The sequence below is a fragment of the Actinomadura sp. 3N407 genome (assembly GCF_052245875.1).
In the GTDB taxonomy this organism is placed as follows: domain Bacteria; phylum Actinomycetota; class Actinomycetes; order Streptosporangiales; family Streptosporangiaceae; genus Spirillospora.
Map to the genome: position 1 here is coordinate 171,678 of NZ_JBQQBP010000007.1, position 112,659 is coordinate 284,336.

The following is a 112,659-nucleotide window of genomic DNA, read 5'->3' on the forward strand; positions in this document are numbered from 1 at the left end:
TCGTGCGGTCATTTGGCGGCGATGCCGCCGTAGACCCAGGCGCCGCCGTTCGCCGCGGTCTCGGTGTCGTCGGGGTGCCACCGGTTGACCTTGACCAGGCCCGGTTCGACGAGGGTGAGGCCGTTGAACAGGCGCAGGATCTGGTCGCGGTCGCGGAAGACCATGGGCGCCGAGGCGTTCTCGTAGGCGGCCTCGATGATCTCGACGAGTTCGGCGGGGCGGTCGTCGAGGGTGCTGTGGGAGATGACGAGGTGGCTGCCGGGGGCCCGCCGAGCACGTAGTCGTACATGCGGGCCACGTTCGGGGTGTTCGGGTCGATCCCCTGTGGCACGCCTGGCTGTTGCGACACGTGGATCCCGTCTGCCGTGGGCGCTGGGTCGTCGATGACGATCTTAGAGGTGAGATCGTCTCAAAGTGGTGATCTGCGCAGTTCGCTGTGCCACGATGGCGCTGATCAGGACCCGGCGCCGCATGGAGCGCGAATGGAATTCAGCCTCAACGGCAAACTCGTCGACGTCGGTGTCGAGCCCGAGGAGACCGTGGCGCGGGTGCTGCGAGAGCGGATGGGGCTGACCGGGACCAAGGTCGCCTGCGGCACGGGCGTGTGCGGCACCTGCACCGTGCTGGTGGACGGCCGCACGGCGGCGAGCTGCCTGATGCCCGCCGGGGCGGTGGCGGACCGCGAGATCACGACCGTGGAGGGGCTCGGCGGCGACCATCCGGTGCAGCGGGCTTTCGCCGAGCATGACGCGCTGCAGTGCGGCTACTGCACGCCGGGCTTCGTGGTGGAAGCGGCCGCGTTCATGGACCGGTGGAGGGCCGAGCACGGCACGGCCGAGCCGTCCCGCGAACAGATCGCCGATGCCCTGGCGGGGCACCTGTGCCGCTGCGGAGCGTACGCCGGCGTCTACGAGGCGGTCGCGGCGGCGTGCGCGGGCGAGCACGACGGTGACGGACACGACGAGGGCGCGGTGACGCCGGTACGCGTGGAGGCCCTCAGCAAGATCACGGGCGCGGCGCGGTACACGGCGGACATTGCCCTGGAGGGGCAGCTCGAAGGTGTGATCGTACGGTCGCCGCACCCGCACGCGAAGGTGGGGGAGATCCGGCACGACGGTCTGCTGGCCGAGTTGCTGCCGCCGGACCGCACCGTCCGGTATGTGGGCCAGCCGGTGGCCGCGGTCGCCGCGCCCACCGAGGCTGAGGCTCTCGCGGACGCGGCGCGGGTCGAGGTGGACTACACGGTGCTGCCCACGGTGCTGTCGTCGGAGGACGAGACCGTCGTCTACCCGACCGAGGAGTCCCGTAAGGGGGCTCCGCGCGCCAACGAAGGCCCGCTCGCATCCGCCAAGTGGAACGGCAACGTACGCGGACCCGCCGCCATGAGCTGGCGCGGCCGCACGGCCGTGAAGCGCATCGAGAAGGCTCGGAACGACGACGGCCGATCCCTGGTGGAGGCCACCTTCACCGCCGCCGTGCAGGCCCACACCTGTATGGAGCCGCACGGCTGCGTGGCCCGGTGGGAAGGCGGTGATCTGCATCTCCACCTGTCCACCCAGGCCGTGACCCGCGTCGCCGAACAGGCGGCCAAGCGCTGGAAACTCCGCCCAGAGCAGGGCCATGTCGTGGCCGAGCATGTGGGCGGCGGTTTCGGTTCCAAGGTCAACGTCACCTCCGACATGGTCGCCGCCGTGGAACTGTCCCGCCTGCACGGCGTGCCGGTCCGGGTCGTCCTCAGCAGGCCGGAGGAACTCGTCGACGGCGGCACCCGCCCCGGGGTGCGTATCGAGCTGGCACTCCTCGCCGACGCCGACGGCAGGCTGTCCGCCTTCACCATGGACGCCCACGGCGACTCCGGCGTCTCCATCGGGTCCAACGCGGCCTGGCACTCGCGGTTCTTCTACGGCAACGCGCCCCGCCGGATCCGCGACTACGACCACGTCACCAACCGCGCCCCGGGCATCCCCTTCCGCGGCCCCGGCCTGCCGCCGATGCTGTGGGCGCTGGAACAGACCGTGGACGAGGTGGCGCTGCGCCGCGGCGAGGATCCCATCGCGCTGCGCCGCCGCTGGGACGGCAACGCCAAGCGCCACGCGCTGTTCGACCGGGCCTCGGCCCTGCCCATGTGGCGCGACCGCACCGATCCCGGCGACGGCCGTCTCCGCCGCGGCGTCGGCGTCGCGGCCGCCAACTACATGTACTTCCTCGACCCGGGCACCAAGGTCTCGCTGACGGTCGAGCAGGGCGCCGTGGTCGCCCGCATCGCCACTCAGGACATCGGGACCGGCAGCCGCTCGGTGATCGCCGAGGTCGTGCGGTCCGCGCTCGGCCTGCGGCCCGGTCAGGTGCGCGTCGAACTCGGTCGCAGCGACCACGCCCATGGGCCGTCCGCCGCCAGCAGCTGCTCCACCCCGTCCATCGGCCCGGCGGCCCAGGACGCGGCGCGTCGCCTCCGCAAGGCCCTCGGCGCCCGCTCCCTCGACGAGGCCGAGAGGCTCCAGGTCGTCGGCAGGCGTCCCCGGGACCGCCGCGGATACGTCACGCCCTTCGCTCTGGACCACTTCGCCATCGGCCGGGGCTTCTCGGGAGCCGTCGTCGTCACCGAGGTCGAGGTGGACACGCTGCTCGGCCGTGTCAGGCCGACCCGCGTCTGGAGCGGGGTGGCCGCCGGTCATGTCTACGTCCCCCGGCTGGCCCGCAGTCAGTGCGAGGGCGGAATCATCCAGGGCATCGGCTACGCCCTGTTCGAGCAGCGCCACGAGGACCCGGCCACCGGCACCGTGCTCACCGCGAACCTGGAGGACTATCGCATCCCCGGCATCGCCGACACTCCGGAGATCGACGTGTACTTCCACACCGAGGGCTGGGACCACGTGCCCGGCCGCGGCGTCGGCCTGGGCGAGATCTGCACCATGGCGGTCGCCGCCTCGATCGGCAACGCCGTCAGACATGCCACCGGCTGGCGCCCGCACGACCTGCCCATCCGGCCTGACCTGCTGCTGGAGGGGATCGGCACGTGACCACCATCGAGGCCGCCGCCAGAGCCGTCCGCGACACCGGCGGCGAGTTGCGCGCCGGCGGCACCGACGTCATGACCCGGGCGACCCGCCCTCCGGTCGACCTGCTCGGCATCCCCGGCCTGCGCGGCACCGCCTGGCGACCGGACGGCTCCGCCCGCATCGGCGCCCTCACCACCATCGCCGACCTGCTCGCCGACGACCGCCTGACCGCCGCCTATCCCGCGCTCGCCGCCACGGCCGCCGCCATCGCCACCCCGCAGATCCGCAACGTCGCCACCGTCGGCGGCAACCTCCTCCAGCGCAACCGCTGCTGGTACCTGCGCAATCCCGCCTTCACGTGTCACCAGACGGGAGGCGGCAGCTGCCCTGCCCGCGAGGGCGCCCACCTGTACTCGGCCGTCATCGGCCAAGGCCCCTGCATCGCCCCCCACCCCTCCTCACTCGCCGCGGCTCTCCTCACCTACACCGCCACCGCCGAGGTCCACGACCGCTCCCCGCTGGGCATCGCCGAACTGTACGGGGACGGCGGTGACCCGACACGCGACCATCGTCTGGAGTCCGGCGAGATCCTCCAGGCCGTCCTCATGCCCGCGCCCGCGCCGACCGAACGAGCCGCATACCGCCGCGCCACCGCCCGTGAGATGGCGGAATGGCCCTTGGTCGAAGCCGTCGCCCGCCTCACCCTCGACGGCGACACCATCACCGCCGCCGCCATAGCCGCGGGCGGAGTGGCCCGCACACCCCTCCTCCTTCCCGAAGCGGCCGAAGCCCTGCTCGGCAAACCCGCCACCGAGGAAACCCTGGCCGCGGCCGCAGACCTGGCGACCGCCCGCTGCAGCCCTTCGCCCCGGAGCGCCTACAAGGTGGCCCTCCTCCGCGCCACGCTGATCGACACCCTCACCGCCTGCGCCGCTCCGCCCCCTTCACCCTGACCGCTGAGGTCCCGATCGACCCCACGTCCAGGACGAGTCGCTCGGCCTGAAACGGCGCGTCGGTGCGGGCACCACCCGGAGGATCAGCTCGACCCCGGCTCATGGCGCGCGAGGACCGTCGGCGAGGTCGTACGCCTGCTCGACGGTCAGCTGACAGACCGGCCTACGTTCCACCTCATAGGTGTCCAGGAGTCGCGCGCCGGCTGCGCCGCTGTGCACCATCTTGAAGCAGACGGGCAATCCGTGGGCCGTGCGCGGGGCACCAGGAGCCGCGAGTCCCGTCCGAGGAGGCCGTTCTCGCGTTGCCTCACCGCGCGGCCAGGAGATCCGTGAGCCGCGACGCGATTCCGTCCGTTCCGGGTGCGGGCTTGATCGCCTCGGCGAGGCGGCGGGCGGTGTCGCGGCGTCGCCGTCGAGGACGATCCCGGCGCCGAGTTCGGCGACCCGGCGGGCCAACGCGGGCTGGTCGGCCGCAAGTTGGGCAGGCAGACCATCGGGACGCCGTGGGATAGGGCCGCGGTGACGGTGCCGTGGCCCGCGTGGGTGATCACGACGGACGCTTCGGGAAGGACGACGTGGTGCGGCACGTACGGAGCCAGCGACGCCCCGGCCGGGTCGGGCGTGGAACCGACGGTGAACGGGCCGGTGGTGATCAGCACGCCGTGCCGGCCGTCCGCCAGAGCGTCCAGGGTCCGACGGACGCGGCTGCTCTGGTCCCACGGCCGGCTCGTGCTCAGCGAGGGCACAGCCGCCGTCACGATCGAGGTGCGCCGTCGTGCTGACGCACCCGCACCGGACCATGAACCGGTTCCGGTGGAGGTACCGGCCCGGAAATCGCCCCCGCCGACCCTGGACTCGGGGTTCGCTTTCGTCGGCGTCGACACACATCAACTCGTCAACGCACTGTCCGGTCTGCGGGGTCGGTTCTAGGGTGCCTGAGCACAGCACGAGGGGAAGGTCACGGCATGGCGGAGCCGTCCCCTCGTTCCCTGTGCGCGGTGCCCCTGCCGGGTGGTTCCGGACGCGATGAGGGAGCACGATCAGCGGGCGGTCCGGCCTCCTCACTGGAACGAGCAGCTTTCGCAACGCGTCGTCGGGAGGTGCGGGATACCGGTATGTAGGGTCGTGGTATGTCAGCCATGCCGCCGGCAGAGCCGGGCATCAGCGCAGGTGCCGACCTCAAGCCACGCTCACGTCAGGTCACGGACGGGCTGGAGGCGACGGCGTCGCGCGGCATGCTGCGCGCGGTCGGGATGGGCGACGAGGACTTCGCCAAGCCGCAGATCGGCATCGCGAGCTCGTGGAACGAGATCACGCCGTGCAACCTGTCGCTCGACCGGCTCGCGCAGGGGGCGAAGGAGGGCGTGCATGCCGGCGGCGGGTACCCGCTGCAGTTCGGCACGATCTCCGTGTCCGACGGCATCTCGATGGGGCACGAGGGCATGCACTTCTCGCTCGTGAGCCGCGACATCATCGCGGACTCCGTCGAGACCGTCGTGCAAGCGGAACGCCTCGACGGGACGGTCCTGCTCGCGGGGTGCGACAAGTCGCTGCCCGGGATGCTCATGGCCGCCGCCCGGCTCGACCTCGCGAGCGTGTTCCTTTACGCGGGCTCGATCATGCCGGGATGGGTCAAACTCTCCGACGGCACCGAGAAGGACGTCACGCTCATCGACGCGTTCGAGGCCGTCGGGGCGTGCGCGCGCGGGCTCATGAGCCGCGAGGACGTCGACCGCATCGAGCGCGCGGTCTGTCCGGGCGAGGGCGCCTGCGGGGGCATGTACACGGCGAACACCATGGCGTCCGTGGCCGAGGCGATGGGGATGTCGCTGCCCGGGTCGGCCGCGCCGCCGTCGGCGGACCGGCGCCGTGACGCGTTCGCGCACCGCTCGGGAGCGGCGGTCGTGAACCTGCTGCGGCAGGGGATCACTGCGCGCGACGTCCTGACCAAGGAGGCGTTCGAGAACGCGATCGCCGTCGTCATGGCGTTCGGCGGCTCGACGAACGCCGTGCTGCACCTGCTCGCGATCGCGCACGAGGCCGAGGTGGACCTCACGCTCGCCGACTTCGACCGCGTCGCGGGCCAGGTGCCGCACCTGGGGGACCTCAAGCCGTTCGGCCGGTACGTCATGAACGACGTCGACCGCGTCGGTGGAGTGCCCGTCGTCATGAAAGCCCTGCTCGACGCCGGGCTGCTGCACGGCGACGCGCTCACCGTCACCGGGCGGACCGTTGCCGGCAACCTCGCCGACATCGACCCGCCCGACCCGGACGGGAAGATCCTCCGGGCGCTCGACGACCCGATCCACCACACGGGCGGGATCACGATCCTGCACGGGTCGCTGGCGCCCGAAGGGGCCGTCGTGAAGTCGGCCGGGTTCGACGAGGACGTGTTCGAGGGCACGGCTCGCGTGTTCGAGCGCGAGCGCGCGGCGCTCGACGCCTTGGAGGACGGCACCATCACGGAGGGGGACGTCGTCGTCATCCGGTACGAGGGCCCGAAGGGCGGGCCGGGCATGCGCGAGATGCTCGCCATCACGGGGGCGATCAAGGGCGCGGGCCTCGGCAAGACCGTCCTGCTGGTCACCGACGGCCGGTTCTCCGGCGGGACGACGGGGCTGTGCGTGGGGCACGTCGCACCCGAGGCCGTCGACGGCGGACCGATCGCGTTCGTGCGCGATGGCGACCGCGTCCGACTCGACGTGAAGAGCAAGCGGCTCGACCTCCTCGTGGGCGACGCCGAGTTCGCCGCCCGGCGGACGCCGGACTGGGTGCCCGTACCGCACCCGTACACGCGGGGCGTGCTCGCCAAGTACACAAAGCTCGTCCAGTCGGCGTCGAAGGGCGCCGTCCTCGAGTAGCGGGAGCCGGCCGAGTCGGTACTTCCCCTGCGCCTGCCGAAACCGCCGACGTGGGTGGGTTTTCCGGAGCCCGCACGGTGTGCCGCTCGGTGAGCATGCGAGGCTCATTCCGGAATCCCAGCCCGTCGCCCGCGGACGCGTGGCGCCGCGCGGAACGGAGATCGGTCAGTGAAACTCGATGTGCAACTGGACGGCCGGCCGGATGAGGCGGCGCAGCGTGCCCGCGCGCTGATCGCCGCCGGGGTGGACGGCCTGTTCACCTTCGAGGGCCCGCACGATGTGTTCCTGCCGCTGATCGTCGCGGCCGGCTCATCGGACGTACCGCCGACCGACCTGATGACCAACGTCGCGATCGCGATCCCCCGCAGCCCGATGAACCTGGCCAACATGGCCTACGACCTGCATCTGCTGAGCAAGGGCCGTTTCCGGCTCGGGCTGGGCTCGCAGATCAAGCCGCACATCGAGAACCGGTACGGCTCGACCTGGAGCAAACCGGCCGCCCGGATGCGCGAGACGGTGCTCGCGGTGAAGGCGATCCTGAACTCCTGGCAGGACGGCACCCCGCTGGACTTCCGCGGCGAGTTCACCAAGCACACCCTGATGCCCGCGACGTTCGTCCCCGGACCCAACCCCTACGGTGTTCCGCCGGTCCTGCTCGGCGCGCTGGGCCCGGTGATGACCCGGACCGCGGCCGAGGTCGCCGACGGGCTGCTGGTGATGCCGTTCCACAGCCATCGGCATTTCCGCGAGCGCACACTCCCGGCCGTGGCCGAGGGCCTGGAGGTGGCGGGTCGCGAGCGGATCGAGGTGTACCCGCAGGCGATCGTCGCGATGGGTGACACTCCCGAGGAGATCGCGGCCGCGACCTTCGGGGTGAAGGCACTGCTGGCGTTCTACGGGTCGACCCCGGCGTACAAGCCGGTCCTGGACATCGAGGGCTGGGGGGATCTGCAACCCGAGTTGAAGGCGCTGTCCAAGACCGGCGACATCATGACGATGGCCGGTCTGATCGACGACACGATGGTGCGGACTCTGGCGGTCGCCGGAACGCCGGCCGAATGCGCCGCCGAGATCAGGGCTCGTTTCGGCGACGTGGCCGAGCGGGTCTGCGCCTATTTCCCCGGATCGACCCACCCTAAAGAAACGATCGCCGCCCTCGCGAGCGAGCTGAGTAGAACGCCGTGACCGTGCCCACCCGCTGGGGCCTGCGCTCTCACACCCTGAACTCCGAACGACCTGCAACGCGTCGGCTGGGTGAAGGCCCGGTATTTTCGGGCTCAAGCCCCTCCGTAGTCGGATGTCCCGGTCGCTCAGCGCGCGCGGTGGCCGCCATGCCGGGTCCCTCGCGCATCGATCGGCCGGGCTACATGAGGTGCAGGTCAATGTCGGGACGGGCGCGTTCGGCCGTGCGCCGGAGTTCCATCACCAGCGGGGCGATCCGGTCCGGGGCGAAACGGGACGCGGGCACCGCGATGGACAGCGCGCCGACGAGCGAGCCTGACCCGTCGGTCACGCCCGCGCCGATGGCGCAGATCCCGGCCTCGGTGGCTTCGATGTTCAGCGCGTAGCCGCGCTCACGCGTCGCGCGAAGCGCTTTGAGGAATCGCTGGAATTCCGTGGCCGGCATCCTGACGTCCTCGCGAGCGTCGGGCGTGGTGGCCCTGCTCTCCGCGGAACCGTCGGCCAGGTACAGCTCGGCGAGCTGGGACTCGCTCAGCTCGGCGAGCAGGACCTGGCCGCCCGACGACAGGTGAGCGGGCAGGATCGTGCCCTGCCGGTCACCGACGTGCAGGACCTGGTGGGCCTCCACCGTGGCGAGGAAGCGGGTCTGCACGCCGACCCGGATCATGAAGTTCACGGTCTCGTTGACCCGGTCGCACAGGGCGTCCATGTGCGGGAGCAGGGCACGGCGCAGCAGTTGCCTGCGCGGCCCGCCGAGAAGGCTCGGGGCGGACAGGGCGGGTCCCGGCACGTAGCCGCGCCTGTCGTCCTGGATCGCGAACCCCCGGTAGACCAGCATCGCGAGCAGCCGGTGCGCCGTGGAACGGGCCGTTCCCAGTTCCTCGGCGGCCTCGCTCACCCGCAGGACACCGTGGTCGCGCAGAAGCTGGAGGAGCCGGAGCGCGTTGTCCACCGACTGGAGGGGGTACGGCGGTTTGTTCTCCATAGCAGAATAGTGTAGGCCTATCTGGAACAGCGTCATATCGTGCTGCCATGTTGCCTGGTTCACATCCGAGTATCGAACCGGATGATCTGTCACCCGAGTGGATGCAGTTTGCGCCTAAGAGCGCCGATTCTGTTGATCTCCGGCGGTTGCACGCGGACTTCAGCGTCTGGCCTCTCGCGTCGACGACAGTCCAGCCGCGCATGCCGGTGGCCGATTCGGGGTGGCTCCGATGAGCTCCACATCCTGGAAGGGCGGCACGAGGAACGACGCGTATCCCCGGCCGCGTCCTGAGGTGTTGGTCGTCGGGGGCGGCATCGGCGGACTCGCGACGGCCCTGGCGCTCGCGAGGGAGGGACATACCGTCCACGTCCTGGAGCGCGCCGCCGAGTTCGGCGAGGTGGGGGCCGGACTGCAGCTCGCCCCGAACGCCACCCGGCTGCTCCGGAAATGGGGACTGCTGGACCAGGTCGTCGCCGCCGGTGTGACGCCCGCCCGGCTCGTCCTGCGCGACGCCGTCACCGGCTCCGAGCTCACGCGCCTGGAACTGGACGAGGCGTTCCGCCGGCGCTACCAGGCGCCCTACGTGGTGGTGCACCGCAGCGACCTGCATGGAATCCTCGTCGAGGCCTGTGAGAAGGCCGGGGTCACCATGGAGACCGACCGGCTCGTGGAACGGGTCGTCCCCGGCGGCGACACGGCGCTCACGTACTGCGCCGATGGCGCCGTCTACGAGAGTTCGGTCGTGCTCGGCCTGGACGGACTCATGTCCACCCTGCGGACCGGGCTGTTCGACGACGAACCGATCGACTCCGGTTACGTCGCCTACCGCGGGGTCGTACCCGTGGGCTCGATCACCACGGACATCGATCTGGACGCTGTGGTCGCGTGGATCGGCCCGGGATGCCATCTGGTGCAGTATCCGCTTCGCGGGCGCGAGGAGATCAACCAGGTCGCGGTGCTGCGAACCGGCACCGGCACCGGCGGTGACGGAGACGGGGACCCGGCCCCCGACCTCGACGCGGCGTTCGCCCACTGCTGCGAGCACGTCAGGCGATCGCTGGGCGCGTTGTGGCGGGATCGGAACTGGCCGATGTACGACCGGCCGCCGATGGAGCGCTGGGTCGATGGGCGCCTCGGCCTGCTGGGCGACGCCGCCCATCCCATGTTGCAGTACCTGGCCCAGGGGGCGTGCCAGGCGATCGAGGACGCCCACACCGTCGCCACCGCGGCCGTCGAGCACACCGTCTCCGAGAACGGCCGCATGCGCGCGGACTGGCCCGCCGCGCTCCTGTCCACCCAGCGGCTGCGCGCCTCCCGCACCGCCCGCATCCAGACGTCGGCCAGGACCTGGGGCGAGATATGGCATGCCGACGGTCTGGCCCGGCTCCTGCGCAACGAACTGCTGACCACTCGGTCACTGGACGACTACCGCCGCATCGACTGGCTCTACGGGAACGCGAGGGACCTCCCATGAATCCGTTCGGCTCCGCAGTGACGATCGCCGAGGCAGTCCGTTCGCGCCGGGTGAGCGCGTCGGAGGTCGCCGAAACCTACCTGGACCGGATCGACCGCTACAACGACGAGCTCAACGCCCTGGTCTGGCGCAACGACGACGAGGTCAGAGCTGCCGCGAAGGCCGCCGACCAGGCCGTCGCGGCGGGCCGGGATCTCGGGCCGCTGCACGGCGTCCCGCTGCCGATCAAGGACCTCACGTCCGTGGCGGGGCAGCCCAACACGATGGGCTCGCTCGGCGTCCGGGACACCCCGCGCACCGAGAACGAGCTGATCGTCGATCTGCTCCTGGACGCGGGCTGCATTCTCATGGGCAGGTCCAACTCGCCGGAGATGGGCACGATGACGGTGACGGAGAACCCGCGCTACGGCCCGACGGCCAACCCGTGGGACCTCGACCGTTCGCCCGCGGGCTCCAGCGGCGGGGCCGCTGCGGCGGTGGCCGCGGGCCTGGCCCCGGTGGCGCACGGCAACGACGGCGGCGGATCGCTGCGGACGCCGGCGTCCGCGTGCGGCCTGGTCGGGTTGAAGCCGAGCCGGGCCCGGGTTCCCCAGCGGGTCCAGTCGTGGTGGGAGTACGGCACCACCGAAGGAGTGATCACCCGGTACGTGCAGGACGCCGCGGTGATCCTCGACGTCATCTCCCGGCCCGATCCGCACGGATGGTTCCAGGCGCCGCGCCCGGAGCGGCCCTTCGCCGGCGAGCCCGGCACCGACCCGGGCCGGCTCCGCATCGGCCTGCTGCTCGACGCGCCCACCGGCCTGCCGGTCGATCCCGAGTGCGTCAACGCCGCCATGGCCGCCGCGACTCTCCTCGAAGGGATGGGCCACGACGTCCATCCGGTCGCACCGGAGCTGCTGAGCCCCGAGGCGGCGCAGTCCTACGTCGACATCGTCATCCCCGCGTCCCTCTACGTGCACCCCTTCGACGACCCCGATCTCGCCGAGCCGTACAACCGGCACCGGTGGGAGCGGATCAAGGACGTCCACGCAGGCGAGTACGCCCAGATGGCGGCGCGGCTGCAGATCGAGTCCCGGCGGATCGTCGCGCAATGGCGGCGCGACTTCGACGTGCTGCTCACACCCACCATGGCGTGCCAGCCGCCGCCGCTCGGCCTCGTCGTCGAAGAGGCGAACCGGCACTTCGCGACCGCACAGCCCAGCGCGCTCCTGATGGTGTCGTTCACGCTGCTGTGCAACATCACCGGCCAGCCCGCCATCAGCGTGCCGGTCCACATCGCACCTAACGGCCTGCCCATCGGCGTGCAGTTCATCGGTGCCCCCTTCGACGAGGCGACCCTGCTGCGCTTGGCCGCCGCGCTCGAAACCGAGGTCGCCTGGCCCGAGGCCGTCCCGACCCGATTCCGCTGATCTTTCTCCATCTCCAGTCAGGAACGCAGAATGTACTTCCCTGGCGGCGGGCGACGGCGATCGCCGAAGACCCTGCTGATCATCAGTTCACTCGTCGGTCTGCTGGCCGCCGCGCTCGTCGCCTGCGGGTCCTCCGACTCGCGGAGGTCGGGCGGCGGGACGACCTCTCCGCAGGTCATCGCGGAAGCGTCCCGGGCCGTCGAACGCGCGTACACCGGCGGCTACACCGAACCCCCTGCGGACGCGCCCAAGCCGGTCTCCGGCAAGGACATCTGGATCATCTCCGCCTGGCAGCAGGTGCACGCCCTGGTGAAGCAGGCCGAAGGGGTGTCCGAAGCCGCGAAGGTGCTCGGCTGGAATGCCCGGGTCTGTGACGGTCGCAACAACGAGAACGGCGGCTGGACGGGCTGTGTCCGCCAGGCGACGGCCGCCAAGGCCGACGGCATCGTGCTGCTGGCCGTCGACTGCGCACCGGTGCGGCAGGCGCTCGTGGAGGCCGGGCGCGCGGGCATCAAGATCGCCTCCTACAGCGGGTTCGACTGCGACGACCCGACCCAGGGCGGCAGCACCGCGCTGTTCGACGTCCCGGCGCAGCCCTTCGCCGCCGCGCCGACGCTCGCCGGGTTCTACACCAGCCTGGGGCGCCTGCGCGCCGACACGGTCATCGCGAAGACCGAGGGCAAGGCGAAGATCGTGCACGTCTCCTTCCAGGACGTGGCCATGGGCGACTACATGGCGAAGGGCTTCACCGACCGGATCGCCGCCTGCGGCGGCTGCGAGATCGTCGGTTCCGTGAAGGTTTCGCCCGCCGACGTCCCCGTCATCCGGCAGAAGTTCGAGACGACGCTCCTGAAGAACCCCCAGGCGGACGTCGTCACCGTGGACATCGACCACTTCTTCGTCGCCGGCGTCCAGCAGGCGCTGGTGTCGGCCAACCGGCCGGAGCTCATGGTGGTCGGCGGCGAGTGCCAGATCGAGAACGTCGACTACATCCGCAGCGGTAAGGGACAGCAGATCTGCTACGGCATCTCCGTCGGCTACCGCGCCTACACGACGATCGACGCCTTGAACCGCTCCTTCCAGGGGAAGCGGCCCGTCCCGGGCGGAGTCGGCATCCAGCTCGTGGACGAGAGCCACAACATGCCCGCGCCCGGGGCCGAGTACGTCGGCCCCATGGACTACGCGGGCCTCTACAAGAAGGCCTGGAACCTGTAGAGCGGGAGGAGGCCGTGACGATGTCCACCACACCTGCGGGGCACGCGTACGCCGCCGGCGACACGGCGGTGGAACTGGCCCACGTCAGCAAGTCCTTCGACGGCGTCGAGGTGCTCCGGGACCTGGGGATCAGGGTGGCGCGGGGCTCGGTGCACGCGCTGCTCGGCGGCAACGGCTCGGGAAAGTCGACGACGTTGAAGATCCTCGCCGGCGTCCACCACGCCGACCATGGGGGAACGATCGCGATCCATGGCCGGCGGCACGCCGCCGAGTCGTACACGGCGGCCGTGGCGCGCTCGTCCGGCCTGCGGTTCGTCCACCAGGACCTGGGACTGGTCGACGACCTGACGGTCAGCGAGAACTTCGCCCTGGACGAGGGCTATCCGCGGCGGGCGGGGCCGATGATCTCGTGGCGGCGCCTGCACGAGCGGACACGGGAGCGGCTGCGGCGGGCGCGGGTGGACGTCGACCCGCGCCGCCTGGTGCGCGACCTGCGGCCGAGCGACCGGACGCTGGTGGCCATCGCCAGGGCGCTGCGCGACATCGACAAGGGCGAGCACGTGACGCTGGTCCTGGACGAGCCCACCGCGAGCCTGCCCCGCCACGAGGTCTCACTGCTCCTGGCGGCGCTGCGCCGCTGCCAGGAGCAAGGCCAGACGATCATCTACGTGAGCCACCGGCTGCCCGAGGTGCTCAGCATCGCCGACCGGATCTCGGTGCTGCGCGACGGCGCGATCGTGGCGGACGCCCCGCCCGCGGAACTGAACGAGTCCCGGGTGATGGGGCTGATGGCGGGCGAGGCGGCCCTCCGGCGCCGCGCCGCCGCGCCGCGGGGCGCGGTCCCGCGCCAGGGCGCCGGCCGGCCCGTGCTGCGTGTCTCCCGGCTCTCCGGGGGGCCGCTGCGCGGCATCGACCTGGAGGCCCGGGAGGGCGAGATCGTCGGGGTGGCGGGGCTGCTCGGATCGGGCCGCTCCAGCCTGCTGCGGGCGCTCTTCGGCCAGCTGGCCGTCGAGGCCGGCCGCATCGAGGTCGCCGGGACGCCCGTCCGGCACCGGTCTGCCGCCGACGCGATCGGCGACGGGATCGCCCTGGTACCCGAGGACCGCGCCAGGGACGCGGCGTTCCCCGACCGGTCCCTGTGGGAGAACATCTCCGCGACGGTCGTCCGCCGCTACTGGTCGGGCTGGCGAATGGCGCGCGCCGCCGAGCGCCGGGACTCGGCGAGCCTGATGACGGACTTCGGCGTCCGTGCCGCGAGCCCGGACATCGCCTTCCACTCCCTGTCGGGAGGCAACCAGCAGAAGGCCGTCCTCGCGCGCTGGCTCCGGCTCGATCCGCGGCTGATGCTGCTCGACGAGCCCACGCAGGGCGTCGACGCGGTGGCCCGCGCGGAGATCCACGACCTCGTCCGCGCTCACGTCGCCGACGGCAACGCGGCGCTGGTGGTGTCGTCGGACTTCGAGGAGCTCGAAGCGCTGTGCGACCGGGTCCTCGTCCTGCGGGACGGCGCCTTCACCGCCGAGCTGGCCGGCGCCCGGCTGACCGAGGCGGCCATCGCCGCCGCGACCCAGACCAGTTGAAGGGATTTCGTGAGATGGACGAGACCAACGGAGCGGTCGATGTCGACACGGCGGCGCGGCCGCTCCCGGTGCCCCCCGACGACAGCGCCCGGGCGGACACCGGGCGGCGGTCCCGGCCCGCGGTCGCCCTGATCGAACGTTACGGCCTGCTTCTCATGCTCGTCGTCATGACCGCCGTCTTCGCCGCCCTGCCGCAGTCGGGAGAAGCGTTCCGCAGCTCGGCCAACGTCCAGGCCCTGCTGGCCAACCAGGCCGTGGGCCTCGCCGTCGCGCTGGCGCTGCTGTTCCCCATGGCCGCCGGTTTCCTGGACTTCTCCGTCGGCGCCGTCAGCGCGTCGGCCTGCGTGGTGGCCGCCACGGCGATGTCGCGCTTCGGCCTTCCGGTGCCCGCCGCCGTGGCGCTCGCGCTGCTGGCCGGAGTCCTCATCGGGACGACCCTCGGCCTCCTGGTGTCGCGGTTCGGGATGAACCCGTTCATCGCGACCCTGGGCATGGCGACCCTGCTGGGCGGCGCGATCTTCGCGTACACCGACGGGCTGCAGATCACGAAGGGCATCTCACCGGCGCTGACCGACCTGGGCTCGCTGATGTGGTTCGGCGTCCCGAGGATCGTCCTGGCCGCCGCGGGGGTGGCGGTCGTCGTCTGGTTCGTCATGGACCAGACGCCGCTCGGCCGCCACCTGTTCGCCGTCGGCTCCAACGCGAATGCGGCGCGCCTGGTCGGGGTCAACGTCCTGCGGGTCCAGCTCGCCTCGTTCGTCCTGTCCGGCCTGGTCGCGTCGGCCGCGGGGATCCTGCTGCTGGCGCGGCAGGGCTCGGCGACCTCCGACAACGGCATGAACATGCTGTTCCCCGCGCTCACCGCGGTCTTCCTCAGCACCATCGTGATCGACCTCGGGCGTCCCTCGGTACTGGGGACGGTCATCGGGGTCCTGTTCGTCGCGGTGAGCGTGAGCGGCCTGACTCTGATCGGCGCCCCGTCATGGGTGAGCCAGGTCTTCAACGGTGCCGCCCTGCTGCTGGCGGTGGGCCTGGCGAGCATCGGCCGCGCCCGGAAGAGCGCCGCCGCACGGTGACGTTGCGCGGGGTCGTACGGCATCAAAGATCCGCACCGGCACGGTGGCACGGTGCGGACCCCACGTGCACGTGCATGTCGATCGCGGTGAGGGGGCCGGTGGGGATGCGCGGTGTCATGGATTCACTGCTCGGTCTGGGAACCCGCCTGTCGTCACGGACCACCGCTTCTCGTGCAGATCGACTCGCTCGGCTGCCGCCCGCGGCTAAGGCTCGACTCCGGCAAAGTAAATGATAGCGTCAATAATTGTTGTTCCACATTATTGAACTTGAGGTGTATGACGGTGGCGGAGACGGACGAACGGCAGCAGCTGCTCGGCGACACCGGCTTCCTGCTGGCGCGCGCCAGCGGGCTGATGGTGCGGGCGACCAACGCCCGCCTGGCTCACCACGACCTGCGGGCCCGGCACTTCTCGGTGCTGTCGTACGTGTGCGACCGGGACGGCGCCTCCCAGCGTCAGCTCGCCGACTTCCTCGGGCTGGATCCCAGCCCCGTCGTGGCGCTCCTCGACACGCTGGAGGCCGCGGGCCTCATCGAACGGCGCCCCCATCCGAGCGACCGGCGCGCACGCCTGATCGTGCCGACGCCCGAGGGCCGCACGCTCCGCGACAAGGCGAAGACGGACGTCGTCGAGGCCCGGGAGCAGGTCCTGTCCTGCCTGACCACCCGCGAGCGCGAGCTCCTGCTCGGCATGCTCAGGCGGGTGGCCTTCCCGGAGACCGACCAGCCCGACCAGACCGACCAGACCGAGGGGGAGCCGTCCTGATGCGAAACCAAGGACTGGGATCATGGCCCGCCCGGCGAGCCCGCAGCCGCCCGCACCGGACGGCTCTCATCTCCGCGCACGGCACCGTGACGTACGCCGCGCTCTTCGCGCGGGTCACCCGGCTCGCGCACGCACTGCGGCGGCTCGGCGTGCGGCGCGGCGACCGGGTCGCCTACCTGGGCCCGAACGCCCCGTCACTCGTGGAGACCATGTTCGCCGCCCACACGCTGGGCGCGGTCTTCGCGCCGCTCAACACCCGGCTCGCCGCGCCCGAGGTCGGCTACCAGCTCGACGACTGCGGAGCATCGGTCCTCGTCTACGCCGCCGGGAGCGCCGGCGTGGTGGAGGATCTGACCACCGCGCCGGAGCTCGTGGCGGCCGGCGGGGGCGCGGATGACGTCCACGACTACGAGGACATGCTGCGCGCCGCCTCCACCGTCCCGATCGACGAGCCCGTGAGCCACGACGACGACGCGTTCATCCTCTACACCTCGGGCACGACGGGGCGGCCCAAGGGGGCGACGCTGACGCACGGCAACGTCATCTGGAACTGCCTGAACACGCTCGTCGAAACAGACCTGGCCGGTGACGAGGTGGCGCTGATCAGCGCGCCGCTGTTCCACGTCGCGGCGCTCAACATGTCGTTGCTCCCGACACTGCTCAAAGGCGGCGGCGCGGTCCTGATGGCGGCGTGGAACCCCGAAACCTGCCTCGACCTCGTCGAGCGCCACCGGGTGACCTGGATGTTCGGGGTGCCCACGATGTTCGCCGACCTGACGCGGTCGCCCCGGTGGGAGACGGCCGACCTGTCGTCCGTCCGCTTCCTGATGACGGGTGGAGCGCCCGCGCCCGTCTCACTGATCCACACCTACCAGGACCGCGGGCTGCGCTTCCTCCAGGGCTTCGGGGTCACCGAGGCGGCACCCGGCGCCCTCCTCCTCGACGCCGAGATGAGCACGGTCAAGGTCGGTTCGGCGGGCGTCGCCCACTTCTTCAACGACGTCCGCGTGGTGCGCCCGGACTCGACCGACACCGATGTCGACGAGCCCGGCGAGATCCTCATTCAGGGCCCGACCGTCATGAGGGGCTATTGGAGGCGTCCCGACGCCACGGCCGAGGTCCTCTCCGCCGACGGCTGGCTCCGCACCGGTGACGTGGGCCGCGTGGACGAGGACGGTTACGTCTACGTCATCGACCGCCTCAAGGACATGTACATCTCCGGAGGCGAGAACGTCTATCCCGCAGAGGTCGAGGCGCGGCTCCTGGAGCATCACGCGGTCGCCGAGTGCGCGGTCATCGGCGTGCCCGACGAGAAGTGGGGCGAGGTCGGCCGCGCCTTCGTCAGGACGCGTCCCGGAATGAGCGCCGACGAGGACGAGCTGATCGCCTTTTTGGGCGGACGGCTGGCCCGGTACAAGATCCCGAAGTCGGTCCGCCTCGTCGACGACCTTCCCCGCACCGGCTCCGGAAAGATCCACAAAGCCTCCCTCCGGTAACCGAGAAAGGAATCACCATGTCCCATGTCGCCATCGTCGGTGCCGGCTTCGCCGGAGTCTGGAGCGCGGCCGCGGCCGCCAGGGTCCGGGGCGAGTCCGATCTGCGCATCACGCTCGTCGCCCCCGGTGAGCACCTGGTGCTCCGGCCGCGCCTGCACAGGCTGGACCCCGGATGGGCCCGCGTCCCGCTGAAGGGGTTCCTGGAACCGATCGGGGTCACCCACCTGCGGGCGCAGGTGACCGAGATCGACACCGACGCCCGGCGGCTCGTCACCGACGACCGCACGATCGGCTACGACAGGCTCGTGCTCGCCGCGGGCAGCGGCCTGGCCCGGCCGGCGCTGCCGGGCGCGGAGCACCTGTTCGACATCGACACCGACGAGGGCGCCGCCCGGCTCGCCGACCGGTTGCGCGGCCTGGACGATTACACCGTCGTCGTCGTCGGCTCCGGGTTCACCGGCCTGGAGCTCGCCACCGAACTGGCGGAGCGGGGAAAGGTGGTGCTGGTCGAGCGGGCCGACGTGGTCGGGCCCGACCTGGGGCCGGGCCCCAGGCCCCAGATCGAGTCGGCCCTGTCCGAACTGGGGATCGACGTGCGGCTCGACTCGACCGTGACAGCCGTGGACGAGACGGGCGCGGTCCTGCTCGACGGCACCCGCGTCGCGGCGGACGCCGTGGTCTGGACCGGAGGGATGCGGGCCAGTCGGCTGACCCTCCAGATCCCCGCGGAGCGGGACCGGCTGGGACGCCTGCACGTGGACCGCCACCTGCGCGCCGCCGACGCCGTGTTCGCCGCCGGAGACGTCGCCGCCGCCCAGGCCGACCCCAGTCACCACGTACTGCAGAGCTGCCAGTTCGCGACCCCCATGGGTAAGGCGGCCGGGCACAACGCTGCGGCCGACCTGCTCGGCGTCCCCCTCGTCGACTTCGCCCCCGACCCGTACGTGACCTGCCTCGACCTGGGCACCGCCGGCGCCGTCTACACCACCGGCTGGGACCGCGAGGTGCAACTGGACGGCGCCGAGGGCAAGGACCTCAAGCGCACCATCCTGGAGGTCATCGAACCTCCGCTCGACGACACCGAGGAGATCCTCCGGCAGGCCGGCGTCCAGAGCAACGGCGTCAGCGGCTGAGCCGACGGCCGTTCATCCCACACCTTCCGCCCCCTCGATGCGGTCAGGCCGAGGGCCGCGAGCGCGAGTGTGATCAGCGCCTTGCGCATCTGTCCTCCCCTGGGGTGAGGGTCATTGATGGCTGCGCAGCGGCCTCATCGTCGAACGGCTCGGCCCCCGCGCAAAGGAACACGGTTCGCCCACCGGGACGCAAAGGTCAGCGGCGCCAGGAGGCCCGCGGCCTCCTGGCGCCGCTCCACGAGTGCTTGTGCGTCGTCGCGTTACGGGATGGTCTCCACCTCGGTCAGGGTCCATTGCCGGTTCAGGCCGCCGGTGTCGTCCCACTGCACCTGCAGCCACTGGGGGTCGCTGAAGGCGCTGGACCACCGGGTGGAGGTGTCGCCGTCAGTTGCCGCGGTGGCGGGGGTGCCGGAGTTCTCGGTGGAGGAGGCCGTGGTGGGTTTGCCTTCCGCGAGGTTGGCGGGGGCGCTGCCGTCGCCGCTGTCGGCGCCGGGCCACAGATAGGTGCCGACGGTCTTGGCCGGCAGGGTCGCGGAGATCTGCCGGCCGCCCACGCGCAGGATGACCGGCTGGTCGGAGGAGGTCTGGTTGACCACGACCGTGACGAGGGTGCCGTCGGGGTTGCGGAAGGCGACGTTGGTGACGGTGCCGGTGGAGCCGTAGTCGGTCTTGACGCGTGCGGCTCCGCGTTCCACGAACTTGGAGAACTGGGCGATCATGTAGTACTCGGGGAGCGCCCAGTAGGTGTCGGGGTCGGTGGTGCTCTGGATGAGCATGGTGGGGTCGGGTGAGCCGCTCCACTTCTCCGGGCTGCGGTTCTGGTCGAGCATGGTGACCCAGTCCTGGTACATGGTGGACTGGTTGCGGAAGTACTGGACGATGCGGTCGGCGCCGGAGGTTCCCCAGACGGCGCGTTCGGTCATCGCGACGTCCTTCGTGGGGTAGTTGGCCTTGACCTGCGCCATGGCCGGTGGGTCGCCGCCGTAGTCGTGGAAGGCGAAGCCGTCGACGGCGTTGAACGCGTCGCTGGGGTTGCCGGGGGTGCCGAGGACTCCGGCGCTGTAGCTGACGCCGTCGCCGAAGTTGTGGTCGAAGGCCCAGATCTTGGTGGCGCCCACCCCGTTGGCGGTGAACTCGGCGCGCATGGCGATGGCCAGTCGCCGTTCCTGGTCGGGCGTCACCGTCATGCCCGGGTAGTCGGGCGGGGAGTACAGGGGTTCGTTCTGCATGGTCACCGCGTGCAGCGGCAGTCCCTGCTGGGCGTAGGCCTGGACGGCTTTGCGGAAGTACTTTGCGAGCGTGGGGATGTGGGCGTCGACCAGCGATCCCCCGATGAGGCTGTTGTTGCTCTTCATCCAGGCGGGCGGGCTCCACACGCTGCCGAACAGGATGAGGTCGGGGTTGATCGCCTTGGCCTGTTTGAGCACGGCGATGATGTTGTAGTCGATGTCCTTCTGGATGGAGAAGCGGGTCAGTTCGGGGTCGGGCGCGCCGTCGTTGTAGGTGTAGAACTCGCGGGCGGTGAAGTCGCTGGCACCCAGGGGGATGCGGGCGACGTTGAACCCTGCGCCGGTGGCCGGGTCGAGCAGTATGCGCAGCACCGGTTCGCGTGTGGCGGGGTTCATCCGGGACAGGTTGTAGATCGTGGACTCCTCCAGGGAAGAGCCGACGCCGAGCACATTCTGGTACCGCGTGGTGGTGTCGGCGGTGATGGTGGCGGTCCCGGTGGCCGTTGCCGTGGTGAGGTCGGCTTGCCTGGACAACCGGTAGGGCGTGCCGGCCAGGCCGGCCGCCGGGTCCTTGAACCAGTTGCCGTCCTTGGGGCCGTAGCCGGCCGTCCTGGACTCCGAACTCCAGTAGACCTGCACCGCGGTGGGTGCGGCGGCCTGCTGGGCCGACGGGGCGACCGTGGGCACCGCGCCCAGGCCGGCGGCCAGGGCGACGACTCCCGCCACGGCGAAGAGGGGTCCGCGGTGCCCGGCCGTGCCGCCGGACGGTGAGTGTTGCAAGAGCATGGGTGCTCCCTGGTGAGTGGGTGCCGTCGCGACGCCCTGGAGGACGAGTGGTGGTGCGCCCCGGCGGCAGGCTGATCGCGAAGACGGTGGGAGGCCGGGGGACGGCCGCTTCGGCCGGCAACGGCCGGCCCCCGGATGGGCACTCGGCCGTTGCCGGGTATCGGTGGCGTGCTCGATGCTCGCCGAAGCGGGTGTCAGGTCCCCGGGACCAGGCGGAAGGTCTGGGCCGGGCCGTTGTGGCAGGTCCACTGCTGCAGGCGGGCTCCGTCACCGGTGGAGGCGTCACGGACGTCGAGGCACTTGCCGCTGTGGCGGGCGGCGAAGGCGAACGTGCCGTCGCCGCGGTCGGTGGGCCGCCATTGCTGGTTGGTGCCCCCGCCGTAGGTCCACAGATGCACCGAGGCGCCGTCACCGGTCGCCGCCACGCCGCCGGAGACGTCCCAGGCCAGGGCGGTGTTGTTGCGGCTGACCGCACGGTAGTCGCCGCCGCTGGTCGGCTGGAACCGCCACAGCTGGTTGTCGTTGCCGGAGAAGCAGGCCCACTGCTGCAGCGCGGTGCCGTTGGAGGTGCCGCCGTCGGCCGCGTCCAGGCACTTGCCGCTGTTGGTGTTGACCACCTGGTACCAGCGTGCGGGGTCGATGCCGCCCCCGGTGGCGGCCCGGGTCGTGACGCGGACCACGGTGGAGGGGGCCGACTGGTTCCCGGCCGCGTCCACGGCCCGCACCGTGTAGGTGTAGCTCGTCTCCGGGGTCAGACCCGTGTCGGTGTGGGAGGTGGAGGTACCGGGGACGGTGGCGACCAGGGTCGAGTCCCGGTAGATCTGGTAGCCCGTCACCCCGGTGTCGTCGGTGGACGCGGTCCAGCCCAAGGTCACCGAGGTCGCTTCGACGGCCGAGGCGGCGGGGTCGCCCGGAGCCGTGGGTGCTTGGTCGTCTCCGCCTCCGGAGCCCGGTGTCCAGGTGAAGGTGGCCAGCGCGTTGGGCGGCAGCGTGTAGGCGGCGTGCTGACCGGCGAACGCGATGTCGAAGTTCTGGGTGCCGCCGCCGATGTTGGTGACGATCAGGGCGTAGCCGCCGTCGGGGTTGCGGAAGGCGACGTTCTCCAGTTCGCCCGCGTTGTTGGAGCCCACGCGCACGGCGCCGGGCTTCACGAAGCGGCTCATGTGGCCGAGGGTGTAGTACTCGGCGTTGCGGGTGATCGTCGTGCCGTCGATGGCCACCACGCCGGTGCACATGCCGGCGGGGTTGTTCCCGCAGCCGCCGTTGACCGGGCCGCCCTGGCTGTTCAGCGCGAGGTTCCAGTTCACCACCGCGCGCGCCCAGGCGCGGGTGGACGCGATCTGGATGTTGCGGGAGTGCCACTTGAGCGTGTCGGAGAAGAACTTGGCGAACGAGTCCTGCGCGCCGTGCCACCCGGATCCTTCGGTGAACCAGATGCCCTTGTCCGGGAAGGCGTCGTGCAGGGCGTTCTGCGCACCGGCGTCGCCCGCGTAGTGGTGGAACCCGGTGCCGTCGATCCACCGCGCGGCCGAGCCGCGCAGCGCGTCGTAGGGGTAGTTCATCTCCGGGTCCACGCCCAGGCGCTGGGCGTCGGCGATGTCGTCGGGGTGCTGAGTCCAGTTGTGGTCGTAGGAGATGATCTGGACGTCACCCAGACCGGCCTGCTCCAGCATCGGACCGAGCTCGTTGATCACGGCGTTCTGATGGGCCACGGGCAGGTCCGTGCCCGGATAGGCGTCCGGGGTCCGGTTCTGGGGCTCGTTCTGGACGGTCAGCGCGTATATCGGCACTCCCGCCTCCTCGTACGCCTGGACGAACTTCAGCAGGTACAGCGCGTAGGAGCGGAAGTAGGCCGGGTCGTCCTTCACCCGGCCGCCCACCAGGGACCCGTTGGTCTTCATCCACGCGGGCACGCTCCACGGGCTGGCCATGATCTTCAGCTGCGGATTGAGCTGGAGCGCCTGTCGCAGCAAGGGCAGGATCTCGGCCTCGTCGTGGGCGATGCTGAACCGGCTCTGGGACAGGTCGGTCTGTCCCGCGGGCAGGTCGTTGTAGGTGTAGTGGGGGCCGTCGACGAAGTCCGAAGCGCCGATCGGCTGACGCAGCACGCTCATCCCGATGCCCCGGGTCGGGCTGAAGATCGAGGCCATTACCTCGTCGCGCTGCGCCTTCGGCAGGCGGTACAGCAGCGATGCCGAGGAATCGGTCAGTGACGCACCGAACCCGTCCATCGTCTGGAACCGCTGATTCGGGTCGACCGTGATGACCTGGCCCGAGGCTCCACCGTCGCGGAACTGGGTCGACGCGGAGGGGTTGAGCAGCTGGGACCGGTCGGGAGTGGTGATCCACGCCGAGACGACCGGGCCGGGCGCGGCCTGGGCCGCGGCGCCGCCCAGGCCGACCATGCCGGCCGACGTCAGCACGGTCGCGGTGAGCAGAGCCGTCTTGCGCCTGATCGATCTGAGGCGCGGGCGGATGGGGACGGGGGACATGGGGGTCTCCTATGGAGCGAGGGACTGGTTCGTGTGGCCGGGGCATCGCCGACGTCGCACGTCGATGCGCCGGGCACGCCGCGACGTCCGGGGACGTGCGACGTGCGGGGGTGGGAGGACCTCCCAACGCGCAGGAGGGGGCGGGGAGGCAGAGCCAGAACGCAGGACCAGGCTGAACGCGGGACCAGCCAGGTGGTGCGCGACTCCGCGGCAGGGTCGTGAGCATGGTGTTCCTGAATCCGGGGTGGGCGGGGGCACCACATCGCGGCCGGCGCAGGGGGTGGGCGGCGGGTCCGCGATGTCGCGTTTCAAGACGAAGTCCGGACGGTGTCAGGCCGTGCAAGGTGAAGTGAAGCACGCCTACCGTGTATTCGGGAGGCCCAATCCATTTACCTACCGAGTACTCGGTGAATGAGGGGGACGGGCCGACCCCGCGTCGTGGTGGTTCTGCGTAGACTTTGCGGGTGACCGCCGAGAACGCCGATGGCGTAGAGGAGACCGGCCGGCGGCAGTCCGCCCGGGCCAATCGGCGTGAGAAGATCCTCCACGTCGCGATGGAGATCTTCGCCGCGCGCGGCTACAACAACGCCTCCCTGGCCGAGGTCGCCGCCCAGGTCGGACTCACCCAGCAGGGGCTCCTGCACTACTTCCCGTCGAAGGTGGGCCTGCTGACCAGCGTGCTCGCACACCGGGACGACGCGGAGATCGATGAACTCGCTCCCGGACGTCCCCAGGGGCTGGCGTTCCTGCGCCACCTGGTCGAGACCATGCGGCGCAACGCCACCCAGGAAGGCATCGTGCGGCTCTACACCGTGCTTTCCGCCGAGAGCGTCACCACCGGTCACCCGGCCCAGGACTACTTCCGCGACCGCTACAGCGGACTGCGCGTCCTGATCATGGATGCGCTGCGCGAGGCCCGCGAGTCCGGCGACATAGCCACCAGCCTGGACGACGACACCGTAACGGCGGCGATCATCGCCGTCATGGACGGGCTCCAGGTCCAGTGGCTGCTCAGCCCCGAGACGATCGACATGGCCACCGCCACCCAGGCCGTCATCACCGCACTGGTCGGCAACGGCCTCACCTCCGAACGCGCGGACCACGGACTCTTCGCTCCGGCCGCCGGCCCACCGGAGTCCCCGCCGGGACCGCCGGGGAAGGACCTGCGGTCGATCAGGGCCGCGTTGCCGCCCGAGGACCGCGCGGCCTTCGACTCCGGGCTGCGGCGGGCGATGAACGCCGCCGCCGATCACTTGGATCTGACGCCCCTTCAGGAGTTCATCGAGACCTGGTGGCGTATCGCGGTGATGTCGATCGACCCGGACGGGCGGCGCGCCGCCGACCAGGCCGCCGAGGCCGTGCTGCGCGGTGAACCGGTGCCGATGGCCGACGCCACGGAGATGATCAGGCGGCGTCTCGCCGAGCACGAGGACAGCCGTTGATCTACCGCGTCGAGGAGACCAAGGACGTTCTCGCCGAACTCTCCGCCTTCCCCCACCAGGCCCTGACCGCCTACCTCGATCTGCGGACGAGCCTGGGAACGGAGCCGTGGAACGGCGCCCAGTACAACCCCGACGACCCCGCCGGCGCGAACGTCCGGACACAGCGGTTCGGGGCAGGACGCGGGATCGCCAGGTACGTCATCATCGAACACCACGAAAGCAGCGAACATCGCGTGGCGGTCATCAGAGTGACCTGGGCCTGAAAGACCGAGCACAGCGTCCGCCCTCACCTCCTGCGCGGCCTGCTCGGACGGCGACGCCCGGTGACTGCGGCCGTCCGACCACCGAGGTAGGTTAGGAGGTTACGCAGAGGGAAGGGAGTGCCGGTGCCCGGGTTCGGGGAGCTGGAGGCCGCGATCATGGACCGGGTGTGGGCGGCCGACGAGCCGGTGCGGGTGCGTCACGTCGTCGATGACCTGCAGCGCAGCCGCGAGATCGCCTACACCACCGTCCAGACGGTGATGGAGATCCTGTACCGCAAGGGGTGGCTGGCCCGGGAGAAGCAGGGCAAGGCGCACTACTACTGGGCCGCGGCCTCCCGCGAGGACTACACCGCCGGCCTGGTGGAGGAGGCGCTGGCCACCACCACCGACCGGGCCTCCGCGCTGGTCCGCCTCATCGGGCGCATGGATTCCGCCGAGGTCGCCGAACTGCGCCGGGCCATCGATCAGGCCGGGACCGAGTCCGGCGACGGCGGCGAGGCCGGGGACGCGGCGCCGTGACGATCGCCCTGGTGCTGTTCGGATACGCGGCCCTGCTCGGGGTCGCCGCGCCCTGGCTGCTGCGGCGCGGCTGGGCTGATCACGCCCCTCGGCTGGCGGTGGCGGCCTGGCAGGCGGTGACCGCGACCGTGGTGGTCGCCGTGGCGCTCGGCGCCTTGGCCCTGGCCGTGCCCACCGCACCGTTCAGCGGCAACCTGGCGCACCTGCTGGAGGCCTGCGTGCTGGCGCTGCGGTCCCGGTACGCCACGCCGGGCGGGGCCGCGATGGCCTCCGCGGGCGCGATGCTCGGCCTGGCCGTCATCGCGCGTTGCGCCTACTGCGCGGTCGCGGAACTGACGAAGGCCGCGCGGCAGCGGCGTCGCCACCGCGACGCGCCGGCCGAGTTGAACGCCAACGACCATGGCCCCTGGGCGATCGACGGCAAGCCGGTGGCCGCCACGACCACCCTCACCGGCACGTCCCGCGGCGAAACCCCCGGTGCCAGGACTCCGGGCGGCGAAGACGCACCGGTGGACGTGGCGATCACGGTCGCGCTCAGCGATGGGAAGGCGGCCGTCGGGTCGGCGGGTGCGGGTGCGCGAGGGGCAGCGGGTACGGCTGCAGGTGAACGCGGATCAGTCCGACACGGTCCATGTCCACGGCTATGACCTGGAGCGGCCGGTCGGCCCGGGCAGCCCGGCCGTGATCGAGTTCACCGCGGACCGGACAGGGCTGTTCGAGGTGGAGACGCACAAGAGCGGTGTGCTCCTGGTCCAGTTGGCGGTGCGTTGAACCCGCCGTTGCCGGGCCGGCACGGTGCCGCTTCCGAGACCGTTGGCACCGTCCTGGCGCACGGGGTGGGAGGGCGGCAGGATCTGCCGATCCCGTTCTGGCCCGCGGTGACCGGCGCCGCGGCCGCGGTGCTGATCTCGTTCGCCGCGACGGGACTCTGGTGGCGCGCCTCCCGGTTGCGCGGTGACGCTGCGGGCCGTCCGCTGCCTGACGCGGTGCAGCAGGTGGCCGACGGGCCGGTGCTGCGGTGGACGCTGCGGCTGGCCGGCCTGGGCCTGGCGGCCTTTGTGGCCGTGGCGGCGCTGCTGGGGCCGGACGACCGGCTCAATCCCACCGCGGGGATGGTGTACGTGGTGTTCTGGGCGGGGCTGATCCCGGCCTCGCTGCTGGCCGGGCCGGTGTGGCGGCGGCTGAATCCTTTGCGCACCGTGCACCACGCCATCGCCGCCTGGCCGGACGCCCACCCGAAAAGGGGGCGCGGCCATATCCGCACCGAATGGATTGCTGGCCCGCCGCGCTCGGCCTGTTCGCTTTCACCTGGCTGGAGTTGGTGGCCCCCGACCGCACCTCTCCCCGTGTCCTGCTGGCCTGGTTCACCGTCTACGCGGCCGCGCACCTTCTCGGCGCGTTGACGTTCGGGTCACGCTGGTTCGACCGCGCCGACTCCTTCGAGGTGTACTCGGCGCTGATCGGGCGGCTGTCGCCGTTCGGGCGGCGTCCCGACGGCCGCCTGGTGGCGCGCAATCCCTTCAACGGGCTGGACGGGCTGCGGACCGGGCCGGGGCTTGTGGCGGTGGCGTGCGTGATGCTCGGCTCCACCGCCTACGACGGCTTCTCCAGCGCGCCCGCCTGGCTGGACTTGCCACCGTCAGGGTGCGGTCGGCTTGCGGGCGGTGAGCCGCTCCACGATGCCGAGTTTGAAACGCTGTACCTGCTCGACGGTGAATCCGGCGGCGCGTACCTGGTTGAGGGGCCTGCGCCGGAAGTGCTCTTCCGCCTGCGGGACGGTGAAGAGCTCCAGGAGCCGTTGCAGCCCGCGCACCGGCATCGAGGAGCTTTCGATGTGGTCGGCCAGCACCAGCCGCCCGCCCGGGCGCAGCACTCGGCGCATCTGGCCGACAGCGGTGTCGATCTCGGGGATGGAGCACAGGCTGAATGTGCAGACCACGGTGTCGAAGGCCGCGTCCTCGAAGGGCAGGGCGTGGGCGTCGCCCTGCAGGAGCTTCACCGGACGGTCCAGCTCGGCCGCCCGGGTACGCGCGATGGCCAGCATCCCATCGCTGAGATCTATCCCGGTCAGGCTGACCTGGCCGGGATAGACGGGGAGGTTCAAGCCGGTTCCGATCGCCACCTCCAGCACCTCGCCGGAGGCTTGCGAGCACGCCCACCGGCGGGAATCGCCGAACAGGCGCCGCTCCCAGAAACCCATCTGCCGGTCGTAGCCGCCGGCCTTCTTGTTCCAGTAGCGCTGCAGTTTGGTGCTGCGTGCGACGTCATCGCGGGTCTCATGTGATTCGGACATGGCACCTTCCTTCCGCTTATGAGATGACCAGCCGAGCGAAGCCCATGTCGACGCTGGGCGCGACCACGGACACCGGCCCATGGCCGGGGCATGCATGCCGAGCACGTACGCCACTGCCCGCAGGTCCCGTGACGGGCTGCCGATCCGGTGCGGACCGCCACGATGAGAAGGTCCGTGGCGATCCATCGACCGGCGACGGCCGACCGCGCCCGGTTCCGCCGCCAAGCCCGCGGCCGAACCCGCCGACACCCTTCCCCGGCCTCCCGGCGGGATACCCGATCCACTTCTACTATATCGAGATAGTACTACGTACTCATAGTACAACTGGGAGGCTGTGGAGCGATCAGCTCATGCAGCAGACGCCGGCGGCGCCGCACAGCCGGTAGGCGAATACTCCGTAAACGGCGATGACCGCGGCGCCGGGGAGGCTCCGCAGCACCGCACCGCGCCCGATCATGGTGATGACGCGCGGGCTGCGGCCCGTCTCCAACTGGGCGACACGCGCCTCCAGCAGCGCGGGCCCACCCATCGCCGCCATCGCGGTCCCCGGCCGTCCGGCCGGTTCACCGGTGGCCTTGAGCATCGCACCGGCCACCGCGGCGACGCCGCACCGGCGGACGGCGGCACGGTCGGCCCGCAGTTCCTGGCGGTCCAGGAACCGCTGGAGGACGACGCCGACCAGCGGGACGACGAAGAACGCGGCGCCCCAGGTGCGCAGCACCAGCACCTTGAGCGGGTCACGATGCCGGACGTGGTAGTCCTCGTGGTGCAGCAGCGCCACCAGCTCGTCCCGGGCGGCCCGCTCGACCAGGCCGGAGCTGATCACCACCGCCGGCCGCCAGATCCCATGTGTGAACGCGTACGGCGCCTCCCCGGCGATCTCCACCACCGGGTGGCGGCCGCGCACCTGGTCCATGGCGGTGACCAGATCCGGTGAAGGGCTCACCGCAGCCGACGCCACCCACCGGCTCAGCTTGCGGTTACGCCGGAACTGCCGGATCAGCGCCGTCAGCCCGGTCGTAATGACCCCGCCCCACAGCAGCGCCATCAGCACGCCGAAGGCGGCGCGCGAGACGGTCAGCTCGGGAACGGAGGTCCGGCCGGTCACGGCACCGATCACCATGACCAGGAAGCCGCCCACCATGAGGGCGCCGCAGACCGCACCGGCGATGAGCGGCCCCAAAAGGCCCGCATGCATCAGCGTCCGGTCGGCAGAGCGCATCAGGAGCCCTCTCCCGCTTCGGGCGAACTCGAATCCAGCAACCGTTCCAGCCGGTGCCGCAGCTGTGGCTCCGCGCGCATCTGATCGACGAAATAGGTCACGGCCGCTGCTCCGTGGTCGCGGACGACGTCCTTGACGGCGAGTTCGGCGGCGTCCCGCACCGCCGCCTGGTACAGGTAGCCGCGCCCGGCCGCCGTCCGGGTGGCCGCGCCACGCGCGGCGAGCCTGCCCAGCACCGTCATCACGGTGGTGTAGGCCAGCTGCTCGTCCCGGCGGCGGTTCAGCCGGTCCAGGACCCCTCGCACCGGCAGGGGCTCGTCGGCCGCCCACAGCTCCGCCATCACCTCGGCGCCCAACGGCCCGAGCAGCTTGGTCAACTCGCCACCGGGTCCACTCACCCCACCATCATCTACTATCTGAAAATCGTAGACAACTGGGCCGCGCGCCTTCGCCGACGATGGTCGCTCGCCTGACCTGGGCGTGCCGCCACCGCCACCGGGGACGGCCGATTCGGACACATCCCGGGCAGGCAATACAACTAAACACCTTAGTTGTTTCGGTAGATTGGGGTGGTCCACGACTCGCAGGAGGTCCTCCAGATGGCGTCGAAGCGCGGCACGGCCGCCAAGCAGAACCAGGCCAGGCAGCCGGCCAAAGAGCGCGTCGCTGCGATGCGCAAGCAACAGGCACGCCGGGAACGACGCGAACGCATCGTCATCTTCGGCGCGGTCGGCGTCATCACCGCCGCACTGATCGGCGGAGGGACCTGGGCGGTGGTCAGCCAGGGCGGCTCGGGAGAACAGTCCGCGTTGCCCACGGCGATCAGCGGGAGCGGCACGTCCGAGCCGCCGTGGCCGCTTCCCGCCGACCCGGTGTCGGTGGCCCGCGAGGCCGGGCTGACCGTGCAGCCGATGGAAGGCACCGCCAAGCACTTCCACGCCCACCTCGACGTGCCGGTCAACGGCGAGGAGGTGACCGTGCCGGCCAACCTGGGCATCCATCCCAGCGGCAACGCCATGTCCGAGCTGCACACTCACGACGAACGTGGTGTGCTGCACGTGGAGGCGCCCACCGCGAACAAGCGCTACACCCTCGGTCAGGTGTTCGCCGAATGGGACGTACGCCTGACCGCCGGTGCCATCGGCGGCCTGCGGGCCGACGGTCAGAACTCATTGCGCGCCTACGTTGACGGCGAGCAGGTCACAGGCAACCCGGCCGACATCGAACTCAAGCCGCACCGGCAGATCGCGCTCCTGTACGGCCCGGCGGACGCCAAAGCGGACGTGCCCGCGGAATACGACTTCAAGCCCGGCGAGTGACCGGACACCGATGAATCGCTGCCGCCCGTCACCGCGGCGGCCTCGGGCCGGGGGTCAGCCGCCGGCGCGTCTTGACGGCGGGTCGGCGGGCATCGCGCGCCGCAGCAACAGACAGGCTCCGGCGATCACGGCGGTCATCATGAGCGGCGGCAGGAACGAGAACCGGTCGGCGGAAGTGCGCAGCAGCTCGGCGTGCATTTGCTGGTTGATCTCCAGCGCTATCAGCAGCATCGCCGTGATCGACCAGAAGACCCGGCGGTCGCCGATGCCCACGTTCACCCACCGCCCGGAGATCCACCCGGCGATGTGCCGTACCAGCAGCCCGGCCGCGCCGATCACCAGGGGAAGCTGATCGGGTTGTAGCGCCATGCCATCGCCGCATCGCCGCTCATCAATGCGTGCATGCTCCGGGTGCCCCGCACAGCGGGTCCATGATCCCCGCGGGCAGGACGCTCAGATGGGTGGCGCGATCGGTGACGTACGCGCCGTCGTAGCCGACCGGCGTGCCCGCCGGTGCCGCCGTCGTGTGCACGATCGGTGCGGTCAGGCGGGACGCGCCGCGCATCTCCACCGTCCCGGAGGGATCGATGCCGACCAGTCCCGCCCCGACGCGGACCATGCCGAAATGCGTCGCCGGGTCGGTCAGCGTCCCCGACGTGGCCGCAAGATGGGCGAGCGGCGCCCCCAGCCCCGCCGCCCGGACCGCCCGCCGCGCCGCCCGCATGGCGGCGACCGCCGGCGCGTTCGCCGCGGGGTCGGCCCGGTCGGCCAGGGGAAGGTGCCCCATGACGCCCACGACGCGGACCCTGCGAGCGTGGTGACCGCGCCGCGCCAGCCCGATCAGGTCGTCCCACTGCCCGCGGGGGCAGCCGCCACGCGACATCCCGGTGTCCACATGCAGATGAACCCGCACCTCCGGCGAGGTTTGGGCAACAAGGGCGCCGAGCTCGTCCACGGACCCGACCGCGACGTCGACCCCGGCGGCCGCCGCCGCTCCGGCGTCGATCCCGGACGGGTGCAGCCAGGTCAGGATCGGCACCGCCAACCCCGCCGCGCGCAACGCGGCAGCCTCCGCGACGCTCGTCGTCCCGAGCCACCCGGCACCGGCGGCGACGGCGGCCCTGGCGACCGTGACGGCGCCGTGGCCGTAACCGTCGGCCTTGACCACGGCCATGATCGTGCTCGCGGTCCGCGCACGGATCCTGGCCACGTTCGCGGTCACCGCCACCGGCAGCGTCTGCAGGGTCGGCGGCCGAAAAGTGCCCGCTCGGCGTTCAAGCGCGACCGGCACCTGATTCACGGCCGCGTCCTCGGGTCCTCGGCCGGATCCGCGAACATCGGCGGGCAACCGCCGCCGACGTCGGGAATGACACCGTCACCCTCGCCCAGCGCGGTCTGCCTCCCGGTCGACCCGTCATCTTCGGCCGACGAACTCGACGGGGTGGACGCCACGAGCGACCGCCGCACGGCGAACGCGGCGATCGCTACACAGAGGATCGCCAGCCCGGCGAGCTCGGTCCTGCTCGTACGACGGGCTGGCGCTGACATTGATGCGCTGTGGTCCATGCCTCCACGGAAGACGGAAGGCTGTTGCGGTGGCGTATGCGATTTTCGATACGCTCGCGATACACGAGATCCCCGGTGTCAAAAGGAGACGGCGCAAGCCACGGTGTCGCGGCGGAGCGGCGTCCCCTGAAGACCACCACTGAACTGCAGGTCGGCAAGCCCCAGGCCCGGTCCGCTAGATGATCGCCACGTCGTAGAGGATCCGTTTCATCGACGCCTCCGGCAGGCCGGGATTGCGGGCCGCGCTCCCGGCCGCCTCCGGGTCGTCGAGCAGTTCCAGCAGCCGGGCGACCGGCAGCCGCGCGTCCCGGGCCGCCGCCGCGCGCACGCCCGGGTCGCCGTCCCGGCTGAGCCGCTCGACGGCCCCGGCGCCGAGCCCGGGATCGCGCAGCGCCAGGGTGCGGGCGACCGGGTCGTCGGCGCAGGCGAGCCGGGCGAGGCCCGCGCACGGGAAGTTGGGATGCCCGACGCGGTCCAGCCGGGTGATGAACGGCGACTCCAGCGCCACCGCGAGCAGAAGGTCCCCGGGCGGATCGGGATGGCATTCCGACAGCAGCATCCGGACGACGAAGTCCTCGTCGCCGGCGAGCAGGGCGACGAGGTCGGCCGGCAGGTGCGGGCTGTAGGCGGCGAAGCGGCGCAGCGCCACGTGCGCGGACGTGGCGTACCGGCGCATCAGGACGAGGTCGTCCAGCCGCGTCCAGAACCACTCCGGCGGATGGACCCGGTCGTTCGGCCCGACGTGGTAGTCGATGGCCGCGCGCTGCTCCTCGGTCAGCTCCGGGCGCAGCGACACCGCGAGCCGCACCTCGTGCTCGGGGTCGGCGGCGAGGACCTCGACGAGGCCGGGCGGCAGATGCGGGTTGGCGGCGACCGCGGCGCGCGTGGCGGGGCGGTCGTGCCGGCACAGCTCACGCGCCTGCTCGTCGTCCAGCGGGAGGGTGGACACCGCCGACGCCTGGCCGGTGGCCAGCAGGGGCGCGGCGAACTCCGGGCGGCGGTGGCAGGCGAGCCGCATCGCCAGCCGCCGGACGGCCGGGTCGGCGTCCTCCAGCGCCGCGTCGACGACCTCGTCGGGCGGCTCCGGCCAGGTCAGCAGCGCCCCCATCCGGACCTTCGCGTCCGGGTCGGCGGCGAGCGCGGCCCGGACGCCGTCGGGCAGGGCCGCGTTGTCGCACAGGGCGTCGCGCACCCGCGAGTCGGGGTCGGCCGCGAGCCGCGCGAGGACGTCCCGGGGGAGGGGCATCGCGGGCTCCCACTGCTCCGGGGCCGAGGCCACCGCCCGCCGGACGACGGGGTCGGGGTCGTCGGCGAGGCGGGCGCGGAGCGCGACCGGCGCGTGGCCCGTCGTGGCGACCAGCCGCCGGGTGCGCGGATCGGGGTGCCGGGCGGCCGCCTCGTACACGGCGTCCGGAACCCCGGCGCGGCGCAGCAGCGCGTTCCGCATCCGGGGTTCGGCGCGCTCCAGGATCAGCAGCAGGAGATCGGCCGGGGCGGCGGGGTTGGCGGCCAGGCCCTCCAGCCGCACCGAATAGAGCGTCCGCACCCTGATCACGGTAGCCGCTCGGACCGTGCGGCGGGAGGTTCGCCGGTGCGCGAGTTCCGCGCAGGCCAGGCGGTGTTGTCACCGGGTAACACCCGCGGATACCTTTGCGTCCATGACAAGTGCGCAGGGCGGGCCCGGCCCGGGATCACGGCGCGATCCCGGGCGCCGCCGTGCGCTGCTCGAGGCCGCCGACCAGGTCATCCAGCGGGAGGGCCCGGAGGCGTCGATGGCCGCGATCGCCGCCGAGGCGGGGATCAGCAAGCCGATCCTCTACCGCCACTTCGGCGACAAGAGCGGCCTCTACCAGGCGCTGGCCGAGCGGCACACGCGCAAGCTGATCGAGGGGATCCGGGAGGAGTTCTCCCGCGACGACCCGATCCGCGCCCGCGCCCGCTCCACCATCGACACCTACCTGTCGACGATCTCCAAGAACCTCAACCTCTACCGCTTCCTGATGCACCGGGCGAGCGCCGAGGACACCGCCACGCACAGCGCGATGAGCACGATGATCCGCGACGTGAGCCGGGAGCTGGCCGAGGTGATGATCGCCCAGGGCGCGATGGCGGACCGGACCCGCGCCTACGTGTGGGGCCACGCGATCGTCGGCATGGTGCAGACGGCCGGCGACTGGTGGCTCGACCACGACGAGGAGGTGCCGAGGGAGGCCGTCGTGGACGGCCTCGTCGACCTCGTCCTGGGCGGGCTGCCGGCGGCGGTGTCCGGCGCCCGCGACACGCAGATGTCCGACGAACCACGATCCCCGAGGTGACTGTGCAGACCGACGCGCGCGTGCAGACCGACGTGCGGCCCGACCCGGCCGTGGAGACCGAGCGGCGGCCCTGGGGGAGCTTCGAGCGCTTCACGCTCAACGAGCCGTCCACCGTGAAGATCATCCACGTGGAGCCGGGGCGGCGGCTCAGCCTGCAGCGGCACCGCGACCGTGACGAGCTGTGGGTGGCGCTCGACCCGGGCGCGGTGTTCGAGGTCGCGGGGCGCCGCATCCTCCCCGAGGTGGGGGAGCGGGTGCTGATCCGGGCCGGCGAGACGCACCGGCTGAGTTCGGACGGCCAGGCCGTGCGCGTCATGGAGATCGCGTTCGGGCACTTCGACGAGGACGACATCGAGCGCCTGGAGGACGAGTACGGGCGCGCCTGACCCGGGAGAACGGCCCGGCCGCCCATGCGAGCGGACGACCGGGCCGTTGCCGTCATCGGCGGCTACTGGAGAAGCGTCCAGTGGCCGCGGGTGATGCCGGGCTCCTGGCCGCTGCCCGGGCGGGTCGCCCGGAACAGCTCGCCCCGGTGGCTCACCAGCGCGCCGGTCTCATAGGACGCGCCGTCCTGCCATGCCGGTACGCCGACCGGTGAGACGCGGCTGGTGCGGCCGTCCGCGCCGCGGGTGCGGGTCAGCGCGTACGCGCCGGCCTTCACCGGTGCCGTGTACGGCCGCCAGTGCCGTCCGTCCGTCGAGTACTCGATGGCCATGCCCGGGTTGCGGACGTTCGCCGACAGCGTCCCGCCGGAGATCTTCGCGCCGGGCGGCGGGATGCGGTAGTTCACGCCCTCCCCGCGCAGGCCCACCGGCTCGTAGAACGACAGGAGCGGGAGCGTCTTCTGCCCGAGCGTGTTGGTGAACACGTTCCACGCCGCGCCCATCTCGCCGGGAGCCGGGGTGTCGCGGTTCCAGGCCCGCTCGGCGGCGCCGAGGAGCTTGGGGAACGCCTGGTACTCGCGGATCTCGGGCGCCTTGCCGTTCTCGCCCCACAGCTGCGCTTCCAGGCCGAGGATGTTCTTCTTGCCCTCGGGCGTGAGCTTCGTCCACGACGGGTTCGGCGTGATGGGGTTGCCCCAGCGGTCCTCGGTCGCGTTCGCGTACACGTCGAACGGCTGGTAGGTGAACGTGCTCTTCTCGTCCACATAGGCGGCCCAGTAGTAGCCGGGCTCGTCCGGGTCCTTGTTGTAGGCGAGGTCCATGTACAGGTTGGTGGCGTGGGCGAGGATCACCGGCGTGCCCTCGTTGGCGAACCGGTACGCCCAGTCCTCGCGTCCCCAGCCCCACACGTTCTGCCAGGGCAGCGGGGTGAAGCCCTCAAGACGGAACGAGCGCGTCGGGTCGGTGACGTCCTCCCACCCGGCTGTCTTGCCGGCGACCTTGCGCGCGATGGCGTTCCAGCGGGTGAAGAACATCTCCTTCAGTTCCTCACCGGACTTGCCCGCGGTCTCGGGGTTGTTCTTGCACGCCGGCGACCCGGACCACCAGCCCTCCGGCGGGCCGGGCGGCTCGTCGCCGCCGAGGTTGATCCGGTCGAGCGGGACGCCCGCCCGGTCGTACATCTTCGACACCTCGGACACGACCTTGTCGAGGAACGTGTAGGTGCTGTCCAGGCACGGGTTCACGAGGTTGTCGTTGTAGTACTGGACGCTGACGTGCTCGCTGGTGTCGGCCGGGTCCAGCAGCCGGTACGCGGAGTCGCGCGTCCGCTCGTAGCGGTGCTCCATCGACTGGACGGCCGCGCGGGCGTGCGCGGGGAAGTTGAGCTCGGGGATGACCTCGATGTGCCGCTCGGCCGCGTACCGCAGGATCTCCTCGAACTCCCGGACGGAGTAGAAGCCGCCGCCCTTGCCGACGAAGTTGAGGGTGCCCTGCTCGAAGCCCTGGTACGCGGGCGCGCGCCCGAGGTTCGCCTCCGTCTCGTCGCGCGCCTTGCCGGAGATGCCGTCGCCGTGGCCGAGGTCGTTCGCCGACCCCATGCCCTGGTGCAGCGCGTCCGTCTCCTTCAGGTCGAACTCCCGCTTGGAGCCGTAGCCGGTCAGCTCGGGCAGCCCCGGTATCTGCAGCCGCCACCCCTCGTCGTTGGTCAGCCCGAGGTGGAGCTTGTTGAGCTTGGTGAAGCTCATCAGGTCGAGGAACTTCTTGATGGTCCGCCCGGTCTCGAAGTGGCGGCCCACGTCGATCTGCAGGCCCCGGTAACCGAACAGCGGCGCGTCGGCGATCTCCGCCCGCGGGACGTCCACCGTGGACGGGCGGTGGCCCCGCGCCGCCGCCTCGTAGCCGCCGGCGGGGACGAGCTGCCGCAGCGTCTGGATGCCGTACAGCACCCCGGCGCGGTCGGCGCCGACGATCCGGACGCCCCGGCGGGTCGCGGTGAGGGTGTATCCCTCGGCGTCGGCCTCGCCGTCGTCGTCGACGTCCAGCTCCGGGTCCACGCGCAGGGAGATCGGCGCGCCCGGTCCGCGGGCGAGGTCGCTCAGCGCGGAGCGAAGGTAGCCTTCCTCGCCGCGCAGCGAACGCGGGGCCGAGATGCGCGACCGGCCGCCGATCCCGACCGTGCCGCCGGTCGCGGTCGCCGACAGCGGCTGCGGGACGAGGCTCTGCCGCAGCGTGAGGTCCATCTTCGGCGAGGTGTTCTCGGCGTACCGGGTCGCCGCCGTCTCCACCGGGCGGTTGTCTCCGGAGAACGCGGTCGTCTGCTTGGGGTCGGACGGGTCGAGGAGCGTCTTGGCCGGTACCCACTGCGGCTTGCCGCCGCCGAAGGCGATCGTCCATCCGGCGGGGGCGTCGGACTTGTGGACGGCCCACAGCTCGACGTTGATGTCGATCGTCCGGCGTTCACCGGGTGCGATGGCCTTGAAGCCGTCGGCCGGTTCGAGCGTGTAGAAGTCGCCGCTCTGCGCGGCGTCCGCCCGGGCGACCGCCAGGCCCTGGCCGGCGAGCTGCTTGCGCGCGATGTCGCCCGCTGCGCCCTCGAGGACGGCGGCGGGCCGGCGGACGGCGTTGAAGTACATGGCCCATCCGTCGCCGCCCAGGGCGCAGTGGCGGTCGTGGTTGGCGATGGTCAGCCGCGCGAGGTGGTACTGCGCGTCGGCGACGGTGTGGTCGACGGGCTGGTAGGTCAGCAGGAGGTCGCGGGCGTCGGGATGGCAGGCCGCCGACGCCGCACCCGGCGTGACGACCGCCGCGAGGGCGGCGGTGAGCGCGGCGGCCGACAGCACGGCCGTGTGTCTGTTCGGCATAAATAGGAAAGTAACCTAATAATTAGGTGTGATCCCGCGCCTGATCCGGCCACCGGCGAAGCCGCAGGCGGTGCCGCCCGTCCGGCTCCGGACAGGCCGGAGATCTTGACGGGCGGCATCGCCCGGGGGGAGGCTGTCAGGCCGTCCGGTCGGCGGCGGTCCTCGGTTCGTGCCGCACGTCGGTCGGCAGGTTCAGCTCCCGCGTCCACGCGGCGAACTCCACCAGGATCCCGTCGGGGTCCTTGAAGTAGATCGAGCGCACGAACACGCCCTCGTGGTTCTCCTGCGCGACGCCGAACTCGCTGTCGTCGTGGTTGAGCAGCACGCCGACGTCGACGCCCTTGGCGATGAGCTTGTCCCGGTACTCCTCGATGCGCTCGGGCGGGACGTCGATGGCGATGTGGTTCATCGACCCCACGGCCGACAGCAGCTCGCCCCGGTCGGGCAGGTTCTTCGGCGCGGACACGCCGGGGACGGCCTCGGGCGCGTCGGGGAACCAGAAGAAGGCGAGGGCGTTGCCGCCGCCGCAGTCGAAGAAGAAGTGCTGCCCCCAGCCCATCGGCAGCTCGATGGTCTTGATCAGCGGCATGCCGAGCACGCCCTCGTAGAAGTCCACCGTCCGCTTCATGTCGCCGCAGACGAGCGCGAGATGGTTCACCCCGCGCAGTTCGAACTCGGTGTTCTTCCTGGTCATGGGAGCCGCTCCCGGTAGCGTAAGTGAACCCTTGCTCCTGGCCCATGGTAACCTCGCGGCATGCGAATCGCAGCCTCCCAGTGGTGGTGGCGCCGCTAAGGCGGCGCCGGTTCGTGCACGTTCAAACCCAGGCGACCGCCCTCACCCGGCGGTCGTTCTCGTGTCCCTCCGCCTGGGTGCAGGGCCCGGACAATGAGGGGCCACCGCGGTGGAGACCGTCTCACAGCAGCCGCTGACCAGCGAGTTCGTCACGGCCGGAGGCGTACGGGTGACCCGTACCGCCACCCCGGTCGACCCCGAGCGCAAGTCCGACGTGCTGAACGCCCTCGTCGCCGCCGTGGGGGAGCGGCGCGGCGGCGTGCTCAGCTCCGGCATGGAGTACCCGGGCCGCTACAGCCGCTGGCACATGGCCTACGTCGATCCCTGCCTGGAGATCGTCGCCCGCGGCCGTACGGCCGCCGTGCGGGCCCTCAACGAGCGCGGGCGGGTCGTCCTGCCCTCCGTCGCCTCCGTGCTCCGCGGCACCGGCGAGATACGGGCGGACGAACCCGGCCTGTTCGAGGTCTTCGTCCCGCCGGCGGACGCGTTCTTCACCGAGGAGGAGCGCAGCCGCCAGCCGACCGTCTTCACCGCGCTGCGCGCCGTGGTCGGCCTGTTCCGCTGCGACGACCCCCACCTCGGCCTGTACGGGGCGTTCGGATACGACCTGTCGCTGCAGTTCGAGCCGCTGCGGACGAGGGCCGAACGGCCGGCGGACCAGCGCGACCTCGTCCTGCACCTCGCCGACGAGATGGTCGTCGTGGACCGCAAGCGCGAGACCTCGCACCGGATGTCGTACGAGTTCGAGATCGGCGGGGTGAGCACCGAGGGGCTGCCGCGCGCCACCGAGCCGACTCCCGGCCCGCCGCCGGCGGCTGACCTTCCGGCGCAGCCCGTCCCCGGCGTGTACGCGCAGATGGTCCGTGACGCCAAGGAGAAGTTCGTCCGCGGCGACCTGTTCGAGGTGACGCCGGGGCACGCCATGTACGCGCGCTGCGACGCGCCCGCCGCGTTCTTCGAGCGGCTCCGGGAGACCAACCCCGCGCCGTACGAGTTCCTGTTCAACCTCGGCGACGGCGAGCACCTGGTCGGCGCGTCGCCGGAGATGTTCGTCCGGGTCACCGGCGACCGCGTCGAGACGTGCCCGATCGCCGGGACGATCAAGCGCGGCGACGACGCGCTGGAGGACGCCGAGCAGATCCGCACGATCCTCTCGTCGTCCAAGGACGAGTCCGAGCTGACGATGTGCACCGACGTCGACCGCAACGACAAGTCGCGCATCTGCGTGCCGGGGAGCGTGCGCGTCCTCGGCCGCCGGCAGATCGAGATCTACTCGCGGCTGATCCATACCGTCGACCACATCGAGGGGCGGCTGCGCCCCGGGTTCGACGCGCTCGACGCGTTCCTCACCCACATGTGGGCGGTCACCGTCACCGGCGCCCCGAAGACGTGGGCGATGCAGTTCATCGAGGACCACGAGGAGTCGCCCCGCCGCTGGTACGGCGGCGCCGTCGGATGCGTCGGCTTCGACGGGTCGATGAACACGGGGCTGACGCTGCGGACCGCCCAGATCCGCGACGGCGTCGCGACCGTGCGGGCCGGGGCGACGCTGCTGTACGACTCCGACCCCGAGGAGGAGGAGCGCGAGACGCACCTCAAGGCGAGCGCGCTGCTGGGGGCGCTCACCGCGCCCCCGGAGGGGGGCCGGTCCGCCGCGGCGGAGGAGACGCCGCCGCCCCGGCCGGGCGACGGCCTGAAGGTGCTGCTCGTCGACCACGAGGACTCGTTCGTCAACACCCTCGCCGACTATTTCCGCCAGCAGGGCGCCGGTGTGGTCACCCTCCGGCACGGGTTCCCGATGCGGATGCTGGACGAGCACGCGCCCGACCTCGTCGTGCTCTCGCCCGGGCCCGGCCGTCCCGAGGACTTCGCCACCCGCGTCCTGCTGGACGCGCTGGACGAGCGGAGCCTCCCGGTCTTCGGCGTCTGCCTCGGCCTGCAGGCGATGGTCGAGCACGCGGGCGGCGACCTGACGCTGCTGCCCGAGCCGTCCCACGGCAAGCCCGGCCAGGTGAAGGTGACGGGCGGAGGGCTGTTCGAGGGTCTCCCGGACGAGTTCACCGCGGCCCGCTACCACTCGCTGCACGCCACGCCCGACCGGGTGAAGGGGTTCCAGGTGACGGCGCTGACCGGGGACGTCGTGATGGCGATCGAGGATCCGGAGCGGCGGCGCTGGGCCGTCCAGTTCCACCCGGAGTCCATTCTCACGGCGGCGGGCGGGGCCGGGCACCGGATCGTCGCCAACATCCTGGGGCTGAGCCGTCCCCGGAGCTGACCCGGTCCTAGTCCCGAAGCACGAGAGAGGCACGGCCGAAAATGGTCCTGAGGTCGCTGTCGCGGGCCCGTGCGCACCCGGCAGACTTGGGACCGGCCGCCGCGCCGCCCTTCCGCGGCGCGGGTGATCGCCGTTATCCCGGCGGAGGGGGAGGCTCCCTCCCCCTCCGCCCATAACGCCCAATTTGGCCATCCGAAACACGATGCCGGTTTTGCCGTGAATCTACCGGGGATCCCGGGGCCATGATGACAATTCTGTGGCTCATCGCCGTGATCCTGGTGATCGCGGGGATCTACGTGATCGTCGCCCGCCGCGACCTGCTCTGGGGCATCGTCCTCATCGTCGTCGGGCTCCTCGTCGGCCCCGGCGGGGTGAGCATCTTCACCTGACCGAAAAACCGTCCGGCCGGGACGGAAACCTGACGCGACCTGTCAGGTTTCGGTGCCAGCATCGTCCCCATGAGCCGTGCACTGAAAGGAAAGATCGCCCTGGTCGCCGGCGGGACACGCGGCGCGGGCCGCGGCATCGCCACCGAACTCGGTGCCGCGGGCGCGACCGTGTACGTCACGGGACGGTCCACCCGGTCGCGACGATCGGAGATGGACCGTCCCGAGACCATCGAGGAGACCGCGGAACGGGTGACGGCCGCGGGCGGCGAGGGCATCGCCGTCCCGGTCGACCACCTCGATCCGCAGCAGGTCACCGCGCTCGTGCGCCGCATCGACGAGGAGGCGGGACGGCTGGACGTCCTCGTCAACGACATCTGGGGCGCCGACCACCTCTTCCAGTTCGGCAGGCCGCTGTGGGAGCAGTCCCTCGACGACGGGCTGCGGCTGCTGCGGCTGGCCATCGAGACCCACGCCATCACCAGCCACCGCGCGCTGCCCCTGCTGATCCGCGAGCCCGGCGGGCTCGTGATCGAGATGACCGACGGCACCGCCGAGTTCAACGCGAAGTACCGCAGGGACGTTGGCTACTTCTACGACCTCGCCAAGTGGGCCGTGATCCGGATGGCGCACGCCCAGTCCGAGGAGATCGCCGAGCACGGGGCCACCGCCCTGTCGCTGACGCCCGGATGGCTGCGCTCGGAGTCGATGCTCGACCACTTCGGCGTCACCGAGGAGAACTGGCTCGACGCCGCGAAGGCGACCCCGCACTTCGCGATCTCCGAATCCCCGGTGTTCGTGGGGCGCGCCGTCGCGGCCCTCGCCGCCGACCCGGACCGGGCGCGCTGGAACGGGGCGTCGCTGTCCAGCGGCGGGCTCGCCCAGATCTACGGGTTCACCGACGCCGACGGCAGCCGGCCCGACGCCTGGCGCTACATCGTCGAGGTCGAGCAGGCCGGGCGTCCCGCCGACGTCACCGGTTACCGGTAGACCGGGCAGACCGGTAGCAGCGCGCCGCGGGCGTGGGCGGCCCCCCCCCCCCCGGGCATGGGCGGTGGCCACGCCCGTCGTGCCGGTTTGAGCCGGACCTGTCCGGTTATGGCGTTCGGACAGGGGAAAGGAGGAGCCATGCCGAAGACGACCAAGAGCGGCAAGCCGCGGAAGGAGGAACTTCCCGGGACGCTGCAGCGCTCTCCGAAGGAGGCGCAGGAGACGTTCGCCAAGGCCCACGACTCCGCGGTCCAGACCTACGGCGAGGGCCAGCGCGCGCACCGCACCGCCTACTCGGCGCTCAAGCACAAGTTCGAGAAGCGCGGCGACAAGTGGGTCCCCAAGGACGGCAAGGGCCCGTCCGACCAGCGGGCCAAGGACCCGGAGGCCCGCCGCGGCCGCGGCCGGAGCGCAGGCGGCGTGGACGTCGAGGGCAGCAGCAAGAAGGAGCTCTACGACCGCGCGTCCGACCTCGACGTCCAGGGCCGCTCCAAGATGAGCAAGCAGGAGCTGGCCGAAGCGATCGCGCGCAAGCAGGACTAGCGCGCCGGGAGGCGGGCCGCGCCGGAGATGGCCAAGGCGGACGACCGCGACCGCGCCGACGTGCACGACGAGTACGACGGCATCCGCCGCGAGGCCGACGCGGCCGCCCGCACCTGAGCGGAGACGCGGTTCAGTCCGGCGGCCGGGAGGCGTACAGCTCCGCGAGCCGCGCGGCGGCCTCCGCCATCCGCCTCCGCAGCTCCGGCGGGGCCAGGACCTCGGCCTCCGGGCCGAGCCGCATCAGCTCCGACGCCGCGACGGCCATCGACTCGACCGGAAGCGTGGTCACCACCCAGCCCCGCGCGTCGGGCCGCCCCGCGTCCTCGGCCGCCCGCAGCGCGGCGTACGGCTCGACGGCGTACCGCAGGATCCGCATCCCGGCGGGCGACAGCCGGACGGTGACCTCCTCGCGCAGCATCGACCGCACGAACATCCGCGCCTGCTCCCGCCAGTGCCCGGCGAGATCGAAGTCCTCGTCCCGCTCGAAGGAGGCGCCGGTCGGCCGGACCTCCGCCACCCGGTCCACCCGGTAGGTGCGGGGTCGGCCCCCGACCCGCGCGATCAGGTACCAGGTGCCGTTCTTCAGCACGAGCCCGTACGGCTCGGCCGCCCGCGTGACCTCGGTGTCCTTGCGGCGGTAGCGCAGCTCGACGCACTCGTCCTCCCAGACGGCCCGCGCGAGGTCCCGCAGCAGCGGCGGCGGCCCGGACTCACCGAACCAGCCCGGCGCGTCCAGGTGGAACCGCTGCCCCGCGCGCGACGGCGCGTCCCGCAGCGACGCGGGCAGGGCCGCCAGGACCTTCAGCTCCGCCGCCGCCACGGCGTCGCCGCGGCCCATGTCGCCCACCGGACCCGGCAGCCCGGACAGGAACAGCGCCTCCGCCTCCTCGCGGGTGAGGCCCGTCAGCCGGGTCCGGTACCCGCCGACAAGCCGGTACCCGCCGGCGCGCCCCTGGTCGGCGTACACCGGGACCCCGGCCGCCGACAGCGCGTCCATGTCCCGGTACACGGTGCGCTCGGAGACCTCCAGCTCCCGCGCCAGCTCGCCCGCCGTCATCGTCTCCCGCGACTGCAGGAGCAGCACTATCGAGATCAACCGGGCGGCCCGCACGGCTCCCATCCTGCCGCACCCCCGGCACAGCGCCTGGCCATTTTTGACATTTTTATGGCAGAATCGATCGGTTTACCTGTCATGGCAGGCCAGCCGGCTGTTAACTTCGCGGCGTGCTGACCGAAACCACACCCATCGAAGCGTTCATCGACGCCCTGCCGAAAGTCGAGCTCCACGTCCACCTCGTGGGCTCCGCCTCGGTCCCCACCGTCCTCGAACTCGCCCGCCGCCACCCCGACGGGCCCGTCCCCGTGGACGAGCGGGAACTGCGCGCCTTCTACGAGTTCCGCGACTTCCCGCACTTCGCCGAGGTGTACGAGTCCGTCTCCAGCCTCGTCCGGACCCCCGAGGACGTCGGGACCCTCGTCCTCGGCACCGCCCGCGACCTCGCCGCGCAGAACGTCCGGTACGTCGAGCTGACCGTCACGCCCTACACCCACCAGCGGGCCGGGATGCCGATGCCCGCGATCACCGAGGTCCTCGACCACGCCGTCCGGGAGGCCCGCGACCGTCACGGCATCCGCGTCGCCTACATCTTCGACATCCCCGGCGAGTTCGGCGCCGAGGGGACCCGCGGCACGATCGGCCACGCCCTCGCCCACCCGCCGGAGGCGCTCATCGGGTTCGGCATCGGCGGCATCGAGCAGGTCCGCCCGCCGTTCCGGGACACCTTCCGGGACGCGTTCGCCGCCGCCCGCGCCGCCGGGCTGCGCAGCCTCCCGCACGCCGGGGAGATGACCGGCCCGGAGACGATCTGGGAGGCGATCGAGGGCCTCGGCGCCGAACGCATCGGCCACGGCATCAGCTGCATGGACGACCCGCGCCTGATCGCGCACCTGCGGGAGACGCAGCTGCCGCTGGAGGTCTGCCCGACGTCCAACGTCTGCACGGGACAGGTCGCCGACCTCGCCCGCCACCCCCTGCCGAGGATGCTGGAGGAAGGCCTCTTCGTCACCCTCAACAGCGACGACCCGCCGATGTTCGACACCACCCTCACCGGCGAGTACCGCATCGCCGCCGAGGTCTTCGGCCTGGACCGCGCCGGCCTGGCGTCCCTGGCCCGCAACGCCGTCATCGCCTCGTCCCTGGACGAGCGGGCCCGCCGGGCCGTCCTCACCGACATCGACGCCCTGCTCTGATCTACCCCCAGGCCATGCGGCGCCACGGGCTCTCCGGGTCCTCGGCGAGGATGCGGTGACCGGTGAGGGAGTGTTCGTACCATTCGCCGAACTCGCCCTCGTCGAACCGCAGCATCCTCCCGAGGACGTACCCGGCCGAGAACGCCCCCCACGACGTGTACACCTGGTGGGCGCGTCCGCCGGCCGTGAGGACGCACTTCTCGGCCTCCTCGGCGTCGCAGTACCCGGCGTTCAGGCCCCAGCGGGCCATGTTCACCGCGCGCCCGAAGTCGTAGCCGTACACGCTCTCGACCCGGCCGTCCGGCGGGAGGAGCCCGTCCGCCCGGAACCGCGCCTCGTACCGCACGATCAGGTCGGACAGCCCGACGACCTCGCCGACGGTCTCATCGGAGATCTCGTGCTCGCGGCACCAGGCGACGATGGCCGCGCGCCACGCCCGCTGGTCGGTGCCCTGGCCGCGCTGGTCGAGGACCATCTGGACGGCGGGGTCGCTGTTGCGCGCGTCGAGCAGCGCGTCCATCTGCTCGCGCCAGCTCCCGTGATCGGTGATGCCCCAGTCGCGTTCCAGCAGGCCCCGGTCACCGGAGCCCCCGCCTGCCTCGGCGAGCGTGTTCCAGGCCACCCCGTTGCCGACGGCCAGATGCGCGCCCACGGCGAGGGCCGCCGCCAGACGCCCCCACGCCGCACTGTCGGGATCGGTGACGAGGATGTCATGATCCCGGTCGGGACGCCGCTCGGCGTCGGACAGGAGCTTCGCGACCTGCCGGTGCCCCTCACCGTCCGGCGGCATCTGTGCCAGCAGCTCCCGCAGCGGCCGCAGCGACCCCCGGGGCCCCGCGTCCTTGACGATGAGCCGCGCCGCATGGACACCGGCCCCGTCGGCCCGCTTATGGTCGTGCAGCGACCAGAACCCGCTCATCGCCGACCATGCGCGCCTGGCCGCCTCGCCGGTCCGCCCGGCGGCGGCCAGGATGTGCGCCGCCTGCGCGTCCAGCCCCGCGCGAACCCCGGCGGGCATGGACGCGGCGGCGCGATCCAGCTCGTCCAGAATCCGATGCGCCTCGCCCGGCTCGCCCGCGGCGGCGAGCGCCCGCGCGCACCGGGCCCGCACCGCGACGGCGGACGTCCAGTCGCCGTGCGCCTCCATGGCCTCGGCGGCGCCGGCGTAGGCGGCCGCGGCCTCCCCGTGCCTGCCCTGCCGCTCGAACTTGCGGGCCCGATCGAGCATCCCCTGATACGTCATGCTCTCCTCCGCGCCCAACCGTACCGGCTCGATGATCTCCATGGCCGGGGTTCCGTTGCCCAGGTCGTGGCCGTCCCACCGTGTCGTGGGACGCTGAGGGGCGACGGAAACGACCCATGGGGGGATACGAGATGAAGAGCGTCGAGCCTGAGGTGTTCCTCGTTGCGCGGCCCGAACTGGACTACGACGAGGTCGCCCGGTACCTGCGGGACGTGGGCGGGGAGAGCTGGCTGGAGCGGCTCGACCGGGGCGGCCTCGACGACGAGCTGAACGACCCGCAGAACCTCGCCGAGTTCGCGGGCCGGCTCTGCTACCGCTCGTGGGAGCCGGGCCTCAACCCCAACGTGGTCAAGGTCCGCACGGACTCGGGCCAGTACCTGGAGAACATCCTTCGCAGCCTGCACGGCTCGGTCCTGGAGCACGTCAGCTTCAGCTTCGTCCTGCACAACGTGAGCCGGGTGCTCACCCACGAACTCGTGCGCCACCGTCCGGGCGTGGCCATCTCGCAGGAGTCGCTGCGCTTCGTCCGGCTCCAGGACATCCCGTTCTGGTTCCCCGAGTGGGCCCGCGAGGACCCGGAACTGATGAAGCGCGCAACCGCCATGCTGGAGCAGATGGAGGAGTTCCAGGGCTGGATGGCCGAGCACTTCGGCCTGGACGACGAAGGCGTGCCGTTCAAGGAGAAGAAGCACAAGACCTCGTTCATGCGCCGGTTCGCCCCGGAGGGCGTCGGCACCGGGCTGGTCTGGACGGCCAACGTCCGTACGCTGCGCCACACCTTGGAGAACCGCACCGCCCCCGGCGCCGAGGAGGAGATCCGCCTCCTCTTCGGCAAGATCGGCGAGGTGGTGCGCAAGGAGGCCCCGGACCTGTTCGGCGACTACGTCGTCGAGGACGGCGCCTGGATCCCCCAGTGGCGCAAGGTTTGACTTTGTGGGTTTGGGTCTAGGCGTACGGCATGTGCCTGGGGAATTGTTGGACGGTATGTCTGACATCATGATTCCCGCGGGTGAGCGGGAGCTGCCGGTCTACCTCGCCGTCCCCGAGGGGGAGGGGCCCTGGCCCGGCGTGGTCGTCGTGTTCGAGGCGATGGGCGCGAACGAGGACATGCGCGCCCAGGCCGACCGGTTCGCCGCCGGCGGGTACCTCGCCGTCCTGCCCGACCTCTACAACGGCGCTCCGTGGATCCGCTGCGTCACCAAGGCGATGCGGGACATGCGCTCCAGGCGCGGCCCCGCCTACGACCACATCGAGGCGACGCGGGCGTGGCTGGCGGGCCGGGACGACTGCACCGGCGACGTGGGCGTGTGCGGATTCTGCATGGGGGGCGGGTTCGCGCTGGTCGCGGCGGCGAAGTACGACTTCAAGGCCGCCGCGGTCAACTACGGCATCCTGCCGCGCCGGCCGGAGGAGACGCTGCGGGGCGCGTGCCCGGTCGTCGGGAACTACGGCGGTGCCGATCCGACCCTGCGCGGGGCGGCGGGCAAGCTGGAGCGGGCCCTGACCGCCGCCGGCGTGACGCACGACGTGAAGGAGTATCCGGCGACCGGGCACGGCTTCCTCACCGGCCTCACCCCGCCGCCCCCGCTCGGCCCGGTGGCGAAGATCGCCTTCGGGCTCGGCCGGGGCAGGGAGAACGCGGCGGACGGCTGGGACCGGATCTTCGCCTTCTTCGGCGAGCACCTCGATAAAAAATCTACAACGTAAAGGCGCCCGGCGGGATCAGTCGCGTCGGTGGTGTCAGGCGCGCAGGACGGCCTGGGTCTGGGTCACCTGCGCGACGCGGCGGCCGGTGCCGTCGAAGAGGTCGGTCTGGACGACGATCGAGGTGCGGCCGGTGTGCAGCGGCCGCGAGACGCCCCGGACGTGGCCGTCCTTGACGCCGCGGAAGAAATTGGTCTTGGACTCCAGCGTCGAGGTGGACGTGCCCGGCGGCAGGTTGAGGAACGCGCAGGCCGCGCCGAGGGTGTCGGCCAGGGCCATGAGGGCGCCGCCGTGCATGACGCCGCCCGCGGTGCAGCGGTCCGGGGCCCAGTCCAGCCGGCCGGTGACCTCCTCGGGCCCGGCGGTGTCGATCTCCACGCCGAGCGCGCGGGCGAAGGGCATGGCGTCGGCGAGCTGGTCGGGTGTGAGCCCGGTGGTCATGGAGCCTCCTCTTTCGTGTCCGGCCCACTCTGGCGACCGGGCGGGGCCGGCGTCCATTACCTCGCGGGTAACGGGGGTCGCCGTTACCTCTGGCGTAATCGCCTCCATGACGGGGTCGCGGGTAGCGTCGGGGCGGTGACGACGATGACGGCGTTGAGCGACGTGAGACCGATCGGAGACCAGCTGCGCGCGTGGCGGCAGCGGCGCAGGCTCAGCCAGCTTGAGCTGGCGTCGGAGGCGGACGTGTCGACGCGGCATCTGAGCTTCGTGGAGACGGGACGTTCGGCGCCGAGCCGGGAGATGGTGCTGCGGCTGGCCGAGCATCTGGACGTGCCGCTGCGCGACCGGAACCTGCTGCTGGTGGCGGCGGGGTACGCGCCGGTGTTCGGCGAGACGCCGATGGAGGAGCCGAGGATGGATTCGGTCCGGGCGGCGCTGAGGCAGGTGCTGGACGGGCACGAGCCGTACCCGGCGGTGGTCGTCGACCGGTTCTGGAACCTGATCGACGCCAACGGGGCGGCCGCGTTCTTCATGGAGGGCGCGCCGCCGGAGCTGCTGGAGCCGCCGCTGAACGTGCTGCGGCTCAGCATGCATCCCGACGGGATGGCCAGGAACATCCTGAACCTGGCCGAGTGGCGGGCCCACATGATCGACCGGGTGCGGCGGCACGTGGCGCTGACCGCGGACGCGTCGCTCGCCCAGCTCTACCAGGAGCTGCGCAGTTTCCCGGGGGACGTGGGGGAGGCGATGGCGCCGCCCGACGGCAACGAGGTGTTCGTCCCGCTGCGGATGCGGCTGGACGGGCGGGAGGTGTCGTTCTTCAGCACGATCGCGACGTTCGGGACGCCGGTCGACATCACGGTGGCGGAGCTGGCGATCGAGTCGTTCTATCCGGCGGACGCGGCGACGACCGCGTTCCTGCGGGAGCGCGCCGGCTGGTGACCGCTCAGTCCTCGGCGGTGAGCAGGTCGTGGTGGATGCGGGTGAGGGACATCCCGTGCCGCTGCAGCGCCGTGACGGTCCGCCGGACGAGCGGGGCGGGGCCGGCCACGTAGGCGTCGTGGTCGCGCCAGCCGCGGACGCCGTCCAGGAAGCCGGGCAGGACATCGGGCATCCGGCCGTGCAGGCCGCCGGGCCGCGCAGGTGACCGCGACAGGACCGGGACCACGCGCAGACGGGCGCAGGCGGATTCCAGCCGCCGCAGTTCGGTCATGTCGTAGAGGCCGCTCTCGGCGCGGGCCCCGACGAGGAGGTGGACGTCGCGGTCGCGGCCGGACGCGGCGGCCTGTTCGGCGAGCGCCTTCATCGGGGCGAGCCCGGTGCCCCCGCCGATCAGGAGGAGCCCGCGGCCGTGGCCGGGTTCGAGCGTCATGGTGCCCGCGGCGGGGCCGAGCAGGACGGTGTCGCCGGGTCCGCAGTGCCGTACCAGCGTGCCGCTGATCCATCCGGCGGGGCGGGCGCGGACGTGCAGGCGGATCGTCCCGTCGGGGCGGGGCGCGTTCGCGATCGAGTAGGGCCGCCAGACGCGGGGCCAGCGGGCGGTCTGCACGCTCACGTGCTGGCCCGGCAGGAACGGCAGCGGCCGCTCGGGCCGCAGCGCGAGGACGGCGAGGTCGTGGTCGCGGCGGTCGTGGGCGGTGACCTCGGCGACCCACCACGGCGGGTGTCCGGCGGAGTCCCGCCCGGCGGCGGCGATCATGGTCGCGGCGGCGGACCGGTAGGCGGCGGTCCAGGCGTCCTCGGCCTCGGCGTTCCACACGTCGGCGGCGAAGAGCCGCAGTGTCGCGATGAGCGCGGTCTCGACGGCGGGATAGTGCTCGCGCAGGACGCCGTACTTGCGGTGGTCGCGGCCGAGCCGGCCGAGGTGGCCGGTGAGCTCTTCGGGGTTGTCCTGGCTCCAGACGATCCGGGTGAGCGCCTGGAAGAACCGGTCGTGCTGGGTGCTCATCGCGGGCGGGAAAAGGGCGCGCAGCCGCGGCTCCCGCGCGAACAGGCGGCCGTAGAAATAGCTCGTGGCGCCCGCCGGGTCCGCTTCGAGGCGGGCGAAGGTCTCTTTGACGATGCGGGGTTCCGGTGGCATTCTCCAGCTCGCCCCCTTTGGGCTTTTGGAGGACGGACCCGGGGGTTTCGCGGCGGTTGCGCCACATCCGATGTCCGGCTTTGTGAGATTCTCGCACTCAATTGCGCAGGTCCTCAAGCGGAGGCGGTGCGGCGGCGCGCGAATGTTCCGCAGCGTAGTCGCTGATGAATTCTCCGTGAGCGGCCGACCCCGGAAAAGGGCACGCATACTGATCGGTATTTGCAAGATGGGGCAGCCGTTCACGGCGTGCGCCGGTCGCGGGGACACGAATCCCCTCCCGAGTGGAAGATTTCAGGATTCTTCAGTGATTTTTCCGGACCGCCGCCCCGGTCGCGCCCTCCGGGGGCGGTCCCCGCCGGACCGATCTCGCCACTTCCGACTGCGAAGATCCGCCCCGTGGGGCAAGCTGGCAGGTAGAAGGCCGGGGGACGGGACGGCCCCGGGGGGCGGGTGAGGCACCATGATGTGCAGCCGAACGCGACGAATCACCCATATCGGAGGTCGTCCCGTGGCCAACGCTCAGCAGAGGGGAAACACGCATGTCGAAGGCCATCCGCGGGGCGCCGGCCCCGAACGCCGGTGACGGCGCGCCGCCGCTCATCGGCATCACCACCTACCAGGAGCCGGCCCGCTGGGGGGTCTGGGTGCGCGAGGCCGCGCTCCTGCCGGTGCCGTACGTCCGCTCGGTCGAGCGGGCGGGCGGCGTCCCGGTGATGCTGCCCCCGACCGCGGCCCTGCGCGGCCTGGACGCGCTGATCGCCCGGCTCGACGGCGTCGTCCTCGCGGGCGGCGGCGACCTCGACCCCGACCTGTACGGTGCCGTCCGGGACCCGGAGACCGGCCCGCCCCAGCCCCAGCGCGACCGGTTCGAGCTGGCGCTGGCCCGCGCGGTCGTGGACGCCGACCTGCCGTTCCTGGCGATCTGCCGGGGCATGCAGGTGCTGAACGTGGCGCGCGGCGGCGCCCTGATCCAGCATCTGCCGGAGGCGGTGGGCCACAAGGGCCACGCCCCGGAGACCGGGCTCGCCGGCTCCCATCCGGTGCAGATCAGCGCCACCAGCCTGGTCGGCAAGATCATGGGCGACTCCGCCGACGTCCCCACCTACCATCACCAGGCGGTGAGCCGGCTCGGCAAGGGCCTGTCCGCGGTGGCCTGGGCCGAGGACCAGGTGGTGGAGGCCGTCGAGCTGCAGGGGCACCGCTTCGGGCTCGCCGTCCAGTGGCACCCGGAGGAGGGGGCCGACGGGCGCCTGTTCGAGGCCCTGGTCGCCGAGGCCGCCGGCCGCTGACCGGGAGGCCGCCGGGGGGTTGACCTGCCGGTACCGGGGGAAGGCGATTCGGTAGATTCCGCCGCAAATCGCCTGCCGGAGGCCGCCGCATGCCCCTGCATCCGCAGACCGTGAGCTTTCTGAAGGTGCTCGCCGCCTGGACGGCCCCTCCGCCGGACGCCGGCGACCGGACGGAACCGACGATCGAGGAGATGCGCTCCCGGCTCGATGAGGCGTTCCCCGCCGTCCGGCGCGAGCTGCCGCAGGTCCGCGACCTCACCGTGCGCCGCCCGGGCGGTTCCGTCCCGGTCCGCCTGTACCGCCCGGCGCCCCCCGGCCGCGGCCCGCTGCCCGCGGTCGTCTACCTGCACGGGGGAGGCTGGGTCCTCGGCGGCGTCGACAACGTGGACGCCGCGTGCCGCGACCTCGCGGCGGCCACCGGATGCGTCGTCCTGAACGTCGGCTACCGGCTGGCCCCCGAGCATCCGTTCCCCGCGGCGGTGGACGACGCCTGGGCCGTCGTCGCGTCCGTGGCGCGGGAACCGGAACGCTACGGCGTCCTGCCCGGCGCCGTCGCGGTCGCGGGCGACAGCGCCGGCGGCAACCTCGCCGCGGTCGCCGCGCTGCTGGCCCGCGACCGCGGGGTTCCGCTCGTCCACCAGCTGCTCGTCTACCCGGTGACCGACACGGCGATGGACACCCCGAGCTGGCGGAGGTACGCGTCCGGGTACGGGCTGGACGCCGGGACGCTCGCCCGCTTCATGCGCCTCTACCGGGGCGGCGCCGACCCGTCGGACTTCCGGCTCGCCCCGCTGCGCGCCCCCGACCTCGCCGGTGTCGCCCCCGCCACCGTGATCACCGCGGAGTGCGACATCCTGCGCGACGAGGCCGAGGCGTACGCGCGCCGCCTCGCCGCCTCCGGCGTGCCGGTGGAGCTGCGCCGCTACGACGGCGTCGTGCACGCGTTCTTCCTGCTGCCGGAGATCTTCGACGCCGGTGTCCGGGCGATGGATTTCGCTGTGCGACGATTGCGCGCGGCATTCGACGCGCGGACGCGGGAGGGGACCTGCCATGGGCAGCGGGCGGTATGACGGCTACGAGCGGCTGAAGATCGACCGGGTGGCGGACGGCGTGCTGCGGGTCACGATCAGCACGCCGGGCAAGCTCAACGCGGTCGATGCGACCGGGCACCGGGAGCTGGCGGAGATCTGGCGGGACGCCGACGCCGACGACGAGGTGCGCGTCGTCGTCGTGCGCGGCGAGGGGACGGCGTTCTCCGCGGGCGGCGACCTGGCGATGATCGAGGAGATGATGGCCGACCACGCCGCCCGCCGCCGCATCATGCGCGAGGCCCGCGACATCGTGATGAACGTGGTGAACTGCTCGAAGCCGGTGGTCAGCGCCGTGCAGGGCCCGGCGGTGGGCGCCGGGCTCGCGGTGGCGCTGCTGGCCGACATCTCCGTCGCCGGCCGCACCGCCAAGATCATCGATGGGCACACGCGGCTGGGCGTGGCGGCCGGCGACCACGCCGCGATCGTGTGGCCGCTGCTGTGCGGGCTGGCGAAGGCCAAGTACTACCTGCTGCTCAACGACGTCCTGACCGGTGAGGAGGCCGAGCGGATCGGCCTGGTCTCGCTGTGCGTGGACGACGGGGAGGTGCACGAGCGCGCCCTGGAGATCGCCGGGCGCCTCGCGGCCGGGCCCGCGGAGGCGCTGTCGTTCACCAAGCACGCGCTGAACAACTGGCTGCGCCTGGCGGGCCCGACGTTCGACGCGTCCCTGGCGATGGAGTTCTTCGGGTTCACCGGCCCGGACGTGCGGGAGGGCGTCTCGGCGATGCGCGAGAAGCGCCCGCCCCGTTTCGGCTGAGCGGGTTCCGCCCACGGGGTCTCCTCGACGGTGAGCGGCGATGCCCCAGCTCGCCCGGCCGTGATCCGGGCGACCGGGGCCGTGCGCACATGCGCCCGGCGCGGTGTCCGCGGGGTCAGTACGACTTGGGCAGGCCGAGTTCGTGCTGGGCGATGTGGGCGAGGACCAGTTCCTCGGCGACCGGGATGTTCTTGGCGATGCGGGCGTCGCGGAACATGCGGGCGATCGGGTACTCCAGCGAGTACGCCATGCCGCCGTAGGTCTGGAAGGCGCGGTCGGCCGCCTGCCAGGCCGCGTCCGCCGCGGTGAGCTTGGCGATGTTGGCCTCCGACCCGCAGGGGCGGCCCCGGTCCCACAGCCAGGCGGCCTTGTAGGTCATGAGCCGCGCGAGCTCAAGCTGCGCCTTGATCCTGGCGAGCGGGAAGGCGATGCCCTGGTTCGACCCGATCGGCTTGCCGAACGGCGGCCGCTCGCTCGCGTACTCGCAGGCGAGCTTCAGCACCAGCCCGCCGGACCCGACGCCGCCCGCCGCGGCCAGGATCCGCTCGGGGTTGAGGATGTCCCACAGGACGGCGAACCCCAGGTCCACCTCGCCGAGGACCCGCTCCGCCGGCACGCGGACGCCGTCCAGGAAGACCATGCTGGACGCGACGGTGTTGGTGCCGAGCTTGGGAATCGGCTGGTGGCTCAGCGTCCCGTCGGCGACGGCCTCCTTGACGTCCACCAGCAGGACGGTGAAGCCCGACGTGCGCGGCCTGGCCTCGGCGGCCGGGATCGTGCGGGTGACGAGGACCAGGTAGTCGGCGCGCTCGACCCCGGAGATCCAGATCTTCTGGCCGCTGACCACGAACGAGTCGCCGTCGCGGCGGGCCTGGGTGGAGATGTCGATGGAGTTGCTGCCCGCGTCCGGCTCGGTGATCGCGAAGCAGGTCTCGATCTCCCCGGAGGCGATCCCCGGCAGGAACTCGCGCCGCTGCTCGGGCGTCCCGTGCCGGGCGATGGTGAGACCGCCGAACGCGGGGGTGAGCAGGTACATGAAGGACGCGGCGCCGCCCGCGCCGCCCTCGGCCAGCGCCTCCAGGGCGACGGCCAGCTCCAGCAGGCCCTGGCCGGCGCCCCCGTGCTCCTCAGGGATCGCGAGGCTGTGCCAGCCGCCCTTGACCAGTTCCCGCCAGACCTCCTCCGGCCAGCGCTTGTCCGCGTCGCACCGGCCCCAGTAGTCCTGGTCGTACTTTCCGGCGATCGCCAGCACGCCCTCGCGCACCGCGGCCGCGCTCTCCGGCAGGTCGAAGTCCACCGCGCCTCCCTCGCACTCGCTGTCGGGTCCCACGGTAGCCGATTTCAGTAAGTGGTCACTGACAAGGCCTCGTCATTGAAGGCCGTCTCCAGGGGTAGGCGACCGGCGGGAACCGAAACGAGGGAGATGATCATGCGGCCGCGCGACATGTGGATGCTGGCCGGCGGGCGGTGGAGCCAGGGCGCCGGGGACCGGATGTTCACGGTGACCGATCCGGCGAACGGCGAACCGCTGGGAGTGGTGCCCGTCTGCGCCGCCGGCGACGTCGGCACGGCGGTCGCGGCGGCCGGTGACGCCGCACCCGGCTGGATGGCCGCCCCGGCCGCCGAGCGGGGCGCCGCCCTGCGCGCCGCCGCGCGGGCCGTCGAGGAGCGCGGGGACGAGCTCGCCGCGCTGGTGACCGCCGAGATGGGCAAGCCGACCGGCGACGCGCTCGGCGGAGTCGAGGCCGGGATCGCGACGCTGCGCCAGTACGCCGAGCTGGGGCCCCTGCACGGCGGGCGCAGCCTGCAGGGCGGGTGGGACGCCGCCGACTTCATGGTCCGCGAGCCCCACGGGACCGTCGCGGTGATCACACCGTGGAACGACCCGGTCGCCATCGCCTGCGGGCTGATCGGCGCCGCCGTCGTCACCGGCAACACCGTCGTGCACAAGCCGTCCGAGCGGACCCCCCACACCGGCGCCATGCTCGCCGAGCTGCTCGCCGGACACCTGCCGGACGGCGTCCTCAACCTGGTCACCGGCGACGGCGAGACGGGCGAGGCCCTCGCCGGCCACCGCGGCGTCGACGTCGTCGCGCACGTCGGGTCCACCCGAGCGGGCCGCCGCATCGCCGAGCTGACCACCCGGACCGGGGCCAAGGCCCTGCTGGAGAACGGCGGCGCCGACCCCCTCGTCGTGGACGCGGGCGTCGACCCGTCCTGGGCCGCCGGGCAGGCCGCCACCGGCTGCTTCGCCAACGCCGGTCAGATCTGCACCTCCGTCGAACGCGTCTACGTGCACGAGGCGGTGGCCGCCGGATTCCTGGACGCGCTCGCCGATCGCGCCCGCACCATGCGGATGGGCGCCGGCGCGGACCCGTCCACCGAACTCGGCCCCCTGGTCGACGAGCGGCACCGCGCCCAGGTGCACGAACAGGTGGAGAAGGCCGTCGCGGACGGCGCCCGCGTCCTCACCGGCGGGCACGTCCCGGACGGCCCCGGCAGCTTCTACCCGGCGACCGTGCTCACCGGCTGCACCGACGCCATGGCCGTCATGGCGGAGGAGACCTTCGGCCCCGTCGCCCCCGTCCGCACCGTCGCCACCTTCGACGAGGGCCTGGACGCGGCGCGGCGGTCCCGCTACGGCCTCGCCGCGACCGTCCTCACGCGCGACACCGCCCACGCCCAGGCGGCCTGGCGCACCCTGAAGGCCGGCACCGTGAAGATCAACGCGGTGTTCGGCGGCGCCCCCGGCGGCGCCGCCACACCCCGCCGCGTCAGCGGGCAGGGCTTCGGCTACGGTCCCGAGCTGCTGGACGAGATGACCGCCGTCAAGGTCGTCCACCTGCAGAACGTCATCCCCTGACGGTCAGCGGCGGAAATCGCGCAGGAACGCGAAGTGGCCCCCGGTCCCCGGGTTCAGCGGCCGCGAGGTGGCCGGACGGTACCGCTGGGACCGGCGTCCGTGGCGGCGGATCGCCGGGGGACGGCCACGTAGCGGGTCACCATGCGGGCGACGAAGTGGGCGAGCCGCTCCGGCGGGCCGGAGGGCAGCATGATGTGGCTCATCGTCAGCCGCACCGCCGCGTCGGCGATCTCGGTGAGGGCGTCCTGGTCCAGGTCCGGCCACTGGCGCAGGGCGTGTTCGGCGATGCGGGCGCTGGCGGTGAACAGCACCGGCTCGGCCTGCGTGGTGAGCAGCGGCAGCATCTCGTCGCCGCCCGCACCGGTCAGCACCGCCTTCTTCAGCTGGTCGTCCGCCGACATCTCCAGGGTGAACATGACCGCGGCCGTCACCGCCGAGTACAGGTCGTCGTGCTCGGACAGCACCGCGTCGATGCCGTCGAGGTAGCGCTCGTTGTCGCGGATCACGACCGCCTGGGCCAGGCCCCACTTGTCGCCGAACTCGTTGTAGACGGTCTGCCGGCTCACCCCGGCGGCGGCCGCGACGTCCCGCATGCGGACGCCGCGGTAGCCGCGCTCCACGAGAAGGTCGGCGGCGGCGTCCAGCAGGGACTCGCGCACGGAGCGGCCGGCGGTGCCCATGAATCGTCGTCCCTCCGGAGGGTGATCGCGAGGTGGCGGCCTCACCGCACCATTATCACCCGGGCGCCGCGCCCGGTCATCGGGCGGCCGCCGGGTCGCCGCCGGTGTTCAGGAGGTGGGCGAGGGGGAGTGTGGCCGCGCCGACCGCGACGGCCTCCGGGCCGAGGCGGCACAGTTCGATCTCGGTCTGCGCGAACGGCTGCCGCAGCGCGTACGCGGCGGTGGCCGCCACGATCCGGTCGAGCATCCGGCCGCCGATCAGCAGGCCCGCCCAGCCGCCGATGATGATGCGCTCGGGGCTGAACAGGTTGACCAGGTCGGCGATGCCCGCGCCGAGGTACTCGGCGACGTCGGCGCGCAGGTCGGCCGCGGCGGGGGAGGGGTCGGCGAGCAGCCCGGCGAGGGCGTCCTCCTCGTCGGCCGCGCCCGGCCCGCCCGCCGCGCGGTAGCGCTCCAGCAGCGCGGTGGCGCCGACGTAGGCCTCCAGGCAGCCGCGGGACCCGCACCGGCAGAGCGCGCCGCCGACCCGCGCGGTGGTGTGGCCCCATTCGCCGGCGCTGCCCGCCGCGCCCCGGTACGGCGAGCCGTCGATCATCACGGCGGCGCCGACGCCGGAGCCGATGAGGGCGACGACGGCGTTGCGGTGCCCGCGCCCCGCGCCGAACCACATCTCGGCCTGGCCGAGCGAGGTCGCGCCGTTGTCGATGAACAGCGGCAGTCCCGTGCCCTCGCGCAGCATCCGCTCCAGCGGGACGCCCTCCCACCCGATCGTCTGGCAGTGCACGACGGCCTCGGGGCCGTGCTCGATCACGCCGGGAACGCCGACGCCGACGCCGATGATGGACGCCGGGTCGACGGAGGCGCCCTCGATCACCGCCGGGAGGCCGTCCAGGATGTGCCGGACGACGGCGCGCTCGTCGTGACCGCCGTCGCCGAGCGGCAGGTCGGCCTTGGCGAGCTGGGTCAGCTCCAGGTCGAACAGCTCGACCATCACGCGGGTCTCGCCGACGTCCACCCCGACCAGGTGGCCGTAACCGGCCGCCGTCTTCAGCAGCACCCGCGGGCGGCCCCCGTCGGACTCGACGCTGCCCGCCTCGACGACGAGCCCCGTCTCGATCAGCTCGGTGACGACGTTGCTGACCGAGGCCGGGCTGAGGCCCGTCGCGCGGGCCAGGTCCTGGCGGCTGAGCGGCCCGTCGAAGTAGAGCCGCCTCAGCAGTACCGACCGGTTGGTGCGGCGCAGGTCGCGCACGGTCCTCCTCCGCTGCCGTTCCGGCATCGGCCCCCCTTTCGCCGCGGCCCGCCCGGCCGCACCCCCGCAGGTTCTCAGGTCTTGACCCGACCATTATGTCACTGCTTAGATCACGTCGTGAAATAAGGTGTGATCTAACTCTCCGAGTGACTCATCTCACTCCGCAGCGGAAGGCCGAGCGGATGCGCCATCCCATCTCACGCGCGCCCAGCCCCGACGCCGTCCCCATCGGCGGCACCCGAACCCGCGCCCGGCGGCGCGTCGTCGCCCGGATCGGAGGCAGGGCCCGGATCGGAGGAGGGGCCCGGACCGGGAGCCGGGCCGTCGCCGCCCTCGCCACCGGGCTGCTCATCACCACCACCGCGGCGTGCGGCGGGGGCACCGGGACCGGCGGCGGGAACGGCGACCCGGCGACCCTCACCTACTGGGCCAGCAACCAGGGCACCGACCTCGAGGCCGACAAGAAGGTGCTCGGCCCCGAACTCGCCAAGTTCGAGAAGCGGACCGGCATCAAGGTCGAGCTGGAGGTCGTCCCCTGGACCGACCTGCTCAACCGCATCCTCGCCGCCACCACCTCCGGCCAGGGCCCGGACGTGCTCAACATCGGCAACACCTGGTCGGCCTCGCTCCAGGCGACCGGCGGGCTCCTGCCCTTCGACGATCAGGCGATGGCCGAGGTCGGCGGCGCGGAACGGTTCGTGCCCGCCGCGCTCGCGTCCGCCGGCGCCAAGGGCGAGCCCCCGGCCGCCGTGCCGCTCTACAGCCTCGCCTACGGGCTCTACTACAACAAGCGGATGTTCGCGGACGCCGACCTGGAGCCGCCCGCGACCTGGCAGGAACTCGTCGACGCGGGCCACGAGCTCACCAAGGGCGGCAAGTACGGCATCGCGATCGAGGGCGCCAGCATCCCCGAGAACGTCCATCAGGCGTTCAACATCGGCCAGATGTACGGGGCCGACTTCTTCACCCCCGACGGCAAGCCGCAGTTCGCCACCCCGCAGGCCGTGGAGGCGGTCAAGTCGTACATCGACCTGCTCGCCGAGGAGAAGATCGCCGCACCCGGCAACGCCGAGTACTCCGCCAACCAGTCGATCAACGACTTCGCCACCGGCAAGGCCGCGATGCTGCTCTGGCAGGCCACCACCAGCGGCCTCACCAACCTCGGCATGAAGCCCGGCGAGTGGGGTGTCGTGCCGATCCCGAAGCCGTCGCCGACGCCGCCCGGCGGCCGGGACATCACCTCCATGGTCGCCGGCATCAACATCGCGGTCTTCAAGAACACCGACAACCGCGACGGCGCGCTGAAGTTCGTGAAGTTCATGACGAGCGACGAGGAGCAGAAGGTCCTCAACAAGGCGTACGGCTCGCTGCCCGCGGTGACCTCCGCGCAGAACGACCCGGCGTTCGACACCCCCGACCTGCGGGTGTTCAAGAAGATCCTCGCCACCAGCGCGGCGCCGCTGCCGCAGGTGCCGCAGGAGAGCCAGTTCGAGACGGCTGTCGGGACCGCGATGAAGGAACTGTTCGCCGACGCCGCCGCCGGCAAGCCGATCACGGAGGAGACGGTCCGGCGGAAGCTGGCCGCCGCGCAGGAACAGATGGGCACGTGACGCCCGCATGACCTCCGCCGACGTCTCGGCCGCCGGGGTCTCCCGCCCCGGCGGCGCGGCGCGGGACCGCGACGGGGGTTCCGGCGGGCCGCCGCCCGCCGGAACCCGGCGCAGGCGGCGGCTGCGCCCGCCGCCCGGCGCGCTGCCCTACCTGCTGCTCGCGCCCGCGGTCATCGCCGAGCTGATCGTCCACCTGGTGCCGATCGCCGTCGGCATCTGGATGAGCTTCAAGGAGCTCACCCTCTTCTATATCCGTGAATGGTCGCAGGCGCCCGGCGCGGGACTCGGGAACTACGAGGTGGCGGTCGACTTCGACGGCGCCATCGGCCGGGGGCTGCTGCAGTCGTTCCTGATCACCCTCGCCGTCACGCTGCTCGCGGTCGGCCTGTCCTGGCTGTTCGGCACCACCGCAGCGGTCCTGATGCAGGAGCGGTTCCGCGGACGCGGCACGCTGCGCGCCCTCTTCCTCGTCCCGTACGCGCTGCCCGTCTACACCGCCGTCATGACCTGGGCGTTCATGTTCCAGCGCGACAACGGCATGATCAACCACGTGCTGGCCGACCAGCTGCACCTGACCGGCGGTGACCGGCCGTTCTGGCTCATCGGCGGCAACAGCTTCTGGGCGCTGGTCACCGTCATCGTGTGGCGGTCCTGGCCGTTCGCGTTCCTGATCCTGATGGCGGGACTGCAGAACGTCCCCCGCGACCTGTACGAGGCGTCCGCGCTGGACGGCGCCGGCATGTGGAAGCAGATCCGGCACATCACGCTGCCGGCGCTGCGGCCCATCAACCAGGTGCTCGTGCTCGTGCTGTTCCTGTGGACGTTCAACGACTTCAACACGCCGTTCGTCCTGTTCGGGAAGGCGGCGCCCACCGGCGGCGACCTGATCTCGGTGCACATCTACCACGCCTCGTTCGTCACCTGGAACTTCGGGACGGGCTCGGCGATGTCGGTGCTGCTCCTGCTGTTCCTGCTGCTGGTCACCGCCGCCTACCTCATCGTCACGTCGAGGCGGAGGCCCGCCCATGGCTGAGACACGCACCGCCCGGACGCGCACCGCCGTGGCACGGGCCGCCGGGACACGGGCCCGCCGCGCAGGCCGGGGCGGGAGACGCGCGCCGGGCGACCCGCCCGCCTCGTTCGTGTGGACGCGGCGGATCGTGCTGACGCTGCTGACCGTGTTCACCCTCGTCCCCGTCTACGCGATGATCAGCTCGTCGGTGAAGCCGCTGGAGGACGTCCAGGACGCGTTCCGGTGGATCCCGTCCGAGCCGACGATCCGCCCCTACATCGACATGTGGTCGACCGTCCCGCTGGCGCGCTACTTCGTCAACAGCGTCATCGTCGCGGGAGGCGCCACCGTCGCGTCCGTCGTCATCGCGATCGGCGCCGCGTACGCGGTGAGCCGGTACCGGTTCGCCGGGCGGCGCGTGTTCACCGTGACCGTGCTGTCCACGCAGATGTTCCCGGGGATCCTGTTCCTGCTCCCGCTGTTCCTGATCTTCGTGAACGTGGGGAACGCGACCGGCCTCGCCCTGTACGGCAGCCGCGGCGCGCTCATCCTCACGTACCTGACGTTCTCGCTGCCGTTCTCGATCTGGATGCTGGCCGGCTACTTCGAGTCGATCCCCCGCGAACTGGACGAGGCGGCCCGGGTGGACGGCTGCGGGCCGGTCGGCGCGCTGCTGCGGGTGATCGTCCCGGCGTCCATGCCCGGCATCGTCGCGGTGACCGTCTACGCGTTCATGACCGCGTGGGGCGAGGTGCTGTTCGCCTCGGTCATGACCAACGACGCGACCCGGACCCTGGCGATCGGCCTGCAGGGCTACTCGACGCAGCACGAGGTCTACTGGAACCAGGTGATGGCCGCCTCCCTCGTGGTGAGCGTCCCCGTCGTCGCCGGGTTCCTGCTGCTCCAGCGCTTCCTGGTGGCCGGCCTGACCGCCGGCTCCGTCAAATGACCCGCCGCCACGACACAGGACCGACAGCCCGCCGCACCGAAGAGGGAGACCCGTGCCCATCGACGATCTGACCGCGTTCGGCCCCGACTTCGCCTGGGGGGCGGCCACGTCCGCCTACCAGGTCGAGGGCGCCACCGGCGAGGACGGCCGCGCCCCCTCCATCTGGGACGTGTTCTGCCGCGTCCCCGGCGCGATCGCCGGCGGCGACACCGGCGACGTCGCCTGCGACCACTACCACCGCTGGCGCGAGGACCTCGCGCTGATGTCGGCGCTGGGGCTGCGCGCGTACCGGTTCTCCATCGCGTGGCCGCGGGTGCTGCCCGGCGGCGACGGCCCGGTGAACCCGGCGGGCCTCGCCTTCTACGACCGGCTCGTGGACGCCCTGCTGGAGGCGGGCATCGAGCCGCACCCGACCCTGTACCACTGGGACCTGCCGCAGGCCCTCCAGGAACGCGGCGGCTGGCCGTCCCGCGACACCGCCGGGCACTTCGCCGAGTACGCGTCCGCGGTCGCCGCGGCGCTCGGCGACCGCGTGAAGTCGTGGGCGACGCTGAACGAGCCGGTGTGCGCGGCCTGGATCGGGCACCTCCAGGGAGAGATGGCGCCCGGCCTCGCCGACATCCGCGCGGCGGTGCCCGCCTCGTACCACATGATGCTCGCGCACGGCCTCGGCGTGCAGGCGATCCGCGCGGCGGCACCGGACGCCCGCGTCGGCGTCGTCAACCTGGTCACCGACTGCGAGCCGGGAAGCGACCGGGAGGAGGACGTGGCGGCGGCACGGCGCCAGGACGGCCACCACAACCGCTGGTGGCTCGACCCGGTCCACGGGCGCGGCCTGCCCGCCGACATGATCGAGGTGTACGGCGTGGAGCCGCCGGTGCGGCCCGGCGACCTCGAGACGATCGCCGCGCCGCTCGACTGGCTCGGCGTCAACTACTACCGGCGGTCCGTGAACGTCGCCGACCCCGCCGGGCCGCCGCCGCACACCCGCCAGATCACCCCGGCGGGGACGCCGCGCACCGGGATGGACTGGGAGATCCACCCGGACCGGCTGGAGAGGGTCCTGGTCCGCGTCACCGAGGACTACGCGCCCCGCAGCGTCATGGTCACCGAGAACGGCTCCGCCTACGCCGACACGGTGACGCCCGGCGGGGCCGTCCACGACGCCGAGCGCACCGCCTACCTGGAGGCGCACCTGGCGGCGTGCGCGTCGGCCGCTCGCCGGGGCGTCCCGCTGGACGGCTACTTCGCCTGGTCGCTCCTGGACAACTTCGAATGGGCGTACGGGTACGCGCAGCGCTTCGGGCTCGTCCACGTCGACTTCGCCACCCAGGAACGCGTCGTCAAGGACAGCGGCCGCCGCTACGCCGACGTCATCCGCGCGCACCGGGACCTGACGGCCGGTGCCGTCACGACCGGCCACTAGGGGACACGGACCGTCCGGGCCCGGGGTCCTTCGCCGCATGAGGCTCCGGCCCGGACGCACCACACCCCGCCCGCCTCTCTAAAGTGGGGCCCGGCCGGGCCAGGCGAGGTGAGGAGGACCGGGTGGGCGGAATCCTTGTGGCCAACCGGGGGGAGATCGCGCTCCGGGTCGTCCGGGCCGCGGCGGAACTGGGCCTGCGGACGGTCGCCGTGCACACCCGCGACGACGCCGCCTCCCCGCACACCCGCCGCGCCGACGGGACGCGGGCGCTGCCCGGCGAGGGCGTCGCCGGCTACCTCGACGCGGACGCGCTGCTCGCCGCCGCCAAGGACGCGGGCGTCACCGCCGTCCACCCCGGCTACGGGTTCCTGAGCGAGAACGCGGCGTTCGCCGCGCGCTGCGCCGCCGCCGGGCTGACGTTCACCGGCCCGCGCCCCGAGCTGCTCGAACTGTTCGGCGACAAGACGCGCTCCCGCGCCCTCGCACGGGAGGCCGGTGTTCCCGTGACGCCCGGCACGGAGGGCCCGGTGAGCCTCGCGGACGCGGAGGCGTTCGCCCGCGAGCACGGCCCGGCGATGCTCAAGGCCGTCGCCGGAGGCGGCGGGCGCGGGATGCGCGCCGTCACCGTCCCCGGTGAGATGGCCGCCGCGTACGAGCGGTGCCGGTCGGAGGCGCTGGCCTCGTTCGGCAGCGGCGACGTCTACGCCGAGACGTACGTGCCGCGCGCCCGCCACATCGAGGTTCAGGTCGCCGGTGACGGGACCGGCGCGGTCACCCACCTGTGGGAACGCGACTGCAGCGTCCAGCGGCGGCACCAGAAGCTGATCGAGGTCGCGCCCGCGCCCGCGCTGCCGGGCGACGTCCGCGACGCGCTGCTGGACGCGGCGCTCCGCATGGCCGCCCGGGTCCGCTACGACGGCATCGGCACGTTCGAGTTCCTCGTGACCGGCGAGGAGTTCTGGTTCCTGGAGGTCAACCCGAGGCTCCAGGTCGAGCACACCATCACCGAGGAGATCACCGGCGTCGACCTGGTGAAGACCCAGATCAGGCTCGCGCTGGGGGAGGACCTCGCCGCCGTGGGCCTGGGCGGCGGGCCGCCGCGGCCGTCCGGCTGCGCCGTCCAGGTGCGGGTCAACACCGAGACGCTCGACGCGGACGGAGCCCCGCACCCGCGGACGGGGACGCTGACCGCGTTCGCGCCGCCTGCCGGGCCCGGCGTCCGCGTCGACACCCACGGGTACGCCGGGTACCGCACGAGCCCGCGCTACGACGCGCTGCTCGCCAAGGTCATCGTCCGCGCGGAGGACCTCCCGGCGGCCGCCGCCCGCGCGCACGGCGCGCTCGGCGAGTTCGAGGTCGCGGGCGTGGCCACCAGCATCCCGCTGCTGCAGGGCATCCTGCGGCATCCCGGCTTCACCTCGGGCGGCTTCGACACGTCCTTCATCGCGGACCATCTGCCCGAGCTGCTGGAGAGCGAGCACCGCCGCTACTACGTCGAGACCGTCCGGGACGAGGCCGACCTGCCCGCCGCCGCGCAGCCGGACGCGCCGCCCGGCACCGTCGCCGTGCCCGCGCCGATGCAGGGCACGGTCGTCGGCGTGGACGTGGCCGAGGGCGACCTCGTCCGGGCCGGGACGCCCGTCCTGATCCTTGAGGCCATGAAGATGGAGCACGTCGTCCGCGCGGGCGAGGCGGGCATCGTCGCGAGCGTCGCCGCCGCGCCCGGCGACACGGTCGCCGAGGGCGCCCCGCTGCTGTTCGTCGAACCCGCCGAGGTGGACGGCGACCACGTCGCCGAGGACGCCGGGGCCGACCTCGGCGAGATCCGCGCCGACCTCGCCGAGGCGCTGCGCCGGCACGAGCTCGGCCTGGACGCGTCCCGGCCCGAGGCCGTCGCCAGGCGGCACGCGCGCGGGCACCGCACCGCCAGGGAGAACATCGAGGACCTGTGCGACCCCGGCACGTTCGTGGAGTACGGCGCCCTCGCCATCGCGGCGCAGCGGCAGCGCCGGTCCCTGGAGGACCTGATCGAACGCACCCCCGCCGACGGCATGGTCTGCGGCATCGGGGACGTGAACGGCGCGCAGGCCGTCGTCATGTCCTACGACTACATGGTCCTCGCAGGGACACAGGGCTACCAGAACCACCGCAAGACCGACCGGATGCTCGACATCGCCCACCGCCGCCGCCTGCCCCTTGTGCTGTTCGCGGAGGGCGGCGGGGGACGGCCCGGCGACACCGACACGTCGTCGGTGTCCGGGCTGGACGTGACGACCTTCCACGCCATGGGGCGGCTCAGCGGCGTCGTCCCGTCCGCCGGGATCGCGTCCGGGCGCTGCTTCGCCGGGAACGCGGCGCTGCTCGGCTGCTGCGACGTCATCATCGCCACCCGCGACGCCAACATCGGGATGGGCGGCCCCGCGATGATCGAGGGCGGCGGACTCGGCGTGTTCGCGCCCGAGGAGATCGGCCCGATCGGCGACCAGGAGCCCAACGGCGTCGTCGACATCGTCGTCGAGGACGAGGCCGAGGCCGTCGACGCGGCCCGCCGCTACCTGTCCTACTTCCAGGGGCCGCGGGAGGAGTGGACGTGCGGCGACCAGCGGCTCCTGCGGCACGCCGTCCCGGAGAACCGGCTGCGCGCCTACGACGTCCGCCGCGCGATCACCCACCTCGCCGACACCGGGTCGGTGCTGGAGCTGCGCCGCGCGTTCGGCGTCGGGATCATCACCGCGCTGGTGCGGATCGAGGGGCGCCCGATGGGCCTGATCGCCAGCAACCCGGCGCACCTCGGCGGCGCCATCGACCGCGACGCCGCCGACAAGGCCGCCCGGTTCCTGCAGCTGTGCGACGCCCACGGCCTGCCCGTCGTGTCCCTGTGCGACACCCCCGGCTTCATGGTCGGGCCGGACGCCGAGCGGACCGCCACCGTCCGGCACTTCGGCCGCATGTTCGTCATCGGCGCCAACCTGCGCGTCCCCATCGTCACGATCGTGCTCCGCAAGGGCTACGGGCTCGGCGCGCAGGCCATGGCGGGCGGCGGGTTCAAGGCGCCGCTCGCGACCGTCGCGTGGCCCACCGGCGAGATCGGCGGCATGGGCCTGGAGGGCGCGGTCCGGCTCGGGTTCCGCAAGGAGCTGGCCGAGGCCGACGACCCGCAGGAGATGTTCGAGAAGATGGTCGCCGCCGCCTACGAGTACGGCAAGGCGCTCCACGCGGCCACGGTCTTCGAGCTGGACGACGTCATCGACCCGGCCGGAACCCGCCGCTGGATCACCACGGCGTTCGCGTCCGCGCCGCCGCCCGGGGACCGCCACCGCTGGATCGACACCTGGTGACGGCCGCGCCGGACCGCCGGCATGGATCACCGCCGGGGCGTCACTCCAGCCGGTCGCGGGTCCATTCCTTGACGCCCGCGACGAACGCGTCCACGTCGGCGGCCTTGCCGGAGGCCATCTCGGTGAACCAGCCCGGCACGTACTCCTCGAACCGCCCCTTCTCGACGACGTCCAGGACGGCGTCGGCGACCTCCTGCGGCGGCAGCGCCTCGGAGACGTCGCTCAGCGGCTCCTCGTTGCCGGGCAGCGTGAACAGCTCGGTGCCGGCGATGAGCGCCGGCTGCACGACGTGGACCTGCACGCCGGTGCCGTCCAGGTCGACCGCCATGCTCTCCCAGAACGCGGTGAGCGCCGCCTTGGACGCGGCGTAGGCGGCCTCGTGCGGCGGCCCGAGCCGCGCCGCGACCGAGCCGACCGCCACCAGGTGCCCGCTCCCGCGCGCGATCATCCCGGGCAGCAGCGCCAGCGTGAGCCGCACCGGGGACAGGTAGTTCAGGCGCATCACGTCCTCGGCCTCGGCGGGGGACAGGTCCTGGACGCGGCGCCGCTTCGGCATCCCCGCGTTGTTGACCAGCACGTCCACGCCGCCGAACTCGCGCTCGACGGCCGCCGCGAGACCGGCGATCCCGTCCAGGTCCGCGAGGTCGGCGGCCCACATCGCCGAGCCGGGCACGTGCTCGCGGCACCGGGCGAGGACCCGCCCGAGCCTGTCCTCCCGCCGCGCCACCAGCCCGACCCGCGCCCCGGCCCCGGCCAGCGTCTCCGCGACGACCGCGCCGATCCCGGACGAGGCTCCCGTGACCAGCGCGGTCCGTCCGCTCAACGTCACCATGCCGACCAACGTCACACACCCCGCCGCGCCCGGCAAGACGCAGCGCCGCCCGGGGGCCTTCACGGCCATCGAGTAGAGTGTCCCGATCAGCGGTACTCGCGCCCCCGCGGCCCACAAGGCCCCGGCCGGAGCGCGATCGCGGGGATCGACGAGATCCCGGGTGGCGCGAGCGGCGCGCCGCCCGGCGGCGAGGGCGCACCGGCTCCGGTGGGACGGGGCGGACGACACGGTGCCCCGGACGTAGCGCCGCCGGCCGCCTGGACACCGGGGGAATGTTGCGTCCACTCACGGCCGAACCCGAGCACGCCGTCTACCGGTCGCGGAGCGCGCCCCCCGAACGCACCCTCCTTGACGTCCTGGACGCGACCGCGCTCCGCCACCCGTACGCGCCCGCGCTGGACGACGGCTCCGCCATGCTCGACTACGAGGGCCTGCGCGCCGAGGTCGCCGCCTTCGCCAAGGACCTGGAGCAGGCCGGGATCGGCCGCGGCGACCGGGTCGGCGTCCGCGTCCCCTCGGGCACCGCGGACCTGTACATCGCGATCCTCGCCGTCCTCACCGCGGGAGCCGCCTACGTCCCGGTCGACGCCGACGATCCCGCCGAGCGCGCCGCGACGGTCTTCGGCGAGGCCGGCGTCTGCGCCGTCATCGAAGAGGACCGGGAGGTCGCCCTCCGCGCGGCACCCGGGGGCCGCACCGGGCGCCCGGAACCCGGCGACGACGCCTGGATCATCTTCACGTCCGGCTCGACCGGCCGGCCCAAGGGCGTGGCCGTATCCCACCGCGCGGCCGCCGCGTTCGTGGACGCCGAGGCGCGGCTCTTCCCGGCGCACGAGTCCGACCGCGTCCTGGCCGGGCTGTCGGTGGCGTTCGACGCGTCCTGCGAGGAGATGTGGCTGGCCTGGCGGCACGGCGCCTGCCTGGTGCCCGCGCCGCGCTCGCTCGTGCGCACCGGCGCCGACCTCGGCCCCTGGCTCGCCGGGCGGGGCATCACGGTCGTGTCCACCGTCCCGACGCTCGCCGCGCTCTGGCCCCCCGAGACCCTCGACGGCATCAGGCTGCTGATCTTCGGCGGCGAGGCGTGCCCGCCCGAGCTCGCCGCGCGCCTGGCGGTCCCGGGACGCCGGGTCTGGAACACCTACGGGCCCACCGAGGCGACCGTCGTCGCCTGCGCCGCCCCGCTCGGCGGGGACGGCCCCGTCCGGATCGGCCTCCCGCTCGACGGCTGGGACCTCGCCGTCGTCGACCCCGCCGGCGACCCGGTCGCCCCCGGCGAGACCGGCGAGCTCGTCATCGGCGGCGTCGGCCTCGCCCGCTACCTCGACCCCGCCAAGGACGCCGAGAAGTACGCGCCCCTGCCGTCCCTCGGCTGGGACCGCGCCTACCGCAGCGGGGACCTCGTCGAGGCCGACCCGGCCGGCCTCGTCTTCGTCGGCCGCGCCGACGACCAGGTCAAACTGGGCGGCCGCCGGATCGAGCTCGGTGAGGTCGACGCGGCGCTCCAAGCCCTGCCCGGCGTGGCCGGCGCCGCCGCGGCGGTCCGCGCGACCCCGGCGGGGCACCGGCTCCTCGTCGGCTACCTGGTCACCGGGGACGGGTTCGACCCGGCCGCGGCGCGGGAGCGCCTGCGGGAGGCCCTGCCCGCCGCGCTGGTGCCGCGCCTCGTCAGCGTGGGGACGCTCCCCACGCGGACGTCCGGGAAGGTCGACCGGGACGCGCTGCCCTGGCCGATGCCCGGAGCGGGCGACCCGGACGGGGCGGACGCGCACGAGGACGCGGAACCGCTCAGCGGGGCCGAGGAGTGGCTGGCGGCCAGATGGGCGGAGGTGCTGGGGGAGAGCCCGGCCGCGCCCGGCGCGGACTTCTTCGCGCTCGGCGGCGGCAGCCTCGCGGCGGCGCAACTGGTCTCGGCCCTGCGGCGGCACCACCCGTCCGTGGCCGTCGGCGACATCTACGAGAACCCGACGCTGCGCGGCCTCGCCGCGCACCTCGGAGACCGGGAACCGCGACGCGCGGCATCGGAGCAGGTGCCGGAGCGCGCCGTGCGGCCGGTGCCGGCCGGCGCGTCCGCCGTCCAGGTCCTGCTGATGATCCCCCTGCTGACCCTCGGCGCCATGCGGTGGGCCGTCGGCCTGGCCGCCCTCGGCAACCTCGCCGCCCGCCACGCCCCCGCCGCGTTCCCGTGGGCCCCGGCCGTGTCATGGTGGGCCGTCCTCGCGGGCGCGCTGCTGTTCGTCGCGCCGCCCGGAAGGATGGCACTGGCCGCCGCCGGGGCACGGCTCCTGCTGCGCGGGCTGCGGCCCGGCGCCCATCCGCGTGGCGGCGCCGTCCACCTGCGGCTGTGGACGGCCGAGCAGCTCGCCGCCCGCCTCGGCGCCGCCGAACTGTCGGCCGCGCCCTGGTTCACCTTCTACGCCCGCGCGCTCGGCGCCCGGATCGGCCCGGACGTCGACCTGCACTCCCCGCCGCCCGTGACCGGGATGCTCTGGATCGGGCGCGGGGCGGCGATCGAACCCGAGGCCGACCTCAGCGCCCACTGGCTGGACGGCGACGTCCTGCACGTCGGCGAGATCCGGGTCGGCGCGGGCGCCGTCGTCGGCGCGCGGGCCGTGCTGTTCCCCGGCGCCCGCGTCGGGAAGAAGGCGCACGTCGCGGCGGGCGCGGCGGTGACCGGTCGGGTACCCGCCGGGCAGCGCTGGGCGGGCGCCCCCGCCGTCCGCAAGGGCAAGGTCAAGCGGCACGGCGGCGCCGTCCGGCCGCCGCGGCGGCGCCGCTGGACGCTGGTGTACGCGGTCACCGCGCTCGGGCTGGGGCTGCTGCCGCTGATCGCGGCGCTGCCGGGCCTGGCCGTCCTCGGCTTCTTCGTGCGCGGCACCGCGAGCCTGGGGGACGCCCTGGCGGCGGCCCTGCTGTCGGTGCCCGCCGCCACCCTCGCGGGCATGGCCGCGTTCGCGCTGCTCACCCTGGTCTGCGTGCGTCTCCTCGGGCTCGGGCTGCGCGAGGGCGAGCACCCGGTGCACAGCCGCCAGGCATGGCAGGCGTGGGCCACGAGCCGGCTGATGGGGACCGCGCGCGTATGGCTCTTCCCGCTGTACGCGAGCGTCCTCACCCCCGCCTGGCTGCGCGCCCTCGGCATGAGCGTCGGCCGGGACGTGGAGGCCTCGACCGTCCTCGCGCTGCCCACCATGACCTCGGTCGACGACGGGGCGTTCCTCGCCGACGACACGATGGTCGCCGCCTACGAGCTGGGCGGCGGGCGGATGCGGATCGCGCGGGCCCGCATCGGCGAGCGCGCGTTCCTCGGCAACTCGGGCATGACGGGCCCCGGCCGCAAGGTCCCCAAGGGCGGCCTGATCGGCGTCCTGTCGGCGGCGCCGAAGAAGGCCAAGGCCGGCGCGTCCTACCTCGGCATGCCGCCGGTGCGGCTGAGCCGCAGGGCCGACACCGCCGACCAGTCCCGCACGTACCGGCCGCCCCGCCGGCTCAGGGCGGCGCGGGCGGCGGTCGAGGCGTGCCGCGTCGTCCCGGCGATGTGCACCGTGGCGGTCGGCGTGCTGGCCGCCGGCGCCCTCGAAGGTCTCGCCGCCGCACACGGGTTCGGCGTCGCCGCGCTCCTGTCGGGTCTCGTCCTCACCGCGGCCGGCGTGCTCGCCGCGGCGGTCGCGGCCGCGGCCAAGTGGGCGCTCGTCGGGCGGATCACGCCCGGTGACCGCGCGCTGTGGAGCTCGTTCGTCTGGCGCAACGAGCTGGCCGACAACTTCGTCGAGGTCCTCGCGGCGCCGTGGTTCGCCGAGCCGTGGCTCGGCACCGTCCCGCTCAACCTCTGGCTCCGCTCGCTCGGCGCCCGCATCGGACGCGGCGTCTGGTGCGCCACGTACTGGCTCCCGGAGGCCGACCTCGTCCGTCTCGGCGACGGCGCCTGCGTCAACCAGGGCTGCGTCCTGCAGACCCACCTGTTCCACGACCGGATCATGCGGGTCGACGCGGTCGTGCTGGAGCGCGGCGCGACACTAGGCTCCAACGGCGTGATCCTGCCCGCCGCCTCGGTCGGGGCGGGCACCACGGTCGGACCCGCGTCCCTGGTGATGCGCGGCGAGCAGCTGCCCGCCGGCACCCGGTGGCTGGGCAACCCGATCGCGGCCTGGGCCCCGGGCGGCACCGGCCGGGACGACACCGAACGACGACGTGAGGGACCGCACCGTCCGTGAACACCCGACCGACCCCGACCACCCCTCCGGCCGCGTACTTCCCCGGCCACGGCGACGAAGGCTACGCGGTCGCCGCCTACGACCTCGAACTGGACTACCGGGTCGGCCCCAACCGCCTCGGCGCCACCGCGCGGCTGTCGGCGGCGGCCGCCGCGCGCCTCGACCGGTTCGCGCTCGACCTCGGGCCGTTCCGCATCGGCAGGGTCCTGGTGGACGGGAGCCCGGCGCGGTTCCGGCACCGGCGCGGCAGGCTGACCGTGACGCCGGCGCGTCCCGTCGGCCCGGGCGCGTTCACCGTGGAGGTCCGCTACACCGGCAACCCGTCGCCCGTCCGCAGCCACTGGGGCGGGCTCGGCTGGGAGCAGCTGACCGACGGCTCGATCGTGGCGGGGCAGCCGACCGGCGCGCCGTCGTGGTTCCCCTGCAACGACCGGCCCGGCGACAAGGCCCGCTACCGGATCGCGGTGACCACGGCGTCCGTCTACACCGTCGTCGCGAACGGGCGGCTGACCGGCAGGCGGACCGCCGGTGCGAACACCACCTGGGTGTACGAGCAGGACGAGCCGACGGCGACCTACCTGGCGAGCGTGCAGATCGGGCGGTACCGGTCCCTGGAGCTGGACGGTCCCGTCCCGCAGCACGTCCACTACCCGGCGGCGCAGGAACGGCGGGTGCGGCACGACCTCGCGCGCCAGGGGCGGATGATCGGCACGTTCTCGGAGCTGTTCGGCCCCTATCCCTTCGGCGCGTACACGGTCGTGGTCGCCGACGACGAGCTGGAGATCCCCGTCGAGGCGCAGGGTATGTCGATCTTCGGGACGAACCACTTCGACGGCGACCGGGGCGAGGAACGGCTCGTCGCCCACGAACTGGCGCACCAGTGGTTCGGCAACAGCCTGACGGTGGCGCACTGGCGGGACATCTGGCTGCACGAGGGCTTCGCCTCCTACGCCGAATGGCTGTGGTCGGAGAAGTCGGGGGGAGCACCCGCGGCCGAGCACGCCCGGCGATGGCACGCGCAGATGGCCGCCCGGCCGGCGAACCTCGTGCTCGCCGATCCCGGGTCCCGGCACCTCTTCGACGACTACGTCTACAAGCGCGGAGCGCTCACGCTGCACGCGCTGCGGTGCGCGACCGGCGACGACGCGTTCTTCCGGACCCTGCGCGAGTGGACGGCCGGGCACCGCCACGGCTCGGTGACGACGGAGGACTTCACCGCGCTCGCCGCCCGCCGCGCGGGCCGTCCGCTGGACGACCTCTTCTCCGCCTGGCTGTACCGGCGTCCTCTCCCTCCGCTGCCCTGAACGCCGGTAAGGTAGTGGGTTTGCCCCACTCGCCTTCTCGCCGCCGGAGGTCCGCCCGCATGCCCGCCGAGCCCACCGTCCTCGCCGCCGAGCGCGCCCATCTGGCCGAGTCCCGCGCCGCGCTGCGCCGGATGCGCGAGCACGCGCGGAGCCTGTCCGCCGACGTCGCCGCGGACCGGGTGTCCAGGCAGTTCCTGGAGTCGCTGCTCGACCGGCGCGTCGCGGCGCTCGCCGACCATGCCGGCACGCCGCTGTTCTTCGGGCGCATGGACCGCGACGGCGAGGACGGCCCCGACCTGCCCGCGACCATGTACGTGGGGCGGCGGCACGTCCACGACGGCGACGAGGGCCGGCCGCTCGTCCTGGACTGGCGCGCGCCCGTGTCGCGGGCGTTCTACCAGGCCGGACCCGCCGACCCCATGGGGTGGAGGCTGCGGCGGCGGTTCGGCTTCCAGGCCGGGGAGCTGACCGCGTTCGAGGACGAGCCCCTGGACGGCGGCGAGATCGGCCCGTCCCGGATCCTGACCGAGGAGATCGAGCGTCCCCGCACCGGGCCGATGCGCGACATCGTCGCCACGATCCAGCCGGACCAGGACGCGCTCGTCCGCGCGGACCTGCCCCGCACGGTGTGCGTGCAGGGCGCACCCGGCACCGGCAAGACGGCCGTCGGCCTGCACCGCGCCGCCTACCTGCTGTTCACGCACCGGGAGCGGCTGTCGCGGTCCGGGGTCCTCATCGTCGGGCCCAACCGGGCGTTCCTCGCCTACATCTCGGCGGTGCTGCCCGCCCTCGGCGAGGTCAGCGTCGAGCAGGCCACGATCGGCGACCTGCTCGGCGCGCCCACCGGAGAGGAACCGGCCGCCGTGTCCGCCGTCAAGGGTGAGGCGCGCATGGCGGACGTGCTCCGCAAGGCGCTGTGGCTGCACGTCGGCAAGCCCGAGGAGGGACTCGTCGTCACCCGGGGCGCCGCCCGCTACCGCCTCGCCCACCACGAGGTCAGGGAGATCGCCGCCGCACTGCGCGGCGCCGCACGCTACGGCAGCGGCCGCGCCGCGTTCGCCCAGCGGCTCGCCCACCAGATCCTCGTGCGGATGGAACGCCGCGGAGAGGCGCCCGACGACCGCGTCCAGGACCAGGTGGCGCGGAGCGGGCCGGTCAAGCAGGTCCTCGACGCGGTGTGGCCGAAGGTCACGCCCGAGCAGGTCCTGTACCGGCTGCTGTCGGACGCCGATTTCCTGCGGAGGGCCGCCAAGGGCGTCCTGGACGAGGACGAGCAGGCCGCGATCCGGTGGGCCGTGCCCGCCAGGTCGCACCGCTCGGCCAGGTGGACCGCCGCCGACCGCGCGCTGCTCGACGAGCTGCACGACCTCATCGAGCGCACCGCCTCACTCGGCCACCTGATCGTGGACGAGGCGCAGGACCTGTCCCCGATGCAGCTGCGCGCCCTCGGCCGCCGCTGCGGGACGGGCTCGGCGACCGTGCTCGGCGACCTCGCCCAGGGCACGACCGCCTGGTCCGCGCGGTCCTGGAAAGAGGTCCTCACCCACCTCGGGCAGGACGGGGACGTCACCGAGCTGACCCTCGGCTTCCGCGTCCCGGGGACCGTCCTCGACTACGCCGCCCGCCTGCTCCCGCACGTCGCGCCGGGGCTGGACCGGCCGCGCTCGCTGCGTGCCGGGGCGGGCGCCCTGGACGTGCGGCGCGTCCCCGACCTGACCGCCGCCGCCGTGGAGGCCGCCCGCGCGGCCCTCGCCCGTCCCGGCTCCGCGGGCCTGATCGTGCCCGACGCGGAGGCGGCCGCGTACGCGGCGGCACTGGAGGCGGCCGGGCTGGAGCACACCGTCCTCGGACCGGATTCCGACGGCGCCGCCCGCCTGCTCGTCGTCCCGGCGACGCTCGCCAAGGGCCTGGAGTACGACCACGTGATCGTCGCGGAGCCCGCCGCGATCGCCGCGGCCGAGACGCGCGGCCTCGCCCGCCTCTACGTCGCGCTGACCCGCGCCGTCACGTCGCTGACGGTCCTCCACCGGGACGGCCTCCCCGCCGAACTGGCCTCCTGACGCTCACCGGGCGATGTCGTGGCCGGTGGATAGTGTGCGCTCATGTTCACCGAGACCATCGACCTGCCAGCGGCGCCGCCGTTCGACCTCGGCCCGGCGCTCCGCTTCGTGCGGGGTTTCCCGCCGACATCCGGTGAGCAGGTGATCGAGGACGGGACGCTGACCAGGGCCCTGCGCGCGCACGGCCGGACGGTCGTCGCCCGGGTCGTCCAGGCCGGAGACGGCGTGCGGGTGACCCTGCACGCCGCCGGGCCGCTCACACCGGACGACGTCGCGGCGGCCGCCGACCGGGTCCGCTTCCACCTGAGCCTGGACGACGACCTCGCCGAGTTCTACCTCCGGGGGCGCGACGATCCTGGGTTCGCGCCCGTCATCGGACGGCTGCACGGATACCACCAGGTCAAGTTCCCCACGCCGGTGGAGAACCTGGCGTGGGCGATCCTGTCGCAGCGCACCCCCATCGCCGCCGCCTCGAACGGCAAGCGGGCCCTGGCCGGGGAGTTCGGCAACACCCTCGTCGTGGACGGCGCCGAGTACACCGCGTTCCCCGACGCCGAGCAGCTCGCGAGCCTCCCGGAGACGCGCGTCGGGGAGCTGGTCGGCAACCGGCGCAAGGGCCATTACCTGCACGGCGCGGTACGCGCCTGGCGTGAGGTGGACGAGGACTTCCTGCGCACCGGCCCGTTCGGGAGAGTCAAGGCCTTCCTGCTCGGGCTGCCCGGCATCGGCCCATGGTCGGCCAACTTCATCCTCATCCGGGGGCTCGGGAGGATGGAGGAGACGCCGGTGGAGAAGTCGCTGCGGGAGGCCGCGTCCCGCGCCTACGGCAGGACGGTCACCGACGCGGACCTGCGGAGGCTCGCCGCCCGGTACGGGCGCTGGCAGGGCTACTGGGCGCACTACCTGCGCATCGCCGCCTGAGCCCGAGGCTCATGTCCCGGCCCGATCCGGGCCCTCCTGACCCGTGCTCGCCTATTCCGTGCTCGCCTATTCCGTGCTCGCCTATTCCGTGCTCGCCTATTCCGTGCTCGTCTCTTCTGTGCTCGTCTCTTCTGCGCCCGCCTCGTCCGGGCGGGGGCGCAGGCCGTCGAAGGCGATCTTGAGGATGTCGTCGCGGGCCCCGGCGCGCCCGGCCGCGTAGGACATGCCGGTCAGCAGCGCCATGACCTCGCTCGGGCCCACGTCGGCGCGGACGGCCCCGGCCTCCTGCGCGCGTTCGAGGAGCGTCCCGAGGGCGGCCTTCAGCCCCGGACCGGCACGGCCGGTCGCCGCGCGGGCGTCGACGCCCGCCTCGGCCAGCGCCTCGGTCACGGCCTGCTTGGCCGCCGCCTGCGACACCACCCGGGAGAAGAACCCGAAGAACGCGGCTCCGGCGTCGCCCGCGGACCGCAGTTCCCCGGCCTCCTCGGCGAGCCGTTCCAGCAGCGCGACCAGGACGGCCTCCAGCAGCGACTCCTTGGTGGGGAAGTGCCGGAACACCGTGCCGATCCCGACGCCCGCCTTCCGGGCGACCTCCTCGGTGGAGGCGGAGGTCCCCTGGACGGCGAAGACCTCCTCGGCCGCGGCGAGGACCTTGGCGCGGTTGCGCAGGGCGTCGGCGCGCAGCGGCCTCCCGGACGCGGGTGATGTCATCGCGGCCTTCCCGTTGACAAGTGGAGTAGTGACTCCATATTTTCTCATACGGAGCAACAACTCCGATTGTAGTGGAGGGACATGTCCGAGTTCGCCAGCCCCCGGGTCGTCTTCCAGCGGCTGATCGACGGGGTGACCGCGCGGCGGCCCGAGGCGCTGCTGCGGCTGTACGCCGAGGACGCGGTGGTCGTGCACCCGCTCGCCCACCCCGCCACGCGCCTGGAGGGCCGCGAGGCCGTGCGCGAGCACTTCGCCGGCCTGGAGACGCTGCCGCTGGAGATGACGGCGCGCAACGTCGTCGTCCACCAGACCGCCGATCCCGAGGTGATCATCGCGGAGTTCGAGTACGCCGGACGCAACACCGAGACGGGGCGCGAGTTCGTCGTGCCCAACATCTTCGTCCTGCGGGTGCGCGGCGGGCGCATCGTCGAGTCCCGCGACTACCACGACCATCCGGGGCTCGCCCGGGCGCTGGAGCGGGACGGCGGTTGACTCGCCTCCCCGGGGTTTCTAGGGTGGACGGACCATACCGACCGGTTGGTATGTCCAGTGCGGGTGGCCCCGGCCGCCCCCTCGCCCGCGCGGAGGTTCGCCCTGTGAGCACAGCACCACCCGACGCCGACGAGCTGAGGAGGCGGGTCGGCGAGTTCCTCGCCGCGCACGACCCCTCCGCCACCGAGCCACTGGAGTTCCTGCGGGCCCGGTTCGACGCCGGACTCGCCTGGGTCCACTACCCCGAGGGGCTCGGCGGGCTCGGCGCCCCGCGCGCGCTGCAGCCCGCCGTCGACCGGCGGTTCGCCAAGGCCGGCGCGCCCGCCAACCATCCCGAACGCAACGGCATCGGCCTCGGCATGGCCGCGCCGACGATCCTCGCGTTCGGCACCGAGGAGCAGAAGCGCCGCTTCCTGCGTCCCCTCTGGACCGGCGAAGAGCTGTGGTGCCAGCTGTTCAGCGAGCCCGGCGCGGGCTCCGACCTCGCCGCGCTCGCCACCCGCGCCGTCCGCGACGGCGACGCCTGGACGGTCAACGGCCAGAAGGTCTGGACGTCCATGGCCCACGAGGCGCGCTGGGCGATCCTCGTCACCCGCACCGACCCGGACGTCCCCAAGCACCGCGGCATGACCTACTTCGTCTGCGACATGACCGCGCCGGGCGTCGAGGTGCGGCCGCTGCGGCAGATCACCGGCGAGGCCGAGTTCAACGAGGTCTTCCTCACCGACGTGCGGATCCCCGACGAGCACCGGCTCGGCGAGGTCGGGCAGGGCTGGCGGGTCTCCACCACGACGCTGATGAACGAGCGCGTCGCCATCGGCGGCGCCGCCGCGCCGCGCGAGAGCGGCATGATCGGCGTGGTCGCCGCCCTGTGGCGCGACCGTCCCGAGCTGCGCACCCCCGGACTGCACGACTCGGTGCTGCGGGCCTGGGTGCGGACCGAGGCCGCCCGGCTCACCGGGGAGCGGCTGCGCCAGCAGCTCACCGCCGGGCAGCCCGGCCCGGAGGGCTCGGGCGCCAAGCTGGCGTTCGCCGAGCTCAACCAGCAGGTGTCCGGCCTGGAGCTGGAACTGCTCGGCGAGGAGGGGCTGCGCTACGACGACTGGACCATGCGCAGGCCGACCGAGGTCGACTTCACCCGCCGCTCGCCCGGCTACCGCTACCTGCGCGCCAAGGGCAACTCCATCGAGGGCGGCACCTCGGAGATCCTGCGCAACATCATCGCCGAGCGCGTGCTGGGCCTGCCCGGCGAGATCCGGGTCGACAAGGACGTCGCGTGGAAGGATCTCCCCAAGTGAGCGACCTGCTGTACAGCGAGATCGAGAGCGACCTGCGCGCGAGCGTCCGCGAGGTGCTCGACGACAAGGCGCCCTGGACGTCCGTCCTCGCCGGGACCGAGAAGGACGAGCCGTACGACGCGGCGCTGTGGCGGGCCGTCGCCGCCCAGCTCGGCTGCGCGGGGCTGCCCGTCCCCGAGGACCTCGGCGGCGCCGGCGCCACCTGGCGCGAGACCGCCGTCGTCATGGAGGAGCTGGGCCGCTCCGCCGCGCCCGTCCCGTTCCTGAGCAGCGCCGTGATCGCGACGGCCGCGCTGGTCGCCGCCGGGGAACGCGACCTGCTGACGCGACTGGCGTCCGGCGAGCGGATCGCCGTGCTCGCCGTGCCGTTCAGCACCGCGCCCGGCGACGCCGAGGCCACCGTCCGGGCCGAGGACGGCGCGGTGACCGGTGCGGTCACCAGCGTCGCCGACGGGATGGCCGCCGACGTGTTCCTGGTCCCGGCCGCCGGCGGCCTCTACGCGGTGGACGCCGCCGACGCCCGCCGCACCGCCGTGACGTCCCTGGACATGACGCGCCGCCTCGCCGACGTCGTCCTGTCAGGCGCGCCCGCGCGCCGCGTCGCCGAGGGGACCGGCGCCGTCCGCGCCGGCCTGATGACCGGTGCGGCGATGCTGGCGTCCGAGCAGCTGGGGCTCGCCGAACGGTGCCTGGACGACACCGTCGCCTACGTGAAGACGCGCTACCAGTTCGGCCGGCCGGTCGGCTCCTACCAGGGCCTCAAGCACCGCCTCGCCGACCTGTGGACGTCCATCACCCAGGCCCGCGCGGTCGCCCGCCACGCCGCGTCCTGTACGGCCGCCGGCGATGACGGGACGGCGGTCGCCGTCGCGGTCGCCCAGGCGCACTGCTCGGCCGTCGCGCTCAAGGCCGCCGAGGAGTGCGTCCAGATGCACGGCGGCATCGGCTTCACGTGGGAGCACCCGGCGCACCTGTATCTGAAGCGGGCGAAGGCCGACTCCATCGCCCTCGGAACGCCCGGCCGGCACCGCGCCGCCCTGGTCGCCCTGGTCGACCTGCCCCCGGCCTGAGACCGGGTGAACGGACGGCTCCGCGCGGGTGCGCGGGGCCGTCCGCCTCACCCGGTGATGACCGCCAGGATCCGCGTGCCCTCCGGGAACGCGCCGCGCTCGGCCAGCGCACAGATGCCGAACATCATCTTCGCCGTGTACACGCGGTCGAGGACGATGCCGTGCCGCCCCGCGAAGTCGTCGATGAACGCGTCCAGCTCCCGTGTCGTCCTGGCGTAGCCGCCGAAGTGGAAGCCGCCCTCGGTGCGCCAGGTTCCCCGCCGCCCGCCGTACGTCTCGCGCTGGAGCCGCTCGACCTCCGCGTCCATGAAGTCGCCCTTCAGGACGGAGAACCCGAGTGCGCGCTGGCCCGGGGACAGCCCGGCGGCAAGGCCCGCCAGCGTCCCGCCCGTCCCGCATGGGCAGCAGACCACGTCGTAGCCCGGCACTTCCGCGCCCAGTTCCGCGCAGCCCCGCACGGCCGGCGCGTTGCTTCCGCCTTCCGGGAGGAGATAGAAGTCGCCCCACTGTTCGCGCAGCGCGGCGACGGCATCGGGCTCGTGTTTGCGGCGGTAGGCGGTGCGGTCCATGTACGTCAGCCGCATCCCCATCCGCTCGGCGTAGGCCAGCGAATCGTTCAGCGGCAGCCGCTCCTCGCCCCGGATCACCCCGATGGACGCGAACCCGAAGATCCTGCCGGCCGCCGCCGCGGCCCGGATGTGGTTGGAGTACGCGCCGCCGAACGTGAGGAGCGTCCCCCGCTCCCGGGCCGGCCCGATGTTGTGCCGGAGCTTCCGCCACTTGTTGCCGGGAAGCTCCGGGTGGATCAGGTCGTCCCGCTTCAGGAACAGCCGCAGCCCCCGCCCGGCGAACCGGTCGTCCGCCGCCTCGACGACGGGGGAGATCACCGCGGCATCGGCAGGCGGAGCTTCTCGCGGAGCGTCCGCTGCACCTCGTCGATGCCGGGCCGCGCGTCCACGGTGACCACGTACTCCTTGCGGCCGAACAGGTCCAGGACGGGGTCGGTCTTGTCGTGGTACTGCCGCAGCCGCTCGGTGAGGGCCTCCTCCGTGTCGTCCTCGCGCGCGACCAGCTCGCCCCCGCACACGTCGCAGCGCCCCTCCTCGGTGGGACGGTCCGCGATCAGGTTGTAGTCCATCCCGCACCCGGCGCAGAGCCGGCGGGCCAGGACACGGCGGCGGACCTCGTCGTCCGGCAGATCGAGATGGATCACGCCGTCGATGTCGTAGCTCTCCAGGAAGAACTCGGTCTGCCTCCGGTTGCGCGGGAACCCGTCGACGACGAACCCGTAGTTCCAGTCGTGCTGGTCGAGCCGGTCACGGACGACGCCCTCCACCAGGTCGTCGCCGACGAGCTCACCGGCCCCCATGATGCGCCGCACCTGCGCGCCGAGCTTGGTGTGGCTCTTGACGTGCCACCGGAAGATGTCGCCGACGCTGATGTGCACGATGTCCAGATCACGGGCGAGCAGCCCCGACTGCGTACCCTTGCCGCTGCCGATCGCGCCGATGATGACGTACTTGCGCATACCGGAAGCCTATGCGGGCGCCCGGTCCCGGTGGTGCGGTCACAGCGGGAGACGCAGGCGGCGGCCCAGCCGGCGGAACCGGGAGCCGGGAACGTGGCCGGGGGACTCGTCCTGCGCGGCCAGGCGCTCCAGCAGCGTGTCGAACGCGGGCGGGCTGACGCACACCAGCGTCGCCCGGGCGCGGCGGGCGCAGTGCAGCCGGACCGACGGCCGCAGCAGCCGCGAGAACGGGCCCCGCGTCCCGTGCCCGACGACGAGGATGTCGTCGTCGCCCGCCAGCCGCACCAGCGCCGCGCCCGGCTCGCCGACCAGCGCCAGCGCCGTCATGTCCACACCGTCCGGCGGGCCGTCGCTCACGTCCGAGAGGAGCCGGGCGATCAGTTCGGCGCCCGAGCCGCGCAGCGCCTCGGTGATGCCGCAGCCGAACTGCCCGGCCGCCGACACGTGCGGCGGCAGCGGCTCGGCATGGGCCACCAGCAGCGGCAGCCGCCGCAGCCGTGCCTCCCCGATCGCCCACGACAGGGCGCACCGGGCGCCCGCGGAGTCGTCGACCCCCACCACGACGCGGGGGCCGCCCTCCGGTCTCGCGATCACGGTCCCTCCCGAGGCCCGCCTGTTGATTGCAGTCTAGGGTGCAGGCATACCCGTTCCGAGGGAAGGGTTTCGCGTTCTGGAAACTCCCGTTTCCGTAAAGGCGCGGCCCGCTGGACCGGCCGCCGCCGCGCGGGGCAGACTTCGGGTATGGGCACACCGCACGAGAACGATCCCTCCTGCGCCGTCGCGCACGGCGACGTCCCCGCCCCGGCGGGGGAGCGGACGCTGGTCGCGGTGTTCGCCGGCCCCGTCGCGGAACATCTGCTGCGCTACGGCGCCGACCTCGGCTACCGCACGTTCCTCGTCGACCCCGACAAGGACCGGGACGGGACCGCGGACCTGCCGCACCTCGACGCGACCGCGGACGTCGTCGTCACCGACCATCACCGTCCCGAGCTGGGGCCCGTCCTGCGGGACGTGCTGACCCAGCCCGTCCGCTGGGTGGGCGTCATGGGCAACCCCAGGCATCCGGCGCCGCACATCCCGGCCCTCACCGAACTCGGCGTCCCCGCCGAGGACATCGCCCGGGTGCACCGCCCCATCGGCCTCAACATCGGGTCCCGTTCCCCGGCGGAGATCGCCATCGCGACGCTCGCCGGCCTCATCGCCGACCGCAACGACCGCCCCGGCGGCTTCGAGTTCTAGTGCGGACCCTCTAGTGCGCGCGGTCGTCTACGAGGCGTTCGGGGCGCCGCCGCAGGTCCGCGAGCTTCCCGATCCGCGGCCTCCCGGCGGCGGCGCGGTGATCCGTGTCGAGGCCGCCGGGGTGTGCCGGAGCGACTGGCACGGCTGGCAGGGCCACGACCCCGACATCCGGGTCTTCCCGCACGTGCCCGGCCACGAGCTGGCGGGGACGGTGGAGGAGGTCGGCGCGGGCGTCACCGGCGCGCGCCCCGGGGACCGCGTCACCGTCCCGTTCGTGTGCGCCTGCGGCCGCTGCGCCGCCTGCGCGGCCGGAGACCAGCAGGTCTGTGAGGCCCAGACCCAGCCCGGCTTCACCGGCTGGGGCTCGTTCGCCCACTACGTCGCGGTCGAGAACGCCGACGTCAACCTCGTTCGGGTGCCGGACGAGATGTCGTACACGACGGCCGCGGGCCTCGGCTGCCGGTTCGCCACCGCGTTCCGCGCCGTCCTCGCGCAGGGCGGGGTCACCGCGGGCGCTTGGGTGGCCGTGCACGGCTGCGGCGGCGTCGGCCTGTCCGCCGTCATGATCGCGGCGGCGGCCGGCGCCCGCGTCGTGGCCGTCGACGTCTCGCCCGCGGCGCTGGAACTGGCCCGCCGCTGCGGGGCGGCCGCCGTCGTCGACGCCACCGGCCGCACCGACGTGGCCGGCGCCGTACGGGAGGCCAGCCGCGGCGGCGCCCACGTCTCCCTGGACGCGCTGGGGAGCCCGGCCACCGCCCGCGACTCCATCGAATGCCTGCGCCGCCGCGGCCGGCACGTCCAGGTCGGCCTGCTCCCGCGCGGCGCGGGCGGCGCCGGCCTCCCGATGGACCGCGTCATCGCCTGGGAACTGGAGATCGTCGGCAGCCACGGAATGGCCGCCCATGCCTACCCTCCGATGATGGAGCTGGTGCGGGCGGGCACACTGCGCCCCGACCTGCTGATCGGCCGCGTCCTCACCCTCGGCGAGGCCCCCGCCGCCCTCGCGGAGATGCCGGGCCCCGGAATCACCATGATCGAACCTCACCGGCAGGACGGGCCGAAGGGGGCGGCCGGCACTTGACCCCGGCCGGGACACCGCCACGGAGACGGTGCCGGATCGCCCCGGACGGTTCACCCGGGTTGCGGGCCAGGATCGGCACCATTCCCGCCGGGCGCGCCGGCGGGTTCACCGGGGGCACCGGGCTCTCCGGCGTCCCCGCCGAGGAGTGAGGCGACGAGCGCGGTGGCCGCGACGGACGTGCCGGCCTTCTCGGCGGTGCCGTGGATCAGCCGGGACAGCTGCCCGAGCAGGTACGGGTGGACGCCGATGAGGTACAGGCGCCGGAAGTCGCGCTCCACGATGGCCCGCCGCTCCTCGGGGAGGAGGTCGTAGCGGTCCAGCACGGCCTCCTCGTCCCGCTGGAACTCCTCCAGAAGGGCGGCGTCCCATTTGAGGTCCTGGACGAGGTCGTTGGCGCGCAGGAGCGGGTCGAAATGCTCAAGTGACATCGGGATTCCCTTCTCGCGCTCCGACGTCCCAGAGAACGGCGCCCACGCCGCAACGCCACTGCGGCACGCACACGCAGCAGAGCGGCGTGCACGGCCGCTCGCCGATCGCGCCCATGACGACCTGCCACGACAGCAGCTCGGACGTGCCGCCGGCGCCGGCCTCCTCCATGCGTTCGAAGGTGACCTCGTCCAGGATCCGGCCGTGGTCGCCCTCGGCCAGCAGGTCCATCCACCGGCGGTCGAACTTCTCGTCGATCTCCAGGTAGCGCGGGCCGCCCGGCTCGTGGCTGAGCCCGCCCGAGCCGAGCAGCCCGACCCGGAGGCCCGCGGGCAGCCGGTCGCGGATCAGCGCGCCGAGCGACTCGCCGAACCGGTAGCACGTCTTCTCGTCCGGTACCGGCGGGACGGTGCAGTTCTGCAGCACCGGCACGAGGCGGACGCCCGTCTCCACCAGGCTCAGCAGCGTGACCGGGACCGAGATGTTGTCGTCGAAGCGCAGTTCGGGGGCGCGCCGGACATCGAAGCCGTCCCCGGCCAGCCCGCCGGCCAGCGTCTCCGCGATGCCCGGGTCGCCGGGCACGCGGTACTCGTCCAGGTTCAGCCAGGGACGGAACCACTGGTCCGGACCGACATGCTCTGCGGCGAGGCCGACGGTGAAGTCGGGGCAGTCGTGCACCCGCGCGTTCAGCAGATGGTCGTTGCCGATCACCACCAGGACCTCGGCCCCGGACCCGGCCAGCTCCCGGTGCAGCCGGTCGTAGGCCCGCCGCACCTCCCGCCGGTCGTCCTCGCCCGCCTTGTCGAACCAGCCGGTCAGGCCGGGCGCGTGACTCGCCGCCGCCGCGAAAGCGATCTCCGCCATCAGCACCCCCTGGATTGATCATAATGAATCTAGATATCTCTGCCGACCATGGTCAAGGCCCGGAGAGGCGAAGGTCTATATTCATTAGTATGAGTACTGGTTTGGTTGGGCCCCGGGTGAGCCGCGCGGAGACGGTCAGCAAGGCCGTGGAGGAGATGATCCGCGAACAGGGCCTGCGGCCCGGCGAGCGGCTCGGCACGAAGGTCGAGCTTCGGGAGCGCTTCGGCGTCGCGGTCGCGACCTTCAACGAAGCCCTGCGGATGCTGGAGGTGCGCGGCGTCATCGACCTGCGGCCCGGTCCGGGCGGCGGCGTGTTCGCCGGCCGTACCCCCGCGCTCGTGCGGCTCGGCCAGAAGGTCCTCGGGCTGAGCGGCGACTCGGTCAGCGTCGCCGACAGCCTGGCCGTCCGGGTCGCGCTGGAGCCCCTCATCGTCGCCGACGCCGTCCGGCGCCGCACCGACGCGGACGTCGCCGCCCTCCGCGACCTCGCCGCCCGCATGGCCGAGTGCGCCGACCCGGTCGGCTACCTGCGCGCCAACTGGGCCCTGCACCGCCGGATCGCGGAGATCGGCCCGAACGCGATCCTGCGCCAGATCTACCTCGGCCTCCTCGACTTCGCCGAGGAGCGGGTCGACGACGTCACGCCGGTCGGCGCGGGCCGCGTCCCCGGCCCCGGCGCCCTCGAGGTCCATCACATGCTGGTCGAGGCCATAGCGGAGTCCGACCCCGACGCCGCCGCCCGCGCCGTCACCCGCCACCAGGCGCTCACCGGGTGATCTCACCGGTCGGGGCGTAGGATGTGGGCGTTGCGCGTTCTGTCGGTGGGCTCACCTACGGTCGGGAAATGACGGGGCCCGTCGGCGGCGCCCGTCGTCCCAGCGACGACGCCGAATGAAGGTGACGACCACCATGGCGAACAGCACCATAGAAACAGACCGGGACTTCCAGGAACTCGCCGATCCCTACCGGCGGGAGCTGCTGGCGCACTGCTACCGGATGCTCGGTTCCATCCACGACGCCGAAGACCTGGTGCAGGAGACCTACCTGCGGGCGTGGCGCTCGTACGGCAACTTCGAAGGACGCTCCTCGCTGCGGACGTGGCTGTACCGGATCGCGACGAACGTGTGCCTCACGGCGATCGACCAGCGCGGCAACAGGCCGATGCCGTCGGGGCTGGGCGCGCCGAGCGACGAGCCGGAACGGCCCGTCGTGGCCTCGCCCGAGGTGCCCTGGCTGGAGCCCGCACCCGACGCCGTGCTCGGCGCGGACGCCACCGACCCCGCCACGATCGTCACCGCGCGGGAGAGTACCCGGCTCGCGTTCATCGCGGCGCTGCAGCACCTGCCCGCCAAGCAGCGGGTCGTGCTGATCCTGCGGGACGTCCTGAAGTGGCGGGCCGCGGAGGTCGCCGAGCTGCTGGACACCTCGACCGCCGCGGTCAACAGCGCGCTGCAGCGGGCGCGGGCGCAGCTGGAGGAGAACGCCCCGATGCGGGACGCGCTGATCGAGCCGACCGACCCGGCCCAGCGCGACTTCCTGGAGCGCTACGCGAAGGCGTTCGAGGACGCCGACATCGCCGGGCTCATCGAGCTGTTCAAGAAGGACGTCGTCTGGGAGATGCCGCCGCACCTCGAGTGGTTCGTCGGCGCCGACATCGTCGTCCGGCTCATCAGCACCCAGTGCGCCCCCGCCCCGGGGGACATCCGGATGGTCCCGGCCGCCGCGAACGCGCAACCCGCGTTCGGGCTCTACATGCGCGACGAGGAGGGCGTCCACCGCGCCTACCAGCTCCAGGTGCTGAGCGTCACCGAGGACGGTGTCGCCCACGTCTCGGCGTTCTTCGACACGAGCCTGTTCCCGCTGTTCGGGCTGGCCGAGCACCTCTGATCAGCCCCCCGTTCTTCCACTCTGCGGAAACCTTGCTGTGCCGCGGGCGCCATGTGCTGCCATGGTGGTCGGCGGCGGCGCGGGTGCCGTCCGCCGAGCGGGAATGGGAGGCACATGGACAAGGTCGTGGCGTCGGCGGCGGAGGCCGTCGCCGGCATCGGCGACGGGTCATCGCTGGCCGTCGGCGGGTTCGGGCTCTGCGGGGTTCCCACCGTTCTGATCGGCGCCCTGTACGAGCGCGGCGCGTCGGACCTGAGGATCGTCTCGAACAACTGCGGGCTGGACGGCCGGGGGCTCGGGCAGCTGCTGGCGGCCGGCCGTATCGCCCGGGCCATGGGCTCCTACGTCGGGGCGAACAAGGAGTTCGCGCGCCAGTACCTCGCGGGCGAGATCGAGGTCGAGCTGATGCCGCAGGGCACGCTCGCCGAGCGGCTGCGCGCGGGCGGCGCCGGGATCCCGGCCTTCTACACCCCCGCCGGCGTCGGCACGATGGTCGCCGACGGCGGGCTGCCGTGGCGGTACGCGCCGGACGGCACGGTCGCGGCCGCCTCGCCCGCCAAGGAGGTCCGCGAGTTCGGCGGCCAGGAGTACGTGCTGGAGGAGAGCATCACCACCGATTTCGCGCTCGTCCGCGCGGCGCTCGGTGACCGGCACGGCAACCTGGTGTTCGACAAGGCCGCCCGCAACTTCAACCCGCTGGCCGCGATGGCCGGCCGTGTCACGCTCGCCGAGGTCGAGCGGCTCGTCGAACCCGGCGAGATCGACCCCGACGCCGTGCACCTGCCGGGCGTGTTCGTGCAGCGTGTGGTGGAGCTGACGCCCGAGCAGGCCGCCGACAAGCCCATCGAGCTGCGGACGGTCCGCGACGGCGCCGACCGGGAAGGGGACGGCTGATGGCCTGGTCCAGGAACGAGATCGCCGCCCGAGCCGCCGCCGAGCTGCCCGACGGCGCGTACGTCAACCTCGGCATCGGGCTGCCCACGCTGATCCCCGGCTTCATGCCGGAGGGCCGGCACGTGACGCTGCACGCCGAGAACGGCATCCTCGGCGTCGGCCCGTATCCGGCCGAGGACGAGGTCGACCCCGACCTGATCAACGCGGGCAAGGAGACGGTGACCGTGCTGCCCGGCGCGGCCTGCTTCGACTCGTCGCTGTCGTTCGGCATGATCCGCGGCGGCCACATCGACATCGCCGTCCTCGGCGCCATGCAGGTCTCGGCGCGCGGCGACCTGGCCAACTGGTCCGTCCCCGGCAAGATGATCAAGGGGATGGGCGGGGCGATGGACCTGGTGCACGGCGCCCGCAAACTGATCGTCGTGATGAGCCACACCACCCGCGACGGCGACCCCAAGATCCTGGACGAGTGCACGCTGCCGCTGACCGGCAGGGCGTGCGTCGACCGGATCATCACCGATCTCGGCGTCGTGGACGTCACCGGCGACGGCCTCGTGCTGGTCGAGACGGCTCCCGGCGTCGGCACCGAGGAGATCCGCGCGGCGACCGGCCCGCCGCTGATCGAGCGCGTCGCCGCAGAAGGGAACAGCGCATGACGCACCCCCCGTACCTGTCCCCGGGCTACAAGAGCACCGTGCTCCGGGCGCCCGCACAGGAACTGATCATGCCGAAGCTCGGCCCGGACGGCGTCGAGCTGACCTCGCCGGTCTTCGGGCACGAGGAGCTCGGCCGGCTGGACGAGGACCTCACCGTCCAGCATCCCGGCGAGCCGCTCGGCGAGCGGATCATCGTGACCGGCCGGGTGCTCGACGGCGCCGGCCGCCCGGTGCGGGGCGCGCTGGTCGAGGTCTGGCAGGCGAACGCGGCGGGCCGGTACGCCCACCTCGGCGACGTCCACCCGGCGCCGCTCGACCCGAACTTCACCGGCGCCGGACGGTGCCTCACCGACGGCGACGGCCGCTACCGGTTCGTCACGATCAAGCCGGGCGCGTACCCGTGGCGCAACCACCACAACGCGTGGCGGCCCGCGCACATCCACTTCTCGGTCTTCGGGACGGCGTTCACGCAGCGTCTGATCACCCAGATGTACTTCCCGGGCGACCCGCTGTTCGCCTTCGACCCGATCTTCCAGTCGATCCCCGGCGAGGGGGACCGCGAGAAGCTGATCTGCCGGTTCGACATGGACACCACCGAGCCGGAGTGGGCGCTCGGCTACCAGTGGGACATCGTCCTCGGCGACACCCCGATGGAGGCCTGATGACCACCTCGTCCCAGAACGGCGTCTCCGGGCCCACGCCGTCGCAGACCGTCGGGCCGTTCTTCGGCTACGCGCTGCCGTACGAGACGGGCCCGCGGGTCGTGCCGGGCTGGCGGCCGGACGCGATCGACGTGCGCGGGCGGGTCCTGGACGGCGCGGGCGAGCCGGTTCCGGACGCGCTGCTGGAGATCTGGCAGGCCGACGAGGCGGGCGAGATTCCGCGGCGGCCGGGCGGCATCGTCCGGGACGGGCACGACTTCTCCGGGTTCGGCCGGTGCGGCACCGACGCGGACGGCGGCTACTGGTTCACGACCGTCAAGCCCGGCGCGGTCGGCGACGGCGCCCCCTACATCGCCGTCCTGGTCTTCGCGCGGGGCCTGCTCAAACCCGTGTTCACCCGGCTGTACTTCCCCGAGGACGAGTCCGCCCACGCCGCCGACCCGCTGCTCGGCGCCGTCCCGGACGAGCGGCGCGCGACCCTGATCGCCGAGCGCGAGGGGGAGCGGCGGTACCGTTTCGACATCCGCCTGCAGGGGGAGCGGGAGACGGTCTTCCTTGGTTTCTGACGAACGCGGCCCGGTGCCGGCGCCGGACGCGCCGGCGCCGGACGCGGGGCTGCTGTCCCCGGTCCGCGCGGGGACGGCGGCCGAGGCCGCCACGGGCGACCTGGCCTACCTGGCGGCGATGCTGGACGCCGAGGCGGCCCTCGCCCGGGCGCAGGCCCGCCTCGGGATCGTCCCGGAGAAGGCGGCCGACGCGATCGGCGCCGCCGCCGACGCGGGCCGGTTCGACCTGGTGGACGTGGCCCGCCGGGCGCGCGGCTCCGGCAACCCCGTCGTCCCGCTGGTCGCGGACCTGCGGGTGCTCGCCGGGCCGGCCGGCCGGCACGTCCACAAGGGCGCCACCAGCCAGGACATCGCCGACACCGGTGCCATGCTCGTCGCGGCCCGGACCAGGCGCGTCGTCCTCGCCCACCTCGACCGGGCGCTGGACGCGCTGGCCGGGCTCGCGGCGCGGTACCGCGACACGCCGATGGCGGCCCGCACGCTCGGGCGGCAGGCGCTGCCGACGACGTTCGGCGCGAAGGCCGCGAACTGGCTGATGGGCTGCCTGGAGGCCCGCGAACGGCTGGAAGCGGTGGCGCTGCCGGTGCAGCTCGGCGGCCCGGCCGGGACCCTGGACGCCTTCGGGGACCGGGCCCTCGAGGTCGTCGCGGCGTTCGCGGAGGAGACGGGGCTGGCCTGTCCCGTCCTGCCGTGGCACACCCGCCGCACGCCGGTCGTGGACCTGGCGGCGGCGCTGGCGCTGACCGCCGGGGCGCTCGGCAAGATCGCCACCGATGTGTGGCTGCTGTCGCAGAGCGAGGTCGCCGAGGTCACCGAGGCCGCGGGAGCGGGCAGGGGCGGCTCGTCGTCGATGCCGCACAAGCGCAATCCCGCGCTGTCCACCATGATCCGCTCCGCCGCGCTGCAGGTGCCCGCGCAGGTGCAGATCCTCCTCGCGGCGCAGGCCGCGCCGCACGAGCGGCCGGCGGGGGAGTGGCACGCCGAGTGGCAGCCGCTGCGCGAGTGCCTGCGCCTCACCGGCGGCGCCGCGGAGACGGCCGCCGAACTGCTCGACGGCCTGGAGGTGTCGGCGGAGCTGATGCGCGCCGACCTCGACGATCTGCTCGACGTGCTCGGCGACGATCCCGGGCCCGGCGCCGCCGCCGCCCTCGTCGGCCAAGCACTCGACGCCTACCGGAGGAGCCGCGCGTGACCGGGCCTTCAACACCGGGCGGGACGCCGCCGCACCATCGCCTGGACGGCCCGGCGGACGCGCCCGTCGTCGTCCTCGGCCCGTCCCTCGGCACGTCCATGGACCTGTGGCTGCCGCAGCTTCCCGCGCTGACCCGCGCCTGGCGGGTCCTGCGCTACGACCTGCCCGGCCACGGCGACGCTCCGCCGCCGGAAGGCCCGTTCACCGTCGAGGACCTCGCGGACGGAATCGTCCGCCTGCTGGACGACCTCGGCGTCGGCCGCGCCGCCTACGCGGGCGTGTCGCTCGGCGGAGCCGTCGGCACCGCTCTCGCGCTCCGCGCCCCTGACCGCGTCGGCAGCCTCGTACTGTGCTGCACGTCCCCCCGTTTCGGCGGCCCGGAGCCCTGGCGCGAACGGGCGGCCCTCGTCCGCCGCGACGGCGTCGGGCCGGTGGCCGGAACGGCGGCGGGACGCTGGTTCACCCCCGCGTTCACCGGCGCGGAACCGTACGTGGCGATGCTCCGCGCGACCGACCCCGAGGGGTACGCGGCGTGCTGCGACGCCCTGGCGCGGTTCGACGCCACCGCGCGGCTGGGCGGGATCTCCGCGCCGACCCTGGTGGTCGCCGGTGCGCAGGACGGGCCGACGCCGCCGGGCGAGCACGCCGGCAGGCTGGCCGGGGGCATCCCGGACGCGCGCCTGACCGTCATCGACGGCGCCGGGCATCTCGCCAACGTCGAACGGCCGGGCCCGGTCACGGAGGCGATCACCGCGCATCTGGACCGCACATGGAAGGGAACCGGCCGATGAGCCAGGAGACCGCCGGCGAGGGAACGACCGACGCCGGGCGGCGCGCGCGGGGCATGAGGACGCGGCGCGAGGTCCTCGGCGACGCCCACGTCGACCGCGCCGAGGCCCGCAAGGACGACTTCACCGCCGACTTCCAGGACATGATCACCCGGTACGCGTGGGGCGAGATCTGGAGCCGGCCCGGCCTGGACCGCAGGACCCGCAGCTGCATCACGCTGACCGCCATGGTCGCCGGCGGCCATCTGGAGGAACTGGCGATGCATGTGCGGGCCGCGCTCCGCAACGGCCTGACGCACGACGAGATCAAGGAGGTGCTCCTGCAGACGGCGATCTATTGTGGAGTGCCCGCCGCGAACTCGGCGTTCGCCGTCGCCCAGCGGGTACTCACCGAGCAGGAGTGACGGGCGCGGGCCCGGGCGGAGGGGCTCACATGGGCGGTCACAGGCCGGGAGGCGACCCACCGGGAGGCGACCCGCCGGCGGGCGCGCGGCCGGTCAGCGTGGCCGGGAAGGTGATGGCCATCCTGAACGCGTTCGCGCAGGGCGGTGTCCGCCTCAACCTGAGCGAGATCTGCCGCCGCTCCGGGCTGCCCCTGGCGACCGGGCACCGCCTCGTCGGGGAACTGGCCGAGGGCGGGTTCCTGGAGCGGGTGCCGGACGGCACGTACCGCATCGGCACCCGGCTCTGGCGGATCGGCAGCCAGGCCCCGGCGGTCATGGGCCTGCGCGAGCTGGCGCTCCCGCACATGGAGGACCTGTACGAGGCGACCCACGACAACGTGCAGCTCGGCGTCCTGCGCGACGACCACGTCCTGATCGTCGAGCGGCTGCGCGGAACGCGGTCGGTGCCGGTCGTGACGCAGGTCGGCGCGATGCTGCCGCTGCACACCACCGGCGTCGGGAAGGTGCTGCTGGCCTACGCCCCTCCGGAGGTCCGGGAGAAGGTCCTGGGCGGGGAACTGGCCCGGCACGCGGTGCGCTCCATCACCGACCCGGAGGAGCTGCGGCGCGGCCTCGAACGGGTCCGCCGCGCCGGCTACGCGCTGACCCGCGACGAGATGACGCTGGGCGCGTCGTCGGTCGGCGCCCCGGTGCGGGACGGGGCGGGGGACGTGGTCGCGGCGATGTCGCTGGTGGCCGGGACCCGCGGCGCCGACCTGCGGCGGCTGCTGCCGCCGCTGACGACGGCGGTGCGCGCCCTGTCCCGGGACGTGGCGGCCCACTGGCGCGGACATCCCGACATGTTTTCCGCTGAGCGGAACACCGGCGCCTGAACCTGCGGCGATGCGCGCGAGCATCGCTGGGTCAACCGACGACGAGGAGGCTCGATGCGTACCCAGGTCGCGATCATCGGCGGCGGCCCCGCGGGGCTGCTGCTCTCCCATCTGCTCCACCTGCGGGGGATCGATTCGGTGGTCCTGGAGAGCCGGGACCGCGACTATGTGGAGCATCGGCAGCGGGCCGGGATGCTGGAGCAGGGCACGACCGACGTGCTGCGCGAGAGCGGCGCGGGGGAGCGGCTCGACCGGGAGGGCCTCGTCCACCACGGGCTGGAGCTGCGGTTCGGCGGCGCGGGCCACCGCATCCCGCTGACCGACCTGACCGGCCGCACGGTGACCGTCTACGCGCAGACCGAGATCGTCAAGGACCTCGTCGCCAAGCGGCTCGCGGACGGCGGCGACGTGCGGTTCGAGGCGGAGGCCGTGGCGCTGGACGCGTCCGCGCCGAGCGTCACGTTCCGCAGCGGCGGCGAGACGCGCACCCTCGACTGCGACTACATCGCCGGCTGCGACGGGTTCCACGGCGTCAGCCGCCCGGCGGTGCCGGGGCTGCGGACGTTCTCCCGCGACTACCCGTTCGCCTGGCTCGGGATCCTCGCCGACGTCGCCCCGTCCACCGACGAGCTGATCTACGCCAACCACGACCGCGGCTTCGCGCTGCACAGCCTCCGCTCGCCCAAGGTCAGCCGCCTGTACCTGCAGGTGGCGCCGGACGAGGACCTGGCCGAGTGGTCCGACGCCCGGATCTGGGACGAGCTGGCGACGCGGTTCGCGACCGACGACGGCTGGAAGCTGCACGAGGGCCCGATCACCGACAGGTCGGTCACGCCGATGCGCAGCTTCGTGGCCGAGCCGATGCGCCACGACCGGCTGTTCCTCGCCGGGGACGCCGGGCACATCGTCCCGCCGACCGGGGCGAAGGGCCTCAACCTCGCGGTGTCGGACGTGGTCGTCCTGGCGCGGGCGTTCGCCGAGCGGTACGCCTCGGGGTCGGAGACGCTGCTGGACGGCTACTCCGACGCGTGCCTGCGGCGCGTCTGGCGGGCCGAGCACTTCTCGTACTGGATGACGGCGCTGCTGCACGCCGACCCGGCGGCGAGCGACTACGAGCGGCGGCTCCAGCGCTCCCACCTGGACTACGTGGTCTCCTCCGAGGCCGCCGCGACGTCGCTGGCCGAGAACTACACCGGCCTGCCCATCACCTAGCGGCGGGTCCGGCGCTCAGCCGGCCGGCCGTGCCCCGAGCGTGTCGAGCAGCTCGGTGACCGGCTGCAGCTTCTCGTACAGCAGCAGGACGGGTTCGCCGGGTTCCGCCATGTCCAGCGCCGACGTCACCGCTCCCTTCAGGTCGCCCGCCGGATGGTGCCGCACGTCCGGGCGGCCCTCCCGCAGCCCCTGGACGATCAGCCGGGTCATCTCGCCCGAGCGGCGGCCGCGCAGGTCCTCGTCCTCGTAGACGACGACGCGGCCGAACGTCCCGGCCAGGGCCCGGGCGGTCTCGCTCACCAGCTCGTCGGACCGGTCGCCCGGCAGGGTGACCGCGGCGACGCCGCCGGTGCCCCAGCGCCGCTCGACGAACGCGCCCATCGCCGTGACCGCCGCCGGGTTGTGCGCGTAGTCGACCACGACGGGGTTGTCACCTACCTGGTACACGCAGCCCCGTCCGGGATTGCGGGTGTGCGGGTCGAACGTGCGCAGCGCGCGTGCGAGAACGTCCACCGGGACGTGGAGCGCGCGGGCGGCGGCGACCGCGGCGAGCGCGTCGGCGACGACGTGGGCGGCGTGCCCGCCGAACGAACCCGCGATGTCGTCCGCGGGCAGGATCCGGGTTTTGCGGTCGCCGCGCGCCTCGGTCAGCCAGCCGTGGTCCAGGTAGTAGCCCAGGCCGCCGCCCTGCAGATGCTCCACGAGGACGGGTTCGTCCGGGGCGAGCGAGAAGTAGCGCAGCACCGGGTCGCGGCGCAGGACCGCGGGACGGGCGGCCAGCGCCGCCGTCGGCGGGTCCCCGGCGTTGAGGACGAGATGCCCGCCGCGCCGGATCTCCTCGGCGACCAGCGCCTTGATGCCGGCCAGGTCGTCGATGTCCTCGGTGTCGTCCATGCCGAGATGGTCGCGGGTGATGTTGGTGACGACGGCGACGTCGGCGCGCTCGTAGCCGAGGCCGCGCCGCACGATCCCGCCGCGCGCGGTCTCCAGCACGGCCGCCTCCACCGAGCGGTCGCCCAGCACCATCTCCGCGGAACGCGGGCCGGACGCGTCCGACAGGTGGACGAGGCGCCGCCCCACGTACACGCCCTCGGTGCTGGTCATGCCGGTCCGCCGGCCGTCCAGCTCCAGCATGTGCGCGATCATCCGGACGGCGGTGGTCTTGCCGTTGGTGCCCGTCACCGACACGACCGGGACCCGCGACGGCGTGCCCGGCGGGTACATGAGGTCGATGATGTCGCCGGCGACGTCCCGCCCGGCCCCCTCGTGCGGCGCGAGGTGCATGCGCAGGCCCGGGGCGGCGTTGACCTCCAGGATCCCGGCGGCGCCGCGGTCGGCGGGCGGCGGGGAACCGATGTCGGGCAGCCGGAGGTCGATCCCGCACACGTCCATGCCGACCGTCGCGGCGGCCCGCACGCACAGGTCCGCGACGGCGGCGTGCACGTGTCCGGTCACGTCGCGGCTCGTGCCGCCGGTGGACAGGTTCGCGTTGCGGCGCAGCCACACCCGCTCCCCGGCGGCGGGCACCGATCCGGGCCCGTGGCCCTGCCGCGCCAGCAGCGCCCGCTCGGTCGGGCCGAGCGCCAGCCGGGTCAGCGGGCGGTCGTGGCCCTCACCCCGCGCCGGGTCGGCGTTGACCCGCTCCACCAGCTCGGCGACGGTGGCGGCCCCGTCGCCGGTCACGCACGCGGCGGTCAGCTCGGCCGCCGCCGCGACCCGGCCGCCGACCACCAGGACGCGGTAGTCCCTGCCCGGGATGTAGGACTCCACGAGGACCTCGCCGTCGTCCCCGGCCGCGGACGCGAACGCGGCCACGACCTCAGGCGGGCTGGTCAGCTCGATGTGGACGCCTTCGCCCTGGTGACCGGCCAGCGGCTTGACGACCACCGGCCCGCCGATGTCGCGCAGCGCCTCGAGGGCCTCCGCCGGCGACGCCGCGACCCGCCCCGCGGGGACGGGCAGTCCCGCGTCGGCGAGCACGCGGTGCGCGAGCCGCTTGTCGCCCGCCACCTCCATCCCGATCGCCGACGTCGCGTCGGTCATCGCCGCCCACACCGTCCGGCGGTACCGCCCGTACCCGAGCCGCAGCAGGTTCAGGTCCCCGACGCGGCGGACCGGGACGCCCCTGCGGCGCGCGGCCCGGGCCAGCGCCGACGTGCTCACCCCGAGCCGCCCGCTCTCGTGCTCGGCGGCGACGCGGGCCAGGTCGGCGGACGGGTCGGGCACCCGCCCGGCGAGCGCCCCGCCGACGGTCCGCACCGCGAGCGTGATCAGCTGCTCCACCACCGTGCTGCCGGCCGGCTCGTCCCGCGGGCATTCCAGGATCACGTCGTAGTCGCCCGGCCCGCCCGCGCGGACGGTGCGCCCGAAGAACACCTCCCGGCCGATCAGCCCGGACAGCTCCAGCGTGACGTGCTCGGTGACGTGGCCGAAATAGGTGCCGCGCTCCATCGCGTCCAGCAGCCCCCCGGGCCGGCCCGCCGAGCAGTGGTGCGTCGCCAGGCCCGGCAGCGCCTCCAGCAGCCGCCCGGCGAACCCGGGATGGTCGGTGGTCTCATGCCCGGTCAGGCCCTGCAGGTCGAGGCGGGCGATCGCGACGGGACGCGACAGGTAGACGTTCGGGCCGCTCAGGCGGCGCACATGGTCGAGGCGCACCGCTAATCCTCCTCCGGGCCGCGCATGTTGCCGATCTCGGGGAGCTTGTCGTGCATCTGGAACGCGCACCCGGCAGGCAGCAGATGCAGCGACACGTCGAACATCGCCATCGGCTCGTCGTCGGAGGCGGCGTAGGCGATGGTGGACTGCCCGGCGTCCACGACGGTGACCACACCCGTCCCGACGACGTCGAAACGCCCGTCGCCCACCACGATCGCCGTGTCCTCGTCTATCCCGACGCCCAGCAGCCGGGTGTCCAGCGCTATCCCGCTCATCAGCCTCGGCAGCCGCCCGCGCTCGTTGAAATGCATGTCGATCAGCACGTTGTCGAGCAGCGCGAGCCCCGGGCCGACCTTCACGCTGGACGCGGCGACCTCGTGGCCGTGGCCGCCGAGGATCATCCAGTGGCCCATGGCGGTCGCGCCCGCGCTCGTCCCGGCGATGACCAGGCCCTCCTGGTCGAGCCGCCGTTTGAGCAGCTCGTTGGTCTTCGAACCCACCAGGGTCCGGATCCGGGACTGGTCGCCGCCGCTGAACAGCACCCCCGTCGCCGTGTCCAGCGCCCGCAGCGTCGCGGCGCTGTCGGCCGCGGCGCGGCCCAGCAGCCGCAGCTCCCGGACCGAGGACACCCCGAGCCGGCCGAACACGGCGGTGTACTCCTCGGCGACCTCCTCCGGTACCTCGGTCGCCGTCGTCACGACCACGACCCGCGCGTCCTCGCCGCCCGACAGCTCGACGAAGGTCTCCAGGGCCCCGGAACCGCAGGTCCGGTTCTCCGCCCCACCGATGATCAGCAGCCGGCCCTTGCGTCCGGCACCTTCATGTCTCTCTTTCACAACTGCTAGCTACCCCTGATCACCCTCGGTAGTCTTTTGGCCGCGAGGCGCCATGTGCGGGGCCGGAAGACGCCGTGTGCGGGCCCGGAGGGCGACCGGGCGCGGCTTCGAACCGAGGGTGGTCATGATCTGGTCAGGGCATGGTCAGGGTGCGGGGCGGGGGAACGTTCCCGGCTGTGCCATGCTGTGCGGATGAGCGGCACCCCCGTTCCACGGGACGTCCCCGCCCGGCCGCCGTCCGTGACGTCCGTCCAGGCGCCGGGGCCCGCCGCCGCGCTCGCCGCCGCGTCCGCGCACTACCTGCGCGGCGAGCCGATCGACATGTCGGCGCTGGCCGCCGAGCTGGGCGTCGGACGGGCGACCCTGTACCGCTGGGTGGGCAGCCGTGAACAGCTCCTCGGCGCGGTGCTCGCGGAGATGACCGAACGCACCTACGGCGTCGCCACCCGGGGCGTGGGCGGCGCCGGCCCGGACCGGATCCTCAGGATCCTCGATCGGTTCATGCACGCGGTGGTCGACGCCGAGCCGCTCAAGGCCTTCACCGAACGCGAACCCCGGCTGTTCATCCGGCTGGCCACCATGCCGGGCACCATCGAGGACCGTGCCACCGAGCTGCTGACCAGGGAGCTGCAGGCGGAGATCGACCGCGGGGTGATGCGCGTCCCGCTGCCGACCCGGACCCTCGCACAGGCGATCGTCCGCGTCGCCGACTCGTTCATGTACGCGCACTTCCTGGGAGGGAACCGGCCGGAGATCGACCAGGCCCTGGAGGTCGTCGAGCTTCTCCTGCGCCCATGCGCGGGCGGGCGGCCGGGCGCCGGGCGGAACGGCCGGGGAATCCCCGGGCCCGCCTGAACGCTGAACTCTTTGACAGAGAATGACCCTTTGGTGGCGTTCCCCGGCCATGAGAGGCTGCAGTCATTAGACCTATCGTCGAACGAGGGACGGTCAGGCCGTGAGCGACATTCCCCGCCGCGCGGTGACGCGGGGCGCCAAGCTGGCGACACTGCCACTGGGCTTCGCCGGGCGCACCGCGCTCGGGTTCGGCAAGCGGACGATCGGGCGCCCCGCCGAGGCCGTCGCGCTGGAGGTCCAGCGCCGCACCGCCGAGCAGCTGTTCGCCGTGCTCGGCGAGCTGAAGGGCGGCGCCATGAAGGTCGGGCAGCTCCTGTCGATCTTCGAGGCCGGGCTGCCGGAGGAGATCGCCGGGCCGTTCCGCGCCAGCCTGACCCGGCTCCAGGAGGCCGCGCCCCCGATGCCCGCCGCCACCACCCACCGCGTCCTCGCCGAGGGCCTGGGCGAGGACTGGCGCGACGGGTTCGCCGAGTTCGACGACACGCCGGCCGCCGCGGCGTCCATCGGCCAGGTCCACAAGGCCGTCTGGCACGACGGGCGGACCGTCGCGGTCAAGGTCCAGTACCCCGGCGCCGCCCAGGCGCTGATGAGCGACTTCAACCAGATATCCCGCCTCAGCAGGCTCTTCACCCCGCTGTTCCCCGGCGTCGAGGTCAAGCCCGTCGTCGCCGACCTCAAGCGGCGGCTGGAGAAGGAACTCGACTACGTCGACGAGGCCCGCGCCCAGACCGCCTTCCACGACGCCTACGACGGCGACCCCGACTACGTCGTCCCCGCCGTCGTCGCCCAGTCGGGCAACGTCCTGGTCACCGAATGGCTGGGCGGCACCCCGCTCGCCAAGGTCATCGCCGAGGGCGACCAGGAACAGCGCGACCGCGCCGGCCTGCTGCTGTTCCGCTTCCTGCTGTCCGGCCCGTCCCGCTGCGAGATGATCCACATCGACCCGCACCCGGGCAACTTCCGGCTGCTGGACGACGGCCGGCTCGGCGTCATGGACTTCGGCGGCGCCGCCCGCGTCCCCGCCGAGCTGCAGTGGTCGATCGGGCGGCTGACCCGCATCGGGACGCTCGGCGACCCCGGCGAGATCGTCGAGGCCCTCCGCGACGAGGGATTCCTCGTGCCGGACGCCGACGTCGACCCCGAGGAGGTCGCCGACTTCATCGGGCCGCACGCCGCCCCGTTCGCCGTCGAACGCTTCCGGTACTCCCGCGAGTGGATGCGCGAGCAGACCGCGCACGGCATCGGCGTCGCCTCCGACATGCGCCCCGGCGCGCTCGCCCGCCAGTTCCGGCTGCCGCCCCAGTACCTGGCCGTCAGCCGCGCCCTGACCGGATGCGGCGGCGTCCTGTGCCAGCTGGAGGCCGAAGGCGCCTTCCGCGCCGAGGTCGAGCGCTGGCTCCCCGGCTTCACCGCCGACGGCGGACCCGACGCCGACGGGACCGAGGAGCCCGAACAGGTCACCGCCTGACCCGGCCGCCTCAGGCGAGGGCCTGCGCCTCCTCTTCCTCGACCTGGCGGTTCCAGTCGCGCTTCGCCGCCTGCCAGCCGTCCTCGTCGCGGCCGCGCCGCCAGTAACCGGAGATCGACAGCCGCTCCATCGGCAGCCCGCGCTCGACCCGCAGGTGCCGCCGCAGCGCCTTGACGAAGCCCGCCTCGCCGTGGACGAACGCGTGCACGTCGCCGTCGGGGAACTCCATCTTCTCGATCGCGTCGACCAGCAGATCACCGACCTGCCCGCCGCCCCGGTGCAGCCACACGATCGTCGCGTCCCCCGGCGTCGGCAGGTCCTGCTCCTCCTCGGGCCCGGCGACCTCGACGAACACCCGGGCCGGGGCGCCCTCCGGGATCCGCTCCAGCGAGGCGGCGATCGCCGGCAGCGCGCTCTCGTCCCCGGCGAGCAGGTGCCAGCCGGCGTCGGCGCGGGGCGCGTAGGCGCCGCCCGGCCCCAGGAACAGGACCTCCTCGCCCGGCCGGACGCTCGCCGCCCACGGGCCCGCGATGCCCTTGTCGCCGTGGTGGACGAAGTCGATGGTCAGCTCCACCGCCTCGGGATCCCACGCGCGGACGGTGTAGGTCCGGGTGGCCGGCCACTGCTCGCGCGGCAGCTCCGCGCGGACCCGCTCCATGTCGAACGGCTCGGGATACTCGACCCCCGGCCGCGGGAACTGGAGCTTCACGTAGTGGTCGGTGAACTCGCCCGCGCCGAACCCGGCGAGTTCCTCACCGCCGATGACCACGCGGATCATGTGCGGGGTGAGGCGCTCGGTGCGCAGCACTCTCCCTCGGTTGAGCCTGCGCCCCTTGCGTGCCGGTTCCGTCGCCATGCGGCTCCTCCCGATGATGCGGATCACACTTAGGTAAGCCTAACCACTGGAGACGCCCGGGTTGTTCCCGGCCGGAGGGGCGGCGGGCGGGCCGCCGCCCCTCCGGCGGGCGGTCAGTGCGCCGGGGCCGGGCGGGCCGTGCGGGTCCGCGCGACCTCGGCGGCGACGGCCTCGAACGCGGCGTCCGTCTCCTCCCCGGCGATCACGGTGAAGAGCGTCGACTTGACGATGACGACACCGTGCCGGGGCGAGACCCAGATCAGCTGGCCGCCGAGGCCGTTGGCGGAGAAATCGCCGTCCTCGCCGAGCCACCACTGCAGGCCGTACCCCTGGTTGAACGGCGCCGACGGGCGCGTGGACCGCGTCACCCATGAGGCCGGGACGACCTGCCGCCCGTTGGCCTTCCCGCCGTTCAGGTACAGGAGGCCGAACCGCGCGAAGTCGCGGTCGGTGGCGTAGTAACAGCAGTACCCCATGCTGTTGCCGTTGGAGTCGTTGCCGAGGTACGCCTTGGACGCCATCCCCGCCGGCTCCCAGATCTTCTTCTGGACGTAGGCGTGGTACGGGACCCCGGTCGCCTCGGCGACGACCCAGGCGAGGACGAACGAGTTCATGCTCGTGTACTCGAACCTCGTCCCCGGCTCCCAGCCGCGCTTCTGCTGCCTGGCCAGTTCGGTGAGCGGATACCCGAGGCTGGCGGCGACGTGCACGAACGGAACGTCGGACGTTTCGTCCCATTCGATCCCCGACGACATCCGCAGCAGGTCCCGCAGCGAGACGCCGTCGAACCCCGAGCCCTCCAGTTCGGGGACGTAGCGGGTGACGGGGTCGTCGACCGAGTCGATGAAGCCCTCGCCGAGCGCGATGCCGACCGCGGCCGAGGTGAACGACTTCGCCATCGACCACGACTGGAAGAGGCTGTCCGGGCCGGCGGCGAGGTAGCGCTCGAAGACGACGCCGTCGCCGTCCAGGACGACGAACCCCTGCGTCCCCGTGCGGGCGAGGTAGTCGTCGAGCGTGTGCCTCCGCCCCTCGAAGGTGTAGGTCACCGAGAGCGGGCGGTGGGCATCGCGCAGGTCGACCGGGTCGGTGGAGGGGACCAGCGGGTCGAAGCCGGCCGGTCGCCGTGCGACGTCGGCGGACGGCGGAGCGGGAGGCGGCGGAGTCGGGGGAGCGGCGTGTGCGGGAGGAGCGGCCAGGGCGGCCGTCAGTGCGGCTGCGGTGAGCGCGAGCGTCCAGGGCCTTCGGCGCATGCGGACCTCCGTGGGGCGGTGTCGGCCGGGGGTTCCGCCCCCGATGGTGATCGCGCGGCGACGGTGGGTCCATGTGGTCATGCAACGAAATCCGGGCCCGGACGTGGGCATGAACAAAGGGCGGGCGGCCTGGCCGGGGTGACCCTCCGAACAGGTGCATCTGCGATACGTTCTTGGCACCCCGCGACCGTCAGCCACCCCGCGCCGCCGGAGGACCGATGTCCGTGCTCAACCAGTTGCTCACCGCCGTCGCCGACGGCTCGGTGGAGATCGTCGACCTGACCGCTCCGCTGTCGGAGCGGACCCCGATCCTCCAGCTGCCGGAGCCGTTCGCCAACACCGTCCCGTTCCGGCTGGAGGAGATCAGCCGGTACGACGATCGCGGGCCCGCCTGGTACTGGAACGACATCGTCACCGGCGAGCACGTCGGCACCCACTTCGACGCGCCCGTGCACTGGGCGACCGGCCGCGACGGCGAGGACGTCTCGCAGGTGGCGCCCGGCCGGCTCGTCGCCCCGGCCGTCGTGCTGGACGCCTCCGCGCACGCCGCCGGCGATCCCGACTTCCTGCTGGAGATCGACCACGTCCGGGACTGGGAGAAGACGCACGGGCCGCTCCCGGACGGCGGCTGGCTCCTCTACCGGACGGGCTGGGACGCGCGGTCCGGCGACCAGGAGACGTTCCTCAACGCCGACGAGAACGGCCCGCACACGCCGGGGATCTCGGCCGAGTGCGCGCGGTGGCTCGCCGAGGAGACCCCCGTCCTCGGGCTCGGCGTGGAGACCGTCGGCACCGACGCGGGCGGCGCCCACGCGTTCGACCCGCCGTTCCCGTGCCATTCCTACTTCCTCGGCGCCGGCAAGTACGGGCTCACCCAGCTGCAGAACCTCGACCGGCTCCCCGCCCGCGGCGCCGTGCTGCTCGCCTCGCCGCTGCCGATCGTCGGCGGCTCGGGCAGCCCCGCACGCGTGCTCGCGCTGATCGAACGATGAACGTCGCGGAGGCCGTGGGGGAGGCCCTCGCGCGGCTCGGCGCCGACACGGTCTTCGGTGTCGTCGGCAGCGGCAACTTCCACGTCACCAACGCCCTCATAGCGAACGGCGCCCGGTTCGTCGCCGCGCGGCACGAGGGCGGGGCGGCCACGATGGCCGACGCGTACGCGCGGGTGAGCGGCGGCCTCGGCGTGGTGTCGCTCCACCAGGGGCCAGGCTTCACCAACGCGGTCACCGGCATCGCCGAGGCCGCCAAGAGCCGTACGCCGCTGCTGGTGGTGGCGGGCGAGGTGGCGGCCGCCGCGGTCCGCTCCAACTTCCGCGTCGACCAGGCGGCCATCGCCGCGGCGGTCGGGGCCGTCCCCGAGCGGGTCCACTCCCCGCGGACGGCGCTCGCCGACGTGGCCCGCGCCTGCCGCACGGCGGTCGCCGAGCGCCGGACGGTGCTGCTCGGCCTGCCCCTGGACATCCAGGCGGCCGGGCATCCGGACAGCGCGCGGGAGCGCCCGCCCGCGGGCGAGCGGCCGAGGATAGCGCCGCTGCCGGTGCCGCCGCCGGCCGCGGTCGCCCGGCTGGCCGACGCGCTGCAGGCCGCGGGGCGGCCGGTGTTCATCGCCGGGCGGGGCGCGCGGCTGTCGGCCGCCCGCGAGCCGCTCGCCGAGCTGGCCGGGCGCTGCGGCGCGCTGCCCGCGACCTCCGCCGTCGCGCGCGGTCTGTTCGCCGGGGACCCGTTCGCGCTGGACGTCAGCGGTGGTTTCGCCACCCCCGCCGCCGCCGACCTGATCCGCGGCGCCGACCTGATCGTGGGCTGGGGGTGCTCGCTGAACATGTGGACGACCCGGCACGGCGCCCTCATCGCCCGGGGCGCGAAGGTCGTGCAGGTCGACGTCGACGCCCGGGCGCTCGGCGCGCACCACCCCGTCGACCTCGGCCTCATCGGCGACGCCGCCGAGACCGCGCGGGCCGTCACCGCCGAACTCGACGCGCGCGGCCACTCCGCCTCCGGCTACCGCACACCGGAGGTGGCCGGGCGGCTCGCCCGGGAGGGGCGCTGGCAGGACGTCCCGTACGAGGAGCACCGCGACGGCAAGGACGACACCGACGGGCCGCGGATCGACCCGCGGACGCTGTCCATCGCCCTGGACGGGATGCTGCCCCGCGAACGCACCGTCGCCGTCGACTCGGGCAACTTCATGGGCTACCCGGCGATGTTCCTGGACGTCCCCGACGCCGACGCGCTCGTGTTCACCCAGGCGTTCCAGTCGATCGGGCTCGGCCTCGCCACCGCGATCGGAGCCGCGGTGGCCCGCCCCGACCGGCTGACCGTCGCCGCGCTCGGCGACGGCGGCGCGCTGATGTCGGTCGCGGAGCTGGAGACGGCCGTCCGGCTCGGGCTGGGTCTGCTCGTGGTCGTCTACGACGACGAGGCGTACGGCGCGGAGGTGCACCACTTCGGCCCGGGCGGGCACCCGCTGGACACGGTCACGTTCCCGCCGGCGGATCTCGCCGCGATCGGGCGCGGTTTCGGCTGCGCGGCGGCGACCGTGCGGCGGCGCGAGGACCTGGCGGCGGTGGCCGACTGGCTGGCGGGCCCGCGCGACCGCCCGATGATCGTGGACGCCAAGGTCACGCGGGACCGGCCGGCCTGGTGGCTGGAGGAGGCGTTCCGCGGCCACTGACGGCAGCCGAGCGGAGCTCGTGGTTGGTTGGTGGCGGGTGGGGGCTGGAGGATGGTCGTCGAGCGGAGCTCGTCGGTTGGTTGGTGGCGGGTGGGGGCTGGAGGATGGTCGTCGAGCGGAGCTCGTCGGTTGGTTGGTGGCGGGTGGGGGCTGGAGGACGGTGTAGCAGCGCGTTCCCTGGGGAAGATCATGCTGGCGATCGTTCCCCGGGGGTGGTGATGAACGGGACAGGGTGCCGACATTGTCGTCATGTGGTGGTTGACCCGTTTTATCGAACGAACCTACGTTCGCGGCGACTGTGCCTTACGTCACATACCCCTGAGGAGGAGAGATGACGCGAGGGCCGAAGGTCCCCGAGCTCGCCAGAGAGATGGCCGCGGAGTTCGCCGGCACGATGATCCTGATCCTGTTCGGCGTGGGCGTCGTCGCCCAGGTCGTCGCGGGGAGCGGGCTCGGGGACCCCCAGAGCCTCGGCGGCCACGACAGCATCGCGTGGGCCTGGGGCATCGGGGTGACGCTGGGCGTGTACGCGTCCGCCCGCATCAGCGGCGGGCACATCAACCCCGCCGTCACGGTCGCCCTCGCGGTCTTCAAGGGCTTCCCCTGGCGCAAGGTGCTCCCGTACTGCTTCGCCCAGACGCTCGGGGCCTTCGTGGCCGCGCTCATCGTCCGGTGGAACTACAGCGAGATCCTGCAGAAGTTCGACCCCGGCTTGACGGAGAAGTCGCACATCGTCTTCTCCACCATGCCGGGCAACGGGACCCTGCCGATCGGGACCTGGGGCGCGTTCCGGGACCAGATCATCGGCACCGCGATCCTGCTGTTCCTCGTGCTGGCGCTCACCGACCTGCGCAACGCGCCGCCGCTGTCGAACATGGCGCCGCTCATCATCGGGCTCATCGTGGTGGGCATCGGGATGGCGTTCGGCTCCGCCGCCGGGTACGCGATCAACCCGGCCCGCGACCTCGGCCCGCGGCTCGTCCAGTTCCTCACGGGATACGAGACTCCATGGAGCGATCAGTACGGGAACCTGTATTTCTGGGTGCCGATCGCCGGGCCGCTCATTGGCGGCGTGGTCGGCGCCGGTCTCTACATCCTGCTCATCGGGCGCAACATCCCCGAAGAGGAGGAGGGCACCGAGGTCACCGAGCCCAAGCCGGAGTACGACGTTTCCTGACGGGGTCGCCCCGCCGGCAGAAAGGGAGAAGTCCATGGCCGACTTCGTCGGAGCGCTCGACCAGGGCACCACGAGCACCCGCTTCATGATCTTCGATCACGGCGGCAACGAGATCGCCCGCCACCAGCTCGAACACGACCAGATCCTGCCGCAGGCGGGCTGGGTCGAGCACAACCCCACCGAGATCTGGGAACGGACCCGCGCCGTCGTCCAGTCCACCCTCAACAAGGCCGATCTCGGCCATGCCGACCTGGCCGCGCTGGGCATCACCAACCAGCGCGAGACGGCGGTGGTGTGGAACCGGCGGACCGGCCGCCCGTACTACAACGCGATCGTCTGGCAGGACACCCGCACCGACCGCATCGCCTCCGCGCTCGAACGGGACGGCAGGGGCGAGACGATCCGGCACCGCGCGGGCCTGCCGCCCGCAACGTACTTCTCCGGCGGCAAGGTCCAGTGGATCCTGGAGAACGTCGACGGCGTCCGCCAGGCGGCCGAGAACGGCGACGCGATCTTCGGCAACATCGACACGTGGGTGCTGTGGAACCTCACGGGCGGGACGGACGGCGGTGTGCACGTCACCGATCCGACCAACGCCAGCCGCACCATGCTGATGGACCTGGAGACCCTCGACTGGGACGACGAACTCCTGTCGTTCTTCGGCATCCCGCGGCAGATGCTTCCGCAGATCAAGCCGTCCTCCGCGCCCGAGCCGTACGGGACGACCCGCGCGGACGGACCGTTCGGCGGCGAGGTGCCGCTCACCGGGATCCTCGGGGACCAGCAGGCCGCGACGGTCGGGCAGGTGTGCTTCGCGCCCGGCGAGGCCAAGAACACCTACGGCACCGGCAACTTCCTCCTCCTCAACACCGGCGAGGAACTGGTCAGGTCGCAGGCGGGGATGCTCACCACCGTCTGCTACAAGTTCGGTGACCACGCGCCCGTGTACGCGCTGGAGGGGTCGATCGCGGTGACGGGGTCGGCGGTGCAATGGCTGCGCGACCAGCTCGGCATCATCTCCGGCGCCGCCCAGAGCGAAGCCCTGGCCCGGCAGGTCGACGACAACGGCGGCGTCTACTTCGTCCCCGCCTTCTCCGGCCTGTTCGCCCCCTACTGGCGCTCGGACGCCCGCGGCGCCATCGTCGGGCTGTCGCGCTTCAACACCAACGCCCACCTGGCCCGCGCCACCCTGGAATCGATCTGCTACCAATCCCGCGACGTCGTCGAGGCCATGCGCGAGGACTCCGGCGTCTCCCTGGACGTCCTCAAGGTCGACGGCGGCGTCACCGCCAACGAACTGTGCATGCAGATGCAGGCCGACATCCTCGGCGTCCCGGTCTCCCGCCCCGTCGTCGCCGAGACCACCGCCCTGGGCGCCGCCTACGCCGCCGGCCTGGCCACCGGCTTCTGGAACACCACCGACGAACTCCGCCAGAACTGGAACGAAGACCGCCGCTGGGAACCCACCTGGAACGACCGGCAACGCCAGACCGGCTACGCCGGCTGGAAGAAGGCCGTCGAACGGACCTACGGCTGGGTGGACGTCGACTGAGGGAACCCGGGCGGCGGAGGCCCTTCTTTCGCGGGCGGAGATGATCTAGCATCCGGCCGGACAGCGTCGTCACCGGCCGGTGCGTTTCCGCCGGCCCGCCCCGAGAGGATCCCCATGACCAGACGCCGCCTCGCCGCAGTCGCCCTGGCCGCCGTCACCGGCGCCGCGACGCTCGCCGTCACCGGCGCCGCGCAGGCCGCCCCGGCGGCGCCCGCCCCGCACAAGCCCGGGGCGGAGGTCGACTTCACCGGCATCGTCGCGCTCAGCAACTGCTCGGGGTCCCTCGTGCGCGGGCCGCGGTCCCGCGACACCGACGCGGCGCTGGTCCTGACCAACGGCCACTGCCTGGAGACGGGCATGCCCGAGGCCGGCGAGGTCATCGTGGACCAGGAGTCGTCGCGGACGTTCACGCTCCTCGACCGGACGGGCGAGAAGGAACTGGGCTCCCTCCGGGCCACCAAGGTCGAGTACGCGACGATGACCGACACCGACGTCACGGTCTACCGGCTCGACACCACCTACGCCGCCATCCGGCAGCGGTACGGCATCCCGGCGCTGCGCCTGTCGCCGGCCAGGCCGCATGACGGCACCGAGATCCGGGTCGTGTCGGGCTACTGGAGGACGATCTACGGCTGCAAGATCGACGACACCGTCTACCGGCTGCGCGAGGCGGGCTGGACGTGGAAGAACTCCATCCGGTACACGCCGGAGTGCGACACCATCGGCGGCACGTCCGGCTCGCCGATCATCGACGTCCGGACGCGCCGCGTCGTCGGGGTCAACAACACCGGCAACGAGGACGGTGAGCGCTGCACGCTCAACAACCCGTGCGAGGTCGGCCGTGACGGCGACGTCACCGTCCGCCACGGCATCAACTACGGCCAGCAGACGCACCTGCTCGCCCGCTGCATCGGCAAGGGCAACGACGTCGTGCTGGACGAGGCGTGCGCGCTTCCCAAGCCCTGACCGGCGGCGCCGTCAGGCGCCGTCCAGCGTGAGGAGCCGTTCCACCACCTGGACCAGGTCGTCGCCGGTCACGTCGGGCGGCGCGAAGACGTCGCCGTAGCGGCCTTCGAGCCGCCCGACCCACCCGGTGACGAGCCCCGCCCGCTTGGCGCCGTGGCAGTCCCAGGCGTGCGCCGCCACCAGCGCGAGCCGGTCGGCGGGCACGCCCGCCACGGCCGCGGCGTGCCGGTACACGACGGCCGGGGGCTTCCACCGCCCGACCTCCTCGACCGTGATCACCCGGTCGACCAGGTCGGTGAGCTCCGCGCGGTCCAGGAACGCCATGGTGGTGTCCGCGGCCCCGTTGGTCAGGCACACGGCGGGCACGCCCGCCGCCGCCAGGCGCCGCAGGGCGGGTTCCACGTCGGGATGGGCGGGCAGCGCGGCGAACCCGTCGAGGACGTGAGCGACCGCCGCGTCGTCGGCGCGCTGCCCGGACACGGCGCGGAGCGCGCCCTCGGCGACCCGGCGGAACGGCGCGTAGTCGCCGGTCGCCGTCAGCGCCATGCCGTCGCGCAGTGTGCGGGCGAACCACGTCTCCAGCGCGCCGCCGGGGAGCCCGATGTCCTCGAACCGGGCCCGCAGCGGCTCCAGCGACATCAGCGTCTCGATCACGTCGAAGGCGACGGCCCTGGGCCGCCGGGTCACCGTTCCGCCAGCAGCCCGGCGCGGAGCCGGTCCAGGGTGGCGCGGAGCAGCCGCGAGACGTGCATCTGGGACAGGCCGATCTGCTCGGCGATCTGCGTCTGGGTCTTGTTGCCGAAGAACCGCAGCAGCAGGATCGTCCGCTCGCGTTCGGGGAGCTCGTCGATGAGCGGGCCGAGGGCGTGGCCGTCGATGAAGTTGTCCAGCGCCGGGTCGTCGGATCCGAGGTACTCGCCGACCGTGCCGTTGTCGCCGCTCTGCGAGCCGTCGGCCGGCGCCTCCAGCGACAGCGGGCGGTAGGCGTCGCAGGCGATGATGACCTCGACCGTCTCCTCCTCGGTGACGCCCATGAGCGCGGAGATCTCGGCGGTGGTGGGGGAGCGGCCGTGCTCGCGGGTGAACTCCTGCATGGTGCGCTGAAGGATGGGGCGCAGCTCCTGGATGCGGCGCGACACCCGGATGCCCCACGTCTTGTCGCGGAAGTGGCGCTTCACCTCCCCGGTCACCACCGGGTAGGCGTAGGTGACGAACCGGTCGCCGATGCCGGGGTCGAACCGGTTGATGGCCTTGACCAGGCCCAGGTAGGCGACCTGCTGAAGGTCGTCGATGGGCTCCCCGCGGTTGGCGTACCGGCGGGCCACGCCGCGGACGAGGGGGGCGTGCATGTCGACGATGCGCGCCCGCAACCGTTCTCGCCGGGGATCGTCCTCCGGGAGCCGGTTCATCTCCGCCAGCAGTATCTCAGTCTGTCCGTCGTTGAACCGGGTGGTGGTGGACTGCGCCGACGTCATGCGGGTCGTCTCCCTTCCGGAGAAGCCGGCGAGGCAGGGGGCGTTCGCTCGGTCCCGTCCCACTACCCGTCAATCCTCCGATCACACTGAAACCGCCGCCCACGTGGGGAATCGGGCCTCCCGGGCACCGCGCCGCGGCCGCGGACCCGGATAAAGGACGCGGCCCCGGGTACCGCCCGGGTGACGCATGAGGGGGAGCCGTGAGCACGATCACCGAGTCGGTCAACGTCACCGTCCCGATCCGCACCGCCTATGACCAGTGGACGCAGTTCGAGACGTTCCCGCAGTTCATGGACGGTGTCGAGGAGGTCCGCCAGCTCGACGACACCACCGTCCGCTGGAGGACGCGGATCGCCGGCGTCACCCGCGAGTTCGACGCGAGGATCACCGAGCAGCTGCCCGACGAGCGCGTCGCCTGGAAGTCCCTGGAGGGGCCGACGCACGCCGGGGTGGTGACCTTCCACCGGCTGGACGAGACCACCACGCGCGTCACGGCCCAGATGGAGATCGACCCGGAGGGGCTCGCGGAGAAGGCCGGTGACAGGCTCGGCGCACTCGGCCACCGGGTCAAGGGCGACCTGCAGCGTTTCAAGACCTTCATCGAGGCGCGGGGCGTCCAGACCGGTGGCTGGCGCGGGCAGGTGGACCGCCCCGAACCCTGACCCGGGGCGGCGTAGACTCGTGCGAGCGCCCCGGTGGAGCGGGGCCGCGGCGGTGGGGCCCGCCGTGCCCGGGACGGGTGAACCGCGGACCTCCGCCAACGGTCCCTGCCGGTGAAGTGCAGCCGCTGGTAGGAGTGCGCCATGCCCAGGAGGGGCCGTCCCGTCGATCCCGATGTCGATCTTCATGTGCCGGAGCAGCGCGCCGAGCTGCGGCGCGCGCCGTGGGCGACGCTCGGCGCCGTCTCGGCGGGCGGCGTCGCCGGGGCGCTGGCGCGGTACGGGCTGACCGGCGCGTTCCCGTACGGGCCGGGGGAGTTCCCCTGGGCGGTCTTCTGGATCAACGTCTCCGGCTGCCTGGCGATCGGGGTGCTGATGGTGCTCGTCACCGAGACGTGGCGGGTGCACCGGCTGGTGCGGCCGTTCCTCGGGGTCGGGGTGCTCGGCGGCTTCACCACGTTCTCGACCTACAGCACCGACATCCAGCGGGCCGTGGACGGCGGGGCGCCGGGGGTGGCGCTGCTGTACCTCGCGTCGACGCCGGCCGCCGCGCTCGCCGCCGTCCTCGCGGGGGTACTGGTCACCCGGTCGCTGACCCGGCGGCGTGCCGCGGAGGGCGCCGCGTGACCGTCCTGCTGGTCGCGCTGGGCGCCGCGCTCGGCGCTCCGCTGCGCTACCTGGCCGACCGCGCCGTGCAGGCCCGGCACGGTTCGGTGTTCCCTTGGGGGACGCTGACCGTCAACGTCGCGGGGTCGTTCCTCCTGGGCTTCCTGGCGGCCGTACCCGCCGGCGGCGGCGTGATGGCCTTCGCCGGGACGGGCTTCTGCGGTGCCCTGAGCACGTACTCCACGTTCGGCTACGAGACCGTCCGGCTGGCGGAGGACGGAGCGCGCCTCCACGCGCTGCTCAACGCCGCCGGCAGTGTCGCCGCGGGGCTCGCCGCGGCCTACTGCGGACTGGCCGCCGCCCGGCTCGCCGGCGGTTGACCGGGGCGTCGGGGGGTAGAGGCCGCGTGAACGCTGGTGCGGCCCAGGCTCGCAGATCCGAGCACCTGGCTCTGATCTCGCGAGTGGGCCGCGACGTGACTTTGCCCATCCGGTCGTTTCGGTAAACCGGTAGGTGTCTCAACTGTTACGGCACGGGCAGTACCACCTTCTGCCCGGGGTACCCTCCCGCCGGCCGGGACGGGCGGGCGGACCCGCCGGCCCCGGCGGACATGGGACCGACGGTCACGGGTAGCAGGCACGCAGGACGCCGCCTCGCCGGAGAGATCACCATGATGCGCAGTCGCCTGCTCGCCGTCTCGCTCGCCGCCGTGGCGGCCGCCGCGCCCGCGGCGTGCGGCACCAAGACGGTGGACCTCACGCCCGCCCGGGCGCCCAGGTCCGCGCCTCCGAGCCCGCCGTCCGAGCAGGACAAGACGTGGATGCGCACGGCCCACCGGGGGAACCTGGCGGAGATCGACGCCGGCCGGATCGCTCAGCGGAGGGGCACCACACCGGAGGTCAGGTCGATCGGAGCGATGCTGGTCCGGGACCACCGCGACCTCGACGCGAAGCTGACGGCGGTCGCGAACCGCCTCGGGGTGGAACTGCCCCGCGCGCCGTCCGCCAGGCAGCGGGTCAAGGCCGACGAGCTGAAGAGCGCGTCGGGACGGCTGTTCGACATCCATTGGCTCACCGCCATGTCCGCGGCGCATGAGAGGGCCATCTCCGCCGCCCGGACGGAGGTCTCCAAGGGGCGGACGCCGGCGGTCAGGAACCTCGCGGAGAACGCCCTCCCCGTCCTGGAGAGGCATCTGACGAGGATCGAGGTCGCGGAAGGCGGCTAGCGGATGCGTGTCCTGGTGACCGGATGGCCGAGCTTCCTGCACGGTGAGGCCACGGCGGGCGACGTGCTGGCGATGGAGGCGGTGCGGGGGGCGCTGGCCGGCAACGGGGTCCGGTGCGACGTCGCGTGGAGCCCGGTCTTCCGGCCGGGCGGGCTGGACCTCGGCCGGGCCGACCCCGCCCGCTACACCCATCTCGTGTTCGCCTGCGGGCCGCTGCACGGCCGGCAGATCGAGGAACTGCACCGCCGGTACGCGGGATGCGCCCGCGTCGCCGTCGGGGTCTCGGTCATCGATCCGGACGACCCTGCGGTCACCGGGTTCGACGCCGTCCTCGCGCGCGACACGCCCGCGGCGGCGCCGCGGCACGACCTGGCGGCGCTTCCGCCGACTCCGTCGGTGCCCGTCGCCGGGGTCGTGCTGGCGCCGGGGCAGGCCGAGTACGGGACGC

At 72.9% G+C, this 112,659-nt stretch carries 102 protein-coding genes and 1 pseudogene (1 of these 103 cut by a window edge); 69 read left to right on the forward strand and 34 right to left on the reverse strand.

Annotation, left to right across the window (positions count from 1 at the left end; all coding sequences use genetic code 11):
• Positions 1-8 precede the first annotated feature (8 nt).
• Positions 9-272, reverse strand: a pseudogene (locus tag ACTWPP_RS19565) (SAM-dependent methyltransferase); the annotation flags it as partial.
• 210 nt (positions 273-482) lie between these two features.
• On the opposite strand from ACTWPP_RS19565, the gene ACTWPP_RS19570 reads away from it, so the two are divergent.
• Positions 483-3,020 (forward strand): molybdopterin-dependent oxidoreductase, encoded by a 2,538-nt coding sequence (locus ACTWPP_RS19570; RefSeq protein WP_443105724.1) that lies wholly within the window; start codon positions 483-485, stop codon positions 3,018-3,020.
• Positions 3,017-3,952, forward strand: a complete 936-nt coding sequence (locus ACTWPP_RS19575) for an FAD binding domain-containing protein (RefSeq protein WP_443105725.1) — start codon at positions 3,017-3,019, stop codon at positions 3,950-3,952. The genes ACTWPP_RS19570 and ACTWPP_RS19575 overlap by 4 nt, the downstream gene beginning before the upstream one ends.
• Positions 3,953-4,098: 146 nt before the next feature.
• Here the strand turns inward: ACTWPP_RS19575 and ACTWPP_RS19580 are convergent, their stop codons facing one another.
• On the reverse strand, positions 4,099-4,836 hold the full coding sequence (locus tag ACTWPP_RS19580; RefSeq protein ID WP_443105726.1) for a glycosyltransferase: 738 nt from the start codon (positions 4,834-4,836) through the stop codon (positions 4,099-4,101).
• Positions 4,837-5,082: 246 nt separating this feature from the next.
• Here ACTWPP_RS19580 and ilvD point away from each other — a divergent pair, with 246 nt between their 5' ends.
• Entirely contained in the window at positions 5,083-6,813 is a 1,731-nt protein-coding gene (ilvD, locus tag ACTWPP_RS19585) for a dihydroxy-acid dehydratase (RefSeq protein WP_443105727.1), read from the forward strand.
• Between the two features lie 168 nt (positions 6,814-6,981).
• Entirely contained in the window at positions 6,982-7,998 is a 1,017-nt protein-coding gene (locus tag ACTWPP_RS19590) for a TIGR03617 family F420-dependent LLM class oxidoreductase (protein WP_443105728.1), read from the forward strand.
• A gap of 178 nt (positions 7,999-8,176) precedes the next feature.
• Here the strand turns inward: ACTWPP_RS19590 and ACTWPP_RS19595 are convergent, their stop codons facing one another.
• Entirely contained in the window at positions 8,177-8,980 is an 804-nt protein-coding gene (locus ACTWPP_RS19595) for an IclR family transcriptional regulator (protein ID WP_443105729.1), read from the reverse strand.
• A 229-nt stretch (positions 8,981-9,209) separates the two neighbouring features.
• Here ACTWPP_RS19595 and ACTWPP_RS19600 point away from each other — a divergent pair, with 229 nt between their 5' ends.
• The 8 genes from ACTWPP_RS19600 (at position 9,210) to ACTWPP_RS19635 (ending at position 19,128) form a co-directional block, all read left to right on the forward strand.
• The gene (locus tag ACTWPP_RS19600) at positions 9,210-10,454 is read left to right on the forward strand and encodes an FAD-dependent oxidoreductase (RefSeq protein WP_443105730.1); all 1,245 of its coding nucleotides are present in this window, start codon (positions 9,210-9,212) and stop codon (positions 10,452-10,454) included.
• Positions 10,451-11,863 carry an amidase gene (locus ACTWPP_RS19605; protein ID WP_443105731.1) on the forward strand — a complete coding sequence of 471 codons (1,413 nt, stop codon included), beginning with the start codon at positions 10,451-10,453 and terminating at the stop codon, positions 11,861-11,863. The genes ACTWPP_RS19600 and ACTWPP_RS19605 overlap by 4 nt, the downstream gene beginning before the upstream one ends.
• 30 nt (positions 11,864-11,893) lie before the next feature.
• Positions 11,894-13,078: a substrate-binding domain-containing protein gene (locus tag ACTWPP_RS19610; RefSeq protein ID WP_443105732.1), complete on the forward strand. Its 1,185-nt coding sequence runs from the start codon at positions 11,894-11,896 to the stop codon at positions 13,076-13,078.
• A 20-nt stretch (positions 13,079-13,098) separates the two neighbouring features.
• Complete coding sequence (locus tag ACTWPP_RS19615; RefSeq protein ID WP_443105733.1) at positions 13,099-14,658, forward strand: sugar ABC transporter ATP-binding protein; 1,560 nt, start codon at positions 13,099-13,101, stop codon at positions 14,656-14,658.
• Positions 14,659-14,672: 14 nt separating this feature from the next.
• A complete protein-coding gene (locus tag ACTWPP_RS19620) occupies positions 14,673-15,734 on the forward strand; it encodes an ABC transporter permease (protein WP_443105734.1) in 1,062 nt (353 codons plus the stop codon).
• Positions 15,735-16,016: 282 nt separating this feature from the next.
• Positions 16,017-16,499 carry a MarR family winged helix-turn-helix transcriptional regulator gene (locus ACTWPP_RS19625; RefSeq protein ID WP_443105735.1) on the forward strand — a complete coding sequence of 161 codons (483 nt, stop codon included), beginning with the start codon at positions 16,017-16,019 and terminating at the stop codon, positions 16,497-16,499.
• Complete coding sequence (locus ACTWPP_RS19630) at positions 16,499-17,995, forward strand: acyl-CoA synthetase (RefSeq protein ID WP_443105736.1); 1,497 nt, start codon at positions 16,499-16,501, stop codon at positions 17,993-17,995. Before ACTWPP_RS19625 ends, ACTWPP_RS19630 begins: the two co-directional genes overlap by 1 nt.
• A 17-nt stretch (positions 17,996-18,012) precedes the next feature.
• Positions 18,013-19,128 carry an NAD(P)/FAD-dependent oxidoreductase gene (locus ACTWPP_RS19635; protein ID WP_443105737.1) on the forward strand — a complete coding sequence of 372 codons (1,116 nt, stop codon included), beginning with the start codon at positions 18,013-18,015 and terminating at the stop codon, positions 19,126-19,128.
• A 260-nt stretch (positions 19,129-19,388) separates the two neighbouring features.
• Here the strand turns inward: ACTWPP_RS19635 and ACTWPP_RS19640 are convergent, their stop codons facing one another.
• The gene (locus ACTWPP_RS19640; RefSeq protein ID WP_443105738.1) at positions 19,389-21,143 is read right to left on the reverse strand and encodes a glycoside hydrolase family 30 beta sandwich domain-containing protein; all 1,755 of its coding nucleotides are present in this window, start codon (positions 21,141-21,143) and stop codon (positions 19,389-19,391) included.
• Between the two features lie 194 nt (positions 21,144-21,337).
• A complete protein-coding gene (locus ACTWPP_RS19645) occupies positions 21,338-23,635 on the reverse strand; it encodes an RICIN domain-containing protein (RefSeq protein ID WP_443105739.1) in 2,298 nt (765 codons plus the stop codon).
• A gap of 464 nt (positions 23,636-24,099) precedes the next feature.
• Between ACTWPP_RS19645 and ACTWPP_RS19650 the strand changes: the two genes are divergently transcribed.
• From ACTWPP_RS19650 to ACTWPP_RS19670, 5 genes are all read left to right on the forward strand, one after another.
• Positions 24,100-25,077 (forward strand): DUF6247 family protein, encoded by a 978-nt coding sequence (locus tag ACTWPP_RS19650; protein ID WP_443105740.1) that lies wholly within the window; start codon positions 24,100-24,102, stop codon positions 25,075-25,077.
• The gene (locus ACTWPP_RS19655; protein WP_443105741.1) at positions 25,074-25,340 is read left to right on the forward strand and encodes a hypothetical protein; all 267 of its coding nucleotides are present in this window, start codon (positions 25,074-25,076) and stop codon (positions 25,338-25,340) included. The genes ACTWPP_RS19650 and ACTWPP_RS19655 overlap by 4 nt, the downstream gene beginning before the upstream one ends.
• Positions 25,341-25,463: 123 nt before the next feature.
• Positions 25,464-25,859, forward strand: a complete 396-nt coding sequence (locus tag ACTWPP_RS19660; protein ID WP_443105742.1) for a BlaI/MecI/CopY family transcriptional regulator — start codon at positions 25,464-25,466, stop codon at positions 25,857-25,859.
• Positions 25,856-26,506 carry a hypothetical protein gene (locus tag ACTWPP_RS19665; RefSeq protein WP_443105743.1) on the forward strand — a complete coding sequence of 217 codons (651 nt, stop codon included), beginning with the start codon at positions 25,856-25,858 and terminating at the stop codon, positions 26,504-26,506. The genes ACTWPP_RS19660 and ACTWPP_RS19665 overlap by 4 nt, the downstream gene beginning before the upstream one ends.
• Positions 26,507-26,695: 189 nt before the next feature.
• Positions 26,696-27,262 carry a hypothetical protein gene (locus tag ACTWPP_RS19670; protein ID WP_443105744.1) on the forward strand — a complete coding sequence of 189 codons (567 nt, stop codon included), beginning with the start codon at positions 26,696-26,698 and terminating at the stop codon, positions 27,260-27,262.
• Between the two features lie 236 nt (positions 27,263-27,498).
• Here the strand turns inward: ACTWPP_RS19670 and ACTWPP_RS19675 are convergent, their stop codons facing one another.
• From ACTWPP_RS19675 to ACTWPP_RS19685, 3 genes are all read right to left on the reverse strand, one after another.
• A complete protein-coding gene (locus tag ACTWPP_RS19675; protein WP_443105745.1) occupies positions 27,499-28,152 on the reverse strand; it encodes a class I SAM-dependent methyltransferase in 654 nt (217 codons plus the stop codon).
• A gap of 343 nt (positions 28,153-28,495) precedes the next feature.
• Entirely contained in the window at positions 28,496-29,374 is an 879-nt protein-coding gene (locus ACTWPP_RS19680; protein ID WP_443105746.1) for a M56 family metallopeptidase, read from the reverse strand.
• Positions 29,374-29,772, reverse strand: a complete 399-nt coding sequence (locus ACTWPP_RS19685) for a BlaI/MecI/CopY family transcriptional regulator (protein WP_443105747.1) — start codon at positions 29,770-29,772, stop codon at positions 29,374-29,376. Before ACTWPP_RS19685 ends, ACTWPP_RS19680 begins: the two co-directional genes overlap by 1 nt.
• 201 nt (positions 29,773-29,973) lie before the next feature.
• Between ACTWPP_RS19685 and ACTWPP_RS19690 the strand changes: the two genes are divergently transcribed.
• Positions 29,974-30,693: a hypothetical protein gene (locus ACTWPP_RS19690; RefSeq protein ID WP_443105748.1), complete on the forward strand. Its 720-nt coding sequence runs from the start codon at positions 29,974-29,976 to the stop codon at positions 30,691-30,693.
• A gap of 54 nt (positions 30,694-30,747) precedes the next feature.
• Here ACTWPP_RS19690 and ACTWPP_RS19695 read toward each other — a convergent pair whose 3' ends face one another.
• The 4 genes from ACTWPP_RS19695 to ACTWPP_RS19710 all read right to left on the reverse strand — a co-directional run bounded on the left by ACTWPP_RS19695 (position 30,748) and on the right by ACTWPP_RS19710 (position 33,805).
• The gene (locus ACTWPP_RS19695; protein ID WP_443105749.1) at positions 30,748-31,062 is read right to left on the reverse strand and encodes a hypothetical protein; all 315 of its coding nucleotides are present in this window, start codon (positions 31,060-31,062) and stop codon (positions 30,748-30,750) included.
• A 22-nt stretch (positions 31,063-31,084) separates the two neighbouring features.
• Complete coding sequence (locus tag ACTWPP_RS19700) at positions 31,085-31,993, reverse strand: alanine racemase (protein WP_443105750.1); 909 nt, start codon at positions 31,991-31,993, stop codon at positions 31,085-31,087.
• Positions 31,990-32,241, reverse strand: coding sequence for a hypothetical protein (locus ACTWPP_RS19705; RefSeq protein ID WP_443105751.1), 252 nt, complete (start codon positions 32,239-32,241; stop codon positions 31,990-31,992). The genes ACTWPP_RS19700 and ACTWPP_RS19705 overlap by 4 nt, the downstream gene beginning before the upstream one ends.
• Before the next feature lie 193 nt (positions 32,242-32,434).
• Complete coding sequence (locus ACTWPP_RS19710) at positions 32,435-33,805, reverse strand: hypothetical protein (RefSeq protein WP_443105752.1); 1,371 nt, start codon at positions 33,803-33,805, stop codon at positions 32,435-32,437.
• Positions 33,806-33,917: 112 nt separating this feature from the next.
• Between ACTWPP_RS19710 and ACTWPP_RS19715 the strand changes: the two genes are divergently transcribed.
• A complete protein-coding gene (locus ACTWPP_RS19715; RefSeq protein ID WP_443105753.1) occupies positions 33,918-34,574 on the forward strand; it encodes a TetR family transcriptional regulator in 657 nt (218 codons plus the stop codon).
• Positions 34,571-34,960 carry a phosphomannose isomerase type II C-terminal cupin domain gene (locus ACTWPP_RS19720; protein ID WP_443105754.1) on the forward strand — a complete coding sequence of 130 codons (390 nt, stop codon included), beginning with the start codon at positions 34,571-34,573 and terminating at the stop codon, positions 34,958-34,960. The genes ACTWPP_RS19715 and ACTWPP_RS19720 overlap by 4 nt, the downstream gene beginning before the upstream one ends.
• A gap of 62 nt (positions 34,961-35,022) precedes the next feature.
• Here the strand turns inward: ACTWPP_RS19720 and ACTWPP_RS19725 are convergent, their stop codons facing one another.
• Together ACTWPP_RS19725 and ACTWPP_RS19730 are read right to left on the reverse strand one after the other, a co-directional pair.
• On the reverse strand, positions 35,023-37,818 hold the full coding sequence (locus ACTWPP_RS19725; protein WP_443105755.1) for a family 20 glycosylhydrolase: 2,796 nt from the start codon (positions 37,816-37,818) through the stop codon (positions 35,023-35,025).
• A 136-nt stretch (positions 37,819-37,954) separates the two neighbouring features.
• A complete protein-coding gene (locus ACTWPP_RS19730; protein ID WP_443105756.1) occupies positions 37,955-38,512 on the reverse strand; it encodes a VOC family protein in 558 nt (185 codons plus the stop codon).
• A 208-nt stretch (positions 38,513-38,720) separates the two neighbouring features.
• On the opposite strand from ACTWPP_RS19730, the gene ACTWPP_RS19735 reads away from it, so the two are divergent.
• From ACTWPP_RS19735 to ACTWPP_RS19750, 4 genes are all read left to right on the forward strand, one after another.
• On the forward strand, positions 38,721-40,886 hold the full coding sequence (locus tag ACTWPP_RS19735; protein WP_443105757.1) for an anthranilate synthase component I: 2,166 nt from the start codon (positions 38,721-38,723) through the stop codon (positions 40,884-40,886).
• A 242-nt stretch (positions 40,887-41,128) separates the two neighbouring features.
• Complete coding sequence (locus tag ACTWPP_RS19740) at positions 41,129-41,275, forward strand: GPGG-motif small membrane protein (protein WP_165975373.1); 147 nt, start codon at positions 41,129-41,131, stop codon at positions 41,273-41,275.
• 69 nt (positions 41,276-41,344) lie between these two features.
• Positions 41,345-42,262 carry an SDR family oxidoreductase gene (locus ACTWPP_RS19745; RefSeq protein WP_443105758.1) on the forward strand — a complete coding sequence of 306 codons (918 nt, stop codon included), beginning with the start codon at positions 41,345-41,347 and terminating at the stop codon, positions 42,260-42,262.
• Positions 42,263-42,400: 138 nt separating this feature from the next.
• The gene (locus ACTWPP_RS19750; protein WP_443105759.1) at positions 42,401-42,805 is read left to right on the forward strand and encodes a ChaB family protein; all 405 of its coding nucleotides are present in this window, start codon (positions 42,401-42,403) and stop codon (positions 42,803-42,805) included.
• A gap of 130 nt (positions 42,806-42,935) precedes the next feature.
• Here the strand turns inward: ACTWPP_RS19750 and ACTWPP_RS19755 are convergent, their stop codons facing one another.
• Positions 42,936-43,916 (reverse strand): helix-turn-helix transcriptional regulator, encoded by a 981-nt coding sequence (locus ACTWPP_RS19755; protein ID WP_443105982.1) that lies wholly within the window; start codon positions 43,914-43,916, stop codon positions 42,936-42,938.
• A 113-nt stretch (positions 43,917-44,029) separates the two neighbouring features.
• Between ACTWPP_RS19755 and add the strand changes: the two genes are divergently transcribed.
• Positions 44,030-45,055 carry an adenosine deaminase gene (add, locus tag ACTWPP_RS19760; protein ID WP_443105760.1) on the forward strand — a complete coding sequence of 342 codons (1,026 nt, stop codon included), beginning with the start codon at positions 44,030-44,032 and terminating at the stop codon, positions 45,053-45,055.
• 1 nt (position 45,056) lies between these two features.
• On the opposite strand, the gene ACTWPP_RS19765 is transcribed toward add, so the two are convergent.
• Entirely contained in the window at positions 45,057-46,340 is a 1,284-nt protein-coding gene (locus tag ACTWPP_RS19765; RefSeq protein WP_443105761.1) for a DUF1266 domain-containing protein, read from the reverse strand.
• Between the two features lie 89 nt (positions 46,341-46,429).
• Between ACTWPP_RS19765 and thyX the strand changes: the two genes are divergently transcribed.
• Complete coding sequence (gene thyX, locus ACTWPP_RS19770) at positions 46,430-47,227, forward strand: FAD-dependent thymidylate synthase (protein ID WP_443105762.1); 798 nt, start codon at positions 46,430-46,432, stop codon at positions 47,225-47,227.
• A 55-nt stretch (positions 47,228-47,282) separates the two neighbouring features.
• Positions 47,283-48,005, forward strand: a complete 723-nt coding sequence (locus tag ACTWPP_RS19775; RefSeq protein ID WP_443105763.1) for a dienelactone hydrolase family protein — start codon at positions 47,283-47,285, stop codon at positions 48,003-48,005.
• 33 nt (positions 48,006-48,038) lie between these two features.
• Here the strand turns inward: ACTWPP_RS19775 and ACTWPP_RS19780 are convergent, their stop codons facing one another.
• Positions 48,039-48,443: a PaaI family thioesterase gene (locus ACTWPP_RS19780; protein ID WP_443105764.1), complete on the reverse strand. Its 405-nt coding sequence runs from the start codon at positions 48,441-48,443 to the stop codon at positions 48,039-48,041.
• A 144-nt stretch (positions 48,444-48,587) separates the two neighbouring features.
• On the opposite strand from ACTWPP_RS19780, the gene ACTWPP_RS19785 reads away from it, so the two are divergent.
• Complete coding sequence (locus ACTWPP_RS19785; RefSeq protein WP_443105983.1) at positions 48,588-49,385, forward strand: helix-turn-helix domain-containing protein; 798 nt, start codon at positions 48,588-48,590, stop codon at positions 49,383-49,385.
• Between the two features lie 4 nt (positions 49,386-49,389).
• On the opposite strand, the gene ACTWPP_RS19790 is transcribed toward ACTWPP_RS19785, so the two are convergent.
• Positions 49,390-50,523: a globin domain-containing protein gene (locus tag ACTWPP_RS19790; protein ID WP_443105765.1), complete on the reverse strand. Its 1,134-nt coding sequence runs from the start codon at positions 50,521-50,523 to the stop codon at positions 49,390-49,392.
• 539 nt (positions 50,524-51,062) lie between these two features.
• Here ACTWPP_RS19790 and ACTWPP_RS19795 point away from each other — a divergent pair.
• The 3 genes from ACTWPP_RS19795 (at position 51,063) to ACTWPP_RS19805 (ending at position 53,660) form a co-directional block, all read left to right on the forward strand.
• Positions 51,063-51,812, forward strand: a complete 750-nt coding sequence (locus ACTWPP_RS19795) for a gamma-glutamyl-gamma-aminobutyrate hydrolase family protein (RefSeq protein ID WP_443105766.1) — start codon at positions 51,063-51,065, stop codon at positions 51,810-51,812.
• 89 nt (positions 51,813-51,901) lie between these two features.
• Positions 51,902-52,882, forward strand: a complete 981-nt coding sequence (locus ACTWPP_RS19800; protein ID WP_443105767.1) for an alpha/beta hydrolase — start codon at positions 51,902-51,904, stop codon at positions 52,880-52,882.
• Positions 52,863-53,660: an enoyl-CoA hydratase/isomerase family protein gene (locus ACTWPP_RS19805; RefSeq protein WP_443105768.1), complete on the forward strand. Its 798-nt coding sequence runs from the start codon at positions 52,863-52,865 to the stop codon at positions 53,658-53,660. The genes ACTWPP_RS19800 and ACTWPP_RS19805 overlap by 20 nt, the downstream gene beginning before the upstream one ends.
• Before the next feature lie 115 nt (positions 53,661-53,775).
• Here the strand turns inward: ACTWPP_RS19805 and ACTWPP_RS19810 are convergent, their stop codons facing one another.
• Positions 53,776-54,957, reverse strand: a complete 1,182-nt coding sequence (locus tag ACTWPP_RS19810) for an acyl-CoA dehydrogenase family protein (protein WP_443105769.1) — start codon at positions 54,955-54,957, stop codon at positions 53,776-53,778.
• 132 nt (positions 54,958-55,089) lie between these two features.
• Here ACTWPP_RS19810 and ACTWPP_RS19815 point away from each other — a divergent pair, with 132 nt between their 5' ends.
• On the forward strand, positions 55,090-56,523 hold the full coding sequence (locus tag ACTWPP_RS19815; protein ID WP_443105770.1) for an aldehyde dehydrogenase family protein: 1,434 nt from the start codon (positions 55,090-55,092) through the stop codon (positions 56,521-56,523).
• A gap of 53 nt (positions 56,524-56,576) precedes the next feature.
• On the opposite strand, the gene ACTWPP_RS19820 is transcribed toward ACTWPP_RS19815, so the two are convergent.
• Together ACTWPP_RS19820 and ACTWPP_RS19825 are read right to left on the reverse strand one after the other, a co-directional pair.
• Entirely contained in the window at positions 56,577-57,203 is a 627-nt protein-coding gene (locus tag ACTWPP_RS19820) for a TetR family transcriptional regulator (RefSeq protein ID WP_443105771.1), read from the reverse strand.
• A gap of 76 nt (positions 57,204-57,279) precedes the next feature.
• Positions 57,280-58,482, reverse strand: a complete 1,203-nt coding sequence (locus ACTWPP_RS19825; protein ID WP_443105772.1) for an ROK family transcriptional regulator — start codon at positions 58,480-58,482, stop codon at positions 57,280-57,282.
• A gap of 155 nt (positions 58,483-58,637) precedes the next feature.
• On the opposite strand from ACTWPP_RS19825, the gene ACTWPP_RS19830 reads away from it, so the two are divergent.
• The 5 genes from ACTWPP_RS19830 (at position 58,638) to ACTWPP_RS19850 (ending at position 66,790) form a co-directional block, all read left to right on the forward strand.
• The gene (locus tag ACTWPP_RS19830) at positions 58,638-60,065 is read left to right on the forward strand and encodes an ABC transporter substrate-binding protein (RefSeq protein ID WP_443105773.1); all 1,428 of its coding nucleotides are present in this window, start codon (positions 58,638-58,640) and stop codon (positions 60,063-60,065) included.
• A 7-nt stretch (positions 60,066-60,072) separates the two neighbouring features.
• Positions 60,073-61,098 carry a carbohydrate ABC transporter permease gene (locus ACTWPP_RS19835; RefSeq protein WP_443105774.1) on the forward strand — a complete coding sequence of 342 codons (1,026 nt, stop codon included), beginning with the start codon at positions 60,073-60,075 and terminating at the stop codon, positions 61,096-61,098.
• Positions 61,091-62,026, forward strand: coding sequence for a carbohydrate ABC transporter permease (locus ACTWPP_RS19840; RefSeq protein ID WP_443105775.1), 936 nt, complete (start codon positions 61,091-61,093; stop codon positions 62,024-62,026). The genes ACTWPP_RS19835 and ACTWPP_RS19840 overlap by 8 nt, the downstream gene beginning before the upstream one ends.
• A 52-nt stretch (positions 62,027-62,078) precedes the next feature.
• Positions 62,079-63,452, forward strand: coding sequence for a GH1 family beta-glucosidase (locus ACTWPP_RS19845; RefSeq protein ID WP_443105776.1), 1,374 nt, complete (start codon positions 62,079-62,081; stop codon positions 63,450-63,452).
• A gap of 122 nt (positions 63,453-63,574) precedes the next feature.
• Complete coding sequence (locus ACTWPP_RS19850; RefSeq protein WP_443105777.1) at positions 63,575-66,790, forward strand: carboxyl transferase domain-containing protein; 3,216 nt, start codon at positions 63,575-63,577, stop codon at positions 66,788-66,790.
• A 40-nt stretch (positions 66,791-66,830) separates the two neighbouring features.
• On the opposite strand, the gene ACTWPP_RS19855 is transcribed toward ACTWPP_RS19850, so the two are convergent.
• The gene (locus tag ACTWPP_RS19855; RefSeq protein ID WP_443105778.1) at positions 66,831-67,622 is read right to left on the reverse strand and encodes an SDR family NAD(P)-dependent oxidoreductase; all 792 of its coding nucleotides are present in this window, start codon (positions 67,620-67,622) and stop codon (positions 66,831-66,833) included.
• Positions 67,623-67,894: 272 nt separating this feature from the next.
• Here ACTWPP_RS19855 and ACTWPP_RS19860 point away from each other — a divergent pair, with 272 nt between their 5' ends.
• Genes ACTWPP_RS19860 through ACTWPP_RS19875 form a run of 4 tightly spaced genes read left to right on the forward strand, consistent with a single transcriptional unit; the run spans position 67,895 to position 76,115 of the window.
• Positions 67,895-71,830 (forward strand): Pls/PosA family non-ribosomal peptide synthetase, encoded by a 3,936-nt coding sequence (locus ACTWPP_RS19860; protein ID WP_443105779.1) that lies wholly within the window; start codon positions 67,895-67,897, stop codon positions 71,828-71,830.
• Positions 71,827-73,134 (forward strand): M1 family metallopeptidase, encoded by a 1,308-nt coding sequence (locus ACTWPP_RS19865; RefSeq protein WP_443105780.1) that lies wholly within the window; start codon positions 71,827-71,829, stop codon positions 73,132-73,134. Before ACTWPP_RS19860 ends, ACTWPP_RS19865 begins: the two co-directional genes overlap by 4 nt.
• A gap of 59 nt (positions 73,135-73,193) precedes the next feature.
• Entirely contained in the window at positions 73,194-75,194 is a 2,001-nt protein-coding gene (locus ACTWPP_RS19870; protein WP_443105781.1) for a HelD family protein, read from the forward strand.
• Positions 75,195-75,236: 42 nt separating this feature from the next.
• Positions 75,237-76,115, forward strand: a complete 879-nt coding sequence (locus tag ACTWPP_RS19875) for a DNA-3-methyladenine glycosylase family protein (RefSeq protein WP_443105782.1) — start codon at positions 75,237-75,239, stop codon at positions 76,113-76,115.
• Between the two features lie 96 nt (positions 76,116-76,211).
• Here ACTWPP_RS19875 and ACTWPP_RS19880 read toward each other — a convergent pair whose 3' ends face one another.
• A complete protein-coding gene (locus tag ACTWPP_RS19880) occupies positions 76,212-76,826 on the reverse strand; it encodes a TetR/AcrR family transcriptional regulator (protein ID WP_443105783.1) in 615 nt (204 codons plus the stop codon).
• 81 nt (positions 76,827-76,907) lie between these two features.
• Between ACTWPP_RS19880 and ACTWPP_RS19885 the strand changes: the two genes are divergently transcribed.
• The 3 genes from ACTWPP_RS19885 (at position 76,908) to ACTWPP_RS19895 (ending at position 79,686) form a co-directional block, all read left to right on the forward strand.
• Positions 76,908-77,318, forward strand: a complete 411-nt coding sequence (locus ACTWPP_RS19885; protein ID WP_443105784.1) for a nuclear transport factor 2 family protein — start codon at positions 76,908-76,910, stop codon at positions 77,316-77,318.
• A gap of 104 nt (positions 77,319-77,422) precedes the next feature.
• Positions 77,423-78,616: an acyl-CoA dehydrogenase family protein gene (locus ACTWPP_RS19890; RefSeq protein ID WP_443105785.1), complete on the forward strand. Its 1,194-nt coding sequence runs from the start codon at positions 77,423-77,425 to the stop codon at positions 78,614-78,616.
• Positions 78,613-79,686, forward strand: coding sequence for an acyl-CoA dehydrogenase family protein (locus tag ACTWPP_RS19895; protein WP_443105786.1), 1,074 nt, complete (start codon positions 78,613-78,615; stop codon positions 79,684-79,686). Before ACTWPP_RS19890 ends, ACTWPP_RS19895 begins: the two co-directional genes overlap by 4 nt.
• A 47-nt stretch (positions 79,687-79,733) precedes the next feature.
• Here the strand turns inward: ACTWPP_RS19895 and ACTWPP_RS19900 are convergent, their stop codons facing one another.
• Genes ACTWPP_RS19900 through ACTWPP_RS19910 form a run of 3 tightly spaced genes read right to left on the reverse strand, consistent with a single transcriptional unit; the run spans position 79,734 to position 81,808 of the window.
• Positions 79,734-80,573 (reverse strand): 1-aminocyclopropane-1-carboxylate deaminase/D-cysteine desulfhydrase, encoded by an 840-nt coding sequence (locus tag ACTWPP_RS19900; protein WP_443105787.1) that lies wholly within the window; start codon positions 80,571-80,573, stop codon positions 79,734-79,736.
• Positions 80,570-81,214 (reverse strand): adenylate kinase family protein, encoded by a 645-nt coding sequence (locus tag ACTWPP_RS19905; protein ID WP_443105788.1) that lies wholly within the window; start codon positions 81,212-81,214, stop codon positions 80,570-80,572. Before ACTWPP_RS19905 ends, ACTWPP_RS19900 begins: the two co-directional genes overlap by 4 nt.
• A 39-nt stretch (positions 81,215-81,253) precedes the next feature.
• Positions 81,254-81,808, reverse strand: coding sequence for a universal stress protein (locus ACTWPP_RS19910; RefSeq protein WP_443105789.1), 555 nt, complete (start codon positions 81,806-81,808; stop codon positions 81,254-81,256).
• Positions 81,809-81,955: 147 nt separating this feature from the next.
• Here ACTWPP_RS19910 and ACTWPP_RS19915 point away from each other — a divergent pair, with 147 nt between their 5' ends.
• Together ACTWPP_RS19915 and ACTWPP_RS19920 are read left to right on the forward strand one after the other, a co-directional pair.
• The gene (locus ACTWPP_RS19915; RefSeq protein ID WP_443105790.1) at positions 81,956-82,453 is read left to right on the forward strand and encodes an XdhC family protein; all 498 of its coding nucleotides are present in this window, start codon (positions 81,956-81,958) and stop codon (positions 82,451-82,453) included.
• A 13-nt stretch (positions 82,454-82,466) separates the two neighbouring features.
• A complete protein-coding gene (locus tag ACTWPP_RS19920; protein ID WP_443105791.1) occupies positions 82,467-83,534 on the forward strand; it encodes a zinc-dependent alcohol dehydrogenase family protein in 1,068 nt (355 codons plus the stop codon).
• A 50-nt stretch (positions 83,535-83,584) separates the two neighbouring features.
• Here the strand turns inward: ACTWPP_RS19920 and ACTWPP_RS19925 are convergent, their stop codons facing one another.
• Together ACTWPP_RS19925 and ACTWPP_RS19930 are read right to left on the reverse strand one after the other, a co-directional pair.
• Positions 83,585-83,962 (reverse strand): extradiol ring-cleavage dioxygenase, encoded by a 378-nt coding sequence (locus ACTWPP_RS19925; RefSeq protein ID WP_443105792.1) that lies wholly within the window; start codon positions 83,960-83,962, stop codon positions 83,585-83,587.
• Positions 83,952-84,824 (reverse strand): hypothetical protein, encoded by an 873-nt coding sequence (locus tag ACTWPP_RS19930; protein WP_443105793.1) that lies wholly within the window; start codon positions 84,822-84,824, stop codon positions 83,952-83,954. The genes ACTWPP_RS19925 and ACTWPP_RS19930 overlap by 11 nt, the downstream gene beginning before the upstream one ends.
• 89 nt (positions 84,825-84,913) lie before the next feature.
• On the opposite strand from ACTWPP_RS19930, the gene ACTWPP_RS19935 reads away from it, so the two are divergent.
• The 11 genes from ACTWPP_RS19935 to ACTWPP_RS19985 all read left to right on the forward strand — a co-directional run bounded on the left by ACTWPP_RS19935 (position 84,914) and on the right by ACTWPP_RS19985 (position 93,957).
• On the forward strand, positions 84,914-85,600 hold the full coding sequence (locus tag ACTWPP_RS19935; RefSeq protein ID WP_443105794.1) for a FadR/GntR family transcriptional regulator: 687 nt from the start codon (positions 84,914-84,916) through the stop codon (positions 85,598-85,600).
• Between the two features lie 115 nt (positions 85,601-85,715).
• Positions 85,716-86,711 carry a sigma-70 family RNA polymerase sigma factor gene (locus ACTWPP_RS19940; protein ID WP_443105795.1) on the forward strand — a complete coding sequence of 332 codons (996 nt, stop codon included), beginning with the start codon at positions 85,716-85,718 and terminating at the stop codon, positions 86,709-86,711.
• 114 nt (positions 86,712-86,825) lie between these two features.
• Positions 86,826-87,605: a CoA transferase subunit A gene (locus tag ACTWPP_RS19945; RefSeq protein WP_443105796.1), complete on the forward strand. Its 780-nt coding sequence runs from the start codon at positions 86,826-86,828 to the stop codon at positions 87,603-87,605.
• The gene (locus ACTWPP_RS19950) at positions 87,605-88,261 is read left to right on the forward strand and encodes a CoA transferase subunit B (protein WP_443105797.1); all 657 of its coding nucleotides are present in this window, start codon (positions 87,605-87,607) and stop codon (positions 88,259-88,261) included. The genes ACTWPP_RS19945 and ACTWPP_RS19950 overlap by 1 nt, the downstream gene beginning before the upstream one ends.
• Positions 88,258-88,923, forward strand: a complete 666-nt coding sequence (pcaH, locus tag ACTWPP_RS19955; RefSeq protein WP_443105798.1) for a protocatechuate 3,4-dioxygenase subunit beta — start codon at positions 88,258-88,260, stop codon at positions 88,921-88,923. The genes ACTWPP_RS19950 and pcaH overlap by 4 nt, the downstream gene beginning before the upstream one ends.
• Entirely contained in the window at positions 88,923-89,489 is a 567-nt protein-coding gene (gene pcaG / locus ACTWPP_RS19960) for a protocatechuate 3,4-dioxygenase subunit alpha (protein WP_443105799.1), read from the forward strand. The genes pcaH and pcaG overlap by 1 nt, the downstream gene beginning before the upstream one ends.
• Complete coding sequence (gene pcaB / locus ACTWPP_RS19965) at positions 89,479-90,681, forward strand: 3-carboxy-cis,cis-muconate cycloisomerase (RefSeq protein ID WP_443105800.1); 1,203 nt, start codon at positions 89,479-89,481, stop codon at positions 90,679-90,681. The genes pcaG and pcaB overlap by 11 nt, the downstream gene beginning before the upstream one ends.
• The gene (gene pcaD / locus ACTWPP_RS19970; RefSeq protein WP_443105801.1) at positions 90,678-91,472 is read left to right on the forward strand and encodes a 3-oxoadipate enol-lactonase; all 795 of its coding nucleotides are present in this window, start codon (positions 90,678-90,680) and stop codon (positions 91,470-91,472) included. Before pcaB ends, pcaD begins: the two co-directional genes overlap by 4 nt.
• A complete protein-coding gene (pcaC, locus tag ACTWPP_RS19975; RefSeq protein WP_443105802.1) occupies positions 91,469-91,873 on the forward strand; it encodes a 4-carboxymuconolactone decarboxylase in 405 nt (134 codons plus the stop codon). The genes pcaD and pcaC overlap by 4 nt, the downstream gene beginning before the upstream one ends.
• 29 nt (positions 91,874-91,902) lie before the next feature.
• Positions 91,903-92,745, forward strand: a complete 843-nt coding sequence (locus tag ACTWPP_RS19980) for an IclR family transcriptional regulator (RefSeq protein WP_443105803.1) — start codon at positions 91,903-91,905, stop codon at positions 92,743-92,745.
• Between the two features lie 54 nt (positions 92,746-92,799).
• Positions 92,800-93,957 (forward strand): 4-hydroxybenzoate 3-monooxygenase, encoded by a 1,158-nt coding sequence (locus ACTWPP_RS19985; RefSeq protein ID WP_443105804.1) that lies wholly within the window; start codon positions 92,800-92,802, stop codon positions 93,955-93,957.
• Between the two features lie 15 nt (positions 93,958-93,972).
• On the opposite strand, the gene cphA is transcribed toward ACTWPP_RS19985, so the two are convergent.
• Complete coding sequence (gene cphA, locus ACTWPP_RS19990) at positions 93,973-96,612, reverse strand: cyanophycin synthetase (RefSeq protein ID WP_443105805.1); 2,640 nt, start codon at positions 96,610-96,612, stop codon at positions 93,973-93,975.
• Positions 96,613-96,614: 2 nt separating this feature from the next.
• Positions 96,615-97,448, reverse strand: a complete 834-nt coding sequence (locus ACTWPP_RS19995) for a cyanophycinase (RefSeq protein ID WP_443105806.1) — start codon at positions 97,446-97,448, stop codon at positions 96,615-96,617.
• A 192-nt stretch (positions 97,449-97,640) separates the two neighbouring features.
• Between ACTWPP_RS19995 and ACTWPP_RS20000 the strand changes: the two genes are divergently transcribed.
• Positions 97,641-98,303 (forward strand): QsdR family transcriptional regulator, encoded by a 663-nt coding sequence (locus ACTWPP_RS20000; protein ID WP_443105807.1) that lies wholly within the window; start codon positions 97,641-97,643, stop codon positions 98,301-98,303.
• Between the two features lie 100 nt (positions 98,304-98,403).
• On the forward strand, positions 98,404-99,771 hold the full coding sequence (locus ACTWPP_RS20005; RefSeq protein WP_443105808.1) for an ABC1 kinase family protein: 1,368 nt from the start codon (positions 98,404-98,406) through the stop codon (positions 99,769-99,771).
• A 10-nt stretch (positions 99,772-99,781) separates the two neighbouring features.
• Here ACTWPP_RS20005 and ACTWPP_RS20010 read toward each other — a convergent pair whose 3' ends face one another.
• Both ACTWPP_RS20010 and ACTWPP_RS20015 read right to left on the reverse strand, forming a co-directional pair.
• Positions 99,782-100,627, reverse strand: a complete 846-nt coding sequence (locus ACTWPP_RS20010; protein ID WP_443105809.1) for a siderophore-interacting protein — start codon at positions 100,625-100,627, stop codon at positions 99,782-99,784.
• Between the two features lie 113 nt (positions 100,628-100,740).
• On the reverse strand, positions 100,741-101,880 hold the full coding sequence (locus tag ACTWPP_RS20015; RefSeq protein WP_443105810.1) for a serine hydrolase domain-containing protein: 1,140 nt from the start codon (positions 101,878-101,880) through the stop codon (positions 100,741-100,743).
• Between the two features lie 218 nt (positions 101,881-102,098).
• Between ACTWPP_RS20015 and ACTWPP_RS20020 the strand changes: the two genes are divergently transcribed.
• The 5 genes from ACTWPP_RS20020 (at position 102,099) to ACTWPP_RS20040 (ending at position 108,246) form a co-directional block, all read left to right on the forward strand.
• A complete protein-coding gene (locus ACTWPP_RS20020; RefSeq protein ID WP_443105811.1) occupies positions 102,099-102,872 on the forward strand; it encodes a cyclase family protein in 774 nt (257 codons plus the stop codon).
• Entirely contained in the window at positions 102,869-104,551 is a 1,683-nt protein-coding gene (locus ACTWPP_RS20025) for a thiamine pyrophosphate-binding protein (protein WP_443105812.1), read from the forward strand. Before ACTWPP_RS20020 ends, ACTWPP_RS20025 begins: the two co-directional genes overlap by 4 nt.
• Before the next feature lie 331 nt (positions 104,552-104,882).
• A complete protein-coding gene (locus tag ACTWPP_RS20030; RefSeq protein WP_443105813.1) occupies positions 104,883-105,728 on the forward strand; it encodes an MIP/aquaporin family protein in 846 nt (281 codons plus the stop codon).
• A gap of 34 nt (positions 105,729-105,762) precedes the next feature.
• The gene (gene glpK, locus ACTWPP_RS20035; protein WP_443105814.1) at positions 105,763-107,280 is read left to right on the forward strand and encodes a glycerol kinase GlpK; all 1,518 of its coding nucleotides are present in this window, start codon (positions 105,763-105,765) and stop codon (positions 107,278-107,280) included.
• Positions 107,281-107,394: 114 nt separating this feature from the next.
• Entirely contained in the window at positions 107,395-108,246 is an 852-nt protein-coding gene (locus ACTWPP_RS20040; protein WP_443105815.1) for a S1 family peptidase, read from the forward strand.
• Between the two features lie 12 nt (positions 108,247-108,258).
• Here ACTWPP_RS20040 and ACTWPP_RS20045 read toward each other — a convergent pair whose 3' ends face one another.
• Both ACTWPP_RS20045 and ACTWPP_RS20050 read right to left on the reverse strand, forming a co-directional pair.
• Positions 108,259-108,933 (reverse strand): haloacid dehalogenase type II, encoded by a 675-nt coding sequence (locus ACTWPP_RS20045; RefSeq protein ID WP_443105816.1) that lies wholly within the window; start codon positions 108,931-108,933, stop codon positions 108,259-108,261.
• Entirely contained in the window at positions 108,930-109,721 is a 792-nt protein-coding gene (locus ACTWPP_RS20050; protein WP_443105817.1) for a SigB/SigF/SigG family RNA polymerase sigma factor, read from the reverse strand. The genes ACTWPP_RS20045 and ACTWPP_RS20050 overlap by 4 nt, the downstream gene beginning before the upstream one ends.
• Positions 109,722-109,921: 200 nt before the next feature.
• Here ACTWPP_RS20050 and ACTWPP_RS20055 point away from each other — a divergent pair, with 200 nt between their 5' ends.
• The 5 genes from ACTWPP_RS20055 to ACTWPP_RS20075 all read left to right on the forward strand — a co-directional run.
• Entirely contained in the window at positions 109,922-110,383 is a 462-nt protein-coding gene (locus ACTWPP_RS20055) for an SRPBCC family protein (protein ID WP_443105818.1), read from the forward strand.
• 141 nt (positions 110,384-110,524) lie between these two features.
• Positions 110,525-111,007, forward strand: coding sequence for a fluoride efflux transporter FluC (locus tag ACTWPP_RS20060; protein WP_443105819.1), 483 nt, complete (start codon positions 110,525-110,527; stop codon positions 111,005-111,007).
• On the forward strand, positions 111,004-111,366 hold the full coding sequence (gene crcB / locus ACTWPP_RS20065) for a fluoride efflux transporter CrcB (RefSeq protein WP_443105820.1): 363 nt from the start codon (positions 111,004-111,006) through the stop codon (positions 111,364-111,366). Before ACTWPP_RS20060 ends, crcB begins: the two co-directional genes overlap by 4 nt.
• Before the next feature lie 290 nt (positions 111,367-111,656).
• Positions 111,657-112,211, forward strand: a complete 555-nt coding sequence (locus ACTWPP_RS20070) for a DUF4142 domain-containing protein (RefSeq protein ID WP_443105821.1) — start codon at positions 111,657-111,659, stop codon at positions 112,209-112,211.
• A gap of 3 nt (positions 112,212-112,214) precedes the next feature.
• Positions 112,215-112,659, forward strand: partial view of a polysaccharide pyruvyl transferase family protein gene (locus tag ACTWPP_RS20075; RefSeq protein WP_443105822.1) — the start only. 473 nt of this gene lie beyond the right edge of the window; the window shows 445 of its 918 coding nt (coding positions 1-445); the start codon lies at positions 112,215-112,217; its stop codon lies off the right edge, out of view.

What these genes read in the sequence shown, in the direction of transcription:
- ACTWPP_RS19570 (WP_443105724.1), top strand. Translation starts at nt 483, where the DNA reads ATGGAATTCAGCCTCAACGGCAAACTCGTCGACGTCGGTGTCGAGCCC.
- ilvD (WP_443105727.1), top strand. Translation starts at nt 5,083, where the DNA reads ATGTCAGCCATGCCGCCGGCAGAGCCGGGCATCAGCGCAGGTGCCGAC.
- ACTWPP_RS19595 (WP_443105729.1), bottom strand. Translation starts at nt 8,980, where the DNA reads ATGGAGAACAAACCGCCGTACCCCCTCCAGTCGGTGGACAACGCGCTC.
- ACTWPP_RS19600 (WP_443105730.1), top strand. Translation starts at nt 9,210, where the DNA reads ATGAGCTCCACATCCTGGAAGGGCGGCACGAGGAACGACGCGTATCCC.
- ACTWPP_RS19605 (WP_443105731.1), top strand. Translation starts at nt 10,451, where the DNA reads ATGAATCCGTTCGGCTCCGCAGTGACGATCGCCGAGGCAGTCCGTTCG.
- ACTWPP_RS19610 (WP_443105732.1), top strand. Translation starts at nt 11,894, where the DNA reads ATGTACTTCCCTGGCGGCGGGCGACGGCGATCGCCGAAGACCCTGCTG.
- ACTWPP_RS19615 (WP_443105733.1), top strand. Translation starts at nt 13,099, where the DNA reads ATGTCCACCACACCTGCGGGGCACGCGTACGCCGCCGGCGACACGGCG.
- ACTWPP_RS19620 (WP_443105734.1), top strand. Translation starts at nt 14,673, where the DNA reads ATGGACGAGACCAACGGAGCGGTCGATGTCGACACGGCGGCGCGGCCG.
- ACTWPP_RS19630 (WP_443105736.1), top strand. Translation starts at nt 16,499, where the DNA reads ATGCGAAACCAAGGACTGGGATCATGGCCCGCCCGGCGAGCCCGCAGC.
- ACTWPP_RS19635 (WP_443105737.1), top strand. Translation starts at nt 18,013, where the DNA reads ATGTCCCATGTCGCCATCGTCGGTGCCGGCTTCGCCGGAGTCTGGAGC.
- ACTWPP_RS19640 (WP_443105738.1), bottom strand. Translation starts at nt 21,143, where the DNA reads ATGCTCTTGCAACACTCACCGTCCGGCGGCACGGCCGGGCACCGCGGA.
- ACTWPP_RS19645 (WP_443105739.1), bottom strand. Translation starts at nt 23,635, where the DNA reads ATGTCCCCCGTCCCCATCCGCCCGCGCCTCAGATCGATCAGGCGCAAG.
- ACTWPP_RS19675 (WP_443105745.1), bottom strand. Translation starts at nt 28,152, where the DNA reads ATGTCCGAATCACATGAGACCCGCGATGACGTCGCACGCAGCACCAAA.
- ACTWPP_RS19680 (WP_443105746.1), bottom strand. Translation starts at nt 29,374, where the DNA reads ATGCGCTCTGCCGACCGGACGCTGATGCATGCGGGCCTTTTGGGGCCG.
- ACTWPP_RS19690 (WP_443105748.1), top strand. Translation starts at nt 29,974, where the DNA reads ATGGCGTCGAAGCGCGGCACGGCCGCCAAGCAGAACCAGGCCAGGCAG.
- ACTWPP_RS19695 (WP_443105749.1), bottom strand. Translation starts at nt 31,062, where the DNA reads ATGGCGCTACAACCCGATCAGCTTCCCCTGGTGATCGGCGCGGCCGGG.
- ACTWPP_RS19705 (WP_443105751.1), bottom strand. Translation starts at nt 32,241, where the DNA reads ATGTCAGCGCCAGCCCGTCGTACGAGCAGGACCGAGCTCGCCGGGCTG.
- ACTWPP_RS19715 (WP_443105753.1), top strand. Translation starts at nt 33,918, where the DNA reads ATGACAAGTGCGCAGGGCGGGCCCGGCCCGGGATCACGGCGCGATCCC.
- ACTWPP_RS19725 (WP_443105755.1), bottom strand. Translation starts at nt 37,818, where the DNA reads ATGCCGAACAGACACACGGCCGTGCTGTCGGCCGCCGCGCTCACCGCC.
- ACTWPP_RS19730 (WP_443105756.1), bottom strand. Translation starts at nt 38,512, where the DNA reads ATGACCAGGAAGAACACCGAGTTCGAACTGCGCGGGGTGAACCATCTC.
- ACTWPP_RS19740 (WP_165975373.1), top strand. Translation starts at nt 41,129, where the DNA reads ATGATGACAATTCTGTGGCTCATCGCCGTGATCCTGGTGATCGCGGGG.
- ACTWPP_RS19745 (WP_443105758.1), top strand. Translation starts at nt 41,345, where the DNA reads ATGAGCCGTGCACTGAAAGGAAAGATCGCCCTGGTCGCCGGCGGGACA.
- ACTWPP_RS19750 (WP_443105759.1), top strand. Translation starts at nt 42,401, where the DNA reads ATGCCGAAGACGACCAAGAGCGGCAAGCCGCGGAAGGAGGAACTTCCC.
- ACTWPP_RS19765 (WP_443105761.1), bottom strand. Translation starts at nt 46,340, where the DNA reads ATGGAGATCATCGAGCCGGTACGGTTGGGCGCGGAGGAGAGCATGACG.
- thyX (WP_443105762.1), top strand. Translation starts at nt 46,430, where the DNA reads ATGAAGAGCGTCGAGCCTGAGGTGTTCCTCGTTGCGCGGCCCGAACTG.
- ACTWPP_RS19775 (WP_443105763.1), top strand. Translation starts at nt 47,283, where the DNA reads ATGTCTGACATCATGATTCCCGCGGGTGAGCGGGAGCTGCCGGTCTAC.
- ACTWPP_RS19780 (WP_443105764.1), bottom strand. Translation starts at nt 48,443, where the DNA reads ATGACCACCGGGCTCACACCCGACCAGCTCGCCGACGCCATGCCCTTC.
- ACTWPP_RS19785 (WP_443105983.1), top strand. Translation starts at nt 48,588, where the DNA reads ATGACGGCGTTGAGCGACGTGAGACCGATCGGAGACCAGCTGCGCGCG.
- ACTWPP_RS19790 (WP_443105765.1), bottom strand. Translation starts at nt 50,523, where the DNA reads ATGCCACCGGAACCCCGCATCGTCAAAGAGACCTTCGCCCGCCTCGAA.
- ACTWPP_RS19795 (WP_443105766.1), top strand. Translation starts at nt 51,063, where the DNA reads ATGTCGAAGGCCATCCGCGGGGCGCCGGCCCCGAACGCCGGTGACGGC.
- ACTWPP_RS19800 (WP_443105767.1), top strand. Translation starts at nt 51,902, where the DNA reads ATGCCCCTGCATCCGCAGACCGTGAGCTTTCTGAAGGTGCTCGCCGCC.
- ACTWPP_RS19805 (WP_443105768.1), top strand. Translation starts at nt 52,863, where the DNA reads ATGGGCAGCGGGCGGTATGACGGCTACGAGCGGCTGAAGATCGACCGG.
- ACTWPP_RS19815 (WP_443105770.1), top strand. Translation starts at nt 55,090, where the DNA reads ATGCGGCCGCGCGACATGTGGATGCTGGCCGGCGGGCGGTGGAGCCAG.
- ACTWPP_RS19820 (WP_443105771.1), bottom strand. Translation starts at nt 57,203, where the DNA reads ATGGGCACCGCCGGCCGCTCCGTGCGCGAGTCCCTGCTGGACGCCGCC.
- ACTWPP_RS19825 (WP_443105772.1), bottom strand. Translation starts at nt 58,482, where the DNA reads ATGCCGGAACGGCAGCGGAGGAGGACCGTGCGCGACCTGCGCCGCACC.
- ACTWPP_RS19830 (WP_443105773.1), top strand. Translation starts at nt 58,638, where the DNA reads ATGCGCCATCCCATCTCACGCGCGCCCAGCCCCGACGCCGTCCCCATC.
- ACTWPP_RS19835 (WP_443105774.1), top strand. Translation starts at nt 60,073, where the DNA reads ATGACCTCCGCCGACGTCTCGGCCGCCGGGGTCTCCCGCCCCGGCGGC.
- ACTWPP_RS19840 (WP_443105775.1), top strand. Translation starts at nt 61,091, where the DNA reads ATGGCTGAGACACGCACCGCCCGGACGCGCACCGCCGTGGCACGGGCC.
- ACTWPP_RS19855 (WP_443105778.1), bottom strand. Translation starts at nt 67,622, where the DNA reads ATGGTGACGTTGAGCGGACGGACCGCGCTGGTCACGGGAGCCTCGTCC.
- ACTWPP_RS19860 (WP_443105779.1), top strand. Translation starts at nt 67,895, where the DNA reads ATGTTGCGTCCACTCACGGCCGAACCCGAGCACGCCGTCTACCGGTCG.
- ACTWPP_RS19870 (WP_443105781.1), top strand. Translation starts at nt 73,194, where the DNA reads ATGCCCGCCGAGCCCACCGTCCTCGCCGCCGAGCGCGCCCATCTGGCC.
- ACTWPP_RS19875 (WP_443105782.1), top strand. Translation starts at nt 75,237, where the DNA reads ATGTTCACCGAGACCATCGACCTGCCAGCGGCGCCGCCGTTCGACCTC.
- ACTWPP_RS19880 (WP_443105783.1), bottom strand. Translation starts at nt 76,826, where the DNA reads ATGACATCACCCGCGTCCGGGAGGCCGCTGCGCGCCGACGCCCTGCGC.
- ACTWPP_RS19885 (WP_443105784.1), top strand. Translation starts at nt 76,908, where the DNA reads ATGTCCGAGTTCGCCAGCCCCCGGGTCGTCTTCCAGCGGCTGATCGAC.
- ACTWPP_RS19905 (WP_443105788.1), bottom strand. Translation starts at nt 81,214, where the DNA reads ATGCGCAAGTACGTCATCATCGGCGCGATCGGCAGCGGCAAGGGTACG.
- ACTWPP_RS19915 (WP_443105790.1), top strand. Translation starts at nt 81,956, where the DNA reads ATGGGCACACCGCACGAGAACGATCCCTCCTGCGCCGTCGCGCACGGC.
- ACTWPP_RS19925 (WP_443105792.1), bottom strand. Translation starts at nt 83,962, where the DNA reads ATGTCACTTGAGCATTTCGACCCGCTCCTGCGCGCCAACGACCTCGTC.
- ACTWPP_RS19930 (WP_443105793.1), bottom strand. Translation starts at nt 84,824, where the DNA reads ATGGCGGAGATCGCTTTCGCGGCGGCGGCGAGTCACGCGCCCGGCCTG.
- ACTWPP_RS19935 (WP_443105794.1), top strand. Translation starts at nt 84,914, where the DNA reads ATGAGTACTGGTTTGGTTGGGCCCCGGGTGAGCCGCGCGGAGACGGTC.
- ACTWPP_RS19940 (WP_443105795.1), top strand. Translation starts at nt 85,716, where the DNA reads ATGAAGGTGACGACCACCATGGCGAACAGCACCATAGAAACAGACCGG.
- ACTWPP_RS19945 (WP_443105796.1), top strand. Translation starts at nt 86,826, where the DNA reads ATGGACAAGGTCGTGGCGTCGGCGGCGGAGGCCGTCGCCGGCATCGGC.
- ACTWPP_RS19950 (WP_443105797.1), top strand. Translation starts at nt 87,605, where the DNA reads ATGGCCTGGTCCAGGAACGAGATCGCCGCCCGAGCCGCCGCCGAGCTG.
- pcaH (WP_443105798.1), top strand. Translation starts at nt 88,258, where the DNA reads ATGACGCACCCCCCGTACCTGTCCCCGGGCTACAAGAGCACCGTGCTC.
- pcaG (WP_443105799.1), top strand. Translation starts at nt 88,923, where the DNA reads ATGACCACCTCGTCCCAGAACGGCGTCTCCGGGCCCACGCCGTCGCAG.
- pcaC (WP_443105802.1), top strand. Translation starts at nt 91,469, where the DNA reads ATGAGCCAGGAGACCGCCGGCGAGGGAACGACCGACGCCGGGCGGCGC.
- ACTWPP_RS19980 (WP_443105803.1), top strand. Translation starts at nt 91,903, where the DNA reads ATGGGCGGTCACAGGCCGGGAGGCGACCCACCGGGAGGCGACCCGCCG.
- ACTWPP_RS19985 (WP_443105804.1), top strand. Translation starts at nt 92,800, where the DNA reads ATGCGTACCCAGGTCGCGATCATCGGCGGCGGCCCCGCGGGGCTGCTG.
- ACTWPP_RS20000 (WP_443105807.1), top strand. Translation starts at nt 97,641, where the DNA reads ATGAGCGGCACCCCCGTTCCACGGGACGTCCCCGCCCGGCCGCCGTCC.
- ACTWPP_RS20010 (WP_443105809.1), bottom strand. Translation starts at nt 100,627, where the DNA reads ATGGCGACGGAACCGGCACGCAAGGGGCGCAGGCTCAACCGAGGGAGA.
- ACTWPP_RS20015 (WP_443105810.1), bottom strand. Translation starts at nt 101,880, where the DNA reads ATGCGCCGAAGGCCCTGGACGCTCGCGCTCACCGCAGCCGCACTGACG.
- ACTWPP_RS20020 (WP_443105811.1), top strand. Translation starts at nt 102,099, where the DNA reads ATGTCCGTGCTCAACCAGTTGCTCACCGCCGTCGCCGACGGCTCGGTG.
- ACTWPP_RS20025 (WP_443105812.1), top strand. Translation starts at nt 102,869, where the DNA reads ATGAACGTCGCGGAGGCCGTGGGGGAGGCCCTCGCGCGGCTCGGCGCC.
- ACTWPP_RS20030 (WP_443105813.1), top strand. Translation starts at nt 104,883, where the DNA reads ATGACGCGAGGGCCGAAGGTCCCCGAGCTCGCCAGAGAGATGGCCGCG.
- glpK (WP_443105814.1), top strand. Translation starts at nt 105,763, where the DNA reads ATGGCCGACTTCGTCGGAGCGCTCGACCAGGGCACCACGAGCACCCGC.
- ACTWPP_RS20040 (WP_443105815.1), top strand. Translation starts at nt 107,395, where the DNA reads ATGACCAGACGCCGCCTCGCCGCAGTCGCCCTGGCCGCCGTCACCGGC.
- ACTWPP_RS20050 (WP_443105817.1), bottom strand. Translation starts at nt 109,721, where the DNA reads ATGACGTCGGCGCAGTCCACCACCACCCGGTTCAACGACGGACAGACT.
- ACTWPP_RS20060 (WP_443105819.1), top strand. Translation starts at nt 110,525, where the DNA reads ATGCCCAGGAGGGGCCGTCCCGTCGATCCCGATGTCGATCTTCATGTG.
- ACTWPP_RS20070 (WP_443105821.1), top strand. Translation starts at nt 111,657, where the DNA reads ATGATGCGCAGTCGCCTGCTCGCCGTCTCGCTCGCCGCCGTGGCGGCC.